The organism is Halospina sp. K52047b, assembly GCF_008709855.1.
Taxonomy (GTDB): Bacteria; Pseudomonadota; Gammaproteobacteria; order Pseudomonadales; family Oleiphilaceae; genus Halospina; species Halospina utahensis_B.
Genome location: NZ_VYJH01000003.1, coordinates 337,675 through 433,376 on the forward strand (window position 1 = coordinate 337,675; position 95,702 = coordinate 433,376).

The 95,702-nt window shown below is 62.3% G+C and carries 87 protein-coding genes, 2 tRNA genes, 2 other RNA genes and 1 pseudogene (1 of these 92 running past the window's edge); 56 read left to right on the forward strand and 36 right to left on the reverse strand.

What is annotated here, in order from left to right; all coding sequences use genetic code 11:
* The 3 genes from F3089_RS06205 to nosR all read right to left on the reverse strand — a co-directional run.
* Nucleotides 1-328: the 5' end (the start) of a nitrous oxide reductase family maturation protein NosD gene (locus tag F3089_RS06205; protein WP_225741693.1), read on the reverse strand. 962 nt of this gene lie to the left of the window's left edge; 328 of the gene's 1,290 nt are visible here — the first part of the coding sequence; it begins with the start codon at nt 326-328; the stop codon falls past the left edge of the window.
* Between the two features lie 62 nt (nt 329-390).
* A complete protein-coding gene (nosZ, locus tag F3089_RS06210; RefSeq protein WP_151439947.1) occupies nt 391-2,304 on the reverse strand; it encodes a TAT-dependent nitrous-oxide reductase in 1,914 nt (637 codons plus the stop codon).
* Nucleotides 2,305-2,341: 37 nt separating this feature from the next.
* On the reverse strand, nt 2,342-4,492 hold the full coding sequence (gene nosR / locus F3089_RS06215; RefSeq protein ID WP_225741694.1) for a transcriptional regulator NosR: 2,151 nt from the start codon (nt 4,490-4,492) through the stop codon (nt 2,342-2,344).
* A gap of 151 nt (nt 4,493-4,643) precedes the next feature.
* On the opposite strand from nosR, the gene F3089_RS06220 reads away from it, so the two are divergent.
* Nucleotides 4,644-4,979 (forward strand): hypothetical protein, encoded by a 336-nt coding sequence (locus F3089_RS06220; protein ID WP_151439948.1) that lies wholly within the window; start codon nt 4,644-4,646, stop codon nt 4,977-4,979.
* Here F3089_RS06220 and F3089_RS06225 read toward each other — a convergent pair.
* Both F3089_RS06225 and F3089_RS06230 read right to left on the reverse strand, forming a co-directional pair.
* Entirely contained in the window at nt 4,976-5,671 is a 696-nt protein-coding gene (locus tag F3089_RS06225; RefSeq protein ID WP_151439949.1) for an alpha/beta hydrolase, read from the reverse strand. The genes F3089_RS06220 and F3089_RS06225 overlap by 4 nt on opposite strands.
* A 124-nt stretch (nt 5,672-5,795) precedes the next feature.
* A complete protein-coding gene (locus F3089_RS06230; RefSeq protein WP_151439950.1) occupies nt 5,796-7,769 on the reverse strand; it encodes a TonB-dependent copper receptor in 1,974 nt (657 codons plus the stop codon).
* Nucleotides 7,770-7,998: 229 nt separating this feature from the next.
* Here F3089_RS06230 and F3089_RS06235 point away from each other — a divergent pair, with 229 nt between their 5' ends.
* The 5 genes from F3089_RS06235 (at nt 7,999) to F3089_RS15835 (ending at nt 12,065) form a co-directional block, all read left to right on the forward strand.
* Nucleotides 7,999-8,679 (forward strand): sulfite exporter TauE/SafE family protein, encoded by a 681-nt coding sequence (locus tag F3089_RS06235; RefSeq protein ID WP_151439951.1) that lies wholly within the window; start codon nt 7,999-8,001, stop codon nt 8,677-8,679.
* Nucleotides 8,680-8,733: 54 nt separating this feature from the next.
* Nucleotides 8,734-9,708, forward strand: a complete 975-nt coding sequence (locus F3089_RS06240; protein ID WP_151439952.1) for a sigma-54 interaction domain-containing protein — start codon at nt 8,734-8,736, stop codon at nt 9,706-9,708.
* Nucleotides 9,709-9,794: 86 nt separating this feature from the next.
* Nucleotides 9,795-10,121: a c-type cytochrome gene (locus tag F3089_RS06245; RefSeq protein WP_151439953.1), complete on the forward strand. Its 327-nt coding sequence runs from the start codon at nt 9,795-9,797 to the stop codon at nt 10,119-10,121.
* A gap of 82 nt (nt 10,122-10,203) precedes the next feature.
* On the forward strand, nt 10,204-11,721 hold the full coding sequence (ilvA, locus tag F3089_RS06250; RefSeq protein ID WP_151439954.1) for a threonine ammonia-lyase, biosynthetic: 1,518 nt from the start codon (nt 10,204-10,206) through the stop codon (nt 11,719-11,721).
* Nucleotides 11,722-11,894: 173 nt separating this feature from the next.
* Complete coding sequence (locus F3089_RS15835) at nt 11,895-12,065, forward strand: hypothetical protein (RefSeq protein ID WP_192497284.1); 171 nt, start codon at nt 11,895-11,897, stop codon at nt 12,063-12,065.
* Nucleotide 12,066: 1 nt separating this feature from the next.
* Here F3089_RS15835 and F3089_RS06255 read toward each other — a convergent pair whose 3' ends face one another.
* From F3089_RS06255 to F3089_RS06270, 4 genes are all read right to left on the reverse strand, one after another.
* Complete coding sequence (locus F3089_RS06255; RefSeq protein WP_151439955.1) at nt 12,067-12,678, reverse strand: 5-formyltetrahydrofolate cyclo-ligase; 612 nt, start codon at nt 12,676-12,678, stop codon at nt 12,067-12,069.
* Nucleotides 12,679-12,703: 25 nt separating this feature from the next.
* Nucleotides 12,704-12,891: non-coding RNA, 6S RNA (gene ssrS / locus F3089_RS06260), on the reverse strand.
* A gap of 54 nt (nt 12,892-12,945) precedes the next feature.
* Complete coding sequence (locus F3089_RS06265) at nt 12,946-13,260, reverse strand: cell division protein ZapA (protein WP_095615715.1); 315 nt, start codon at nt 13,258-13,260, stop codon at nt 12,946-12,948.
* The gene (locus F3089_RS06270; protein WP_077529508.1) at nt 13,260-13,466 is read right to left on the reverse strand and encodes a TIGR02449 family protein; all 207 of its coding nucleotides are present in this window, start codon (nt 13,464-13,466) and stop codon (nt 13,260-13,262) included. Before F3089_RS06270 ends, F3089_RS06265 begins: the two co-directional genes overlap by 1 nt.
* A 147-nt stretch (nt 13,467-13,613) precedes the next feature.
* Here F3089_RS06270 and F3089_RS06275 point away from each other — a divergent pair, with 147 nt between their 5' ends.
* From F3089_RS06275 to F3089_RS06290, 4 genes are read left to right on the forward strand one after another with little or no spacing between them, the layout of a single operon-like run.
* Entirely contained in the window at nt 13,614-14,228 is a 615-nt protein-coding gene (locus F3089_RS06275) for a UPF0149 family protein (protein WP_151439956.1), read from the forward strand.
* A gap of 12 nt (nt 14,229-14,240) precedes the next feature.
* Nucleotides 14,241-15,584: a Xaa-Pro aminopeptidase gene (gene pepP, locus F3089_RS06280; RefSeq protein ID WP_151439957.1), complete on the forward strand. Its 1,344-nt coding sequence runs from the start codon at nt 14,241-14,243 to the stop codon at nt 15,582-15,584.
* Nucleotides 15,577-16,830, forward strand: a complete 1,254-nt coding sequence (gene ubiH / locus F3089_RS06285) for a 2-octaprenyl-6-methoxyphenyl hydroxylase (protein WP_151439958.1) — start codon at nt 15,577-15,579, stop codon at nt 16,828-16,830. The genes pepP and ubiH overlap by 8 nt, the downstream gene beginning before the upstream one ends.
* Nucleotides 16,823-18,100, forward strand: coding sequence for an FAD-dependent monooxygenase (locus F3089_RS06290; protein ID WP_151439959.1), 1,278 nt, complete (start codon nt 16,823-16,825; stop codon nt 18,098-18,100). The genes ubiH and F3089_RS06290 overlap by 8 nt, the downstream gene beginning before the upstream one ends.
* Here F3089_RS06290 and F3089_RS06295 read toward each other — a convergent pair whose 3' ends face one another.
* The 11 genes from F3089_RS06295 to ubiE all read right to left on the reverse strand — a co-directional run bounded on the left by F3089_RS06295 (nt 18,101) and on the right by ubiE (nt 27,706).
* Nucleotides 18,101-19,912, reverse strand: a complete 1,812-nt coding sequence (locus F3089_RS06295) for a chloride channel protein (protein WP_151439960.1) — start codon at nt 19,910-19,912, stop codon at nt 18,101-18,103.
* A 23-nt stretch (nt 19,913-19,935) separates the two neighbouring features.
* Complete coding sequence (locus F3089_RS06300) at nt 19,936-21,741, reverse strand: chloride channel protein (RefSeq protein ID WP_202405678.1); 1,806 nt, start codon at nt 21,739-21,741, stop codon at nt 19,936-19,938.
* A gap of 87 nt (nt 21,742-21,828) precedes the next feature.
* On the reverse strand, nt 21,829-22,551 hold the full coding sequence (locus F3089_RS06305; RefSeq protein ID WP_151439962.1) for a 16S rRNA (uracil(1498)-N(3))-methyltransferase: 723 nt from the start codon (nt 22,549-22,551) through the stop codon (nt 21,829-21,831).
* A complete protein-coding gene (gene tatC / locus F3089_RS06310; protein WP_151439963.1) occupies nt 22,548-23,312 on the reverse strand; it encodes a twin-arginine translocase subunit TatC in 765 nt (254 codons plus the stop codon). The genes F3089_RS06305 and tatC overlap by 4 nt, the downstream gene beginning before the upstream one ends.
* Nucleotides 23,309-23,665 (reverse strand): Sec-independent protein translocase protein TatB, encoded by a 357-nt coding sequence (gene tatB / locus F3089_RS06315; protein ID WP_151439964.1) that lies wholly within the window; start codon nt 23,663-23,665, stop codon nt 23,309-23,311. The genes tatC and tatB overlap by 4 nt, the downstream gene beginning before the upstream one ends.
* 10 nt (nt 23,666-23,675) lie before the next feature.
* The gene (gene tatA, locus F3089_RS06320; RefSeq protein WP_151439965.1) at nt 23,676-23,936 is read right to left on the reverse strand and encodes a Sec-independent protein translocase subunit TatA; all 261 of its coding nucleotides are present in this window, start codon (nt 23,934-23,936) and stop codon (nt 23,676-23,678) included.
* Between the two features lie 16 nt (nt 23,937-23,952).
* A complete protein-coding gene (locus F3089_RS06325; RefSeq protein WP_151439966.1) occupies nt 23,953-24,291 on the reverse strand; it encodes a phosphoribosyl-ATP diphosphatase in 339 nt (112 codons plus the stop codon).
* Nucleotides 24,291-24,701, reverse strand: a complete 411-nt coding sequence (hisI, locus tag F3089_RS06330) for a phosphoribosyl-AMP cyclohydrolase (RefSeq protein ID WP_151439967.1) — start codon at nt 24,699-24,701, stop codon at nt 24,291-24,293. The genes F3089_RS06325 and hisI overlap by 1 nt, the downstream gene beginning before the upstream one ends.
* A 1-nt stretch (nt 24,702) precedes the next feature.
* Nucleotides 24,703-26,337 carry a ubiquinone biosynthesis regulatory protein kinase UbiB gene (ubiB, locus tag F3089_RS06335; RefSeq protein ID WP_151439968.1) on the reverse strand — a complete coding sequence of 545 codons (1,635 nt, stop codon included), beginning with the start codon at nt 26,335-26,337 and terminating at the stop codon, nt 24,703-24,705.
* A complete protein-coding gene (locus F3089_RS06340; RefSeq protein WP_151439969.1) occupies nt 26,334-26,957 on the reverse strand; it encodes a ubiquinone biosynthesis accessory factor UbiJ in 624 nt (207 codons plus the stop codon). The genes ubiB and F3089_RS06340 overlap by 4 nt, the downstream gene beginning before the upstream one ends.
* On the reverse strand, nt 26,957-27,706 hold the full coding sequence (gene ubiE / locus F3089_RS06345; protein ID WP_151439970.1) for a bifunctional demethylmenaquinone methyltransferase/2-methoxy-6-polyprenyl-1,4-benzoquinol methylase UbiE: 750 nt from the start codon (nt 27,704-27,706) through the stop codon (nt 26,957-26,959). Before ubiE ends, F3089_RS06340 begins: the two co-directional genes overlap by 1 nt.
* Nucleotides 27,707-27,848: 142 nt before the next feature.
* On the opposite strand from ubiE, the gene F3089_RS06350 reads away from it, so the two are divergent.
* The gene (locus F3089_RS06350; protein ID WP_160899068.1) at nt 27,849-28,133 is read left to right on the forward strand and encodes a polyhydroxyalkanoic acid system family protein; all 285 of its coding nucleotides are present in this window, start codon (nt 27,849-27,851) and stop codon (nt 28,131-28,133) included.
* A gap of 16 nt (nt 28,134-28,149) precedes the next feature.
* Here F3089_RS06350 and F3089_RS06355 read toward each other — a convergent pair whose 3' ends face one another.
* Both F3089_RS06355 and F3089_RS06360 read right to left on the reverse strand, forming a co-directional pair.
* Nucleotides 28,150-28,896: a DUF8198 family protein gene (locus F3089_RS06355; protein ID WP_151439972.1), complete on the reverse strand. Its 747-nt coding sequence runs from the start codon at nt 28,894-28,896 to the stop codon at nt 28,150-28,152.
* 62 nt (nt 28,897-28,958) lie between these two features.
* On the reverse strand, nt 28,959-29,876 hold the full coding sequence (locus F3089_RS06360; protein WP_151439973.1) for an alpha/beta hydrolase: 918 nt from the start codon (nt 29,874-29,876) through the stop codon (nt 28,959-28,961).
* 259 nt (nt 29,877-30,135) lie between these two features.
* Here F3089_RS06360 and F3089_RS06365 point away from each other — a divergent pair, with 259 nt between their 5' ends.
* Together F3089_RS06365 and F3089_RS06370 are read left to right on the forward strand one after the other, a co-directional pair.
* Nucleotides 30,136-31,521, forward strand: coding sequence for a class II fumarate hydratase (locus F3089_RS06365; protein ID WP_151439974.1), 1,386 nt, complete (start codon nt 30,136-30,138; stop codon nt 31,519-31,521).
* Between the two features lie 27 nt (nt 31,522-31,548).
* Nucleotides 31,549-32,028: a CDP-archaeol synthase gene (locus F3089_RS06370; RefSeq protein WP_151439975.1), complete on the forward strand. Its 480-nt coding sequence runs from the start codon at nt 31,549-31,551 to the stop codon at nt 32,026-32,028.
* Here the strand turns inward: F3089_RS06370 and F3089_RS06375 are convergent.
* The gene (locus F3089_RS06375) at nt 32,022-33,014 is read right to left on the reverse strand and encodes a metallophosphoesterase (protein ID WP_151439976.1); all 993 of its coding nucleotides are present in this window, start codon (nt 33,012-33,014) and stop codon (nt 32,022-32,024) included. The genes F3089_RS06370 and F3089_RS06375 overlap by 7 nt on opposite strands.
* Nucleotides 33,015-33,155: 141 nt before the next feature.
* Between F3089_RS06375 and F3089_RS06380 the strand changes: the two genes are divergently transcribed.
* Nucleotides 33,156-33,569 carry a DUF4124 domain-containing protein gene (locus F3089_RS06380; protein WP_151439977.1) on the forward strand — a complete coding sequence of 138 codons (414 nt, stop codon included), beginning with the start codon at nt 33,156-33,158 and terminating at the stop codon, nt 33,567-33,569.
* Between the two features lie 47 nt (nt 33,570-33,616).
* On the opposite strand, the gene F3089_RS06385 is transcribed toward F3089_RS06380, so the two are convergent.
* Nucleotides 33,617-34,534, reverse strand: coding sequence for a homocysteine S-methyltransferase family protein (locus tag F3089_RS06385; protein WP_151439978.1), 918 nt, complete (start codon nt 34,532-34,534; stop codon nt 33,617-33,619).
* Nucleotides 34,535-34,636: 102 nt separating this feature from the next.
* Between F3089_RS06385 and F3089_RS06390 the strand changes: the two genes are divergently transcribed.
* A complete protein-coding gene (locus tag F3089_RS06390; RefSeq protein WP_151439979.1) occupies nt 34,637-35,341 on the forward strand; it encodes an HAD-IA family hydrolase in 705 nt (234 codons plus the stop codon).
* Nucleotides 35,342-35,458: 117 nt separating this feature from the next.
* Here F3089_RS06390 and ssrA read toward each other — a convergent pair.
* The 3 genes and pseudogenes from ssrA to smpB all read right to left on the reverse strand — a co-directional run bounded on the left by ssrA (nt 35,459) and on the right by smpB (nt 37,826).
* Nucleotides 35,459-35,821, reverse strand: a transfer-messenger RNA (tmRNA) gene (ssrA, locus tag F3089_RS06395).
* Between the two features lie 117 nt (nt 35,822-35,938).
* A pseudogene (locus F3089_RS06400) lies at nt 35,939-37,258 on the reverse strand (wax ester/triacylglycerol synthase family O-acyltransferase); the annotation flags it as partial.
* Between the two features lie 85 nt (nt 37,259-37,343).
* Nucleotides 37,344-37,826: an SsrA-binding protein SmpB gene (smpB, locus tag F3089_RS06405; protein ID WP_151439980.1), complete on the reverse strand. Its 483-nt coding sequence runs from the start codon at nt 37,824-37,826 to the stop codon at nt 37,344-37,346.
* Nucleotides 37,827-37,977: 151 nt separating this feature from the next.
* Here smpB and F3089_RS06410 point away from each other — a divergent pair, with 151 nt between their 5' ends.
* The 3 genes from F3089_RS06410 to F3089_RS06420 are packed head-to-tail and all read left to right on the forward strand — an operon-like array spanning nt 37,978 to nt 40,150.
* The gene (locus tag F3089_RS06410; protein ID WP_151439981.1) at nt 37,978-39,429 is read left to right on the forward strand and encodes a sodium-dependent transporter; all 1,452 of its coding nucleotides are present in this window, start codon (nt 37,978-37,980) and stop codon (nt 39,427-39,429) included.
* Nucleotides 39,426-39,872, forward strand: a complete 447-nt coding sequence (locus F3089_RS06415) for a type II toxin-antitoxin system RatA family toxin (RefSeq protein WP_151439982.1) — start codon at nt 39,426-39,428, stop codon at nt 39,870-39,872. The genes F3089_RS06410 and F3089_RS06415 overlap by 4 nt, the downstream gene beginning before the upstream one ends.
* Entirely contained in the window at nt 39,869-40,150 is a 282-nt protein-coding gene (locus F3089_RS06420; RefSeq protein WP_151439983.1) for an RnfH family protein, read from the forward strand. Before F3089_RS06415 ends, F3089_RS06420 begins: the two co-directional genes overlap by 4 nt.
* Before the next feature lie 8 nt (nt 40,151-40,158).
* On the opposite strand, the gene F3089_RS06425 is transcribed toward F3089_RS06420, so the two are convergent.
* On the reverse strand, nt 40,159-40,503 hold the full coding sequence (locus F3089_RS06425; RefSeq protein ID WP_151439984.1) for an outer membrane protein assembly factor BamE: 345 nt from the start codon (nt 40,501-40,503) through the stop codon (nt 40,159-40,161).
* Between the two features lie 110 nt (nt 40,504-40,613).
* On the opposite strand from F3089_RS06425, the gene fur reads away from it, so the two are divergent.
* Complete coding sequence (gene fur / locus F3089_RS06430; protein WP_077529464.1) at nt 40,614-41,039, forward strand: ferric iron uptake transcriptional regulator; 426 nt, start codon at nt 40,614-40,616, stop codon at nt 41,037-41,039.
* A gap of 80 nt (nt 41,040-41,119) precedes the next feature.
* Here fur and recN read toward each other — a convergent pair whose 3' ends face one another.
* Nucleotides 41,120-42,802 (reverse strand): DNA repair protein RecN, encoded by a 1,683-nt coding sequence (gene recN / locus F3089_RS06435; protein ID WP_151439985.1) that lies wholly within the window; start codon nt 42,800-42,802, stop codon nt 41,120-41,122.
* Nucleotides 42,803-43,001: 199 nt separating this feature from the next.
* Between recN and grpE the strand changes: the two genes are divergently transcribed.
* The 7 genes from grpE to greA all read left to right on the forward strand — a co-directional run bounded on the left by grpE (nt 43,002) and on the right by greA (nt 52,856).
* Nucleotides 43,002-43,625, forward strand: a complete 624-nt coding sequence (gene grpE, locus F3089_RS06440) for a nucleotide exchange factor GrpE (RefSeq protein ID WP_151439986.1) — start codon at nt 43,002-43,004, stop codon at nt 43,623-43,625.
* 86 nt (nt 43,626-43,711) lie between these two features.
* The gene (dnaK, locus tag F3089_RS06445; RefSeq protein ID WP_151439987.1) at nt 43,712-45,634 is read left to right on the forward strand and encodes a molecular chaperone DnaK; all 1,923 of its coding nucleotides are present in this window, start codon (nt 43,712-43,714) and stop codon (nt 45,632-45,634) included.
* Nucleotides 45,635-45,734: 100 nt separating this feature from the next.
* Nucleotides 45,735-46,865: a molecular chaperone DnaJ gene (gene dnaJ / locus F3089_RS06450; protein WP_151439988.1), complete on the forward strand. Its 1,131-nt coding sequence runs from the start codon at nt 45,735-45,737 to the stop codon at nt 46,863-46,865.
* A gap of 36 nt (nt 46,866-46,901) precedes the next feature.
* Entirely contained in the window at nt 46,902-47,705 is an 804-nt protein-coding gene (dapB, locus tag F3089_RS06455; protein WP_151439989.1) for a 4-hydroxy-tetrahydrodipicolinate reductase, read from the forward strand.
* A gap of 259 nt (nt 47,706-47,964) precedes the next feature.
* On the forward strand, nt 47,965-49,110 hold the full coding sequence (carA, locus tag F3089_RS06460) for a glutamine-hydrolyzing carbamoyl-phosphate synthase small subunit (protein ID WP_151439990.1): 1,146 nt from the start codon (nt 47,965-47,967) through the stop codon (nt 49,108-49,110).
* 48 nt (nt 49,111-49,158) lie between these two features.
* A complete protein-coding gene (gene carB / locus F3089_RS06465; RefSeq protein WP_151439991.1) occupies nt 49,159-52,374 on the forward strand; it encodes a carbamoyl-phosphate synthase large subunit in 3,216 nt (1,071 codons plus the stop codon).
* Nucleotides 52,374-52,856 (forward strand): transcription elongation factor GreA, encoded by a 483-nt coding sequence (gene greA / locus F3089_RS06470; RefSeq protein WP_151439992.1) that lies wholly within the window; start codon nt 52,374-52,376, stop codon nt 52,854-52,856. Before carB ends, greA begins: the two co-directional genes overlap by 1 nt.
* Here greA and yhbY read toward each other — a convergent pair.
* Nucleotides 52,853-53,158 carry a ribosome assembly RNA-binding protein YhbY gene (gene yhbY, locus F3089_RS06475; protein WP_151439993.1) on the reverse strand — a complete coding sequence of 102 codons (306 nt, stop codon included), beginning with the start codon at nt 53,156-53,158 and terminating at the stop codon, nt 52,853-52,855. The two genes, greA and yhbY, sit on opposite strands and share 4 nt — an antisense overlap.
* 84 nt (nt 53,159-53,242) lie before the next feature.
* Here yhbY and rlmE point away from each other — a divergent pair, with 84 nt between their 5' ends.
* The 14 genes from rlmE (at nt 53,243) to pnp (ending at nt 68,422) form a co-directional block, all read left to right on the forward strand.
* Nucleotides 53,243-53,866, forward strand: coding sequence for a 23S rRNA (uridine(2552)-2'-O)-methyltransferase RlmE (rlmE, locus tag F3089_RS06480; RefSeq protein ID WP_151439994.1), 624 nt, complete (start codon nt 53,243-53,245; stop codon nt 53,864-53,866).
* Between the two features lie 118 nt (nt 53,867-53,984).
* Nucleotides 53,985-55,916, forward strand: coding sequence for an ATP-dependent zinc metalloprotease FtsH (gene ftsH, locus F3089_RS06485; RefSeq protein WP_151439995.1), 1,932 nt, complete (start codon nt 53,985-53,987; stop codon nt 55,914-55,916).
* Nucleotides 55,917-55,987: 71 nt separating this feature from the next.
* Nucleotides 55,988-56,818: a dihydropteroate synthase gene (gene folP / locus F3089_RS06490; RefSeq protein ID WP_151439996.1), complete on the forward strand. Its 831-nt coding sequence runs from the start codon at nt 55,988-55,990 to the stop codon at nt 56,816-56,818.
* Nucleotides 56,819-56,839: 21 nt separating this feature from the next.
* The gene (gene glmM, locus F3089_RS06495) at nt 56,840-58,183 is read left to right on the forward strand and encodes a phosphoglucosamine mutase (RefSeq protein ID WP_151439997.1); all 1,344 of its coding nucleotides are present in this window, start codon (nt 56,840-56,842) and stop codon (nt 58,181-58,183) included.
* A gap of 63 nt (nt 58,184-58,246) precedes the next feature.
* Nucleotides 58,247-59,005: a triose-phosphate isomerase gene (gene tpiA / locus F3089_RS06500; protein ID WP_151439998.1), complete on the forward strand. Its 759-nt coding sequence runs from the start codon at nt 58,247-58,249 to the stop codon at nt 59,003-59,005.
* Between the two features lie 11 nt (nt 59,006-59,016).
* Entirely contained in the window at nt 59,017-59,451 is a 435-nt protein-coding gene (secG, locus tag F3089_RS06505) for a preprotein translocase subunit SecG (protein WP_151439999.1), read from the forward strand.
* A 61-nt stretch (nt 59,452-59,512) separates the two neighbouring features.
* Nucleotides 59,513-59,597 (forward strand) — tRNA-Leu (locus tag F3089_RS06510).
* 349 nt (nt 59,598-59,946) lie between these two features.
* Nucleotides 59,947-60,405: a ribosome maturation factor RimP gene (gene rimP, locus F3089_RS06515; RefSeq protein ID WP_151440000.1), complete on the forward strand. Its 459-nt coding sequence runs from the start codon at nt 59,947-59,949 to the stop codon at nt 60,403-60,405.
* A 39-nt stretch (nt 60,406-60,444) separates the two neighbouring features.
* A complete protein-coding gene (nusA, locus tag F3089_RS06520; RefSeq protein WP_151440001.1) occupies nt 60,445-61,941 on the forward strand; it encodes a transcription termination factor NusA in 1,497 nt (498 codons plus the stop codon).
* 19 nt (nt 61,942-61,960) lie between these two features.
* Entirely contained in the window at nt 61,961-64,534 is a 2,574-nt protein-coding gene (gene infB, locus F3089_RS06525) for a translation initiation factor IF-2 (protein WP_151440002.1), read from the forward strand.
* Between the two features lie 12 nt (nt 64,535-64,546).
* A complete protein-coding gene (gene rbfA, locus F3089_RS06530; protein ID WP_151440003.1) occupies nt 64,547-64,963 on the forward strand; it encodes a 30S ribosome-binding factor RbfA in 417 nt (138 codons plus the stop codon).
* Nucleotides 64,960-65,877: a tRNA pseudouridine(55) synthase TruB gene (gene truB, locus F3089_RS06535; RefSeq protein WP_151440004.1), complete on the forward strand. Its 918-nt coding sequence runs from the start codon at nt 64,960-64,962 to the stop codon at nt 65,875-65,877. The genes rbfA and truB overlap by 4 nt, the downstream gene beginning before the upstream one ends.
* A gap of 73 nt (nt 65,878-65,950) precedes the next feature.
* Nucleotides 65,951-66,220 carry a 30S ribosomal protein S15 gene (rpsO, locus tag F3089_RS06540; protein ID WP_151440005.1) on the forward strand — a complete coding sequence of 90 codons (270 nt, stop codon included), beginning with the start codon at nt 65,951-65,953 and terminating at the stop codon, nt 66,218-66,220.
* A gap of 78 nt (nt 66,221-66,298) precedes the next feature.
* Nucleotides 66,299-68,422, forward strand: a complete 2,124-nt coding sequence (gene pnp, locus F3089_RS06545) for a polyribonucleotide nucleotidyltransferase (RefSeq protein WP_151440006.1) — start codon at nt 66,299-66,301, stop codon at nt 68,420-68,422.
* Between the two features lie 319 nt (nt 68,423-68,741).
* Here pnp and lon read toward each other — a convergent pair whose 3' ends face one another.
* A complete protein-coding gene (gene lon, locus F3089_RS06550; RefSeq protein ID WP_151440007.1) occupies nt 68,742-71,189 on the reverse strand; it encodes an endopeptidase La in 2,448 nt (815 codons plus the stop codon).
* Nucleotides 71,190-71,339: 150 nt separating this feature from the next.
* Between lon and F3089_RS06555 the strand changes: the two genes are divergently transcribed.
* The 4 genes from F3089_RS06555 to F3089_RS06570 all read left to right on the forward strand — a co-directional run bounded on the left by F3089_RS06555 (nt 71,340) and on the right by F3089_RS06570 (nt 75,569).
* On the forward strand, nt 71,340-72,203 hold the full coding sequence (locus tag F3089_RS06555; RefSeq protein WP_151440008.1) for a thioredoxin family protein: 864 nt from the start codon (nt 71,340-71,342) through the stop codon (nt 72,201-72,203).
* Between the two features lie 184 nt (nt 72,204-72,387).
* Entirely contained in the window at nt 72,388-72,867 is a 480-nt protein-coding gene (locus tag F3089_RS06560) for a DUF3015 domain-containing protein (protein ID WP_151440009.1), read from the forward strand.
* A gap of 66 nt (nt 72,868-72,933) precedes the next feature.
* Nucleotides 72,934-74,760: an Lnb N-terminal periplasmic domain-containing protein gene (locus tag F3089_RS06565; RefSeq protein WP_151440010.1), complete on the forward strand. Its 1,827-nt coding sequence runs from the start codon at nt 72,934-72,936 to the stop codon at nt 74,758-74,760.
* Complete coding sequence (locus F3089_RS06570; RefSeq protein ID WP_151440011.1) at nt 74,739-75,569, forward strand: alpha/beta hydrolase; 831 nt, start codon at nt 74,739-74,741, stop codon at nt 75,567-75,569. Before F3089_RS06565 ends, F3089_RS06570 begins: the two co-directional genes overlap by 22 nt.
* Here F3089_RS06570 and F3089_RS06575 read toward each other — a convergent pair.
* A complete protein-coding gene (locus F3089_RS06575) occupies nt 75,566-75,895 on the reverse strand; it encodes a hypothetical protein (protein ID WP_151440012.1) in 330 nt (109 codons plus the stop codon). The genes F3089_RS06570 and F3089_RS06575 overlap by 4 nt on opposite strands.
* Nucleotides 75,896-75,958: 63 nt before the next feature.
* Here F3089_RS06575 and F3089_RS06580 point away from each other — a divergent pair, with 63 nt between their 5' ends.
* Together F3089_RS06580 and F3089_RS06585 are read left to right on the forward strand one after the other, a co-directional pair.
* Nucleotides 75,959-76,483, forward strand: a complete 525-nt coding sequence (locus F3089_RS06580) for a GNAT family N-acetyltransferase (protein WP_151440013.1) — start codon at nt 75,959-75,961, stop codon at nt 76,481-76,483.
* Nucleotides 76,483-76,986: a hypothetical protein gene (locus tag F3089_RS06585; RefSeq protein WP_151440014.1), complete on the forward strand. Its 504-nt coding sequence runs from the start codon at nt 76,483-76,485 to the stop codon at nt 76,984-76,986. The genes F3089_RS06580 and F3089_RS06585 overlap by 1 nt, the downstream gene beginning before the upstream one ends.
* 16 nt (nt 76,987-77,002) lie before the next feature.
* Here F3089_RS06585 and F3089_RS06590 read toward each other — a convergent pair whose 3' ends face one another.
* Nucleotides 77,003-77,578 (reverse strand): hypothetical protein, encoded by a 576-nt coding sequence (locus tag F3089_RS06590; protein WP_151440015.1) that lies wholly within the window; start codon nt 77,576-77,578, stop codon nt 77,003-77,005.
* A 194-nt stretch (nt 77,579-77,772) separates the two neighbouring features.
* On the opposite strand from F3089_RS06590, the gene aceE reads away from it, so the two are divergent.
* Complete coding sequence (gene aceE / locus F3089_RS06595; RefSeq protein WP_151440016.1) at nt 77,773-80,439, forward strand: pyruvate dehydrogenase (acetyl-transferring), homodimeric type; 2,667 nt, start codon at nt 77,773-77,775, stop codon at nt 80,437-80,439.
* Nucleotides 80,440-80,466: 27 nt separating this feature from the next.
* Nucleotides 80,467-82,167 carry a dihydrolipoyllysine-residue acetyltransferase gene (gene aceF / locus F3089_RS06600; protein WP_151440017.1) on the forward strand — a complete coding sequence of 567 codons (1,701 nt, stop codon included), beginning with the start codon at nt 80,467-80,469 and terminating at the stop codon, nt 82,165-82,167.
* Nucleotides 82,168-82,213: 46 nt separating this feature from the next.
* Here aceF and F3089_RS06605 read toward each other — a convergent pair whose 3' ends face one another.
* Nucleotides 82,214-83,560 carry a Na+/H+ antiporter family protein gene (locus F3089_RS06605; RefSeq protein ID WP_151440018.1) on the reverse strand — a complete coding sequence of 449 codons (1,347 nt, stop codon included), beginning with the start codon at nt 83,558-83,560 and terminating at the stop codon, nt 82,214-82,216.
* A gap of 229 nt (nt 83,561-83,789) precedes the next feature.
* Here F3089_RS06605 and pyk point away from each other — a divergent pair, with 229 nt between their 5' ends.
* The 3 genes from pyk to cysI all read left to right on the forward strand — a co-directional run bounded on the left by pyk (nt 83,790) and on the right by cysI (nt 88,944).
* Nucleotides 83,790-85,238 carry a pyruvate kinase gene (pyk, locus tag F3089_RS06610; RefSeq protein WP_151440019.1) on the forward strand — a complete coding sequence of 483 codons (1,449 nt, stop codon included), beginning with the start codon at nt 83,790-83,792 and terminating at the stop codon, nt 85,236-85,238.
* 203 nt (nt 85,239-85,441) lie between these two features.
* The gene (locus tag F3089_RS06615) at nt 85,442-87,241 is read left to right on the forward strand and encodes an assimilatory sulfite reductase (NADPH) flavoprotein subunit (protein ID WP_151440020.1); all 1,800 of its coding nucleotides are present in this window, start codon (nt 85,442-85,444) and stop codon (nt 87,239-87,241) included.
* Nucleotides 87,241-88,944 carry an assimilatory sulfite reductase (NADPH) hemoprotein subunit gene (gene cysI / locus F3089_RS06620; RefSeq protein ID WP_151440021.1) on the forward strand — a complete coding sequence of 568 codons (1,704 nt, stop codon included), beginning with the start codon at nt 87,241-87,243 and terminating at the stop codon, nt 88,942-88,944. The genes F3089_RS06615 and cysI overlap by 1 nt, the downstream gene beginning before the upstream one ends.
* Nucleotides 88,945-89,079: 135 nt before the next feature.
* Here cysI and F3089_RS06625 read toward each other — a convergent pair whose 3' ends face one another.
* A complete protein-coding gene (locus F3089_RS06625; RefSeq protein ID WP_151440022.1) occupies nt 89,080-89,739 on the reverse strand; it encodes a peroxiredoxin in 660 nt (219 codons plus the stop codon).
* Between the two features lie 202 nt (nt 89,740-89,941).
* Here F3089_RS06625 and F3089_RS06630 point away from each other — a divergent pair, with 202 nt between their 5' ends.
* Together F3089_RS06630 and F3089_RS06635 are read left to right on the forward strand one after the other, a co-directional pair.
* Nucleotides 89,942-91,372, forward strand: a complete 1,431-nt coding sequence (locus F3089_RS06630) for an exonuclease domain-containing protein (protein WP_151440023.1) — start codon at nt 89,942-89,944, stop codon at nt 91,370-91,372.
* A gap of 184 nt (nt 91,373-91,556) precedes the next feature.
* Complete coding sequence (locus F3089_RS06635; RefSeq protein WP_151440024.1) at nt 91,557-92,765, forward strand: acetylornithine/succinyldiaminopimelate transaminase; 1,209 nt, start codon at nt 91,557-91,559, stop codon at nt 92,763-92,765.
* Here the strand turns inward: F3089_RS06635 and trhO are convergent.
* Entirely contained in the window at nt 92,758-93,738 is a 981-nt protein-coding gene (gene trhO, locus F3089_RS06640; protein WP_151440025.1) for an oxygen-dependent tRNA uridine(34) hydroxylase TrhO, read from the reverse strand. The two genes, F3089_RS06635 and trhO, sit on opposite strands and share 8 nt — an antisense overlap.
* Nucleotides 93,739-93,877: 139 nt before the next feature.
* Here trhO and lpxL point away from each other — a divergent pair, with 139 nt between their 5' ends.
* From lpxL to F3089_RS06655, 3 genes are all read left to right on the forward strand, one after another.
* The gene (gene lpxL, locus F3089_RS06645) at nt 93,878-94,849 is read left to right on the forward strand and encodes an LpxL/LpxP family Kdo(2)-lipid IV(A) lauroyl/palmitoleoyl acyltransferase (RefSeq protein ID WP_192497285.1); all 972 of its coding nucleotides are present in this window, start codon (nt 93,878-93,880) and stop codon (nt 94,847-94,849) included.
* Nucleotides 94,850-94,886: 37 nt separating this feature from the next.
* On the forward strand, nt 94,887-95,159 hold the full coding sequence (locus F3089_RS06650; protein ID WP_151440027.1) for an oxidative damage protection protein: 273 nt from the start codon (nt 94,887-94,889) through the stop codon (nt 95,157-95,159).
* Between the two features lie 64 nt (nt 95,160-95,223).
* A tRNA-Phe gene (locus F3089_RS06655) sits at nt 95,224-95,299 on the forward strand.
* Nucleotides 95,300-95,702 lie beyond the last annotated feature (403 nt).

Sequence of the window (95,702 nt, forward strand, 5' to 3'; positions counted from 1 at the left end):
CCACGAAGATTGCGGAGTCATGGTCTGTCAGGTTGTCACCGCTGTTGCGCAGGAGAAGGCCCTCCACGAGGACTTCCGGCGCTGCGATGGTCAGGATGGTATCTTCGCCGCCACCATCGATGATGGTGCCGGGGCTCCCCTGAAGCGTCAGGGAAGTATCAATTCGGTAGTGGCCGGTGAACAGGCCGGGTTCAAGTTCCAGTGTGTCGCCGCTGTCGGCGCTTTCGAGTGCCTGTGTCAGATTTCCTGGCTGGATGCCGGCCATTGCCCAGGCGGGAAAGAGGATCGCGCCCAGTAACAGGCCGAGAAACCGTTGTCTTCGGCTCAAGGTAATCACCGTTGGTGGAAAGCGGACCGGGCACGGGGTGCCCGGTCCTGGTGCTGTGCGGATCAGGAATCCGCGGGTTCGACCATCATGCGGCCTGACATTTCCATGTGCAGGGCGTGGCAGAACCAGTTGCAGTAGTACCAGTGCACGCCCGGCGAACCAGCCGTGAACGTCACGGATGACGTCTGCTGGGGGCTGACTTCCATACTGACACCATGGCCGATGACACAGAAGCCGTGACTGACGTCTTCAACCGTGTCCTGGTTGGTTACAACGACAGTGACCTCGTCACCGGACTTCACGCTGAACTCGGTGAGGCCGAATCTCGGCGCCACTGATGTCATGTAGACCCGAACCTTGTTGCCATCGCGGATGACCTTATTGTCGGTCTCCAGATTGATGCCGTCTTCCTCAGCCATTTTCACGGTTTCGGCGAAGAAGGGGTCGTCGCGCTTCCAGATCTTTGTGGTATTGATCATGTCGCGCGAGACGATAACGGTGTCGTGAGGTTCCGCGAAGGTGGGCGTGTCGTGGACCAGCTTCATCTCCTCGCCGGAAATATCGATCATCTGGTCGTTTTCCGGGTGCAGCGGGCCCACCGGAAGGAAGCGGTCCTTCGAGAACTTGTTCAGCGAGAACAGCCACTTGCCATCCGCATCCTTGGATTCCGCCAGGGTCGCGTGGTTGTGGCCCGGCTGGTAGTGCACATCCAGCTTCTGGATGATGTAGTTCACATCCTCGCCGTTGTAGTTGCGGACCGCCTTCTCCATATCCCACTTCACAATCTGGCTGTCGATGAACAGCGTGGTGTAGGCATTGCCGCGCCCGTCGTAAGTGGTATGCAGAGGCCCCAGACCCAGCTCGGGTTCAGCGGCGATGACATCGCGCTCGTTCTCAAGGTTGCCCGCGAACAGGTCATCCAGCTTCGCGATCTCGACCATGCTCACCGTGGGTGAAAGCTTGCCGGCGCAGATGAAGTACTTGCCGTCGGTCGAGGTATTACAGCCGTGGGGGTTCTTCGGGATCGGGACGTAGCGGGTGACATCAGAGCCTTTCCGGCCGTCGATGACAGGCACCTCGGAGTCGCCAATGGTGGTGTAGTCACCGTTCTTGACGGCCTGCTCGATGCGCTCGATGTTGAAAACCACCACCCAGTCGCGCTCGCTCTTCATGGTTCCGGAAAGCGTGGTCGCTTTTTCCGAGTTGTAGCAGGTCGCGGCTGCATACTTGCCGGTGTAGTCGGCATCCATGTTGTCGAGGTTGCCGTCGACCATGACCTGCCAGGCCACCTCCATCGACTCCCCGTCCACGGCCGTCCAGAGCGTCCAGTATTTGTCCGGGCTGTCCATATCCCGCCCATCATTGGGCTGTGGGATGGGGAATTCGCCGTTGGCGAACACATAGCCGGTCTTGGGCGCCTTCTGGAGCCGCAGACCGTGGACGGCCTGGATGTTGGGAATGGTCACCATGGCATCCGGCTTGAAGATGTCCAGCCGGACACGGGCGACCCGCGAGTTGGCCTTGTCGTTGATGTAGAGGTAGCGACCGTCGTGACTGCCGTCGGTGTAGCTGAGGTGCGGGTGGTGGGCATCGCCATTGGTGAACCTGTGGGTGTCCCCCATGATCCGCTTGGATTCGTTGGTCATCCCCCAGCCCGTGGCACTGCAGTGGTTGAAAATCGGGATGCGCATGATCTCGCGCATGGAGGGGACCCCGAAGACCCGGACTTCCCCGGAATGGCCGCCACTCCAGAAGCCGTAGTAGTCATCCAGTTGCCCGAGTGGCACATGGGTGCTCTGGTTCCCTTCGGCGGCCCTGGCTTCCCCGGAACCACCCATCATCAGGGCTGTTCCGGTTCCCCCGGTGACGCCCAGTGCGCCGACCGTGGCCGTGGCACCCAGAAACGAGCGTCTCCCGGGGTTCGCGACCTCTTCGTGCTGGTTGTTGTCGTTATGTTCGTTCTCGCGCCTAGTCATGACGTCGTCTCCCTTGCCTCTCTCGTTTTGGGGATACCTAGCTGCTTACTTCCACAGCGGGTATTTTTCTCGGGTTGTTTTTGCTGTCGTCTGCATCCGTGCGGGCCATCTTCTCGCGCTTCTTGCGCTTCTGGATCATGGGGGGGCACTTCTGGTCGTTCCAGTAGGTGACCTGGCAGTCCAGGCAGTAATGGCATTCGTTGGGATTGATCCGGCCATCCGGGTGGATGGCGCCGATCTCGCATTCGTTGGCGCAGATCTGGCAGGGGGATCCGCACTCCTTGTGCCGCTTGAGCCAGTCAAAGAGCCGGATGCGGGCCGGAATGGCGAGGCCGGCGCCCAGTGGGCAGACATAGCGGCAGTAGAACTTGTGGTTGAAGATGCCGATCACCAGCAACAGGGCGGCGTAGAGCACATAGCCCCACTCGCGCTGCCAGTGCAGGGTAACGGCGGTCTTGAAAGGCTCCACCTCTGAGTACTGTTCGGCGGCGCCGAGTGACTGCAGGGAAATACCGAACAGCACCAGAAGGATCAGGTACTTCAGGGCCCAGAGCCGCTCATGGACGGCGAACGGGACGTCGAACTGCGGTACCTTCAGCTTGCGTGCGGCCAGGTTGATGAGCTCCTGCATGGCGCCGAAGGGGCAGAGCCAGCCACAGAACACGCCCCGGCCCCAGAACAGCAGCGTGGCGGCCACGAAGCTCCACATGATGAACATCATCGGGTCCATCAGGAAGGTGGTCCAGCTGAAGTCCGTGAACACGGCGTTGGTGAAGGTGAAGATGTTCACCACCGAGAGCTGGGCGAGGGCGTACCAGCCAATGAACACCACGGTGTAGATCAGGAAGCCGATGCGCAGCGGGTGCAGCAGCCGTGGGCGCTTGGCGAGCCAGTCCTGGAACAGCAGGATGAACACCAGTACCCCCAGGCCTGCCCCTAGAACCGCGATCTGTACCTTGCGGTCCTGCCAGACGGAGACCCAGAGCGGCTGGTCGCTTTCCTCGCTGAGCGCCCTCCGGTCGGGGATGTTGAACCATGCTTCCACCGGTTTGTAGTCAAGCGTGAAGTTGACGAAGGTGGAGTCCAGAGCACCGTACTGGCGCCGGACCCGGAGCTGAAGCTCCCAGGGTGCCGCCGGATCGAAGCGGTTCTGCTGGCGGACAATGAAGATGTCCTTTTCGGAGATGCTTGGCATGTCGTCCAGGACGAAATCCGGTGCCCGCACCAGGTCGCTGTCGCGGAACTGGATGGAGCTGTCCCGCTGGTTGATCTGGATGCGGTCGAAAATACCGCCACGGACAAAGCCGGTGCCCTTGAATGAATAGCGGCCATCGGCCATGAGCATGATGGCGTGTTCACCCTCGTCCAGGCGCTCCATGAGCTGCTGGTAGTGCTCCTGGCCCAACAGGTTGCGACCCGTGGTGGGTGTGTTCAGGTAGCTCGCATAGAGGTTGATGAAGGTCTCGTCGCGGGCGCCGTCCGGGGCCGTGTTCACATCTTCCGCTTCAGTGCCCTCGAAGGCGTCATCCACTTCACCACGGGTGAGGTGGAGCCTGCTGATGGCTCCCTGTTCACGCAGCTCTTCCCAGCCGGCCTCTTCGTACATGTCCGGCTTGACCGTCGCCGGCTCCCGCAGATCCACGGCGTCCTCATCAACCAGCCCGTGAGTGACCGCGGCCTTTCGTGCCGCACGCATGATGGTATCGCCCATGACCACCACGGTGACGGTGGCACCGGATACCGCATCCACGTAATCGTAGCCCTCGCGCCTGCTGGAGGAGAGGCCGACACGCATGCGGTCATGGATGGATTTGCCGATGTACTGGTTGATGAACTGGTCCATCTTTTTTTCCGGGATCCCTGTCAGGACGATGGGCTCGCTATGCTCGAGCAGTTCAGCGCCCACAACCTCGCCATCGCTGTTGAGCCCGATGCGCATGTTGACCGGTTTGCCGGAGTAGGCAGGGATGGGGGCGTAATTGACCGTCTCAAAAACAAGACCGGCAAGCTCGCCCTCGCGGTAGACGCCCATGGCGGGCTGTTCTCCCGGCATGGCTTCGATGCGCTCGGCATCCGGGAAGTAGGTTCTGGCTGTTTCCGAGTCTGTTTCAGCTATGGCCTGAACGGACGGAAAGGCGGCCATGGCAAGCAGTATCAGGAGAGACCGAAAAAGGCGCCAGAACATCATGGGGCACAGGCTCCGGGAGCTGTCGTATGATCGTGGGCCTACAGTGACATCGAACAGCTGCGGGCTCATTGATATACGCCAAGAATTGATTCCTTTTGTGTGAACTAATATAGCTGAGCAGAGTCAGCTGACAAATTACGGAGTGAGTGCGATGAGTAGCGAATCAGGTGTGGCGCAGGTTCTTGACCAGCCCGGGATCGTTGGGGCGAGAAAGCTGGTTTCTGAATACAGCTTCCGGCTTGAGGGCATCCTGACCACGATCCGGGTCTGGCTCTATGAAGGGGTAAATGGGGATTGGGTGGAGGCGGACCAGAACTATTATCTGCAGGCGCCGGGTATGCAGGAACCGGCAGTTCCGGAAGCTGCCCGTTATGACAGCGCCGAGGAGGCGCTGCGTGATATCACCGCCTGCTTCCTGGAGGGCTACAATCAGGCCATCGAAGCCGGCCATGAGCCGGACAGTGATTGGTTGATGCCGGGCTATTAGTCGTTCTGCCCCGGGGTCACGCCCTGGGCTTCCAGGCGTGCCCGGAGCCACTGGTCGATGATGCTGATGGTTTCCATGCTGATCTCGTGGTCCAGGGGCAGGGTATGCCATTCCACGGGCAGGCCCAGGGCCAGCAGCCGATCGCGGTTGGCCTCGGCTTCCTCCACCGGGATCATCCCGTCATGCGTGCCGTGGATTATCAGGATGGGCGTGGCTGTATTGGCGGGGTGGATCCGTTCGCTCAGGTCTTCGGGGTGGAGCAGCTCGCCTGAAAGCATGATGATCCCGGCCAACTCGTGGGGATACTGGAGCCCGGTGTACAGGGCCAGTGCGCCGCCCTGGGAAAAACCCCCAATGACGGTTTTCCGGGAGGGCATGTGGTCCTCCCTCTCGGCCTCGAGGAGGCTGCTCAGTTGAGCGTGGCTTTCCGAGAGGCTTTCCGCGTCGGGTTCCTGGGAGTCCGCGGCCGCCATGTCGTACCAGGCCCGGCCCATGCGGTCGCCGAGCGCCGCCAGGCGACGCACGGGCGCGTTCGGGGCCAGATAGCGCAGCCCCAGTTCACGGGAGTCGCTCAGATTCTTGAAGAGGGGCGTCAGGTCCTCGGAGCTGGTGCCCTGCCCATGGAGCCACAGGGTGGTCGCCTGGACATGCCGCCGGGTATGGATTTCGAGCGTTTCGTCGGATCCCTGCATCAATGCTTCCCCGTGAACTGTGCGTGCGCACAGAGATTACCTGCGTCAGGAATGAATGTTAAGGGCAGGGGATGGAAAAAGCCGGCCCGGAGGCCGGCAACTCCCGAGAGAGGCACGGGAAAAGTCAGAATTCGGTCGTGAGGTTCGCCCAGAGGATACGCCCGGGTTCATTGATGGGTTCGCTGCTGGCGCCCAGATCCGCAGATCCTTCCTGGATGTGCTCTGCGTAGCGACGGTCAAAAACATTATCGATGCCCGCGCTCAGGCGGGTGCGCTCAAACAGCTGAATGCCGCCGTGTACGGAGAGGGTGGCGAAGCCTGGGGTTTCCCGGGTGTCCAGGCTGTAGATCGTGCCACTGCCCTCGTCCACGCGATCCTGGCGGGCGACACCACGCCACTGTATACCAGCGGAGTAGCCGGCATGGGCGTAGTCCAGGCCCAGGGTTCCCTCAAGCGGAGGCGTCTGTGCCAGTGGCTCGTTGTCAGTGTCATTGGTGCTGCGTGTCCAGGCCAGGCTGGAATTCAGGCTGAGCGCAGGGGTCAGTGTGATGGTGACGTCCGCCTCTAGGCCACGGGTGACAGCATCCACGTTGCGTGCACTGTCACCCTGGTCGGTGATCAGGATGTAGTCATCGTACCAGCCGTGGAAGAGGGCGACCGTACCCTGGACCCGCCGATGGTCAATGGTGACCCCGGCATCCACCTGGGTCAGTGCCTCATTGCCAATGCCGAAATCCCTTTCCCGTTCCCAGAAATCCGGGGCGCGCTCCGAACGGCCCAAGCCGGCATAGAGGTTGAGGGGCAGGTCCTCAAGCGCCACTTCGTAGCGGCCGAAACCACTCCACTGGGTGCGGTGGTCAGCTTCACCCTGATCCGCGTTGCCGAAACCGGCGGCTAATGCTTCGGCTTCGTGGTAGTCGCCGCGCAGGCCCAGGGTGATCCATGAGGTTTCGCTGATGGCTTGCTCCATGTCCGCGAAAAGGCCGAAATCAGCGAATTCGGCGGTGTCCGGTGTTGGTGCGTTACGAAAGCGCGCCCCTGCCAGCGGGCTTCCCATCGTCATGAGGGGTCCGCTGTCGGCGTGCTCATTGGTGGCGAAGTCCATTCCGGCATGGAGATCCATCCCGGCGAACAGTGCCATGTCCGCCGCAAGGCGTCCGCCCAGGGTAGTACGCTCCACAATGCGGGTCATGGCCATGTTGCCCGGGTCCCTGAGCCGGAAGTTGTCCATGACATGATGGACGTTGTTGTAGTAGGCAGTGGCTTCCACACGCGTCAGCCAGGGGGTCAGGTTCCTGCGGGAGCCTGAAAGACGGTAACCGGTCCGGTCAAAGTCGGTGCCATCCATGCTCCGGTCATCGTAGGCGGCTTCGGCGTTGCTGCGGTCGTAGCTGAACTCGACCTCTGTATCACTGCCCGGGGTCCAGCCGGCGATGGCGCTGGTGCTCCAGCGTTCGTGCTGGGAGTGGACGGTTTCGCCGCCACCGTCTTCATAGTCATCCTGCGAGGAGAGGGTGCCGATGAAGCGGGCGTAGCCGTTGGCATCGCCGGTGGTGATGTCCGTGGCCATATCATTGCGGGCATGGCTGCCTGCGGTGAAGCTTGCAAAGCCGCGGGTGGCCGCACGGGAGAAATCCGGGGTATCCCGCTCAAACCGCACGCTGCCTGCGGTGGCGGGGCCGTAGCGGACACTCTGGGGGCCTTTGGTGATCTCGATCCGGTCATAGGACTGGGGGAAGATGTAGGCGGTTGGCGGATCCATGCGGCTGGGGCAGCCTCCGGGGATGGCGCCGCCGCTGGCGGAGATGTTGAGCCTGGAGCCGCCAAGGCCTCGCAGAACCGGTTCGCCGCTGGTGCCGCCCTTGCGGCTGACATTGAACCCGGTCACCGATTCCAGGTAGGCGCCACCATCCTGCGCCGGCAGTGAGGCATGGGGTTTGCGGGGGTCGGAGGTCACCTCGTAGGGGGTGTCCATGGAAGACGTGGTAATGACCAGGGGCTCGAGGGCCATGGTCTGGGCCAGTGCCGGGGTGCTCCCAGCCAGCATGGTGGCGGCCAGAATGGGTGTGGTGCGCCGCCGGAGGGGCTTGTGTATCATCCGTTACTCCCTGAGGGTCAGTGGATCTTGTGGGTGGGGTTGCAGGATGTGGGCCAGCTTTGTGGCTGGCGGTGATAGCCTGTGGCCCGCGCCATGACGGGTTTTCAGGGAGCCAGGTGGAAAACCGGCGCAGCGCAGCGGCGGGTGCTGTGTGAAATCACCCGGTCATTGTGCGATTTGGCACATCTGTTGATATTCCTTAAGTCCACGAGCGCGGGAGCTGTGTAGGATGTGGTGGACAGATTGGCTGACAGCCTTCCTTCTTGGGGTGGTCAGCAGTACGCACTGTATCGGTATGTGCGGCGGCATCGTGGGCGCGCTGACCTACAGTCTGGCGCCCGGTATCCGGGCCAGGCGCTGGCTGTTTGTGGTTTTCAGCCTGCACTACCACTTGGGCCGGATCAGCAGCTACATGCTGGCCGGCGCCCTGGTGGCGGGGGGTGCCGGGGTGCTCCAGGGTGTGGCCGGCGGAGGTAGCGCTCTGGTCATGCGCACTGTTGGGGCGGTATTTCTGGTCGCCCTGGGGCTCCACATTGGCGGCTGGTTTTCCCGGTTTGCATGGATCGAGTCAATGGGGCGCCCGCTGTGGCGCTGGCTGGAGCCTCTGGGGCGCAGGTTACTGCCGGTGCGTTCGCTGCCTCAGGCGTTTGGCTTCGGGCTGGTCTGGGGCTGGCTGCCCTGTGGTCTGGTCTACTCGGCGCTGGTCTACAGCCTGAGCACCGGTTCCGCCTGGCAGGGCGCTGGGGTCATGCTTTTCTTCGGCCTGGGGACCGTGCCGACATTGTTGCTGGTGGGTATCATGGCCGATCGGATGCGGCGTGTTATGGCCAGTCCGCTGTTCCGTCAGGTGGCGGGCGCTGTGATCATTGCGCTGGCTTTGGTGCCGCTTGCTCTGGCGCCAGGGCAGTAATCGCAGCAGGCACGGGAGAGTAGATTTGAATGGGTGTAGACAGGAGCAGTGAGCATGTTCAGCAGTGATGCCTTTAAACTGCTCGGTGGTGACTCGCCGGCTCTGCAGGCCGTGTTGCGCTCGGCGGCGCTGGTTGCGGCCACGGATGCAACGGCGCTGGTGACCGGCGAGAGTGGCACCGGCAAGGAGCTGCTTGCACGGGGTATACACGAGGCGAGCAGGCGCCACACAGGGCCCTGGGTGCCGGTGAACTGTGCCGCGTTGCCATCAGAGCTGGTAGAGGCGGAGCTGTTCGGTTACTGGAAGGGAGCTTTCACCGGTGCGGACCGGAATGCACCGGGATTTGTCCATCAGGCTCAGAACGGCACCCTGTTTCTGGATGAGATAGCCGAGCTTACTCTCGCAGGGCAGGCCAAGCTTCTGCGTTTTCTGGAGGAGGGCGAATGCCAGCGCCTTGGCTCTGGCAGAGCTGAGACCCTCGATGTACGGGTTGTTGCGGCGACGCATCAGGACCTTTCCGCCCTGGTGGCGCAGGGACGGTTCCGCTCGGATCTGTTCTATCGGCTCAATGTGATTCCGCTGACACTGCCTCCTCTCAGAGAGCGCGATGGGGACATCGGGTTGCTGCTTGACCGTTTTCGGGGGGAGCTTGCACAGACGCATGGGGTCGATGCACCGGCCTTTGCGCAGAGTGCGCGTACACGACTCACCCGGTACGCCTGGCCAGGCAATGTGCGTGAGCTGAGGAACCTGGTTGAACGCTGCGTGGTTCTGATGCCAGGGCGTACGCTTGAATCCCGCGACCTTCCCGTTGAATGGTTTGCTGACAGCTGCGTGCCGGAGCCGCACCTGGGCGTGTATCTGCCGCCTGAGGGCGTTAGACTTGAGGATGTGGAGGCGGATCTTATCCGGCAGGCGCTCAGCCGTTCCGGCGGAAACCGGACCAGGGCCGCGGCGCTGGTCGGCGTAACCCGTGACACATTACTGTATCGGCTTAGAAAGCATGGTCTGATCCCCGGCTCTGATTGAGTAGGGTCAATGTGTTTGCCGAGTACGCCGTGTAAGGTGTAAAACGATGACAGCTGTTTTTGCACGATGACAATGAAGGAGTTCCCATGAAGACAATCATCAAACCGATCGCGTTCCTCGGCGCTGTTCTCGCCATGGGCGCGGCCAGTACCGGCGTGGCCCAGGAGCGTTCCGGCGAACAGATCTACAACAACTATTGCAGCACCTGCCATATGATCGGTGCGGCGGGCGCGCCCAAGCTGGACGCCGCCGACGAATGGCAGAGCCGTGTTGATGCCCGTGGCCGGGAAGGTCTCTATGAGAATTCCATCAACGGTTTCAAGGGTATGCCGCCCAAGGGGACCTGCGGTGACTGCTCCGAGGCCGAGATGAAGGTCGCGGTTGACTATATGCTCGACGAAGCCCTCAAATGAGGGCATTGCGGGTATCACGCGTGGACGTGGTGCCCGTATCCTTCTTACACTGTGAGGCTGTCTGACGAGAGAGAGCCTCACAATGCCCGACCGTTATATCCGCCAGATCCTGGACGCGCGCGTCTACGACGTTGCGATCGAATCGCCCGTAACCCATGCGCGCAACCTGACCCGCCGCTTTGGCAACAATATCTTCTTCAAGCGGGAGGATCTGCAGCCGGTCTTCTCCTTCAAGCTGCGTGGCGCCTACAACAAGATCAGCCAGCTCTCGGATGCCCAGAAGGCATGCGGTGTGATCGCTGCTTCCGCGGGCAACCATGCTCAGGGTGTGGCGCTGGCGGCCACCCAGCTGGGTATCCATGCAACCATCGTCATGCCGCGGACCACGCCGGAGATCAAGGTGAACTCCGTGCGCAATCATGGCGCTGAAGTGGTGCTGATCGGCGACGCCTTCGATGAGGCCGCTGCCTACGCCCAGGAACAGATCGAGAAGCATGGTTATACCTACATTCACCCCTATGACGACCCGGCTACCATCGCCGGCCAGGGCACGGTGGCCATGGAGCTGCTCTGGCAGTTCACCAAGCCGATCCACGCGGTCTTCATTCCGGTCGGTGGCGGGGGGCTGATCGCTGGCATGGCAGCCTACATCAAGTACCTGCGCCCGGAGACACGGGTGATCGGAGTGGAGCCCGAGGATTCCGCCTGCCTTTCCGAGGCCCTGAAGGCGGGTCGGCGCGTGACGCTGCCCCAGGTCGGGATCTTTGCCGATGGTGTGGCGGTGAAACAGATCGGCCGCCACACCTGGGATGTGTGCAAGGATCACGTGGACGAGGTGGTTACTGTCACGACCGACGAAATCTGTGCCGCGATCAAGGACGTGTTTGAGGACACCCGCTCCATACAGGAGCCGGCAGGGGCGCTCTCGGTGGCGGGACTCAAGAAATACGTCCAGCGCCAGGGGCTGGAGGATGAGAACCTGATCGGTGTTCTCAGTGGCGCCAATATGAACTTTGACCGGCTGCGCTATGTTTCGGAGCGTACTGAGGTGGGCGAGCAGCGGGAGGCCATCCTGGCGGTGACCATTCCGGAGGAGCCGGGCAGCTTCAGCAGGTTTATACAGGCCCTGCGCAAGCGCAATATCACCGAGTTCAACTACCGCTACTCCTCGGCGGACGAAGCCCATATCTTCGTGGGGGTACAGATCCAGTCGGGCGGTCTGGGTCGCAACGAGGTGGTGACCGAGCTCGGGGATCTGGGCTATCCGGTGCTGGACCTGACGGACAACGACCTGGCGAAGCAGCACATCCGGCACATGGTCGGCGGGCACGCGCCCTCGGTCACCAATGAAAAAGTCTTCCAGTTCACTTTCCCCGAGCGTCCGGGGGCACTGATCACCTTCCTGATGTCACTGGGCAGCCGCTGGAACATCTCGATGTTCCATTACCGCAATCACGGGGCCGCCTACAGCCGGATCCTGATGGGGGCGCAGGTTGAGGATGAGGAACTGGGTGACTTCCGGGCCATGCTGGATGAAATCGGGTTTGAATATGAGGAGATCGGCGATGATCCAGCCTATCGTCTGTTTCTCGGGCAGTAGATTGCACAATCTTACAAAGTCATAATAATGTGGAAACCTTTATGAATTGTAAAAAAGGGTTTTACTGCTAGACTCTGTGCCACTGTCCGAAGAAACAGGCCTAGATTCCTGTTTCGCGGGTATTGTTGATAATCCAATAAGAAAAAAGAACAGCTGGCAGGAGACAACCGACGATGAACCGCCGACCCGACGTTATCCGCGTTCTGGTAGTGGTGTTTGCTACTGGGCTCTTGGTCAGTGGCCTGACCTCGCTCGCCGTATCCGATGAACCCAGACTGACCTCCGGCGCCATCCAGGAGGCAACGCTGACCGATCAGGGTTCCACAGGGCGCGCCATCAACTGAGTTAAGCGCCCCGGTCGCCCACCGGGTAGTATCCCTGATCCGTCACAATGGCATCCATGGGGATATCCCAGCTGGCGGTCGGCATTGCATCGACCCGCTGGCCCTCGTGAGCCAGCCCGACCAGCTTCGGCCTGTGGCGGTTGGGCTGTCTCAGGAACGCAAAGGTCCGGTCATAGAAGCCGCCTCCCATCCCCAGCCTGTCCCCTTGCGCCGTAAAACCCACCAGTGGCATCAGAACCACATCCAGTGCCCATGCCGGTCTGGACGCAGCCCGGCTCAGACTGGGCTCGGGTATGCCAAAGCGATTGCGGCGCATGGGGGTATTACGGTCCAGGCGCAGGAACCAGAGGCGGTTGCCCAATATCGGGTGGAGCACCGGCAGGTAGCAGTGTTTGTTCATGCGTTCCACCGCTGTCTGCAGTGGGCGCGGGTCAATCTCGCCGTCACTGGGCCAGTAAAGGGCAATGCTGCGGGCATCCCGGAGTTCACGGCTGGCCAGCAGGTTGCGGCAGAGTCTGCGCGATGCGCGCTTCTGCTGCTGCGGGCTAAGCGCACGCCGTCGTGCGCGCAGTTCCCTGCGGAGCTGTTTTCGGGTTGCTTGATGGCGCGTCATGACATTCTTGGCAAGGCAGGTAATGAAACCCTCCGGGCTGCCGGACCGGATCGTGCCCTTGAACCCAGTAGTTCAAGGCGGGAGCCCCTTGATAGTGAATCAGGCTTTCCTCTGCGGTGGAGGACTTGCTCACATCACCAGGGAGCGGCTCCCTTTGGTCGTGCGCATCGGCTCGAGGACAACATCCAGTGAAGTCGTACAGCCCAGAGAGTTCGTGTGATTATAGGCTGACAGGCGGGGGGGAATGCAATGGCATTGTGCCGGTATTCAGGCGCCGGTGTCCGCCTGGGGCTGCTCCAGTGCCTCGCGCACCCGTTCGTCGAGTTCACGCAGTGTGCGCTCGGCGGATTCGGGCATGCTGCCACTGTTCTGCAGCAGTTCGTGGGTGATGTTGAGTGCGGCCATGACCGCGATCCGCTCGGTGCCGAAGACACGGCCACTGGCGCGGATCTCGCGCATCTTCTCATCCAGGTAGCGGGCGGAGCGTTCCAGCTCGCCACGGGCATCGCCGGGGCTGGCAACAAGGTATTCCTTGTCGAGGATGTTGACCGCGACTGTTTCCTTATCCGTGTGTTCCGCCATCAGTGATGCTCCAGTGAGCGCAGCCGTGAGATCATCGCCTCGATCCGGTGGCGTGCCATGTCATTCTTCTGCATGAGCTGGACGCGTTCCTGCTGCCAGTCCTCCTGGGCCTGGCGCAGCCGCGCGTTTTCGGCTTCCAGCTGGCGATTGCGCTCGATCAGCCGCTCGATGCGGGCGGCCAGTGCCTCGAGTTCCGCTTGGTCCATGGTACGCCTCTCCGGGGAATCGCCTCTGGAAAATCACTATAGTGGGCTCCCCGGGAGCGGTCAATTTGCGGTACGACAGGCAGCCGGGAAATGCTAGTGTAGGGCCCTGCAGACACCGAACCGGGAACCAGGAGCATCAGGCCCCCTATGAGCGGGATTGACGAGAACGATACACAGCGACTCCAGCAGATTGTCTACGATTTTGACCTGTGGTCCGACCTCCACGGACGCCATGGCGCCATCAATCATCCCAGTGAACTGCACGGCCTGCTGGCCGGTGAGCTGGCTGCCGGTGAGCGCCTTTCCAGCGAGCGCTGGGAGAACCTGGTGCTGGAGCATCTGGGATGCGACCGGCTGAAGGAAGAGGAGGAGGATGAGCAGGTATCCCCGCGCGCCCTCCTGCACGCGTTCTACGCGGCGACCCTGGCTTCCCTGCAGTCCGAGGACATGGACTTCCGGTTGCTGCTGCCGCCTGAGCAGGCCCCGCGCAATCAGCGTCTGGAGGCGCTTTCCAACTGGGTCCGGGGGTTCCTCGAAGGCATGGCCCGGGCTGCTGGCGACGGGCTCAGCCGGGCGCCGGACGATATCCGTGAGCTGATCCGGGATTTCGTGGCCATCAGCCAGGTGGAAAACGAAGCGGACGACTCGGAAGAAGACGGTGACCGCGACATTGAGGAGGTCTCCGAGTACATCCGGGTGGGTGTTCTCAATGTCTTCGCCGAGTTCAACCATCCCCAGCCGGACCAACAGACACTGCACTGACCGGGAGTGCCAATGACCGCCGCAAGCAAGCAGACCCAGACCGCAATTGACCGTGACGAGCATGCCAGCCGCCGGCGCCGCCTGATGGAGCAGATGGCGCCGGAAAGTATCGCCATTGTCTCCGCGGCCCCGGAACGGACCCGCAGCCGGGATACCGAATACCCCTATCGTCAGGACAGCGACTTCCTCTACCTCACCGGCTTCCAGGAACCGCACGCGGTGCTGGTGCTGGTTCCCGGCCGGGAACACGGTGAGACGGTCCTGTTCTGCCGGGAGCGCGACCCCGACCGGGAGCTCTGGGATGGATTCATGGTGGGTCCGGATGGCGCGGTGGCTGATTATGGCGTGGATGACGCCTTTCCCGTCAGCGACATCGACGACATCCTGCCGGGGCTGATCGAGGGGCGCTCACGGGTCTATTACTCCATCGGCCGGGATTCGGCCTTTGACAGCCGGGTCATGGAATGGGTCAACAGCATCCGTGCGCGGGTACGCAGCGGGGCCAAGCCACCGGGTGAGTTCGTGGCCCTGGAGCACACCCTGCACGACATGCGCCTCTATAAGAGTGCGGCGGAACTTCGGGTCATGGAGCAGGCCGGGCGGATCAGCGCCGATGCGCACTGCCAGGCCATGCGCCGCGCCCGTCCTGGACTGCGCGAATACCAGCTGGAGGCGGAGCTGCTCTACCGCTTCCTGGATCAGGGTGCCAGTGCGCCCGCCTATCCGACCATTGTCGCGAGCGGCTCCCATGGCTGCGTTCTCCACTATACCGAGAACCAGGGCATGCTGGCGGACGGCGATCTGGTGCTGATCGACGCCGGCTGCGAGTACAACGGCTACGCCGCGGACATCACCCGTACCTTCCCGGCCAATGGTCGTTTCACGGCGGAGCAGAAAGCGGTTTACGAGATCGTGCTGGCGGCGCAGAAGGCGGCGATTGAGAAGGTTACGCCCGAGAATCACTGGAACCAGCCCCATGAGGCAGCTGTCGAGGTCCTGAGCCAGGGGCTTCTGGATCTGGGCATACTCACCGGCAGTCTTGAGGAGGTTGTGGAGCAGGGCCATTACCGCGACTTCTTCATGCACCGGACCGGTCACTGGTTGGGTATGGATGTGCACGACGTTGGGGATTACCGCATTGGTGGCGCCTGGCGGGTGCTGGAGCCGGGAATGGTGATGACGATTGAGCCCGGGCTTTACATCCCGCCGGGTAAGACGGGCGTGGAGGCGCGCTGGCAGGGCATTGCCGTGCGCATCGAGGACGACGTGGTCGTAACCCGCTCCGGTTACCGCAATCTGACACCGGATGTGCCCAAGGAGATAGCGGACATTGAGGCGCTGATGGCCGATGAGTGATCCGGGTTCCTCTATTCGCCACTGTGATGTGCTCATTGTTGGCGGCGGCATGGCGGGTGCCTCCCTGGCGCTTGGCCTGGCCCGGCAGGCGCCGTCGCTGGACGTTGCCGTGGTGGAATCCTCGCCGCTGGATCCATCAGTGGACCCGCAGACGCAGTTCCAGCCCAGCTATGATGCCCGCGCCACGGCGCTGGCCTACGGCTCCCGTCTGATCTACGAGGATCTCGGTGTCTGGCCCGAGCTTGCCCGCGCCGCCACGCCTATTGAGCACATCCATGTCTCCAGTCGGGGACGCCCCGGAACCACCCGCATGCATGCGTCGGAGCACGGCACGGAGGCGCTGGGGTATGTGGTGGATAACGCCTGGCTGGGTCTCAATCTGGTCTCTGCCCTTCAGGAAACCGCCACCCACTGGATCTGCCCGGCGCGGGTGGTCACGGCGGAGACCGGCAGTGAGGGTGCGCAGGTTCTGGTGGAACAGAACGGTGAGCAGCTGTGGTGGCAGACGCGTCTCCTGGTGGTGGCTGATGGGGGCCGCTCCGGCCTGCGCGAACAGCTGGGGTTCAGTGCCCGCCGGCAGGACTATGGCCAGCACGCCCTGGTCGCCACCGTCACCATGGGTGAGCCGCACCGGAACCAGGCCTATGAGCGCTTTGCCGACGGCGCAGCCGTGGCGTTGCTGCCCCACAGGGGCAGCCATGACTACGCGCTGGTCTGGACCATGGACAGTACCGAGATTGAGCGCCGCATGGCCCTGGGCACCGATGCCTTCCTGGCAGAGCTCCAGCAGCGTTTCGGCTGGCGGCAGGGCCGGTTTGAGCACGTGGGGCAGCGCCACAGTTACCCGCTGGCGCTGGAGCAGGTCGCCAGCCCGGTACGCCCCGGGGTGGTACTGGTGGGCAATGCGGCCCATTCCCTGCATCCGGTGGCTGGACAGGGTTTCAACCTGGCCCTGCGCGGGCTGATGCGGCTCAGCAGCCGCCTCGCTGGGGCTGCCGATGAACCGGCCTCCCTGGGCCAGCCGGAAACGCTGGCCTCCTATGTAGCGACCCATCAGCAGGATGTGGACGCCATTGTCGGTTTCTCCGACAGCCTGGTGCGGGTGTTCTCGGAAAAGGGCGGTTTCCCCGGCCGGCTCCGGGACCTGGGGCTGGCGGCTCTGGACGCAGCGCCTGGTCCGCGGCACTGGCTGGCGCAGCGCAACATGGGACTGAACACAAAACGGAGCTCCCTCGGCCATGACTGATACCCCGCTTACGGAACGCACCACCGTTGCCATTGTGGGTGGCGGCCTTGTTGGCGGCGCACTGGCGCTGCTGCTGGCCCGCCAGGGGCTGGAGGTCACCGTAGTGGAGCCCCAGTCCCGGGAGACCCAGCTGCATGAGCTGGAGCCGGCTACCACTGTCCACGGGTTCGAGCCAAGGGTCAGTGCCCTGACCGAGGGCACGCGGCAGCTGCTCGAGGACCTTGGTATCTGGTCGGAGATTGAAGCCCGGCGCTGTTGCCCGTATCGCGAAATGCGTGTCTGGGATGCAGAGGGTACCGGCAGCATCCACTTCGACGCTGCTGAACTCCAGCTTTCCCGGCTGGGGAGCATTGTGGAGAACCGGGTCGTGCTGGGCGCGCTGGCCCGGGCCATGGTGGCGGAACCCAACCTGACCTGGCTGGACGGGGAATACGTCCGTCACTGGCGCCCGACAGGCGCGGGCTCGGCGGTGATGCTCAGCGATGGCCGCTGGCTCGAGGCGCGGCTGGTGGTCGGTGCGGATGGTGCCAATTCCCGCATACGCCATTGGGCCGGTCTGGCTACCCGCGAGTGGGATTACGACCAGCAGGCGATCGTGTGTACCGCGCGTACGGAATACGGCCACCAGCGCACCGCCTGGCAGCGGTTCATGACCACTGGCCCGGTGGCCTACCTGCCTCTGGCCAACGAGGAGAGCAGTGACCGGTTCGTTTCCATCGTCTGGTCCCAGGATGTGGGAGAATCGGCGCGGTTGATGAACCTGGACGAAGGCGCCTTCGCCGGTGAGCTGGGCGCGGCACTGGAGTGGACCCTCGGGGCGGTGGAGGCGGTGTCCACACGCCATGCCCTGCCGTTGCGCCAGCGTCATGCCCGGGAGTACACGCGTCCGGGGGTGGTTCTGGTCGGGGATGCCGCACACACCATCCATCCGCTGGCTGGGCAGGGAGTCAACCTCGGATTTGCGGACGCGGCTGTCCTGGCGGATGAGATCCGGCTGGCCATGGAGCGTGGTCTGGAGCCTTCGCACTCCAGCGCCCTGCAGCGTTACCAGCGCCGGCGCAAGGTGGAGAATCTGTCGCTCATGGCTGCCATGGAGGGCTTCAAGCAGCTCTTCGCCCGGGATGAGCTGCCCCTGCGCTGGCTGCGAAACACTGGCATGCGCTGGCTGGACGGCCAGACCGGCATCAAGAACCGGATTGCGGCCGAGGCCATGGGCAGCCGTCATCCACTGCCGCGGTTCTCGCCGCCCCTGCCGGCTGAAGCGGAGTGATCAGGGGGTGGTGCTGAAGCTCCGGAACTGCTCCATCACACTGTCCGCCAGGTGATCCTTGTCGAGTACACCCACCACTTCCTCGGCCAGGCCGGTTTCCGCCGCGCCGGCGTAGACCAGTGCATAGTCCACTCCCTGCTGGGTCAGCTGCTGCACCACCTGGCTGAGCAGATCCCTGGCCCCCACCTGAACGAACCGCCGGTGGCCCAGCCTCGCCAGCGGCCAGTCTTCATGGTGTTCATGTTCGGCTGCGAGCAGGCCTTCAAATGAGAGAATTCCGCTGACCTCATCATACTCGTCGGTCAGCAACAGGTACTGGACTTCGGCCTCACGCCCCAGAAGTTCGAAGGCATTGCTGACGGTGGTGGCCTCGGGAAGAGTGGCAATCCCCTCTTCGGTGAACTCCTCCGCGCGACGCATGAGGAAAAGGTTGCGGTGGCGTTCACTTGAAAAATGTTTGCCGCGGCGTGTCAGCTTGATGCTGTAGATCGTTTCATCAATCAGCGCACGGCGGATGCCGATCGCGACGGCAACAGCAATGATGAGCGGGATGATGATCGTGTAGGCGCGTGTCATCTCGAACACCATCACAATGGCTGTCAGTGCCGCCCCCGTAACACCACCGACAACACTGGCCATGCCAACCACGGCATAGTTCATGGGATTGATGTTCGCGGTTGGCCAGATCAGGGAGAGCGCGATGCCAAACGCAGCCCCCAGTGTCGCACCCAGGAAAAGTGCTGGTGAAAAGATACCCCCGGATGATCCCGAGCCCAGGCTGAGGGTCGTCGCCAGCAGTTTGGCCCCGAACAGCAGCACAAGCAGCTGAAACGCCAGCAGGTTCCCGTGGAGTATTTCGCTGATGGTGGCGTAATTGGCACCGGCGATATGGTAATGGCCATAGGTGTACTGGAAGCCGAAAAGCATGAGGCCGACAAAAAGCATGCCAGTGGCGTGTCGAAGGTACTGGTTGCTGGTCAATCGTTCAAAGGTGACTTCCGTGAACGACAGGAGGCGAATGAAGAGCCAGGCCGTAACACCACAGACGACACCCAGGACGCTCATGGCAGCAATGTTGTAGAAGTCCAGGGCGCCAGCGCTGACGGCCTCTGGTGCGGGGATCACGAACGCCGGTGTCATCCCCAGTGTGGTGCGCCCGATGTAGCTGGCGGTGGCGGTCGACAGCACCACGGGCATGAAGGTCCGGACGCTGAGCTCGGGCAGCATCAGCTCAACCGCGAACATGACACCGCCCAGTGGCGTATTGAAGGTGGCCGCAATCCCCCCTCCCGCGCCGGCAGCAATCAGGGTGATGCGTTGCCAGGTGCTGAGATGGACCAGGCGGGCAATGCTTGAGGCGAGTGACGCCCCGATCTGGATAATGGGCCCTTCCTTGCCCACTGACGCACCGCTTCCGATGGACAATGCGGAGGCCAGCGACTTGGCGGCGGCAACAACAGGGCGGATCAGCCCCTCCCGGAAGTAAACCGCATCAATGACTTCGGGAACGCCGCTGCCACGCGCTTCGGGTGCGAACGTACGGGTCAGCCAGACCACGCCCAGGCCGCCAATCACGGGAACCAGGATTACAAAAGGGCCCCAGATGCTGGGTTCCAGAAGGCTCTCCCCACCCAGAGTCAGGCTCAGGCGCCCATAGAAGAACAGATTGTGGAAAAAGCTGATGAGGTAATAGAAGAGAACCGCGCCGAGGCCCGTGACAATGCCCACGATAACGGCGATCAGGGAAAAAACGAGCGCGGGTGCCTCGCGCTCGTCATTCGGTTCCCGGTTCAGAGGCGTATCAGTACTCATGGGCAGGTCGTGACCCCTGGATGTTAATGCATGAGGTAGGCGTCTTCCTTGGACGCCAGGGAGATCTCGCGCGGGGTAATAACGCCCAGGACATCCGTGGCCCGTTGACTGTTTTCATCATGCATGACGAGAACCACCTCGCAGTTGCTGGCATGCATGGAGCGCATCAGCTTTGACCAGCTGGTTTCGGACGTGACCCTGAGGAAGTTGCGATCAATGGTCCAGTCAGTGTTTTCCGGAGCGCTCAGAAGATGCAGGTTCTCATGGACCACACCATCAATGGTGTCGTCATCCACCGCTATGGCGTAACGGGGGGCCCTTTCCGGGGTGTGGGTCGCCTCCCACTGTCTCAGAAGCTGGACATCAATCAGGTCGAATTCGGTATTCATCAGTGTCCCCGCGCTGTGGAGATGGGACGTTGCCGCCTGAAGGCCGTGGGGAACACTGTAGCCCCGCCGTACCAGCTTGAGGGTATAGATGCTCTCCTCAGTGATCGCCGACCGAACCGCGTAGGCAAAAGACACCGTTGCGATAATCGGCAGCATGGCGGCGTAGTCACCGGTCAGCTCGAAGACCATGATGACGGCGGTCAGCACCGCACCGGTGGTTCCCGCGATCATGCCGCCCATGCCCGCAATCGCGAGTACCACTGGATCGACGCCGCTGGCCGGAAAGACCATCAGGACCAGGTTGCCAAACAGGGCTCCGAAGATGGCGCCGAGAAACAGCGAAGGAGCAAAAACGCCGCCGGAGGCGCCGGAGCCCAGCGTCAGCGCTGTTGCCAGCCATTTACCCAGGAAAAGCAGGGCCAGGAACAGTGGATCGGAGAGGATACTGCGCAGAACATCCAGAATAGTGGGGTAGCCAACCCCCCCAATGTGGTATTGGCCGGTATAGACGATGAATCCGTACAGCATGACGCCGACGACAGCCATCCCACTGACATGGCGCACATAGGAGTTGGTGAAGCGGCGTTCGAACCAGTCCTCGAACGAATAGATGGAGCGGATGAAACCGGATGAAATGACGCCGATCAGCGCCCCCAGCGGAATACAGGCCAACAGTGAGTAGAAGCCCACCAGATGGTTCTCAAAGACCACCAGCTCGGGGACATCGAACGAGGGGTGGAGGCCGCTGTAGAAACGCCCGATATAGGTCGCCGTTACCGTGGCAATTGCCACCACGGTGACTGTGCGGGCACTGATCGAGACCAGCATCAGCTCCATGGCAAAGGCGAGCCCGCCAATCGGGGCATTGAAGGTTGCGGCCACCGCGGCTGCGGCACCTGCGCCCACGAGCACCACCCTCTGGCGTGCCGGCATGGTGATGAGCTGTCCCAGACTGGAACCGAAGGCTGAGCCGATCTGGACAATAGGGCCTTCACGCCCGACAGACCCGCCACTGCCAATGGAAACTGCGGAAGTCAGCGCCTTGGCGATCACCACGGAGGGCCGGATCCGGCCCTGGCTGAAGTAGATGGCGTTCATCACTTCCGGGACCCCGTGGCCGCGGGTTTCCGGAGCAAACCGTTCGGTTATCCAGTTAACGATGATGGCACCGACAACAGGCACCAGGATGACCCCTGCACCCCAGACGCTCGGGGCGATATGGATATCCGGCTGGAAGGCCAGACTCAGCTCGCCATAGAAAAAGAGGTTGCGGAAGAAACCAATGATGGCTTTGAAGGCAATCGCACTGAAACCACCAAAGATACCCACCCCCACTGCCAGGATCAGCATGATGCTGGCGTTGAGAGGCTGGTTCGGGCTTGCTCCCTCGACCGGAGCTGTGGCTGACCCTTCAGTCTGGTTGTTGGTGGTTTGGCTCATAGAGACCATGCGGAGGTAAAGCGATCACTATTCTTATACAAAGCGTGAAGCCGCTGCAAGGAATCCTGCTTTTCTGTTCTGAGCAGCTTACCCATTGGGGATATCGAATAAACGCCCGAGAGCTGCAGGAACAAAGGTTTCCGTGCGCAGTATCCGTGGTCCCAGATGCACCGGTTCAAAACCCTGATCGCGGATCAGTTCCACTTCATAGGGAATGAAGCCGCCCTCCGGGCCGATGCAAAGGCTTACAGGTTCGTCCAGGCCCTGCGGGCAGGCACCGGCGCTGCCGGGATGGGCGATCAGACGGCGGCTCCCGGTTGTGATGGCAGCGAGCTCATCTTCTACAAAGGGCTTGAAGCGGTTGCGCTGCAGGATTGTCGGCCACCCGGTATCCCGCCCCTGTTCCAGCCCCAGGGTGATCTGTTCAGCAAGGGATTCCGGTTGCAGCCAGGGGGTCTGCCAGTAGCTTTTCTCCACCCGGTAGCTGTTGACCAGCACGAGGTGCTTGACGCCCATGGAAACGACGGACTGGATGATCCGGCGCAGCATCTTGGGGCGTGGCAGCGCGAGGACCAGGGTCAGTGGCAGGGGCGCAGGTGGCGCCTCATCCAGTTCTATGGCCAGCGTGGCCTCGTGCGCATCCAGGTGTTCGATCCGCCCCGTCCCCATGGTGCTGTCACGCAGTCCCACTCTCAGTGAGTCGCCCGTATTGGCCCCATGTATTTGATGGAGGTGCTGCAGCTGGCGACCGGTCACACGGGCCCGCTCCGGCGTCACCAACTGTTCCGGGTGAAGCAGGAGCAGGTTCATGCCGCGTCCGCATCATCCGGTGGGCGGCGGCGCTCGACCATGCGACCGAAGATGAGTCCGATCTCGAACAGCAGCCACATGGGTCCGGCCAGAAGCGTCTGGGAGATCATGTCCGGTGGCGTCATCAGCATACCCACCACAAAGCAGCCCACCACCACGTAGGGGCGCTTCTCGCGCAGGGACTGGGTATCCGTGGCACCACTGAGAATCATCAGCATGATGGCGATCGGGATCTCGAAGGCGATGCCGAAGGCGAACAGCAGCTTGAGCACAAAGCTCAGGTAGCTGCTCATGTCCGTCATGACCGTAACCTCAGCCGGCCCCACGGAGGTGAAGAAAGCGAATACCAGTGGAAAGACCACGTAGTACGCGAACACTGCCCCCAGGTAGAACAGCAGGATGGAGGAGGCCAGCAGCGGAAAGGCGATGCGTTTTTCGTGGCGGTACAGCCCCGGGGCCATGAAGCGCCAGATCTGATAGAGCACCACCGGCATGGCCAGGAAGGTGCCCAGCACCAGGGTCAGTTTCAGGGGCGCGAAGAAGGGGGCTGCCACGTCTGTGGCGATCATGCTGCTGCCCTCGGGCAGATAGGCCCGAAGTGGGCCGGAGAGCCAGGCATAGAGCTGGTTGGCGAAGGGGTAGAGCGCCAGGAAGATCACCAGGATGGCGAGAATGGCCTTAAGCAGCCGGTTGCGCAGCTCCACCAGGTGGGCCACCAGCGGCATGGTGTTCTCGTCGAGGGAGTCGTCCTGCTGGCTCATGAGGGGTTCCGGGGGCCTCCCTGGTGGTCCTTGTCGGTGCCGTCACTGCTGTTGCTGCTGCGGGAGTCGGATTTCAGGTAGTCCTCATCCAGCTTCGCCTCGTCCAGAGCTTCACGCATGTTCTTCTGGATGTCCTCGTAGCCGATGTCACTCTTCTCCCGGCGCAGCTGTTCCCGGATCTCCTCGGCCTTGACCTGGCGGTCGAGTTCCTCGGAGAACTGGCGGGTCATGCGGCGGGCCTTGCCGATCCAGTGCCCGGCCGTGCGTGCCGCTGTGGGCAGCCGTTCCGGCCCCAGTACCAGGAGGGCAATGACGCCGCAGAGGAAGAGCTCCAGGAACCCGAGATCAAACATTCAGGGCGCCTCAGGAATGCTCGTGATCGCGGCGCTTCTCCGCTTCGGGCGTCTCCTCGCTGTTCTTCTGCTCCAGAGTGCGACCGCCCGGGGTGTCGTCCTCCTGCTCCTCATCCTTTGACTTCTCGCTGTCGCCATCGTTCATGGCCTGCTTGAAGTTGCGGATGGCGCTGCCGACGTCGCCGCCCATGTTGCGCAGTTTCTTGGTCCCGAACACCAGAATGACGATGCCGAAGACGATCAGAAGCTGCCAGATACTGATTCCACCCATGTTGAATTCCTCCCGTTCAGGATTCCGGCGTGCGCCGGGCTTTTTCTTCAAGGCCGGAGAGGCCGAAACGCCGTGCCAGTTCATTGAGCACTGCGTCCGGGCCTTCGCCCCGGTTGGAGAGCATGACCAGACTGTGGAACCACAGATCCGCCGTTTCGGCGATCAACTCCCGGTTGTCTCCGGAGTGTTCCGCGTCCTTGGCCGCGATCAGGGTTTCCGTGCATTCCTCCCCGACCTTCTCAAGAATCTTGTTGAGCCCCTTGTGATGGAGCTTCGCAACGTAGGAGTCGTCCGGGTCCGCATTCCGGCGCCGTTCTTCCAGTACCTCGGCCAGTTGGCTCAGTACCGTGTCCATCAGCTCTGCTCCGCTCCGTAAATGGCTTCAGGGTCCTTAAGGACCGCTCCGGATTCCTGCCAGGCACCGTTCTCCAGTCGGCGGTAGAAGCAGTGTCGCCGCCCGGTGTGGCAGGCAATGCCGCCGATCTGTTCCACCCGCAGCAGGATGACATCCGCATCACAGTCCAGCCGCATCTCGTGGACCTTCTGCACATGGCCGGAACTTTCGCCCTTGTGCCAGAGCCGGTCCCGTGACCGGGAATAATAGACGGCTTCGCCGGTTTCCGCTGTCTTTTCCAGCGCTTCGGCGTTCATCCAGGCCATCATCAGCACGTCGCCGCTGGCGGTATCCTGGGCGATGGCGGGAACGAGGCCGTCTTCGTTGAAGGCTACCTCGCCGATCCATCCGGGCTGGGAGTCTGCTGTCATCTCAGTGTCCACTGCTGTTACTGCCATACCAGAATAACACGCCGCCGGTGCCCAGCAGAATCCAGCTGGCGGCCGGCAGGTTCTTCAGCCATTCCTGGAGGCCGGGTTCCGCCACTGCCAGTGCCCCCATTGCACAGGCGGCCGCCCCGAGCAGGGGCCAGAGGCGGAAGCGGTGTGTATCGGCGGGCGCCGGCTGCGGCTGCACGGGCGGTGGGTCGCCGGCGAGGCGCTCCAGCGCGTCGTGGAACAGCTGGGGCATTTCCGGCGCCTGTTCCGCCCAGTCCGGCAGGTGTTCGCGCAGTGAGCGCATCACACCGGGCGGGCCCATCTGCTGCTGCATCCAGTTCTCCAGGAAGGGTTGGGCGGTGGCCCAGAGGTCCAGGTCCGGGTAGAGCTGGCGGCCCAGACCTTCCACGTTGAGCAGGGTTTTCTGCAACAGGACCAGCTGGGGCTGGACCTCCATGTGAAAGCGGCGGGCCACCTCGAAAAGGCGCAACAGGAAGTGGCCGAAGGAAATGTCGCGCAGCGGTCTGGCGAAAATGGGTTCGCAGACGGTGCGGATGGCGGCCTCGAATTCATCCACGCGGGTGTCGGCGGGGATCCAGCCGGACTGGATATGGAGCGCCGCGACCTGGTGGTAGTCCCGCCGGAAGAAGGCGAGCAGATTGCGCGCCAGGTAGCTCTTGTCCGAGGGCCCGAGGGTACCGACAATGCCGAAATCCAGCGCGATGTACTGGGGGTCCGCCGGGTTGGAGGCATCCACGAAGATGTTGCCGGGGTGCATGTCGGCGTGGAAGAAACTGTCCCGGAAAACCTGGGTGAAGAAGATCTCCACGCCCTTCTCCGCCAGCACCTTCATGTCCACGCCGGCGGCGTGGAGAGCCGCCGTGTCGCCGATGGGGATGCCGCTGACCCGCTCCATGGTGACCACCCGGCGCCCGGTGTGGGACCAGTAGACCTCGGGCACGTAGATCAGCGGCGAGTCCGGGAAGTTGCGCCGCAGCTGGCTGGCGTTGGCCGCCTCGCGCTGCATATCCAGTTCGTCGAAGATGGTCTTCTCATAGTCCGTCACGACCTCCACCGGGCGCAGGCGCGGCCCTTCCGCCCAGAAGCGCTGCAGCAGCCGCGCCATCAGGTGGAGCAGGCGGATGTCCTGGCGGATGACCCGCTCGATGCCGGGGCGGATGACCTTGACCACCACGGGGGTGCCGTCCAGCAGCTTCGCCCCATGCACCTGCGCCACGGAGGCCGAGGCCAGCGGATCCTGTTCGAATTCGCTGAAGCAGTCGGCGATGTCCGCTCCCAGTTCCGCTTCCACAATAGCGCGGGCGTCATCGCTGTCGAAGGGAGCGACCCGGTCCTGGAGGTGGGCCAGTGATTCGGCCATATCCTCGGGCAGCAGGTCGCGCCTTGTGGAGAGGATCTGGCCGAACTTGATGAACACCGGGCCCAGGTCCTCCATGGCCTGGCGCAGGCGTTCGCCGCGATTGGCTTCCGGCTGCGGGAAGAGACGCCAGGGGGCGATGGCCAGCAGGAAGCGGATGCCTGCCGGCAGGGTCAGGAGGCGCAGGAAGGTGTCGAGCCGGTAGCGGCTGAAAACCCACAGGATCCGGAGCAGGCGGCCGAGGTTGATCAATGGTCCTCCCCGGGCGCCAGGTTGTTGAGGCGGTTTTCAAGCGCCTTCACGCGGGATTCCAGCGCATCGATGTCACTGAATCGGGCCTCGGCCTCGTGGCGACCGGGCACCAGGCCGGATTCCTCGTGCAGGTAATCCTCAATGTTCGCGTGTACCGAGGCGCGCGCCTGCTGGCTCCAGCGCAGGGCATCCCGCAGACGCCGGGCGATGACGTGAGCGGGCACATCCCCGAGGGTACGGGCCAGGAAAGCCTCCCAGTCCGGCGCCAGCGCATGCAGTCGGTGTGCGAGGTGGCGGACGCGCTCACTGTCTCCTTCGACCGTGATCAGGCCCTGGTCCAGGCCGCTGGTGTCGCCGCCGGCCAGTGCCAGAAGCGCCAGTGGCGTGGCGGTGATGTGCGTGTCCGTTCCCGGGCCGGACGGGCCCTGTTTCAGGGCAAGGCGGTCGCCCGAACGCGCCAGTGTCAGGGTGGCCCCGAAGGGCCCCAGTGTGATCGCCACCGGCGCAGCCAGCTCTTCAAGCAGGATGTCCCTGGCCGCCGGGTCCGCTTCGAGAGCACGGTTCAGGGCGGAGGCGGCCATGGTGGTGGCCTGGTCGAGCAGTGTGCCGCCCAGTCCCATCAGGGCTTGATCCCCGCATGCAGCGCCACGATGCCGCCGGTCATGTTGTGGTACTTGCACCGCACCAGCCCGGCGTCTTCCATCATGCCCTTGAGGGTTTCCTGGTCCGGGTGCATGCGGATGGATTCGGCGAGATACTGGTAACTCTCGCTGTCACCAGCCACCAGCCGGCCCATCAGAGGCAGGGCGGTGAAGGAATAGGTGTCGTAGGCCTTGTTGAGCAGCGGATTGACCGGCTTGGAGAACTCCAGGATCAGCAGCTTGCCGCCGGGTTTGAGGACGCGGGTCATCTCGCGCAGCGCCAGGTTCTGGTCGGTGACGTTACGCAGGCCGAAGGCAATGGAGACGGCATTGAAGTAATTGTCCGGAAAGGGCAGGCACTCGGCGTTGGCCTGCACGTAGTCCACGCGCCCGGCGTAGCCGCGGTCGATCAGGCGATCCCGGCCCACCTCCAGCATTTCCTGGTTGATATCGGCCAGCACAACTTCGCCTTCGGTGCCCACACGGTCCGCGAACTGCATGGTCAGATCGCCCGTGCCGCCAGCGATGTCCAGGATCCGGTGGCCGGGGCGCACACTGCTCAGCTCGATGGTGAAGCGCTTCCACAGCCGGTGGATGCCCATGGACATCAGGTCGTTCATCAGGTCATACCGGCTGGCAACCGAGGAGAAAACCTGGCCGACGTGCTTCGCTTTTTCCTGCTTCGGCACCTCGCGGTAACCGAAATGGGTGGTGTCCTGATCCGCCATGGGGACCTCCGCTAATGCTTTGGCGTATTCTAACCCCGGAGTGCCCGCTTGTCTGCGCCGGGTGAGCTCCACTCGCCTCATGGGTCGTAGTTGCGTAAAATTGCGCGCAACGCCCGTAATCATTGTTCGCCGAGGAGTCCCGATGTCCCGTATCCAGATCCACCGCGCGCACGCCATGGACCATGAACACGCGCTGCGGGTGGCCGATGAGCTGGCCCGGGAGATGACGGCGCATTACGACTTCGAATGGCACTGGGACGGCGAGCGCCTGAAGCTGCGCCGGACCGGCCTCAAGGGGGAAGTGGCGGTCAACCCGCAGGACATCGGTGTGGACCTGGAGCTGGGCATGATGCTGCGGCCCTTCAAGGGGCGGATCGAGCAGGAGGTGGTGCGCCAGCTTGAGGCTATCCTCAAACGCCACAGCTGATCGCCGGGCGCGAGCGTCACTCGCGGGGGAGCGGCTCCCCTGCCAGTACCTTTTCCATGATGCGGGTTTCGCGTTGGCGGATGGTTTCCAGCAGTTCCGACACGCCGCCCATGGCGCGGAATGCGTGGACGCCTTCTGTAATGAAGCGATAGAGCTCGCCCAGACCGGCCATGCGCGCGGGCTGATGCATCATCTTCAGCCCCATGCGCAGGGAGCGGTGATTCACGTAGCGCTCCAGATCCCGCCCCACGGCATCCACCAGTTCGATCTGTCGCCGCCGGTCCGTCACCTGCCCGCAGGCCCGGTAGGCTTCGGCATAGGTGGTGTCGGACATGCCCTCGATACCATTGGCATCCAGCGCCCGCTCCCGGGTTAGCCACTCGGCCATGGCCAGGTCCAGGCGCTGGCTGATCAGGTTGAGCTCCACCAGTTGTGACAGGGTGAAGAGCGCACTGTCGGGGCTCAGGCGGATCAGGTAGGGGAAGATGCGGTCAAAGTCGTCATCGCGGCGGCTGAAATCCTGGGGCGCGTAGAGGTCCTCCAGCAGGAAATCCAGGGCTTCGCGGTAACGCGGGGATTCGTAAAGGTCCCGGTGCGTCTCGCGCAGACGCGCCGCCTGCCAGCGGCCCAGCGCCTCAATGGCCGGTTCCAGTGGATGCCCAACCCGTTCCTGCCGGAAGTCGTGGTAGCTGAGCATCAGCTCCTGGAGCCGGCGCGCGTTAGGGGTCCGTGTCTGGGTCTGGGTCAGCTTGTACCGGTACACACCCGTCCTCCGTTCATGCGGACGGGCATTCTAGTGGGGGCGGGAATGTCCGACAATGGCGCTCAGGCCACCCTGGGGATGTCATCCATGGAAGGCACCCACCTTTCACTGTCCAGTGTGATGAAGTGACTGGTGCCCCGGGTCTCCACAATCCGCACCGAGGTTGACGAATGACGGGCGGCATTCATCATCGCCTCACGGTCCAGGATGCGGTCGGTTTCCGGGACCAGGATGGTGCCCTGACGGATGTTGGCAAGGATGCTGGTGTCCCACTGCTCCATCCAGGCCATGATGTTCTCGATATTGCGCACGATGGTCAGATGGTCCTGGGTGGCCGAGAACATCCGGTTGAGCAGCGTCTTCTTGCGCGGGTTCATGCGCCCGAAGAAAGTCTGGGCATAGGCGGACGAGGGCGTGCTGTTGATGGCGCGCACGATCCAGGGCCACATGCCGTGGCTGACCGGCTCCAGAATGGCCCGGACCAGAGCGTGGAGTTCGCCCTGGGGCAGCACCGGTGCCTCGAGGACCACGTCGATGTCCTCAAACAGTTCCGGGCGCTGGCGGGCGGCTTCCAGAATCACACCGCCGCCACGGGAATGGCCGTGTACCCGGATCTGGTTCGAGGAGGGCAGGTTCTCGAGGGTCTGGATGAGGATGCGGGCATCGTACTCAATGGTGGCCTCGGTGTGCGGGTTGCGCAGCACCCAGTTCGGCCGCTCCAGGTTCGGGCCACTCACCGGAATGTGATAGTTGGAGCAGGTCAGCAGGATCAGCTCGGTGGTGGGCTCCTGATAGAGCTGGGTGAAATAGCACTGGTTCTCGAGAAAACCATGCACCCCGATCACGGTATGGTGGGCCTCGCCGCTGTGATTGCGCACGGCCACAGCGCCGGAGCCGACTTCATAGACCCGCCCGGAGAACATCTCGCTGTATGCGGGTTCGATGCGTTTCTTCAGCTTGCGGATGTCACTGGCTTTCATGACGCTGATCTCCTGAGCGCGGCCGCATACACCTTTTCGATGACCGGCTTATGACGGAATCTTTACCTTACAGTATAGAAATGAATTTGGGCTGGGGAGTGGAATTTTGTAAACAGTCCGCCGGTTGAGACAACAGTCACGCTGGGGCTGATCCGTCTCTTCGACCAATGCATAAGGGCCAATGACTGGAAAACCGGGCCATCGGAAGGCACTATAGCCGCTGTTCCGAACAGCCTGGTCAAACCTGAGGGAGGTCCGCATGAGTGACAAGCGCATAGAGAAAGACAGCCTCGGCGAGGTGGAAGTCCCGGCCAACGCCCTCTGGGCGGCCCAGACCCAGCGCGCCATCGATAACTTCCCGGTGAGCGGCCGGCCCATGCCCGGCGCCTTCATCCACGCCGTGGTACGGATCAAGCGCAGCGCCGCGCGCGCCAATGCCGTGCTGGGGCTGCTGGATGCGGATCGGGCCCAGGCCATCGAAACGGCCTGTGATGAGGTGCTGGGCGGCGCCCATGCCGACCAGTTCCCGGTGGACGTATTCCAGACCGGGTCCGGTACCAGCACCAACATGAACGTGAACGAGGTGATCGCACACCTGGCCTCCAACCACAGCAGTGAGCCGGTCAATCCGAACGATCATGTGAACATGAGCCAGAGCAGCAACGACGTGATCCCGACCGCGATCCATCTGAGCGCGGTGACCGAGGTGCATGAGTCGCTGCTGCCGGCGCTGGATCACCTGATGCAGACCATCGCGGGCCGTGAGAAAGAGACCGAGTCCGTGGTCAAGACCGGCCGCACCCACCTGATGGATGCCATGCCCGTGACCGTCGCCCAGGAACTGCGCACGTGGCGGGACCAGATCAGTAACGCCCGCGACCGCCTGGAGCAGGCAGCCAAGGACCTGCTGCGCATTCCCCAGGGGGGTACCGCCGTGGGTACGGGCGTGAACGCCCATGCTGATTTCGCGCGCCTGTTTGCTGAAGAGCTCAGTGCGCTGACCGATCATCACTTCACCGCGATGGAGCATCCGTTCGTCGGCCAGAGCGCCATTGATGCGCCGGTGGCCCTGTCCTCCGCCTACCGTGGGCTGGGCACGGTGGTCATGAAGATCGCCAATGACCTGCGCTGGATGAACAGCGGCCCCATTCATGGCCTGGGCGAGATCACACTGCCGGCGCTGCAGCCGGGCTCCAGCATCATGCCCGGCAAAGTGAACCCGGTGATTCCGGAATCCGCCGCCATGGTGGCCGCCCAGGTGACCGGCCTGGACGCCACCGTGAACACCGCCGGCCAGTCCGGCAACTTCCAGCTCAACGTCATGCTGCCGCTGGTGGGCTGGAACCTGCTGGAAATGAACGGCCTGCTTTCGAACACGGCACGGGTGATGGCGGACAAGGCCATTGCCGGCTTTACTGTAAACAGTGACGTGATGGCCGAAGCAGTCGGTAAGAACCCGGTGCTGGTGACAACCCTCAACCCTGTCATCGGTTACGCCAAGGCGGCCGAGGTTGCCAAGAAGGCGTATGCGACCGGCCGCTCCATACTGGACGTGGCGAAGGAAGAGACGGATGTGCCGGAAGACGAGCTGCGCGACCTGCTCGACCCGATCAAGCAGACCAAGGGCGGCCTTCCGGACGCCTGACCGGCGTCCGCTGCGGGGCAGCGTGTCATGCTGCTGATCCCGGAGCTGGTGGCGCTGCTGATCGTGGCCAACGGGGCGCCCCTGGTTCTGAGCCGGATCCTGGGGACCCGTGGCTACCCGGTAGACTGCCGGTTGCAGTTGCCGGATGGCCGCCGGCTCTTCGGGGCCAGCAAGACCTGGCGTGGCCTGGCGGTGGCGATCGTTGCCGCTGCCGTCGTCGCCTGGCTGTTCCGGCTCGGCTTCATCTTCGGGGCGGTGTTCGGCGCGGTGGCGATGCTCGGGGATCTGCTTTCAAGCTTCGTTAAGCGCCGTTTCGGTCTTGGCGCCGGTGATCGGGCCCGTGGTCTGGATCAATTGCCGGAAGGGCTGCTGCCCAATTTCGTCGCCTGGTGGTGGCTGGGTGTTTCGGGCTGGGTGGCGCTGCTGGCGGCCCTGATCTTCTGCGTGCTCAATATCTGGGGCTCGCCCCTCCTTTACCGCCTCGGCATTCGCCGGCGGCCTCACTGACCCACGGAATCCGGGCCGGCACTCAGCCGGTGCAGGGTCACTTCCGGCGGGCAGTTCAGCCTGACGTTGAGAATGGATGTGCCAGCGCCCGTGGTGGTGTAGCCCTGCATGGCATCCTCCATCCAGTTGCCGCGCCCGAGCCGGCGTGGAATCCGTGCATCCAGCGTGAGCGGAATCCCGCCTGGCAGGCACAGCTGGCCGCCATGGGTATGGCCACAGAGGTAGAGATCGAATCCCGCGCGGGCCGCTTCCGTGTGTATCTCCGGTGTATGGCTGAGAAGCAGTGACAGGGCGCCTGGAGGAATATCCCGTGTGGCGGCGGCAAGGTCATGGGTCTGGTAGAGGTGCGGGTCATCCACCCCGGCGATCCAGAGCGCGGCGTCCTCCCGTTCCAGGCACAGGCTTTCGTTCATCAGCATGCGGTAGCCCATGCTCTCCATCTCCGGAACCATCAGCACGCTGTCATGGTTCCCCAGAATCGCAAGGGGCGTTCCCTTAAGGTGGGTTCTGAGCCGCCGCATGCCTTCCATGGCCGGCGCGATGTCGCCCCAGGTGTCGCGCCGGTAGTCGCCGGTGATCACGCAGAGGTCATAGTCCAGATCCCGGACCGTCTCGATCACCGCGTGCAGGTTGGCCTCATCCATGTCCACATGCAGGTCGCTGAGCTGCAGCAGGGTGTAGCCCTCGAGAGCCGGCGGAAGCCCAGGTACCACAAACCGGTTTCGGGTCACCCTGAGAGCACGGCTGTTACTGACGGCGCGTTGATAGAGGCCGCCGAGGCTGAGGGCAAGCCGCACCAGGCCGGGCATGGAATAGAGGTTCTCGGGGTGCACGTGCTTACCGGTGCGGCTGAGGAACAGCGCTTCGCGTTCATGCTCGGTGGCCAGCCGCCGACGCGCATGGTCCGCCCCGAGCCGCAGCTCCAGCTGGTAGGTGCGCTCAGTGTCGCTGTGGTCCCCGATCAGGGGGCTGGTAAATCCATCCATGAGACGACCGCTCCGGAAGCCCGCGATTTGCCTTCATCATAGCAGGGAATGGACTCTGCGGGCCCGCCTTGACAGTTGCTGCGCCTGCGTGGATTCTCTGCCATTCCTGAAGGAAATCCAGTTGATTCAAGGAGGAACACCATGCCTGCCAGCGTATTACGCATTCCTGTAGCGCCCCTTCTGGCCATGTTCATGGTGGCCACCGTGCATGCCGAAATCTTTACCTGGACCGATGAGGAGGGTGTCACCCACTACACAGACCAGCCGGGGAAAGAGGGCGCTGAAGAAGCGACGTCGCCTGAACTCGCGAATTCCCCCATGGAGCTGCCGGAGCCCGGGACCTGGAAGCCGGAGAGGGAAAATCGGGAAGACGATGACAATGACCATAAAACGGCCAGGGAGACAGTATCGGCCCGGGAGCGCCGCTGCCAGCGGTACGAGGAACGACTGAGCCGGGTTAACGAAGAGCTTGGGCGTGGCTACCGGGAACCACGGGGCAACCGGCTTAGAGCGGAGCGGCGGGAGCTCCGCTCTAAGATCTTCAGTGAGTGCTGAGGTTGCGCAAGGCGCTGGCCGCGCTTGCGCTCTCCCACGCCTGGTGGTTACCCATTGGAGGCCAGAGGGTAGCCCTCCCCGGTGAGGCGTTCCGCCAGTGCCTTGATGTGGGCTGGGCCCACCTCACAGCAGCCACCAACGATGGTCGCGCCTTTTTCAACCCAGTTCAGGACCTGTTCCGCGTAGGCATCGGGGCCAAGGTCCTTGCGGGCCTCCAGAACGTCCACGGTTCCACCGGGTTCCAGTGCCGCTACCGAGGTGAAGGCATTGGCGTAGCCGCCAAAAGGCACGCCCAGCTCCCTGAGCACGTCCATGGCCGTAGTCAGCGCCTCGGGTACGGCGCAGTTGACGAGTACCGCACTGGCACCGGCATCCACGACGGCCCTGGCCGACTCGGCGAGAGGTTCGCCGGAGCGCAGTTTCGTGCCGTCGGCATCGTCCACCGTGAACGCCGTCCAGACCGGAAGGCCACTTTCCACTGCTGCAACGGTCGCTGCATGCGCCTCATGGGCAATGGACATGGTTTCGCAGAGGAAAAGATCCACTCCGCCCGCTTTCTGTGCCTCCACCATCTGCCGGTACTCTTTCAGGCAGGTCGCTTCGTCGTGGGCAACCTCGGGGCGATAGCTCGCCACCAGGGGCGGCAGGCAGCCCGCGACCCGCACATCCTGACCACTCTCGCTGCAGGCTTTGCGCGCGGCGTCCAGCGCTGCTTTGTGCAGCGGTTCGAACCAATCGGGTTGGCCGTCGCGAGCCAGGCGTGTTGGTGTGGCGCTGTAGGTGTTGAGCGTGATGACGCGGGCACCGGCATCAATAAAGTCACGGTGGGCGTCGACCACCAGGTTTGGCTCATCGAGCATGACTTGGGCGGACCACAGCGGCGATGCGGGCTGCTCGCTGCGTTTCTGGAGTTCCTGGCCCATGCCGCCATCCAGCATGGTGATCGGGGCTTTGTTGGTGGTCATGATGCGGTATCCTTATTATTGGTGCGCAGGCGTCAGCGCTGCTGACGAATCTTCTGGACCCTAGCCGTTTCTGCGGTCTGGCTCAAGATATAAGGCGGGCTCATGACAGCACTCACCCTGGATCTGGACGAGACCCTGTGGCAACTGGATGGCGTGATTGAGCGGGCCGAGCGGGCGACGCACGAGTTCCTTCTGGCCGAACATCCAGCCCTCGCCAGCGCCTATCCCCCGGAGCGCATGCGCGCTCTGCGTATAGAAGTCGCTGAAGCCGACCCGAGCCTGCAACACGACGTCACCGCATTGCGTCTTCGCACCCTGGAGCGGGCCGCGCGCCACGTGGAGGCACCGTTGCGCATCGCGGAGGCCGCCTTCGAGGTCTTCATGGAGGCGCGACACCGGGTCACCCTCTATCCCGATGCCCTGCCGATGCTTGACCGGCTTCTCGGGCGGCTGCCCCTGGTCGCCCTGACCAATGGCAACGCCGATGTGCACCGGATCGGGATGGGGCATTACTTCGTGGCGGCGCACTCGGCCGTGGAAGTGGGGGCCGCGAAACCGGAGCGCCCGATGTTCGAAGCGGCTGCTTCCAGCACGGGCGTGCCGCTGGAGACCCTGATCCATGTCGGTGACGACCCGGTGACCGATGTCGCCGGCGCCGCCCGGCATGGCCTGCGTCCTGTCTGGCTCAATCGCTCCGGCTTGCCCTGGCCAGAGGATGTGCCCCGGGTGGCTTATGATGAGATCCGGGGCCTGGATGAACTGCCGGGCCTGCTCAGGCGGCTGAGGCCGGATCTGCAGTTATCATGACCGACCTAAGCGATTCCGCCGGTGTTCAGAGTTGACACTCGGTGGACACACACGGGAAATCAGTGAGAAAGGCAATAAAAAAAGCCCTGACGAATCAGGGCTTTGGGTTTTGCTGTTTGGTGGAGACGGCGGGAGTTGAACCCGCGTCCGCCGGTACTCCGCCCTTGGCTCTACATGCTTAGGTTCCTTCTATTCTTTTAACCCCAAGCGACCCGAAGGTCAGGGTGCAAGGGGCGAGCTTACCAGAGTTTAACCGTTACGCTGCAAGCGTCACGCAACGGCGATCCTATCTGATATGACTGCCTGTGATACGCGGGGGACAGGCACCCCGGTCAGGCAGGCACTAGCGGTTTTTACGCCGCGAGTGCGTAGTTGTCGTCGTTTGCGACTATTTTAAAGCAGCTTTGATTTTTCGAGACTCGCTGCCGTCTCGGCATGCACCTCGGGTTTTGTCACCGGCGTCGAATCCGGATCGTCCCCGTACCTTTCAGTATAGGGGCGGCCCAGTGTGGACTCAAGGGGAATCCTGTTTTCCAGCGCCAGATCGCGGAGCTGGTGGAAGGAATCCGCGAAGGCCGTAGCCAGGCGTTCCGGCGAGTCCATCAGCTGGCGATCGCTGATCACGCCAAACTGCACCTGCCCGGCGTAGCTGAAGATGCTCAGGCCGATGCCCACATCGCCGGTCTGGGGAACCCAGAACATGGGGGTACGCAGGCGGCAGCCGCACAGGTGCAGTGGCTGGTCCGGGCCGGGCACGTTGGTCAGCACGGCGGAGGCGCGGCGGCTGAGAAGCTCCAGGGCCCGGCGCTCCATCAGGTCCGGGCCACGCCCGAGTATGTCCAGAAGCCCGTAGGAGACCTGGGCCTGGTAGGAGCGTTTGATGTCATCCATGTGGCGCTGGACCGTCTCGAAGCGTTCCCTGGGGCAAAGGGTCTGTACCGGCAACGGCACAAGCACCAGACCGAACTGGTTGCCAAGGCGGGTAATGGGCTGGTCCAGTGGTCGCAGGTTGAAGGGCACAGCCACGTGGATGCCGGCCTCGGGCAGAGGTGTGGCGCTCTGCTGGATGTGCGCCTGGACCGCGCCGGTGGCGGCGGCAAGCAGCACATCGTTGACCGTGCCGTTAAGGGCCCTGGCGGTGGCCTTCACCTCTCCCAGATCCAGCGGCTCGGACCAGGCGACCTGCTTGCGTCCGCACTGGGGGCCCTTGAGTCCTGTGGGAGGGTCCGGTGGGCTGAAGGCCACCTTGAACAGGTCCCGCCCCACGAACAGGCATTCCCGCCCCAGGCGCACTAGGTAGGCGGGGTCCTCGCGCATGGTGCGCCAGGTCTGTCGGGCCTGCCAGCGGGCAAGGCGCAGATTGCGGCGTGCCCGGAACAGTGTCTGGCGCCATTCCGGTGAATCGTTCCGTGCCCCTTTGCGGTGCTTGGCGCTCTTCCGGCTGCTGCCGGTATCGTCCTGCTCATCGGTCAGCGAGAGCAGGACCCGCACCAGCGAAATGCCGTCCGCGATGCAGTGGTGGATGCGTACGATCAGCGCGCAGCCCCCCTGGTAGTTATCGACGTAATGGATCTGCCAGAGCGGGTGGTTGAAGTCCAGTGGCGTGCTGTTGAGGTCGCTGGCCAGCTGCTGCAGCGCAGCCTGGTCAGCGTTGCCGGGAAGGGCGGTGATGTGGAAGTGGTTGTCGAGATCGAACCACGGATCCTCTTCCCAGTAACAGCGGTCATTCTGGCAGACCACCCGCTGGCGGAAGCGCTCAAAGCGCAGGAATCGTTCTTCAAGCAGGTTGCGGAACGCCCTGATATCGATGGGCTCGTCGAATACGAGCACGGCACCGATCATCATCGGACTTTCAGGCGACTCCATCCGCAACCAGGCGGTATCGACCGAGGACATGGCTGTGCGTTGGGCAGACATGATCCCTCCCTGGTTGCAGTCATGTTGGGGTGATGGTCGGCCAGTATACTGCGGTGCGGAAGCAGTTCAAATGATCATTTACTGATCAGCGCAGCGTATCCCGGAGAATGCGCTGTTTCTGGCGGTTCCAGTCACGCTCCTTCTCGGTGTGGCGCTTATCATACTGTCTCTTGCCCTTGACCAGTGCGATCTCGCACTTGACCAGGTTCTTCTTCCAGTACAGTGCCAGTGGCACGCAGGTGTGGCCCGTCTGCTGGGTTTTGCCGAGCAGTGTGGCCAGCTCGCGCCGGTGGAGAAGCAGTTTGCGCGTGCGCGTCGGATCCGGGTTGATGTGGGTGGATACAGACGGCAGAGGCGGAAAGTGAGCGCCCAGCAGCCATGCCTCCTCGTCCTTGAGCAGGACATAGGCATCGGTGATCTGGGCCTTGCCCGCACGTAGGGCCTTGACCTCCCAGCCGTGGAGCTGGAGGCCCGCCTCGAACTTCTGTTCGATGTGGAATTCGTGCCGCGCCTTCTTGTTGAGCGCGATGGTGCTGCCGCCCTTGGCGGGCTTTTTTTTCTGAGCCATGGGAATCATCCGGCCTGGCGGAGTGGGTGTTTCTGCAAACGGCGTATTGTAGCCCATAGGGCCTGCCTCTGGGCAAAGTCTGCGGAGTCGCGGCTGAATAAGGCGGCTACACTGGGCTATAATCCGCCTTCATCCGATCGGGAGCCTGTTCATGCATTCCAACCCGGGAGCGCCGGTCACTGCCTGGGGCAGCCGCTGGACCTTCGCGCTGGCGCTGGCCGCGGTCGTGCTCGGTGCCGGCAATCTCTGGCTGGTGCCGCCGGCTGTGGTGGCGCACGGCGGCGGCGCCTTCCTGCTGGTCTACGGTCTGGCGCTGATGTTTGCCGGGGTCCCCGTGGTGATGACAGAGCTGGCAATGGCTCGGCGTTACCGGCAGGGTCCGGATCACTCCCTGCAGGCGGCAGCCGAAGGGGCCGGGCTGCACTCGCGGAGTCTGCCATGGGCCGGTCGCGGTATGCTGTTGGCCGCGCTACTGCTATTTGGTCTCTACTCGGTGCTTGGGGGTGTGTCCCTGGCCTGGCTTTTCCGGGCTGCGCTGGGGGAGCTGAGGGGCGCCAGTGAGGCCTCCGCCACAGCCCTGTTCACGGGTTTTGCCGGCGATATGCAGCAGGTTGCTCTGTGGCAGGTGGTTTTTGTCGGGCTGGTACTGGCGGTGGCCCTGCGTAATCTGGGCCGGGGGGTTCAGCGCTCGCTGCGCACGGTCATTCCGTTGCTGGGTGTGTTGCTTGTGATCATGATGGTGGTGGCCCTGTCCTCGGGCAAGGGCCAGGAGGCGGCCTGGTCCCTGTTCTGGCCTCGCTGGGAGGATCTCGGGTGGTATGGCGCGGCGCTTGCCATCCAGCTCGCAGTCTATTCGCTGGCCGTCGGGGTCGGTGTGCTCATGACCCTGGGCAGCTACATGCCGGGGAATGCCTCCATGCCGCTCTCTGCGCTCGGGGTGGCGGTGGTGGACCTGGTGGTGACTCTGGTGCTTGGGCTGGCGGTTACGGCTCTGGTGCTGGCGGAGCAGGTGCCGCTGACATCTGGTTTTGAGCTGGTGTTCGTGTCGCTGCCGCAGGTGTTTGAGGCCATGGCCGGGGGGCAGCTTGCAGGCAGTCTGTTCTATCTGGTCATGGTGCTGCTGGTCTGGACCTCGGCTCTGTTCACGCTGGAGGTGGTGGTGGCCCGTGTCACGGAAACCCTGGGTGGTAACCGGGTGGTGGCCGGAATCATCGCCATGCTGCCGGCGGGTGCCGCGGCGGCCCTGGCTCTGTTCGGGTTCACCTGGGCAGGGGGGGTGGATGTCTGGGCGTTGATGGAGCTTGTCGTCATACTTGTGCTGGTACCCGTGTCGGTGCTGGCATTGGTCAGGCTCGCAGGCTGGCAGTTGCCGCCGCGCCAGCTTCTGGCCTTTCTGGGCGTAAGGGGCCGGGGATACCGACTGTGGCGCTGGCTGATGGCATGGCTGGTGCCGCTGGCCGTGGTGGTCGCTGTGGTTGTTACGGTGGTTGAGTACAGAGCGGGTTTCTGCAGGCTGGCCGGCACTGCCGTGTGTGGCGGTGGTGGTCTGGAGCGGCCGGTGATGCCCATAGAAGAGGAACCTCACGGGGTAAACATTCAATGACCCGACAGATCGAGCGCAGTGCACTGGTGCATCATTCCGCGGAAGAGATGTTCCACCTGGTCAGTGACGTGGAGCGTTACCCGGAGTTTCTTCCATGGTGTGGCGGCGCGGTACTGCATGAACAGGGTGGGGATCAGCTGGTGGCATCGCTGGATGTGGAGCGTGGCGGCCTGAAACAGCGCTTCACCACACGCAATCACCTGATGCCTGCGGAATCGATCCGTATGGAGCTGGTGGATGGCCCCTTCGAACATCTGCAGGGGCTCTGGCAGTTCCGTGCGCTGCGGGCGGATGCCTGCAGGGTAACGCTCAGCCTGGAGTTTGCGGTTCAGAATGGGTTGGCACAGATGGCTTTCAGCGGCGTGTTTGCCCAGGCTGCCAATACCATGGTCGATGCGTTCTGCAGAAGAGCGCGGGCACTCCATGAGGTCGAGGGGCAATGATCCGTGTGGAAGTGGCCTATGCGCGCCCGGACATCCAGCGTCTGATTGCGCTCAGCCTTCCTGAGGGGAGTACGGCGCTTGATGCCATTCGTGAGTCCGGAATCGAGGGTCTTTTCCCCGGGATCGATCTGGAGCACCAGAGCGTGGGCGTGTTCAGCCAGGTGATTGCGGAGCCCGGGCTGTATCGTCTGCGTGAGGGGGACCGGGTGGAGATCTACCGCCCCCTTGAGATTGATCCCAAGGAGGCACGGGCAAAGAGGGCCGGTACGCGGCGCTGACCGTCGGCTCAGTTGGCCGGGGTCTCCTCCAGTAGTTTCGCTTCATGCCGGAGGTACTGGCCTTCCTCGTAGATGATGGTGACACGCTGCTTGCGGATGTCTCCACCGTCCTCTTGGAAGGTGTACAGGTAGTGTTCGCGGTCCGGGTTGAAGCTGCTCACGGTTATGGGGGTGCCCAAAAGCTCGTGCACATCGGCCCGTGTCATGGTCGGATTGAGCTCGCCGAGATCTTCCTGATCGATAATGTTACCCTGTTGAACGTCGATCCGGTAAACACCCGGAAAACTGCATGCCGCAAGGCTGAGCGTCAGGGTGACCGCAGCCAGGCAGGCGGGAATGGAAGCCTTTTGCATCGTGGAAGGAAATCCTCTATCTTGAGTGCCGCTCCGAGGCGCGCTGCCCGCCTGAAGATGAGCGCACATGGTAACGAAAGCCCACTCCATCACCAACGGTTAGGTTCAGCATGGCACCAGAAAACGTCGAGCTGCGCAAGGCAGGCCTCAAGGTTACGCTGCCGCGTGTGAAGATTCTCAGCATCCTGGAAAGCGCGGAAGCCGCGGAGGATGCGGAAGGCGATCACCACCTCAGTGCCGAGGATGTGTACAAGAAACTCCTGGAATCGGGTGATGACGTGGGGCTGGCCACTGTTTACCGGGTGCTGACCCAGTTCGAAGCGGCGGGCCTGGTGCTTCGCCACAATTTCGAAGGCGGTCATGCGGTATTCGAGCTGGCCGGGGAAGAGCATCATGACCACATGGTGTGCACCCAGACGGGGCGGGTGATCGAGTTCTATGACGAGGTTATCGAGGACCGTCAGCGCCGCATCGCCGAGGAGCATGGCTTCGATCTGGTGGATCACAGCATGATCCTTTACGTGAAGCCGAAATAATCATCACGCGGCTGCCGTAGGAGCGAGCCTTGCTCGCGATGAACTGGATCGCCTGCAAGGCAGGCTCCTACAGTCGTCATTCAGTGATGGGTCGCCTGCCCCTTCTGGACCATCTCGCTGGCGTGGGCCATGGTCTGCTCCGTGAGATCCACGCCACCGAGCATCCTGGCCACCTCCCGGATCCGTTCCTCGGAATCCAGGTTTTCCACTGTTGAATAGGTCTGTTCGTCCTCGGTGAATTTGCTCACGGTCATGTGCTGGTGAGCCTGGCTGGCAACCTGGGGCAGGTGGGTCACGCACAGGATCTGGCCGCTTTCACCAAGCTGGCGCAGCAGCCGCCCGACCACTTCCGCGACGCCACCGCCAATGCCCACGTCCACTTCGTCGAAGACAAGCGTTGGGATCGTTGAGGTCTGGGCCACGACCACCTGGATGGCGAGGCTGATGCGGGAGAGTTCGCCGCCGGATGCTACTTTCCCGAGCGGGCGGGCACTCTGGCCCGCATTGGTGCTGACCAGGAACTCCATTTCCTCGTGCCCGGAGGCAGCGGGCTGGCCGTCTCCGGATGGGGCAGAGAAATGGGTCTGGAACTGGATGTCCGGCATGCTCAGCCGGCGCAGTTCCTCGCCGACGCCCGCGTCGAGGCGTTCGGCGGCCTGCCTTCGGGCACTGCTGAGTTCGTCCGCAAGCCGGTTCCATTCCGTGCGGGCCGCTTCCATCCGTTCCTGCAGCTGCTCCAGGCTTTCGGAGCCATTCTCGAGCTCATCCAGCTCGGCGCGCAGTGAGGCCTGGTGTTCGCGGATTTCCTGGGGTTGGATCTGGTGCTTGCGCGCGATCTGGTAGATCCAGCTCAGGCGTTCTTCCACCTCCTTCAGGCGCTGAGGGTCGCAGTCATAGTCGTCGATGAAGCGCCGCAGGTTGTCCCCGGCCTCCTCGGCCTGGATGCGGGCCTCTTCGAGCATCTGGCAGGTTTCCGCGAGCTGGGGGACCTCGATCGGCAGCCGCTCCAGTCTCTGGCGTGCGTGCTCCAGCATGCTGACCGCCGCCGGTTCACCCTCACTGCAGCACTGGGCAGCCTCGTGGCACTGCTCAAGAATGCTTTCACCATTGGCCAGCTGCTTCTGTTCCGCCTCGAGCTGTTCCAGCTCCTCCGCGCCCAGGGCCAGCCGGTCGAGTTCCTCCACCTGGTAGCGCAGCAGTTCCGTGCGGGCGTTGCGCTCATCCCGCTGGTTGCTGGCCTGCTCCAGCTTGCGGTTGAGTTCGCGCCATTCCCGGAATGCAGCGCGTACCTGTTCGGCAAGTTCGCCGTTGCCACCGAATTCGTCCACCAGCCGATGATGCGTCTCGCGCTTGAGCAGGGATTGATGCTGGTGCTGGCTGTGGATGTCCATGAGCATGCTGCCCAGGGTCTTCAGGTCCGTGAGTGTGCAGGGCTGGCCGTTGATGTAGCCGCGGGAGCGCCCATCACGCCGGATCACGCGCCTGAGCACACAGTCATTCTCCTGGTCCAGCTCCCGTTCCTCCAGCCACTGCTGGGCCTCCGGGGTGCGGGAGAGGTCGAACACCGCGCTCAGGTCGGCCCGGTCCGCGCCCTCACGCACGGCGCCCGCATCCGCCCGGGCCCCGGTGACCAGGCTCAGGGCATCCATGACGATGGACTTGCCGGCACCGGTCTCGCCGGTGAGCGTGGTCATCCCTTCCCGGATGGTCAGTTCCACTTTCTCCGCAACGGCGTAGTTGGCAACGGTCAGGTGCGTGAGCATGAGCGACTCCTGATGTGTATCCATATACAGTATGTGGATATTTGTACAGTGAGTTGGTCAGGGTTTCAAGGGGCTGGGAGGGCGCATGGGTGGAATAAAATGCGCGGGGGTGGTTGAAACCCGCTGCAGCAGCCCCATATCGCCCGGCAGACGTCCCCAAGCGGGCCAGAGAATTCGATACCGAGCAATGAGGTCGATCATGAGTGATGACGAAACCCGTAAGGATGAATCCGTGAACGAGGCCGAGCAGGGCGCCGGCGCGGAAGAAGCGGAGCCGGCAACCGGAGCGGGCGAAGACGCTGCGTCCGCCGGCAGCGGGGATGGCGAGGTGGCTCAGCTGCGTGAACAGCTCGAGGAGCAGAAGGAAGAAGTGCTGCGCGCGAAGGCGGAGATGCAGAACATCCGCCGGCGTGCCGAGATTGATGTGGAAAAGGCGCACAAGTTCGGCACCGAGAAGTTTGTGAAGGAGCTTCTGCCGGTGGTCGACAGCCTGGAGAAGGCGGTCGAGAGCGCCCAGAACCAGGAGGTTCAGAACGAGGAGGTCGTCAGCCGCATCAAGGAAGGCGTGGACATGACGCTCGATATGTTCATCGGTGCGCTGTCCAAGTTCAACGTCGAGCAGATCAACCCGGTGGGTGAGCCCTTCGACCCGCAGAAGCACGAAGCCATGTCCATGGTCCCGAGCAATGAGGCGGAGCCGAACACCGTGATCGCGGTGATGCAGAAGGGGTACCTCCTGCACGAGCGTGTTGTGCGCCCGGCAATGGTCATGGTGGCCAAGGCTGACGATTCCGGAGGTGGAAACGTCGACGAGCAGGCTTGAAATTGAGCCGTTAAGCCCAATAAAGGCAGTAACGGCAACCGGATACCGGATTTGAATTCAACGATCAGAAAACTGGAGTGATATCCATGGGTAAGATTATCGGCATTGACCTGGGCACCACGAACTCCTGCGTGGCCATCCCGGATGGTGACGGGGTCAAGGTGATTGAAAACGCAGAGGGTGATCGCACTACGCCCTCCATCGTGGCTTACACCGACGAAGGTGAAACCCTTGTAGGTGCTGCAGCCAAGCGCCAGGCGGTGACCAATCCGAAAAACACGCTGTATGCCATCAAGCGTCTCATCGGCCGTGCCTATGACGACGATGTCGTTCAGAAGGACATCAAGATGGTGCCCTACGACATCGTCAAGAACGACAACGGCGATGCCTGGGTGGAAGTGAACGGCGAGAAGATGGCGCCCCCGCAGGTGTCCGCCGAGGTGCTCAAGAAGATGAAGCGCACCGCTGAGGACTATCTCGGTGAAACGGTCACTGAAGCGGTGGTTACCGTTCCGGCCTACTTCAATGACAACCAGCGTCAGGCTACCAAGGACGCAGGTCGTATCGCCGGGCTGGACGTGAAGCGGATCATCAACGAGCCGACCGCGGCCGCTCTGGCCTATGGCCTGGACAAGAAGGGCAAGGACCGCACCGTGGCGGTGTATGACCTGGGCGGCGGTACCTTCGACATTTCCATCATCGAGATTGCGGATGTCGACGGCGAGAAGCAGTTCGAAGTGCTGGCCACCAGCGGTGACACCTTCCTGGGTGGTGAAGACTTCGACCTGGCGCTCATCGAATACCTGGCTGACCAGTTCAAGAAAGAGCAGGGCATTGACCTGCGCGGTGATTCCCTGGCCATGCAGCGCCTGAAGGAAGCTGCCGAGAAGGCCAAGGTCGAGCTCTCCAGCGCGCAGCAGACTGACGTGAACCTGCCGTACATTACGGCGGACCAGAACGGGCCCAAGCACCTGAACGTGAAGGTGACCCGTGCCAAGCTGGAGTCGCTGGTCGAGGATCTGGTCAAGCGCAGCATCGATCCGTGCAAGACCTGCATCAACGATGCCGGCGTCAAGGTTGGCGACATCGACGAGGTCATTCTGGTCGGCGGTCAGACACGGATGCCCAAGGTGCAGGAAGCGGTCAAAGAGTTCTTTGGCGCCGATCCACGCAAGGACGTCAACCCGGACGAAGCTGTCGCCATGGGTGCGGCCCTGCAGGGCTCTGTGCTCTCCGGCGATGTGAAGGATGTGCTGCTGCTGGACGTGACACCGCTGACCCTGGGTATCGAGACCATGGGCGGCGTTGCCACACCGGTGATCGAGAAGAACACCACGATCCCGACCAAGAAGTCGCAGACCTTCTCGACCGCCGAGGACAACCAGACCGCGGTAACCATTCACGTGGTCCAGGGCGAGCGCAAGCAGGCGGCCCAGAACAAGTCCCTCGGTCGCTTCGACCTGGCAGACATCCCGCCGGCACCGCGCGGTACACCGCAGATCGAAGTAACGTTCGACATCGATGCCAACGGTATCCTGAACGTCTCTGCGAAGGACAAGGCGACCGGCAAGGAGCAGTCCATTGAGATCAAGGCGTCTTCCGGCCTGACCGAAGATGAAGTCGATCAGATGGTCAAGGATGCTGAGCAGAACGCTCAGGAAGACGAGAAGTTCGAGGAGCTGGTCCAGGCACGCAACCAGGGCGACAGCATGATCCATGCGGTTCGCAAGAGCCTGGAGGAAGCCGGCGATCAGGCGACCGAGGAGGAGAAGACCGCCATCGAGAACGCCATCTCCGAACTGGAAGAGGCGATGAAGGGCGACGACAAGGAGCAGATCGAGGCCAAGACCCAGGCCCTGACCGAAGCCTCCTCCAGCCTGGCGCAGAAGATGTACTCCCAGCAGGGTGAAGAAGGCGGTGCCGAGGCTGAAGGCAGCCAGGACCAGGGCGGTGGTGATGATGCAGTTGACGCCGAGTTCGAGGAAGTCGACGACAATGACAAGCGGTAAAACCGCTGGCATCATCCACACCCTTTGATCGGCGAACGCGGGAGCTTTCTCCCGCGTTCGTCGTTGTTGTGAACATTCGAATTACGGTTGACAGACTGTCATGGCCAAACGCGACTATTACGAGATCCTTGGCGTCTCCCAGGGCGCTGATGACAAGGAGATCAAGAAGGCATACCGGAAGCTGGCAATGAAGTATCATCCGGACCGCAATCCGGATGACGAAGACGCCGAAGCGCGCTTCAAAGAGGCCAGCGAGGCCTATGAAGTCCTGAGTGACCCCGAGAAGAAGGCCGCCTATGACCAGTTCGGTCATGCCGGCGTTGATGGCTCCGCCGGTGGCGGCGGTGGCTTCGGCGGTGGTGGCGCCAGCTTCTCCGACATCTTCGGGGATGTCTTTGGTGACATCTTCGGCGGCGGCCGGGGCCGCAGTGGCCGGGGTGCCGACCTGCGTTACACGCTGGAGCTGGACCTCGAGGACGCCGTGCGCGGCAAGAACGTCAAGATCGAGATCCCCAGTGCCACCGAATGCAGCAGCTGTAACGGCAGCGGCGCCGAGCCGGGCACGCGGCCGGAGACCTGCGGGACCTGTCGCGGTATGGGGCAGGTGCGCATGCAGCAGGGCTTCTTCTCGGTGCAGCAGACGTGCCCCAACTGTCGGGGCGCCGGCCAGATCGTGAAGAACCCCTGCAAGGCCTGCCGTGGCGAAGGGTTCGTCGAGGAAGAGAAGACCCTTTCGGTCAAGGTGCCGCCGGGCGTGGACACCGGTGATCGGATTCGCCTTTCCGGCGAAGGCGAGCCGGGCATGCACGGCGCCGCGCCGGGGGACCTCTATGTGCAGATCGCGGTCAAGGAGCATCCCATCTTTGACCGGGACGGTCGTAACCTGCACTGCGACGTGCCCATCAGCATCACGGATGCGGCGCTCGGGGGCGAGCTCGAGGTGCCGACGCTGGATGGGCGGGTCAAGCTCAAGATCCCGGCGGAGACCCAGAGCGGCAAGCTCTTCCGTCTTCGCGGCAAGGGTGTGACGCCCGTGCGTGGCGGATCGCCGGGTGACCTGCTGTGCCGGGTAATGGTGGAAACACCGGTCAATCTCACCAAGAAGCAGAAAGAGCTGTTGCGTGAGTTCGATCAGACCCTCCAGGAGGACAGCGACGGCAGGCAGCATGGCCCACGCAAGAGCTCCTGGTTTGAGGGCGTGAAGAATTTCTTTGAGGATATGAAGTTCTAGCTGACCGGGTACAGTGGATATGGATGGGGACACAGTATGACGCGTATTGCGGTGGCCGGCGCTGCCGGCCGTATGGGCAAAACGCTGGTTGAGGCGGTGACGCTGACCGACGGGGTTTCCCTGGGGGCGGCAACCGTTCATCCGGAGAGTTCGCTGATCGGTTCGGATGCCGGCGAAGTGGCCGGCGTTGGCCGCAATGGTGTGATGCTGGCCGGCAGCCTCTCGGAGGTGACGGACGATTTCGATCTGGTGATCGATTTCACTTTCCCGGATCTGACCCTGCAGCATCTGGATATTTGCCGTGCGACCGGAAAAGCGGCCGTGATCGGGACCACGGGGTTGAGCGAAGCCGAGAAGCAACAGCTTGAGGCGAAAAGCGAAGGCCTGAATGTGGTGTTCGCTCCCAACATGAGTGTGGGCGTGAATCTGCTGCTCCAGATCCTGCAGACGGCGGCCCGGGTGATGGGTGATGATGCCGATGTGGAGATCATTGAAGCCCACCACCGCCACAAGAAGGACGCCCCTTCGGGGACCGCATTGCGGCTGGGTGAGGTGGTTGCCGACACGCTTGGCCGTGACCTCCAGCAGTGCGCTGTCTATGGCCGGGAGGGGTTCACCGGGGAGCGCCCGCGTGAGGCCATCGGTTTTGAAACCATCCGTGCCGGAGATATCGTCGGTGAGCATACCGTCATGTTTGCCGGCCTTGGGGAGCGCATCGAGATCAGCCACAAAGCCAGCAGCCGCATGACCTTCGCCCAGGGCGCTGTCAGGGCTGCCCAGTGGCTGATGCAGCAGCCCGCGGGGCTGTATGACATGCAGGATGTGCTCGGGCTGAAGTGATCCGTGTCCCCGGGACTCCCGTCCGCCCCATAAGGGCTGTTCCGGATGACAGTGCAGTGGGTTTCTCTATATAATACGCCGGATTTGTTAAGCGCTTACTCCACCGGCTGTTGAGGAATCTCTGTGAGTCCGGAAGAGGTTCCCAGAATCCCTGCAAAAAGCGGGACGGCGTCCAAGACACCGTCCCGCTTTTTGCAAATGGGCGCCGGGGTTTCGTGACGCGCGTCCTACCCGCCAGAGACGCTAGAGGGGCATGGCTTTGACGAAACCAGCGATCCTTGCACTTGAGGACGGCAGCATCTTCAGAGGGGAATCCATCGGTGCCGACGGCGCCACCAGCGGTGAGGTCGTCTTCAATACGGCCATGACCGGCTACCAGGAGATTCTCACTGACCCGTCCTATACCCGCCAGATGGTCACACTGACCTATCCGCACATTGGAAATACCGGCACCAACCCGGAGGACGTGGAGTCCGACCGGATCTGTGCTGCCGGACTGATCATCCGCGACCTGCCGCTGCTGGCCAGCAACTGGCGCCGGACCGACTCCCTTTCGGATTATCTGCAGAGGGAGAACGTGGTGGCCATTGCCGGCGTGGATACCCGCCGCCTGACGCGTCTGCTGCGCAACAAGGGGGCCCAGGGAGGCGCCATTGTCGCCGGTGACAACGCCAGCGAGGAAGAGGCCCTGCGCCTGGCCCGGGACTTCCCTGGGATCAAGGGCATGGACCTGGCTTCCGAGGCCGGCTGCAAGGAGCCGCGTACCTGGACCCAGTCCGTCTGGACCCTGGATGAGGGCTACGGCGAGGCGCCGGAGAAGCGCTACCGCGTGGTCGCCTACGATTACGGCATCAAGTACAACATCCTGCGCCTGCTGGTCTCGCGCGGCTGCGAGGTAACACTGGTGCCGGCGCGTACGCCGCTGGACGAGGTGATGGCGTACAACCCGGACGGCGTCTTTTTCTCCAATGGCCCCGGGGATCCAGAGCCCTGCGATTACGCTGTAGAGGCCCTGAAGGGTTGTATTGAGCGCCACATCCCGACCTTTGGCATCTGCCTCGGGCATCAGCTTCTGGGGCTGGCCGTGGGCGGGCGCAGCGAGAAGATGAAGTTCGGGCACCATGGCGCTAACCATCCGGTGGAGCGGGTCGCCGACGGTACCGTGGTCATTACCAGCCAGAACCATGGCTTTGCAGTGGATGAGAAGTCACTGCCGGACAACGTTGAGGTCACGTACCGCTCGCTGTTTGATGGCACCCTGCAGGGGATGCGCCTGAAGGACGCGCCAGTGTTCAGCTTTCAGGGGCACCCGGAAGCCAGCCCCGGGCCGCGGGACGTGATCCCGCTGTTCGATGAGTTCACCCGCCTGATGGATGAACATCAGGCCACGCAGGCCGCACAGTGAGGCCAACGGCTTCGAATCACGGCTCGAGACGAACAGGATAAGGGTTCAATGCCGAAAAGAGACGACATCCAAAGCATTCTGATTCTTGGCGCCGGCCCCATCGTGATTGGCCAGGCGTGTGAGTTCGACTATTCCGGGGCCCAGGCCTGCAAGGCTCTGCACGAGGAAGGCTTCCGTGTCATTCTGGTCAACTCCAACCCGGCGACCATCATGACCGATCCGGTGATGGCCGATGCCACCTACATTGAGCCCATCACCTGGCGCACCGTCGAGAAGATCATCGAGCAGGAGCAGCCGGACGCGGTGCTGCCCACCATGGGTGGCCAGACCGCGCTCAACTGCGCCCTGGACCTGGAGCGCCATGGCATTCTCCAGAAACACGGCGTGGAGATGATCGGCGCCAACGCGGACACCATCGACAAGGCCGAGGACCGCGACCGCTTCGACAAGGCGGTTCACAACATTGGTCTTGAGACACCACGTGCGTCCATGGCGCACAGCATGGAAGAGGCCTACCAGGTGCTGGACCACATCGGTCTGCCCTGCATCATCCGGCCGTCCTTCACCATGGGTGGTTCCGGTGGCGGCATCGCCTACAACCGGGAGGAATTCCACGAGATCTGTGAGCGCGGGCTGGCGCTGTCGCCGACCAATGAGCTTCTGATCGACGAGTCCCTCATCGGTTGGAAGGAATACGAGACCGAGGTTGTCCGGGACAAGAACGACAACTGCATCATCGTGTGCGGCATCGAGAACATGGATCCGATGGGCGTTCACACCGGCGATTCCATTACCGTGGCGCCGTCCCAGACGCTCACGGACAAGGAATGGCAGATCATGCGTGACGCATCGCTGGCGGTGCTGCGCGAGGTGGGTGTCGAGACCGGCGGCTCCAACGTCCAGTTCGGCATCAACCCGGCCAACGGGCGCATGGTGGTGATCGAGATGAACCCGCGCGTGTCGCGTTCCTCGGCCCTGGCGTCCAAGGCCACCGGCTTCCCGATCGCCAAGGTGGCCGCCAAGCTGGCCGTCGGGTTCACTCTGGATGAGCTGAGTAACGACATCACCGGCGGTGTAACGCCGGCCTCCTTTGAGCCGTCCATTGACTACGTGGTCACCAAGATCCCGCGGTTCACTTTCGAGAAGTTCCCGCAGGCGGATCCACGCCTGACGACCCAGATGAAGTCCGTAGGCGAGGTCATGGCCATCGGGCGCACCTTCCAGGAGTCCTATCAGAAGGCCCTGCGCGGCCTTGAGACCGGTGCCTCCGGCCTGGACCCGATCCTGGAGGACCGGGAAGACGCCCGGGATACCCTGATCCACGAGCTGAAAGTGCCCGGCGCCAGCCGCAGCTGGTACCTGGGTGAGGCTTTCCGCTGGGGGATGAGTGTGGATGAGGTGTTCGAATACACCTTCATCGACCGCTGGTACCTGATCCAGATCCAGGACCTGATCGAGGAGGAGAAGCAGCTCCAGTCCACCGGCATGGCGGACCTGGACTACGACACTGTCTTCCGGCTCAAGCGCAAGGGCTTCTCCGATACGCGCCTGGCCAATCTGCTGGGGGTTTCGGAGCAGAGCTTCCGCAAGCTGCGGCATGATCTGGGAGTTCGCCCGGTCTATAAGCGCGTGGATACGTGCGCCGCTGAATTCGAGTCCTCCACCGCCTACATGTACTCCAGCTACGAGGAGGAGTGTGAGGCGAATGTGAGTGACCGTAAGAAGATTGTCGTGATCGGCGGCGGTCCCAACCGCATCGGGCAGGGCATCGAGTTCGACTACTGCTGCGTGCACGCGGTGCTGGCCATGCGTGATGACGGCTACGAGACGGTCATGATCAACTGTAACCCGGAGACCGTCTCCACGGACTACGACACCTCGGACCGTCTGTACTTTGAGCCGATCACCCTTGAGGATGTGCTTGAGATCGTCCAGTCGGAGAATCCGGACGGTGTCATCATCCAGTTCGGTGGCCAGACGCCGCTCAAGCTGGCGCGCGGCCTGGAAGCGGCGGGTGTGCCCATCATTGGTACCAGCCCGGATGCCATCGACCGGGCCGAGGACCGCGAGCGCTTCCAGCAGATGATCAACCGCCTGGGGCTCAAGCAGCCGGCCAACGCCACGGTGCGCAGCCTCGAGGAAGGCATCCTGGTGGCCCGGGATATCGGCTACCCGCTGGTGGTCCGCCCCTCCTACGTGCTGGGCGGCCGGGCCATGGAGATCGTCTACACCGAGGAGGAGCTCAAGGAGTACATGCGCAGCGCCGTGCTGGTCTCCAATGACAGCCCGGTCCTGCTGGATCACTTCCTGAACTCCGCCATCGAGATCGACATCGACGCCGTGTGTGACGGCAAGACCGCCGTGATCGGCGGTATCATGCAACACATCGAGCAGGCCGGCGTGCATTCCGGTGATTCAGCCTGCTCACTGCCGCCCTATACGCTGCCCGTGGATGTCCAGGACCAGATGCGCGACATGGTCAAGCGCATGGCGCTGGAGCTGAACGTGGTCGGTCTGATGAACGTGCAGCTGGCCTGGCAGGACGGCGAGATCTACGTCATCGAGGTGAACCCAAGGGCGTCGCGGACGGTGCCCTTCGTGTCCAAGGCCGTGGGCCGTTCGCTGGCGCGCATCGCCGCGCGCTGCATGGTCGGTATCAGCCTCGAGGAACAGGGGATCACCACCGAATCCGTGCCCCAGTACTACTCGGTGAAGGAATCGGTCTTTCCGTTCCCGAAGTTCCCCTCCGTGGATCCGATCCTGGGGCCGGAAATGAAGTCCACCGGCGAGGTCATGGGCATCGGTGACAGCTTCGACGAAGCCTTTGCCAAGGCCGCTCTGGGTGCGGGCGAGACGCTGCCCACCTCGGGCACCGCCTTCATCAGTGTGCGTGATGCCGACAAGCCGGACGTCGTGCGCCTGGCCCGGGATCTGGCCGATGTGGGCTTCCGCTTGATCGCCACCGGCGGCACCGCCAAGGTGCTCTCTGAAGCGGGGCTTGAGGTCGAGAAAGTGAACAAAGTACGCGAGGGCCGCCCGCACATTGTGGACGCCATCAAGAACGGCCAGGTTGATCTGATCGTGAACACCACCGAAGGGCGCAAGGCGATTGCGGATTCCGCCCAGATCCGCCAGTCCGCCCTTCAGCGCAAGGTCACCTACGCCACCACACTGACTGGCGGCGAGGCATTCTGCCGCGCCATCCGATTCGGCTCTGAGCGCCAGGTGCGTCGCCTCCAGGATCTGCACGCGGGGTATCAGTAATGAGCAACAACCGTGTTCCCATGACAAAACAGGGCGAGCAGGCCCTGCGTGACGAACTTTACCGGCTCAAATCCGAGGACCGGCCCAAGGTCATCCAGGCGATCTCGGAGGCGCGCGAACATGGCGATCTGAAAGAGAACGCTGAATACCATGCGGCGCGGGAGCAGCAGAGCTTCGTTGAAGGCCGGATCCAGGAGCTCGAGGGCAAACTGGGTGCGGCCCAGGTGATCGATGTCACCACCATCGAGAAAACGGGCAAGGTGATATTCGGTACCACGGTGCGCCTGATCAACATGGATACCGAGGAAGAAGTGACCTACCAGATCGTGGGTGACGACGAGGCGGACATCAAGGAAGGCCGGATCTCGATCTCCTCTCCGATCGCAAGAGCGCTGATCGGCAAGGAGGAAGGCGAAGAGGTCTCGGTCCAGGTGCCGTCCGGCACCGTGGAATACGAGATTGACGAGGTGATGCACATCTAGTGCTGGCGCAGGTTGGAGAGCTTCGGATTGGGTTCGGCCGCGCGGCGCAGCAGCACGGCCACCTTGCCGATCACCTGCACCAGTTCCGCGCCTGTGCTTTCGCAGGCCTCGTCGATCAGTTCACGCCGTTCCTCGCGGTCCGTGGAGGCGATCTTCACCTTGATCAGTTCGTGGTCGTCCAGGGCCCGCTCCAGTTCCTGCTGCAGCCCTTCGGAAATGCCGTTGTCGCCGACCTGTACGACCGGTTTTAGGTCATGGGCAAGAGCCCGGTACTGGCGGCGTTGTGCGGCGGATAGTGGCATGATGGCGTCTCTGTGATCGTATGGAATTAAGTGGAGACATGATACCAGCCGGCAGAGGCCGGTTGAATCGGTTCGGAGGCAGGATTGGGACGTTCCAAGAGCAGTGACCGCTGGCTGCGCGAGCACCACCAGGATCCCTACGTGAATCGGTCACGGGAGGAGGGGTATCGTTCGCGCGCCAGTTACAAGCTGATCGAGATCGACCGGAAGGACGGATTGTTCCGGCGCGGGCAGACCGTGGTTGATCTGGGTGCTGCCCCAGGAGGCTGGTCCCAGGTGGCTGCTGAGCGGGTCGGGGAGAGTGGTACCGTGCTTGCCAGCGACATCCTGGCGATGGATCCGATTCCGGAAGTCACCTTTGTTCAGGGCGATTTCACCGAGCAGGCGGTTCTGGAGGAGCTGTTGGCGACGCTCGATGGTCGTCCGGTGGACCTTGTCATTTCCGATATGGCGCCCAATATGAGTGGTGTGGCAGCCATTGATATCCCCAGTGCCATGCACCTGGTGGAGCTGGGGCTGGAGATGGCGCATGAGGTTCTGCGTCCTGGTGGTGCCTTTGTGACCAAGGTGTTCCAGGGGGAGGGATTTGATGACCTGCTTCGTACCATGAAAAGGGACTTCCAGCGGGTGGCCAGCCGCAAGCCGGATGCCTCCAGGGGCCGGTCGCGTGAGCAGTATCAGGTGTGTACGGGGTTCCGGGGACGTTAAGGGCTGTAGGCGGTAAGGGCCGGCTATGGCCGCTGACGGGCGCATTGGTGTAAAGTTCGAAACAGGACCGTTCGAGTTCAGAACGGGCAGACAGTATGGGTGAGTGATCTTGAACGACATGGCGAAAAATCTGGTTCTGTGGCTGGTTATTGCAGCCGTCCTGCTGATGGTATTCCAGAACTTCAGCCCGGAACCACAGCAGCAACAGCTCAACTATTCCCAGTTCATCGAGATGGTGCGCAGTGGCCAGGTCGAGGAAGTGACCATTGAAGGCCAGACCATTACGGGCGCACGGCAGAACGGGGAGAACTTCACTACCATCCGGCCGGCTGTTGAAGATCCGAACCTGATGGATGATCTCTACAATAACAATGTGGAGGTCACCGGCAAGGAGTCCTCGGGGCAGAGCATCTGGACCCAGTTGCTGGTTGCGTCCTTCCCGATCCTGATCATCATTGCGATCTTCATCTTTTTCATGCGCCAGATGCAGGGTGGTGCCGGTGGCAGCAAGGGCCCCATGTCCTTCGGCAAGAGCAAGGCCCGGCTGATGAGTGAGGAGCAGATCAAGACCACCTTCGATGACGTTGCTGGCGTTGATGAGGCCAAGGAGGACGTGAAGGAGCTGGTGGACTTCCTCAAGGATCCCAGCAAGTTCCAGCGTCTCGGCGGCCATATTCCCAAGGGCGTGCTCATGGTTGGCCCACCCGGTACCGGTAAGACCCTGCTGGCCAAGGCCATAGCAGGCGAGGCCAAAGTACCGTTCTTTACCATCTCGGGGTCAGATTTCGTTGAGATGTTCGTGGGCGTGGGCGCCTCGCGTGTTCGCGACATGTTCGAGCAGGCGAAGAAGCAGAGCCCCTGCATTATCTTCATCGATGAGCTCGATGCCGTCGGCCGCCATCGTGGTGCCGGTATGGGCGGCGGCCACGATGAGCGCGAGCAGACGCTCAACCAGATGCTGGTCGAAATGGACGGCTTCGAGGGCAACGAGGGCGTGATTGTGATCGCCGCCACCAACCGCCCGGACGTGCTGGACCCGGCGCTGCTGCGCCCGGGGCGTTTTGACCGCCAGGTGGTGGTTCCGCTGCCGGATATCCGGGGTCGGGAACACGTGCTCAAGGTCCATCTGTCCAAGGTGCCGCTGGCGGATGGTGTCCAGCCCAGGGACATCGCGCGCGGTACGCCCGGGTTCTCCGGTGCCGATCTGGAGAACCTGGTCAATGAGGCGGCCCTGTTCGCCGCGCGCCGCAATAAGCGCTTGGTTTCCATGGACGAACTGGAGCTTGCCAAGGACAAGATCATGATGGGCTCAGAGCGCAAGTCCATGGTCATGTCCGAGAAGGAAAAGCTCAACACCGCGAACCACGAGTCCGGCCACGCGATCGTTGGCCGCCTGATGCCCGAGCACGACCCGGTCTACAAGGTCAGTATCATTCCGCGTGGTCGCGCACTGGGCGTGACCATGTTCCTGCCGGAAGAGGACAAGTACAGTCACAGCCGGCGTTACATCATCAGCCAGATCTGCAGTCTCTTCGGTGGCCGTATTGCTGAGGAACTGACACTGGGCAAGGATGGCGTAACCACCGGGGCCCAGAACGACATCAAGCGTGCCACGGAGCTTTCCCGGAACATGGTCACCAAGTGGGGGCTGTCCGATAAGCTCGGTCCGCTGATGTACGACGAAGACCGTGATGAGCCCTTTGCAGGGTACGATTCCGGCTCCGGCGGCAAGGGTGTTTCCGGGCCCACGGCCCAGGCCATTGATGAAGAGGTGCGCCGGATCATCGATGAGTGCTATGAAACCGCCAAGCGGATCCTTGTGGACAACATGGAGAAGCTGCATCTGATGGCGGATGCGCTGATGAAGTATGAAACCATCGATGCCGGTCAGATTGATGACATCATGGCGGGCAAGGTGCCGCGGCCGCCGAGCAGTTGGGATGATGATGACGATCACGGCGGTGACACCGTTGTGGCGGATATCAATTCCGACTCCGGCTCCAGGGCGTCGGACGGTGAGGGGGCCGGTCATCCGGCTGGTGAACACTGAACGCCCGACCCTCCGTGGTCTGAGCGCTCCCGGGTCAGTCCCGGGAGCGTTTTTCGTTGTGGGGAGTATTCATGACCATACTGTCTGAGAAGACACCGTCACCTGCCGTCATGGGGGTAATCAACGCCACTCCGGATTCGTTCTCGGATGGCGGCCGTTTCATCGATCCAGGCAATGCGCTATCCCAGGCACGGGCCATGGTTGAGGCAGGTGTGGACTGGGTGGACATTGGCGGCGAGTCCACTCGCCCCGGAGCAACACCGGTTCCCCTTCAGGAGGAGCTGGATCGCGTCTGCCCGGTCATCGAGGCGATCCATCGTGAGCTGGATGTCCCCATCTCCCTGGATACCAGCGCTCCCGAAGTGATGCGTGAAGGGGCGCGCCTGGGTATCAGCATGATCAACGATGTACGTTCTCTGGAGCGGGAAGGCGCTGTGGCGGCGGCGCGTGACACCGGCCTGGCCGTCTGCATCATGCATCGCCAGGGGGAGCCTGAGACCATGCAGGATCGGCCCGAGTACAGTAATGTTCTGGAGGAAGTCCTGGGGTATCTGGACCGCCGTGCCGCCCAGCTCCAGGATGCGGGCATTCCCGGTGACCGGCTGCTCTACGATCCGGGCTTTGGCTTTGGTAAGACCCTGGAGCACAACCTGGTTCTGCTGGAGAACCTGGAGGCCATTGTCGCCCGTGGTTGGCCGGTGCTGGTGGGGATGTCACGCAAGAGCATGATCGGTGGCGTTACCGGCCGTCCCGTTGAGGAGCGCATGCCGGGCAGCGTCGCGGCCGCGGCCATGGCGATGATGAAAGGTGCCGCGATCGTGCGTGTGCACGATGTGAAAGAAACGGTGGATGCCGCGCGCATGGTGCGTGCTGCGCGCGAACAGGGCAGCCTCCGGGCATAGAGCGGGAAAGGGATAATGACAATGGGCGAGCGCAGGTATTTCGGAACGGACGGTATTCGCGGGGAAGTGGGAACTCACCCAATTTCCCCGGACTTTATCCTCAAACTGGGCTGGGCGGCTGGTCGCGCCTTTCGCAGGGAGGGGCAGGCCAACACGATGTTGATCGGCAAGGATACCCGCCTGTCCGGCTATATGTTCGAATCAGCGCTGGAAGCGGGCCTTTCCGCCGCCGGTATGGACGTACGTCTGCTGGGTCCGATGCCTACCCCCGCCATTGCCTATCTGACGCGCACCTTCCGGGCAGCGGCGGGTATCGTCATCAGCGCGTCCCATAACCCCCACCACGATAATGGCATCAAGTTCTTCTCGGCGGACGGCACCAAGCTCGATGACGCGCTTGAAACGCGTATTGAGCAGTGGATTGACTCGGAGCTGGCAGTGGTTCCCGCTGGGGACCTGGGCAAGGCGGCCCGCATCGATGACGCGCCCGGCCGCTATATCGAGTTCTGCAAGAGCACCGTCCCGGGGCAGTTCAGCCTTGAAGGGCTGCATCTGGTGGTCGACTGCGCCCATGGCGCCACCTATCACGTGGCACCGGCGGTGTTCCGGGAGCTGGGTGCCCGGGTGACCGCCATGGGAGCGGAGCCGGATGGTCTCAACATCAATGACGGCTGCGGTTCCACGGCGCCGGAAGCCATGCGTCAGCGCGTGCTGGAGACTGGTGCGGATCTCGGTATCGCCTTCGATGGTGATGGTGACCGGGTGATCATGGTCGACCAAACCGGCCGTGAGGTGGACGGTGACGAACTGCTCTACATCATTGCCCGTGAACGCCATGATGCCGGCGGTCTTGATGGTGGTGTCGTGGGAACCCTGATGACCAACCTGGGCGTTGAGCTGGCTCTGGGTCGGCGTGGTATCCCGTTCGCACGGGCGAAGGTTGGTGACCGCTATGTGATGGAAGAGCTGGTGAACCGCCGGTGGCAGATCGGTGGTGAGGGGTCCGGGCACATCGTCTGTCGCGACCGCACCACTACCGGCGACGGCATTGTGTCAGCCCTTCAGGTGCTGGTTGCCATGCATCAGCGCGAATGCGGGCTGGCGGAGCTGCTGTCCGATGTCACCCGCCTGCCCCAGGAGACGGTCAATGTGCGGGTTGGTCAGCGCTTCAACCCTGACAACTATGAGGGCATCCAGTCGGCGGTGCGCGCCGCCGAGTCCGAGCTGGGCGAACGCGGCCGGATCCTGCTGCGGGCCTCAGGCACGGAGCCAGTGATAAGGGTCATGGCCGAAGGTGAGGATGCGGATCATATCGGACGTGTGGCCCGCGAGCTGGCGGATGTCGTGCAGCGGGAGGCGCCCTGAGCTGCCTTGCGCCGTGGTGGCATCTTGGGTATAGTGCCGCGTCCCTGAAAAACGGCTTCTTGTATGCGACGTCGGCTGATAGCAGCAAACTGGAAACTCAACGGGACGGGCGCTTTTGCGGCGGAATACGCGGCAGAGCTGGTGCCTGCCCTGGAAGGATTGGATCCGGCCGTTGAAGTGGCGGTGATGCCCCCGGCTATCCTGCTCCCGGCGTTGCGTGAGTCGTTGAATGACAACAGCGGTCGCAGGGTCATGGTGGGCGTCCAGGATGTTTCCGCCTGGGAAGCCGGTGCCTACACGGGTGAAATTGCTGCTTCGATGGCAGCGGACCAACATGGCAGCTTTGCCATCATAGGGCACTCGGAGCGCCGCCAGTACTGGTCTGAGTCCGACAGTCGCATCAATGCCAAGGTGCTTCAGGCGCTGAGCGCGGGTCTCGATCCCATTCTCTGTGTGGGCGAGACGGAAGCCGAGCGTGAAGCCGGAGACACCGAGGCCGTGGTGTCCCGCCAGGTTCGTGAGGCGCTGGCGGACGTTCCGGAAGCGGACTGGCGCCATGTCTGTGTCGCCTATGAGCCGGTCTGGGCCATCGGGACCGGGAAAAGCGCGACCGCGGAGCAGGCGCAGGCGGTACACGCGCATATCCGCGGGGTGCTGGGAGAACTGGACCCTGCGGCCACCGAAGCGCCGGTCATCTATGGTGGCAGCGTCAAGCCTGAGACGGCTGGCGAACTGTTTGCACAGCCCGACATTGATGGCGGTCTTATCGGAGGCGCATCCCTGAATGCGACCGATTTTGCCGCCATCTGTCGGGCCGGTTGAGAGACGGAATTATGGATTGGGTTGAAACAGGCATTCTGCTGGTGCATGTGGCCGTTGCCGTGGCCCTGGTAGTGCTGGTTCTGGTGCAGCAGGGCAAGGGTGCTGACGCCGGTGCGGCTTTCGGGGGTGGATCCTCCCAGACGGTGTTTGGCAGCTCCGGGGGCGTGGGTTTCATGGTCAAGCTCACGGCGGTGCTGGCGGCGCTGTTCTTCGTGACCAGCTTCGCGCTGGCGATGTACGCGAAGCAGCGGGCCGAGGTTGGCGTCCAGGAAGGCGTTCCGACGGTCGAAGAGTCCTCTTCAGCCTCCGGGCAGCAGGGCAGCCAGGAAGGCGGCAGTCAGGCTCCGGATATTGCCTCTGACAGCGGTGCCAGCGGCACTGGGTCAGGAAGCGGGGGCTCGGAAAGTGGTGAGAGTGAGGACGAAGGGGTCCCCTCCATCGAATAAACCCCTTGTGGGTATTGGAAATGCCGGGGCTGTCCGTTAGTATACGCTCCGGAAATGACATGCCGAAGTGGTGGAAATGGTAGACACGCTAGCTTGAGGGGTTAGTGGCGCAAGCCGTGCCGGTTCAAGTCCGGCCTTCGGCACCATACAGGGAACGGCTTGGAAGGGGTGGCACTGCTTTCCTCAACCAAGCCGTTTTTTTGGTCAGTCCTTGACCAGTCAGGGGGTGGTGCTTATACTCCAGCCCCTGTGCAGCGTGCGTTTTGCGCTGGTAAGGCATTGTTTCGGCAGGCGTCGAAGCAGTGCGCGGGGTGGCATCACCAGCCCGCGGCATCCTTCAGGGATGCCAGGCCGCCGCAGAGGCGGCTGGCTTTTCGTTCGGTGGCTCCGCAGACCGGAGGCCACGTTTTGAAAAGGGGCTGGTTAGAGCCCTTTTTTTGTTTCTGGACTCCGCCAAACGGGCGGGCCAGTTGGTTGCATGACAGCGGAGGCGCATTGTCCGCGAAGGTTCGCAAGCTTGAGGAAATGCTGGCCCCGGTGGTCGAGGGGCTGGGCTTCGTGTTCTGGGGCATTGAATACCTGGCCCAGGGCAAGCACAGCACGGTAAGGGTCTACATCGATCATTCCGATGGGGTCACCGTGGATGACTGCGAGCAGGTCAGTCGCCAGGTCAGCGGCGTTCTGGATGTCGAGGATCCGATCGGAACCCACTATACCCTCGAGGTTTCCTCTCCGGGCATGGACCGGCCGCTGTTCCGGCTGGACCAGTACCATGACTTCATTGGTTCCAGATTGAGCGTGCGTCTGAGCGCGCCCTTTGAAGGGCGGCGCAAGTACGAAGGCATCCTGCGCGCGGTCGAGGGCGAGGATATCTGTCTGGTGGTGGGTGAGTACGAGCTCCAGCTCCCGTTCGAGTCCATCGAGAGCGCGCGCATCGTTCCGGTATTCGAGTGATTTGCAGTATCAGGCTTACAGGAAAGGCAGGGCTGTTTAATGAATAAAGAAATCCTGATGGTGGTCGAAGCCGTCTCGAACGAGAAGGACGTCGACAAGGACGTGATCTTCGAAGCGATCGAGATGGCGCTGGCAACAGCGGCCAAGAAGCGGTATGAGGACGAGGAAGCGGATCTGCGCGTCAGTGTTGACCGCAAGACCGGTGAGTATGAGACCTACCGCCGCTGGACCATCGTGGACAACGACGCGGTTCCGGCCCTGGGCACGGAACTGACGCTCCAGGAAGCGAACGAAATCGATACGGCCCTGCAGCCCGGCGATGTCTACGAGGAGCAGGTGGAGTCGGTCTCCTTCGGGCGCATCGGAGCCCAGGCCGCTAAGCAGATCATCTTCCAGAAGGTGCGTGAGGCGGAGCGGGCACGGGTCGTCGACAGCTACCGTGATCGGGTGGGCGAGCTGATTTCCGGCTCGGTCAAGAAGGTGACGCGGGACAATGTCATTGTGGACCTGGGCAGCAACGCTGAAGCCCTGCTGCCGCGTGACCAGCTGATTCCGCGCGAGACCTTCCGCATGGGCGACCGGGTGCGCGCGCTGCTCAAGGAGATCCGTACTGATCATCGCGGCCCTCAGCTGATCCTGAGCCGGACAAGCCCGCAGATGCTCATTGAGCTGTTCCGCATCGAGGTGCCCGAGATCGCCGAGGAGCTGATCAACATCAAGGGCGCGGCACGTGATCCGGGCTCCCGCGCCAAGATCGCCGTCAAGACGAACGATGGGCGGATCGATCCGGTTGGCGCCTGTGTTGGCATGCGTGGCGCCCGCGTCCAGGCGGTCTCCAATGAGCTTGGCGGTGAACGCGTGGATATCGTCACCTTTGATGACAACCCCGCCCAGCTGGTCATCAATGCCATGGCGCCCGCCGAGGTGGTCTCGATCGTGATCGATGAGGACACCCACTCCATGGAAGTGGCGGTCGCCGAGGATAATCTGGCCCAGGCTATCGGGCGTGGCGGCCAGAACGTACGTCTCGCGAGTGAGCTCACCGGCTGGGAGCTCAATGTCATGACCGAGAGCGAGGCCGAAGAGAAACAGGAACAGGAAGCGCAGAAGCTGGTTGAACACTTTCAGCGCTTCCTGGATGCGGACGAGGAACTCGCTCAGGTGCTGGTGGAGGAAGGCTTCACCACGCTTGAAGAGATTGCCTATGTACCGCGTGACGAGATGCTGGCCATTGAGGGCTTTGATGAGGATCTGGTCGAGCAGCTGCGTGAACGTGCCCGTGACGGCATGCTGAACGAGGCGCTCGCATCGGGAACCGAGAGCCAGGAAGGCGGCGAACCCCAGGAGGACCTGATCGGGATGGATGGTATGGATCCCGAACTGGCCCGGACGCTCGCCGGCAAGGGCATCTGCAGTATGGAGGACCTGGCGGAGCAGTCCGTGGATGAGCTACTCGACATCGAGGGTATGGATGAAGATCGCGCGGGTCAGCTCATCATGACCGCGCGCGCACCCTGGTTCGAGGGCCAGGAATAATCGGGAGAGGAGGACCAGTATGGCCGAAGTAACAGTCAAGCAATTGGCCGAAGACGTAGGCGCTCCCGTTGATCGCTTGCTCCGTCAGTTCGAGGAAGCCGGCCTGAGCAAGCGGGCGGAAGACGATGTGGTTACGGACGAGGAAAAGCAGACCCTGCTTGCCTATCTGCGCCAGGGGACTGGCGGAGACAGCGGGCCGAGCAAGGTGACGCTCAAGCGCCGGACCACGACCCAGCTCCGGACCGGCGGCGGCAGCCGCGGCGGTAGCGGCAAAACCGTGAACGTGGAAGTGCGCAAGAAACGCACCTACGTGAAGCGCTCGGAAGCCCAGGGGCAGCCAGAGATCGAGGCGGAACAGCAGGCGGAAGAAGCGGCGGCTGAAGCGCAGGCCCAGGAGGCCCCGAAGGCTGAGGAAGCGCCTGCCGAGCAGGCCGCCGCCGAAGCGGCTGAAGCCACACAGCCTGCCGAGCCCGAAGCGGAGACTTCCGAAGCCGCCGAGAGCGAACCGGCGGCGGAAGAGCCTGCTGCCGAGGAAGCGGCGCCCGCTCCTGAGCCGGTGAAAGAGGATACGCGTAAGCACGCCAGGAAGAAGAAAGGCAAGCCGGAACGCGAAGACGACGAAGACAAGCACAAGAACAAGGGCGGTAAGGCGGCTCAGAAAGGGCCCAAGAAACCGCGTGTTGAGGAAGAACTGGCTGAGCTGGACGCACCGGAGGCTGAAGCGGAGCCCGAAGAGGCCACTGCTGCCGCGGAAGAGCCGCGTAAGCCGCTGCGCTCCTCCCGCCGCAAGAAACAGCAGCGTGAAAAGCGCCATGTTTTTGAAAAGCCGACCAAGCCCAAGGTGCATGAAGTGGAAATTCCGGAAACCATCACGGTCGCTGAGCTCGCCCAGCGCATGGCCGTCAAGGCAGGCGAGGTCATCAAGACCCTGATGGGCATGGGCGTCATGGCCACCATCAACCAGGCCCTGGATCAGGAAACAGCGATTCTTGTGGTCGAAGAGATGGGTCACAAGGCCAAGTCGGTTCGCGAAGACGAGATCGAAGAGGAAGTCCTGAGCGATATCGAATACGAGGGTGAAGCCGAGGCGCGTGCGCCGGTCATCAGTGTCATGGGGCACGTTGACCACGGCAAGACCTCACTGCTCGACTACATCCGCAAGACCAAGGTGGCCAGTGGCGAGTCCGGGGGTATCACACAGCACATCGGCGCCTACCACGTGGAAACCGGTCACGGCATGATCACTTTCCTGGATACGCCCGGCCACGCCGCGTTCTCGGAAATGCGTGCCCGCGGTGCCCAGTCCACGGACATCGTCATCCTGGTGGTGGCGGCTGACGACGGCGTCATGCCGCAGACCAAGGAAGCGGTCCAGCACGCCCGCGCTGCCGGTGTGCCCCTGGTGATTGCCGTGAATAAGATGGACAAGCCCCAGGCTGATCCGGACCGCGTCAAGAACGAACTGGTCGGTATGGAAGTCGTCCCCGAGGAATGGGGCGGCGAGACCCAGTTCGTGCACGTCTCCGCCGAGACCGGTGACGGTATCGACAACCTGCTGGAAGCGATCCTGCTGCAGGCTGAACTGCAGGAGCTCACGGCCGTTCCCAATGGGCCGGCCAAGGGCACGGTGGTTGAGTCCAGCATGGAGAAAGGTCGCGGTTCCGTGGCAACCCTGCTGGTCCAGAACGGAACCATGCACAAGGGCGATGTCATTGTTGCCGGCATGTACTATGGCCGCATCCGCGCCATGGTTGATGAGACCGGCAAGCAGGTCGAAACGGCTGGCCCCTCGATCCCGGTTGAGGTGCTGGGGCTCAACGGTACGCCCAACGCCGGTGACGAATTCGTGCGCGTGGCGGACGAGAAGAAGGCCAAGGAACTGGCCGAGTTCCGGCAGGAGAAGGAGCGCGAGCAGCGCCTCCACCGCCAGCAGGCCGCCAAGCTCGAGAACCTGTTCGAGAATATGGGCAAGGAAGAGGTCAAGACCCTCAATGTCATCGTCAAGGCCGACGTTCAGGGCTCCCTGGAAGCCCTCACCGGTGCCCTGCAGGATCTGGGCAACGAGGAGGTGGAAGTCCAGGTGGTCTCCAGCGGCGTTGGCGGTATCACCGAGTCCGACATCAACCTGGCCATCACCAGCAGCTCTGTGGTCTTCGGCTTCAACGTCCGTGCCACTCCGGCCGCCAAGAAGCAGGCGGAGCAGGAAGACGTGGACATGCGCTACTACAGCGTCATCTACAACCTGATTGATGACGTCAAGGCAGCGCTGACGGGCATGCTCAAGCCCGAGTTCCGCGAGGAGATCCTGGGTATCGCGGAAGTGCGCGACACCTTCCGGTCCCCGCGCTTCGGCCAGGTGGCCGGCTGCATGGTCACCGAGGGCCACGTCTACCGGAACAAGCCCATCCGTGTGCTGCGTGACAACGTGGTGATCTTCGAGGGTGAGCTCCAGTCCCTGCGCCGCTTCAAGGACGACGTCAACGAAGTGCGCAATGGCATGGAGTGTGGTATCGGCGTGAAGGGCTACGACGTGAAGGTCGGTGACCAGATCGAGGTCTTCGAACGGATCCAGGTTGAGCGCAAGCTCAACTGATCGGGAGTACTCATGCCGCGTGAATTCAGTCGTGCCGATCGGGTTGCCGACCAGATCCAGCGGGAGCTGGCGCAGCTGATCCAGCGGGAGGTCAAGGACCCCCGCCTGGGGATGATCAACATCAGTGAAGTGCGGGTGACCCGGGACTTCGGTTACGCGGACATCTACATCACGCTGCTGAGCACCGAGGAACTGGACGAGAACAGCGAAGAGGTCCAGACCAGCCTGGAGGTGCTTCAGCGGGCCTCCGGCTTCCTGCGTGGGCATCTGGGTAAATCCATGCGTCTGCGTGTGGTGCCCCAGCTGCGTTTCCGGTTTGACCGGTTGGCCGGCCAGAGCCGCCATATGGAATCATTGATCCGCAAGGCGGTGGCCAGTGACGAGCGCCGGAGCGACGGGGATGACCCGGAGGACGGAGGCGAGGCTTGAGCCGCAGGCGCCGCGGGGACGACATCAACGGCGTACTGGTGCTCGACAAGCCCGCGGGGATGACTTCCAATGCCGCGCTCCAGCAGGTCCGCCGTCTTCTCAATGCCGCCCGGGCCGGGCACACCGGTGCCCTGGACCCGCTTGCAACGGGCGTTCTGCCGCTCTGCTTCGGGGAGGCGACCAAGTTCGCCCAGCGCCTGCTGGAAGCGGACAAGACCTATCGTACCGTGGCCCGACTCGGCCAGCGCACAAATACCTGTGATGCGGATGGCGAGACCGTCCAGGAGAGGGCGCTGCCGGCAGCCCTGGATACAGACGCCGTGGAGTCCGTTCTGGCGCCTTTCCGGGGGGTGATCGAGCAGGTGCCCTCCATGTACTCCGCCCTCAAGTACCAGGGCAGGCCACTCTACGAGTACGCGCGGGAGGGGCGGACCGTGCCACGCGAGGCACGTCCCATCCGTATTGATGAGCTGACGGTGCTGCGGCTTGAAGGTGATGAACTGGAGCTGCGCGTGCGTTGCAGCAAAGGAACCTACATCCGGACCCTGGTGGATGATATCGGCGAGGCGCTGGGCTGTGGCGCCCATGTGGCCGAGCTGCGCCGGGAGCAGGCCGGGCCCTTTGAGCTGGCACAGGCCCTGACGCTGGATGACCTGGAGAACATGGGGCGCGCTGCGGCCCGTGAGTGGCTTCAGCCATCGGATGTGCTGCTTTCGGACCTGCCGGCGACGGTACTGGATGGGCCCCGGGCCATATCGATTTCCAATGGTCAGGCTGTTACCATATCGCCCTCTGAATCGGCGGTTGATGGCCTCTGTCGACTGTACGATCAGGATGGACGCTTCCTCGGCCTTGCAGAAGGGGCAGGGGAGGCCATAAGGCCCCGGAGGCTGATGCGTACCGGGGCGTCGTAAGCATACGGTCGGGCTGTAGATATGCGCGGTCCGCTCCGTTCCCATTCAAAGCATATTCAGGAGAAATCAGAGCATGGCACTGACCAACGAAGAAAAGCAGAAGATCGTCAACGATTACCAGCGCGCCGAGGGAGACACCGGTTCTCCCGAAGTCCAGATCGCGCTTCTGACGCACAACATCGTGAAGCTGCAGGATCACTTCAAGGACAACAAGCAGGATCACCACTCGCGCCGCGGGCTGATCCGGATGGTCAACCAGCGCCGCAAGCTGCTGGACTACCTCAAGCGCAAGAATGCGGATCGCTACGTTGAGATAATCCGCAGCCTTGAGCTCAGGCGCTAACGGTCAAAACATCCTCGGCCAGACCTTCGGGTCTGGCCGTTTTGGTTCTGAACAACGCACGTCTGGAAAGGAGCAACTGTGAATCCAGTCAAGAAAACCTTCGAATTCGCAGGGTCTACCGTTACCCTCGAGACCGGCCGTATCGCACGGCAGGCCACCAGCGCCGTCCTGGTCACCATGGACGACACCTCCGTTCTGGTTACCGTCATGGCGGACAAGGAACCGAGCCCGATGCCGTTCTTCCCGCTGGCGGTCCACTACGTGGAAAAGACCTACGCCGTGGGCAAGATTCCCGGGGGCTTCCTCAAGCGGGAAGGGCCTCTCTCGGAAAAGGAAACCCTGACCTCGCGCCTGATCGACCGGCCCATCCGGCCGCTGTTCAAGGATGGCTTCAAGCACGAGACCCAGGTCATCTGCACCGTCATGTCCTCGAACAAGAACGTGGACCCGGACATTCCGGCCATGATCGGGGCGTCGGCGGCGCTGTCCATTTCCGGGCTGCCCTTTGAGGGGCCGATCGGGGGCGCGCGCGTTGGCTTCACGGATGAGGATGGCTACTTCCTGAATCCGACCTATGAGAAGCTGGAGGAAAGCCGGCTCAACATGGTCGTGGCCGGCACCAAGGACGCCGTGCTGATGGTCGAATCCGAAGCGGATCGCCTGACCGAGGACCAGATGCTGGGCGCGGTGCTCTTCGCCCACAACGAGATGCAGACTGCGATCCAGGGCATCAATGAGTTCGTTGAGGAGGTGAAGCCGACTTCCTGGAACTGGGAAGCCGAGCCCGAGAAGACCGAGCTGAAGAACCGCATCAAGGAGCAGTTCGGCAGCGAGATTGAGGCCGCCTACCAGGTCAAGGACAAGCTTGAGCGCCAGGAGACACTGGGCGAGCTGAAAAACCGTGTGCTCGAAGCACTGGCGTCTGACGAAGAAGGTGGCGAACCCACCGAGAATGACGTGAAGGAATACTTTGGCAAGGTCGAGAAGGAAATCGTGCGTGGGCGCATCCTGCGTAACGAGCCGCGTATCGACGGACGTGACAACAACACGGTGCGTCCCATCGATGTGGAGGTCGGGCTGCTGCCCAATGCCCACGGTTCGGCGTTGTTCACCCGTGGCGAAACCCAGGCGATCGTGACTACGACTCTGGGCACCGCCCGGGATGCCAAGATTGTGGATTCCCTCAAGGGCGAGAGCCGCGATCCCTTCCTGTTCCATTACAACTTCCCGTCCTACTCCGTGGGCGAGACCGGTCGCATGGGTCCCCCGGGGCGCCGCGAGATCGGCCATGGCCGGCTGGCGCGTCGTGGTGTTCAGGCGATCATGCCCAAGCATGATGATTTCCCCTACACCATCCGCTGTGTCTCCGAGATCACCGAGTCCAATGGCTCCAGCTCCATGGCCTCCGTCTGCGGCAGCAGTCTGGCGCTGATGGATGCCGGCGTGCCGGTTAAATCGCCGGTGGGCGGTATTGCCATGGGTCTGGTGAAAGAGGGTGAGGATTTCGCCGTCCTGACCGACATTCTGGGCGACGAGGACCATCTCGGCGACATGGACTTCAAGGTGGCGGGTACACCGGAAGCGGTTACCGCCCTGCAGATGGACATCAAGATCGCCGGGATCACCGAGGAGATCATGGAGATCGCCCTGCAGCGTGCCTATGAGGCCCGTCAGCATATCCTTGGCGAGATGGCCAAGGTCATTTCCGAGTCGCGGTCGGACGTTGCCCAGAACGCGCCCAAGATGCACACCATGCACATCGACTCCGAGAAGATCCGCGATGTGATCGGCAAGGGTGGCGCCACCATTCGCTCGCTGTGCGAGGAAACCGGTGCCTCCATCGATATCGAGGACGATGGCACGGTCAAGATCTACGCGGAGAACTCCGAGCAGGTTGAGAAAGCCACGTTCCGTATCATGGAGCTTACCGCCGACGTTGAGGTGGATCGAGTCTACCGTGGTCGGGTGGAGCGCATCGTGGACTTCGGAGCCTTCGTCAATCTGCTGCCCGGTAAGGATGGCCTGGTGCACATAAGCCAGATCGCCGACCGGCGCATTGAGAGTGTCCGCGAGGAGCTCACCGAGGGCCAGGAAGTGCTGGTCAAGGTGCTGGACGTGGACCAGCGTGGCCGCGTCAAGCTGAGCATGAAGGAGGTCACGGGCGATGAAGAGCCGGTGGACTTCCGTCTGCCCGGCGAGTAGTCATCAGCGACCAGGGCGCCTTCGGGCGCCGGCTCTGATATCCGAAAAAAGGGTGGCTCCGGCCACCCTTTTTTCTGTGTGCGTATCAGTCGCGCATAAAAAAGGCCACCGCGTGGGTGGCCAATGGGCTCTACTCAGATGACAGGAATTCTGAGGATCGGATGCGCCGCAACCGATAATTCATAGTTTAGTTCCCACAGCTCAGTGCGCTATAGCGGTTTGTCCTTACTCGCGGGGAGGATATCGCGAGCGGGGCTCGCTCCTACGCCAGAGACGCCCCCTCTGTAGGAGCGAGCCCTGCTCGCGATCCGGTTTGATATCAGTGCGCCCTCCTGCGTGGCGAATCCTCAAAGCACACCCGGTAAACATCGGTGTACTCCTTGGCGAAATGCACCTCCATGCCTTCCTTCAGATAATCCGGAAGCTCCTCGTAATCGCCCCGGTTGGCTTCCGGCAGGATCAGGGTGTTGATCTTCTGGCGCCGGGCGGCGATCACTTTCTCGCGGATGCCACCCACGGCCAGCACCTGGCCGGTCAGTGTCAGCTCCCCCGTCATCGCCAGTGTCCTGTGGGGCGCCTCGTTGCGTGCCAGCGACAGGAGTGCTGTGGCCATGGTCACGCCGGCGCTGGGCCCGTCCTTGGGTGTGGCCCCTTCCGGTACGTGCAGGTGTATGTAGGAGCGATCAAAGAACTCCGGATCGCCCTTGTACTGTTTCAGGTGGGAAGAGACGAAACTGTGGGCGATGGAGGCGGACTCCTTCATCACATCCCCAAGCTGCCCCGTGAGCGTGAAACCGCGATCCTGGCTGTGAATGCGTGAGGCCTCAACGCCCATGGTGGCACCGCCCATGGCGGTCCAGGCCAGGCCGGTCACCACACCGACGCCGCGCAGTGCCTTCTCCTTGCGGAACCAGGGTTGGCCCAGGTAATCGGGCAGGTCCTTCACACCCACCCGGATCGGGCTCCGCTCCGCTTCTTCGGACTCAACCATGCGGACAATGCCCTTGCGCACGATCTTGTGCAGCTGCTTCTCCAGGTTCCGCACGCCGGCCTCGCGCGCATAGCCCTCGACCACCTGGCGTATGGCACCGTCGGTGATGTCCAGCTGCTTCTTTTTCAGGCCGGCCCGCTTGAGCAGCTTGGGCAGCAGGTGGTGCTTGGCGATGTCCACCTTCTCATCGGTGATGTAGCCGGAGAGCCGGATGGTGTCCATGCGGTCCAGCAACGCCTGGGGAATGGTGTCCAGCTGGTTGGCGGTACAGATGAACAATACCTTGGAGAGATCAATCCTCAGGTCGAGGTAATGGTCCAGGAATTCGCCGTTCTGTTCCGGGTCCAGGCTTTCCAGCAGCGCGGAGGCCGGGTCGCCCATGAAGGAGTTGCCGATCTTGTCGATCTCGTCAAGCATGATCACGGGGTTGTTGGTGCCCACTTCCTTGAGCGCCTGGACGAACTTGCCGGGCATCGCCCCGATGTAGGTGCGCCGGTGGCCCTTGATCTCGGCCTCGTCGCGCATGCCCCCCAGCGAAAAACGGTAGAACTCGCGGCCCAGGGCGCTGGCCACGGACTTGCCGATGGACGTTTTGCCAACCCCCGGGGGACCCACCAGCAGCAGGATGGAGCCGGAGATCTCGCCCTTGAAGGTGCCCTCGGCCAGGAACTCCAGGATGCGGTCCTTGATGTCGTCCAGCCCGTCGTGGTCGCGGTTGAGGACCCGTCGCGCCTCCTTCAGGTCCAGCTTGTCCTGGGAATGCTGGCCCCAGGGCATCTGGCTCAGCCAGTCCAGGTAGTTGCGGGTGGTACCGTATTCCGGGGACCCCTGCTCCAGCACCTGGAACTTTTCGATCTCGTCCTCGAAGCGTTCCTGTACGTTTTCCGGAAGCGACTTCTCCGCCATGCGCTCGCGGAACATGTCCACGTCGGCGGTCTTGTCGTCCTTGGCAATGCCGAGTTCGCGCTGGATGATCTTGAGCTGCTCGCGCAGAAAGAACTCGCGCTGGTGTTTCTGCACGCGTTCGTTCACCTCCTCGGTGATCTCCGCCTGCATCTGGGCCACTTCGTGTTCCTTGCGCAGCAGAAGGAGCACCTTTTCCAGGCGGTTGAGCAGCGGCACGGTATTCAGTATGTCCTGCAACTCCGAGCCCCGGGCGCTGGTGATGGCAGCGCCGAAGTCCGCAAGCGGGGAGCTGTCGTCAGGTCCGAAGCGGGACAGGTAGTGCTTCACCTCCTCGCCGTAGAGGGGGTTGGTGCGAAGCAGTTCCTTGATGGAGCTGATGATGGCCAGGGTATAGGCCTTGACCTGCTCGTGGTCCTCGGCCGGCTCCTCGGGGTAGCTGACTTCGGCCAGGTACGGGGGCTCCCGGCGCAGCCAGTGGTCAATGCGGAAGCGGCGGATGCCCTGGGCGATGAACTGGATCTTGCCGTCCTCGCGGTGGACGTGATGAACGCGCACCGCGCAGCCCATGGTGGCCAGCTGCTCCGGTGCGGGCAGGTCTTCATCACTCCCGCTCTCGTCGGCTTCGTTCTCGACAAAGCACAGCCCCACCGTCATGTGGCTGGTGTTGTCCAGCCTCTGAAGGGTTTCGTCCCAGGGGTCCTGGTTCAGCACCACGGGCTGCACCTGGGCCGGCAGAAACGGGCGCCCGGAGAGTGGCATGATGTAGAGCCGCTTCGGGAGCACCTGATAGGGCAGGGCAAGGCCGCTGCCACTGCCACCCTGGCCGTTGTCATCCCTGCCGATGTATTCGATTGCGTCGCTGTCCGTCATGGTCCCCCTTCCAGTCACCAAACACCATTGTTCCCGCAGACATGATGTCTGAATTCCGCAAATCAAGGGGCGGGATCGGGTTGAACATCCCGCTGCGGATCCCCATCTAGGGCGACAGTACGGACCACCGCCAATACAGGATCCACCATTATGAGTAATTCCGAGTTCATTTTTGATGCCACACTCGAGAACTTCCAGCAGAAGGTGCTGGAAGCGTCCATGAACACGACGGTGGTGATTGATGTCTGGGCCGAGTGGTGCCAGCCCTGCAAACAGCTCACACCCATCCTGGAAAAACTGGCCGAGGAGTACCGGGGTGCCTTTGTCCTGGCGAAAGTCAATGCTGAGGAGCAGCAGGAGCTGGCGGGGCATCTGGGGGTACAGAGCCTTCCCAACGTCAAGATCGTGAAACAGGGTCAGTTGCTGGATGAATTCAATGGGGCGCTGCCGGAAGGCGAGATCCGCGAGAAGCTGGATCAGCATGTGGATGCGCCGCCGGAAAGCGACCAGGAAAAGGTAAAGCGCCTCTGGTCCGAGGGGCAGCTTGAGGAAGCGGAAGCCGTGCTGATCCGGATGAATCAGCAGAACCCCGAGGATTATGACGTGCTGATCGATCTGGCTCGCTTGAGGCTGGAGCAGGAGCAGGTGGAAGAGGCGCGTGCCATCTATGAAAGCCTGCCCGGGGAAGAGCGCCTCAAGCCTGGCGCCAAGCAGCTGGAAGCCCGGTTTGAGTTTGAGGAGCAGGCGCGGGATATTCCACCCGTGGCGGAGCTCCAGGCCCGCCTGAAAGAGGACCCGTCAGACGTGGCCGCGATGAATCAGCTGGCCACCCACGGCATCATGGCCGGTGACCACGAAGCCGCCATGGAGCTTCTGCTGAAATCGGTCCAGACCGAGAAGGATTTCGAGGACGGTGCGGCCAAGAACACCCTCATCAAACTTTTTGATCTGCTGGGCAATGAGAATCAGCTGGTGCGGCAGTATCGGCGGCGCCTGTTTGCGATGATGTACTGACTGGCGAGGCAGAGTCGCGTCTGCGGATTAACAGAAGGATTCGCGCACGGTTACTTGGTTGTCATGGCTCCGGATAGGGCTTATCTTTCCTGAAGCCCCAGATGACCAAATTGGGGCAAGAGGATCGGACCACGCCGTGGTCGGTCTGCTATCAAGGAAGTGAACAACCAAGTGGAGATTCAAAATGAGGAAAACACTGTTAGCAGCAGCGCTCGTTGCAACTTCTTTCGGTGCCCAGGCAAGTGCACCTGGCGGTTCCGGCTGTGGCTGGGGCAACATGCTGTTTGAAGGCAGCAACGGCATGCCCATGCATCTTCTCGCAACCCTGGTGAATGGGACCTCCGGCAACCGCACCTTCGGCATTACCTCCGGCACTAACGGCTGTGACACCAGTGGTGCACTGTCCTACAACGGCGAAAACATGCTGGCCCAGGCTGGGGTCATGGAAGAAGTGGCTCAGGATATGGCAATGGGCGATGGCGAAGCACTGACAGCGCTTTCCGTCTCCATGGGTATCCCGGCTGAAGAGCGCGCCCACTTCAAGAAGACCATGCACGAAAACTTCAACACCATCTTCCCGAGCGAAGACGTGACCGCTGAAGAAGTCATGGGCAACATCCAAACCGTCATGAACAAGGACAAGCAGCTGGCAAGCCTCAGCTGATTGCCACGCCATACCGCCGCCCGGCCCTGTGCCGGGCGGTTGTTCCTTCCCCCGGGCAAACCACCGATGAAATCAATAAACCTGGCACTGATACTGGTGCTGGCCAGTGCGCCGTTGTGGGCGCGGGCCACAAATGAGGAACTGGCGGAGCACCCCCGCTGGAAGGCGCTGCTCCACATCAATGAGGGGACCACCTGGCGGTACCAGGGGCGCAGCTACATCGACGATCCGGAGTTCTTCCTGCATGAATCCGGCGCCACCGATGCGCACGCCGAGCTGGACGCGAGTATTGAACAGCTCCGTCCGGCGGAAAGCGAGGCGCGCTGTGACTTTCCGGCCCGCTACCGTTTCCTGAGCCAACAGCTGGATTGGCCCGATGACGGGGCCCTGAGCCACTGCAGTGATTACCAGGAGTGGCGCGAGGCCATGCCCGAGGAGCGGGTCGCCCTGATTTTCCCCGCGTCCTACCTGAACAGCCCGTCCTCCATGTTCGGCCATACGCTGCTGCGCATTGACCGTGGCAACGATGAGGACGGGGTCTGGCTTTCCCGTGCCATCAACTTCGGCGCCACGGTGCAGGGGCAGGAGAACTCCATTCTCTACATCTACCGGGGGCTGTTCGGCGGTTATCCCGGCTACTTCAGCAATGTCCCCTACATGAACAAGATCCGGGATTACGCCCATCTTGAGAACCGGGATATGTGGGAGTACCAGCTCAACCTCACGCAGGGCGAGCGGGAGTGGCTGCTCGCCCATCTCTGGGAGCTGGAGGATATTGAGTTTGATTACCTGTTTCTGGACGAGAACTGCTCCTTCCGTTTGCTGGAACTGATCCATCTGGCGCGGCCTGACAGTACCCTGATGGATGACTTCCGTTTTGCGGAGGTACCGGCCAATACCGTGCGCTCACTGGACCGTGCCGGCTTCATTGAGTCGGTGGACTACCGGCCGTCCAAGGCCAATGAGCTGGATGCACTGGTTGATCGCCTGAGTGCCAGCGAACAGGATCTGGCACTGGCGCTTGCGCGGGACGCCTCCGTGGCCGAAGAAGAAGCTTTCCAGGCACTGGCGCCCAGGAGCCGCAACCTGGTTGCCCGAGCGGCCTATGCCCATCTTCGGCTGCAGAACCGTGAGGGCGAGCGCAGCCAGGAGGTAGCCCAGCGTGGCCTTGCCCTGCTGCGGGTGGTGAATCGCACGCCTACCGTTCCCGATATCGACCCGCAGCGTCCCGTGTCGCCGGAGAAAGGCCATGGCACCAAGATGCTGGCCGCCGGTGGCGGCATGCTGGGTGATCGTGGGTTCGGGGAGCTCCAGGCGCGCTTCAGTTATCACGACTGGCTGGACAACCCGGAGGGCTATCTCAACGGGGCGGCGATTGAAGCCTTCAACGCCCGCATCCGCCGGACTGAGGGCGATGACCTGACCCTGGAGCAGCTGGATGTGGTCAATATCAAGTCCCTTGCGCCGCGCAACCGGTTCCGCAAACCGGTCTCCTGGTTCGTGAACGGTGGGCTGGATCGCCGCTTCATCGGCAGCAAGCGGCATCTGACCCGCCATGTCCAGGGCGGCCCTGGTCTGGCATGGGAGATGGGGCCCGTCATCCCCTACGCCTATGCCATGGCGAGGGCCGAGAACAACAGCGCGCATGATGTGCTGGTCTCCACGGCCGCCGGCGCCCGGGCCGGGGTACTCTGGTACGCTGAAAGCTTCCAGCTGGGGCTGGAGGCGGAAGGTCTGTACTATCACAACGACGATCGCCGCTATCGGCCTTCGGCCACGCTCAACGTGCCCGTGGGCCGCAACCATGCCCTGCGTGCCCGTATTGAGCGGGACGGCGGACCGGACCGGGCTGAAACGGAGTTCCATCTCTCATGGCGCTATTACTTCGACTGATCCTGCTGCTGACGCTGCTCGGGCTGGGGGGTTGCAGCGGCCTCTTCTTCTATCCCATGAACGACTGGGTGCAGAACCCGGCGCGCCAGGGGCTGGACTATGAGGACATCGTGCTCATCCACCCGGATGGTCAGCGCATCCACGGCTGGTGGCTGCCCTCGGCCACGGATGAGGTGCGCGGTACGGTGTACCACCTGCACGGCAATGCCCAGAACATCAGCACGCACCTGATGAATGTGGCCTGGCTGCCAGAGAAGGGTTACCAGGTACTGTTGATTGACTATCGTGGCTACGGCCTTTCCGAGGGGGAGCCGGATCTGGCCGGTGCCCGGAAGGATATCCAGCTGGGGCTGGACTGGCTGTACGCAGCGGATCGCGTGGATCCTCCACTGGTGGTGTTCGGGCAGAGTCTGGGCGCTTCGCTGGCCACCGGCGTGCTGGGCCGCAAGGAGAACGCTGGCAAGGGTGACTGCGTAATACTGGAGGCCGCGTTCACCAGCTACCAGAGCATTACCCGGGATGTGATGCACAAAAGCTGGGTGCTTTGGCCATTCAGTTTTGTGGTGGCGCCGCTGATGCCGGATGAGGCCAACCCCATTGACCGGGTTGCCGGTATTGCACCGAGGCCCCTGCTGATCATGCACAGCATCGACGATGGCATCATTCCGTTCGAACACGGCCGCGCCCTTTATGAGGCTGCTGCCGAACCCAAGACCTTCCAGCGCCTGAAGGGCGGGCATATCCAGAGTACCCGGGCGGAGGACGTGCGCCAGCGCCTGCTGGACTTCATGGATGAGGACTGCCCCTAGCGGCGCCGGTGGCGTTTCTTCGGAACGAACCCTGGCGGCTTGCTGCTGAGCCAGCGCGTGAACTCCGCCAGCTCGGGGATGGCCAGCAGCGTTTCAAGTGTGTTGTGGTGCAGGCCCAGCTGCTGCTCGCTGCGTACGTGGTGGATCATGTTGTGGCAGGGCCGACAGACCCAGCAGATGCGCTCCTCCAGTTCCTCCCGCGAGAAGCCTTTACGGAAGCGCTTCCTGCGGTGCAGCCGCCGCGGGATCAGGTGATGCTGGGTCAGGTCCGCGACGGCGCGCCCGCAGAGTTCACACTGAGACGGCCTGGGTGGTTTGCCATTCATAGCACGTGCAGACCCCGTGCGGTTTGGTTATTATCAGCGCTCATTCTATCGAGGTAGTTGTTCATGTCCGAGATCCGTCCTGCGACGGGCCAGGATGTGCCCGCCATCCACAGTCTTGCGGAGCAATGGGTTCTCCAGGGGCTGAGCAGCGCGGAGGCGCGTGACTATGGGTTTCTGGTCTCCAATTTTACCCCCGCGGAGTATCGCCGGTTCACGCAGGTCGCCAACGCTTTCTATGTGCTGGAACATGAGGGGCAGGTGGAGGCGTTCATACTGGCGCTCACCGATGATCGCATCAGCCCGGATGATCCCGTGAGCCTGTCGATCCATGACTACGATCCGGGCCCTTTCCTGCTGGTCAAGCAGATCTGCAGCCGGCGTGGCAGCAGCGTCCGGGGTGCCGCCACCGCACTCTACCGTTTTGTGAGCGAAGAATTCAGTGGTCTGCCGCAGTATGCGGCTATTGTGCTTGAGCCTGAAAACACCCGTTCCATCGGGTTCCACGAAAAGAGTGGTTTTACCCGCTGCTGCGAGCGGGATGCTCCTGATGGTCGCCGGCGTGGCATCTGGCGCAGGAGCGCCTCCTGATGGATGTGACACCGCCGGTGCAGCGCCGGAATGTGGAAGACAACCGGGTCGACATACTGATCCACGAATTCTATGTCGCCTCGGGCCTCTACCTCCATGAGGACCAGCTCAACTGGCAGAAGCTGCACCACCTCCTCTACGTCAACGTGGGCCTGGGAGCGGTGGCCGGGTTTGCGCTGGAAAATGGGGCCGGGCCCGTGACCGCACTTGGTTCGGAAACAATCTTTGTGCTGCTGGGTGTGATCGGCATCCTGGTGGCGCTTGCCTTCGGCACAGCGCTGTGGTTCGGCACGCTCTATCTCCAGAACCGCAAGGCGGCGCTTGCTGCGCTGGAGGCCCATCTCGCGGAGTACGGGGGCGAAGCAGTGGTCAACCTGCCCGCGCACCTGCAGATGATTTCCAGCCGTTTTGCGCGGGTCTCGCCGACCGTCTGGGTGCTGCGCCTGTTCCCGGTCATGCTGGCCCTGGTCTGGGCAGGGCTTGTGGGCACGGTGCTGCTGTGATGCCGGCGGCCCCTGCTCAGTCGGTGCTGCGCATCATGCGCCCCGAGCCAGTGAACTCCAACCCGTACAGGGTCTGATTGAACCCATCCCGGGAAATGGCCTGCTTCGGGAACCGGACCCCCTGCCACTGGATCTCCTGAACCCGCACATCAAAGTCTGTATTGACCACGGGCCGCCCCTGAACGGTCTCGATGAAACTCTGGACCCGGTATTCCGGCGGGTTGATCACGATCAGGGTTTGGCCGTCGCTGGCCGGGCTCGGGATTGACCGCCGGCGTGGGATTGAGAACTCCGGTTCCGGGAATACCAGCGACAGAATGTTCCGCTCATCCTCCACCCGGCGGGAGGGGCGATTGGATTCAGTGGTCATCAGCCCCAGCGCCATGCTGACGCTGGCCTGTTCCCCTGCGGTCTGCTGGATGGGGGGCATCTCGCCACCGGCAGCCGTTGGCCCGACAACGTTGAGGACATTACCGGCGTTGATATGGACGCCACCCAGTGCTGACTCATCCATCAGTTCCACCGCCTGGATGGAGCTGGCCATGAAGGTGCTGAGCAGGGCGGCCGCGAGGGTTTGGGGTCCCGTTTTCATGGCGGAGCTCCGGATCCGTGGAAGAAGGTGTCTATACAAAGTGTAATGTTTCGTTAAGAAAGGTCAAATTTTGTTCGCCGTCGTGAGGGATATCCGTTACTGAGCTGTGACCAATTACGCGCAATCCCTTTTTCATGAACTATGTTAGTGTCATGTGAAGCACGTCACGATAGACACGATGCAGGAGGGCCCTGATGCGCGAAGACGAGGATCCGGTCGAAACCCGGGAATGGCTGGAGGCACTGGAATCGGTTATCGAGTACGAGGGGGTTGAGAGGGCGGAGTACCTGCTTTCGAAACTCTCGGACAGGGCGACCCGCGCGGGCACGCCCATGCCCTACGCCATCACCACGCCCTTCCGCAACAGCATCCAGCCCACGGATGAGGCCCGCATGCCGGGTGATATGTTCATGGAGCGCCGCATCCGCTCGCTGATCCGCTGGAACGCGCTGGTCATGGTGATGCGCGCCAACCTGAAGCCCGGTGATCTGGGCGGCCACATTTCCACCTTTTCCTCGGCCGCGACCCTCTACGACGTGGGCTTCAACTATTTCTTCCACGGTGGCGATGACAAGCGCGAACCGGACCTGATCTATTTCCAGGGCCACGCCGCCCCGGGCATCTACGCCCGCTCCTTTCTGGAAGGGCGGCTCAGCCAGGAGCAGCTCGACCACTATCGTCAGGACACCCTCGAGAACGGCATCTCCTCCTATCCTCACCCCTGGCTGATGCCGGACTACTGGCAGTTCCCGACCGTTTCCATGGGGCTGGGCCCGATCCAGGCCATCTACCAGGCCCACATCATGAAGTACCTCCACAACCGGGAGCTGGTGGAAAGTGGCGACCGCAAGGTCTGGTGCTTCGTGGGCGACGGCGAATGCGACGAGCCTGAGACCCTGGGCGCCATCGGCCTGGCCGGGCGCGAGAACCTGGACAACCTCATCTTCGTGGTCAACTGCAACCTGCAGCGCCTCGACGGCCCCGTGCGCGGCAACGGCAAGATCATCCAGGAGCTGGAGGGCATCTTCCGCGGTGCCGGCTGGAACGTGCTCAAGGTGGTCTGGGGCCGCCACTGGGACACCCTGTTCGAGAAGGACACCGAGGGGGTGCTGCAGGAGGCGCTGGACCGCACCTGCGACGGCGAACTCCAGAACTACCTGAGCCAGGGCCCGGCCTACACCCGCAAGCACTTCTTCGGGCAGAGCCCGGAGCTGGCCGAGTTCGCCAGGGAGCTGACCGACGACGACATCCTGGCGCTCAACCGCGGCGGCCACGACCCCTACAAGGTCTACGCCGCCTACAACGAGGCGGTGACCAACAAGGGCCAGCCCACGGTCATCCTGGCCCACACCATCAAGGGCTATGGCTTCGGCAAGGGCGCGGAGGCGCAGAACATCGCCCACCAGGTGAAGAAACTGGATAAGGAGGGGCTCAAGGCGTTCCGGGATCGCTTCGGCGTGCCGGTGAACGACGACGAGCTCGACAATCTCCCGTACTACCGCCCGGCGGCGGACAGCCCCGAGATGCAGTACATGCAGAAACGCCGGCGCGATCTCGGCGGCCATCTGCCACGCCGGCGCCGTGATGCCCGTCCGCTCAAGATCCCGGAGCTCAAGACCTTCGACAAGCTGCTCGAAGGCACCGGTGAAAAAGAGATGTCCACGACCATGGCGTTCGTGCGCATGCTCACCATCCTGCTCAAGGACAAGCAGGTCGGCCAGCGCGTGGTGCCCATCGTGCCGGACGAGGCCCGGACCTTTGGGATTGAGGGGCTGTTCCGCCAGACCGGGATCTACACCTCCGAGGGCCAGAAGTACACGCCCGAGGACCGGGACCAGATCATGTACTACCGGGAGGACAAGAAAGGCCAGATCCTGCAGGAAGGCATCAACGAGGCGGGTGCGATGTCCGCCTGGATCGCCGCGGCGAGCGCCTACAGCAACCACGACTACCCGCTGCTGCCGTTCTACATTTTCTACTCCATGTTCGGCTACCAGCGGGTGGGCGATCTGTGCTGGGCCGCCGGCGACATGCGTGCCCGCGGCTTCCTGCTGGGCGGCACCTCCGGGCGGACCACCCTCAACGGCGAGGGCCTCCAGCACCAGGACGGCCACGGGCTGGTCCTGCACAACGTGGTCCCCAACTGCCTGACCTACGATCCGGCGTTCGCCTATGAGGTGGCCGTGATCATTCAGGAAGGCATGCGGCGGATGTACCAGGAAAACGAAAGCATCTACTACTACATCACGCTGCTCAACGAGAACTACCAGCACCCGCCCATGCCAAAGGGCGCGGAAGAAGGCATCATCCGGGGGCTGTACCAGCTGGAAGCCGTGAATGTCGCGGGCAAGGCGAAGGACAAGGCGCTCCGGGTCCAGCTGCTGGGCAGCGGCGCCATCCTCAACGAGGTGAGGGCGGCCGCGCAGATGCTGAAGGAGGAGTTCAAGGTGGGCTCGGACGTGTGGAGCGTGACCAGCTTCGGCGAGCTGGCCCGTGACGGCCAGCACGTAGCGCGCTGGAACCGCCTCCACCCGGACAAGAAAAACCGCACCTCCTGGGTGCATGACCAGCTCAAGGATCAGAAGGGGCCGGTGATTGCCTCCACGGACTATATCCGGCTGCAGTCCGAGCAGATCCGTGCCTTTGTGCCGGCCTCCTACCATGTGCTTGGCACCGATGGCTTCGGACGCTCCGATACCCGCTGGAACCTGCGATCCTTCTTCGAGGTGGACCGCTACCACGTGGTTACGGCCGCGCTGAACGCGCTGGCTGAGGAAGGCACCGTGGAGCAGGCCACTGTTATCGAGGCCATGAACCAGTACGGCATCGATGGCGACAAACCCAATCCAGCGTCCACCTGATCCGGCGGCAGAAGGAGGCACGGCACTATGAGTGAACAGGAAATCCGGGTTCCCGAGCTGGGCGGTGCGGAATCGGTTGAGATTGTAGGGGTTCTGGTCAGTGTGGGCGATTCGGTGAACACCGAGGATCCACTGCTGGAGCTGGAATCCGACAAGGCCACTGTTGAGCTGCCGGCACCCGCGGCCGGAAAGATCACCCGCCTGGATGTGAAGGAAGGCGATTCCCTCAAGGAAGGGGATCTCGTAGGCATGATGGATACCGCCGAGGGCGGCGACTCAGGCGACAGCGAGCAGGCCGGCGGTGACGCGGAATCGGCAGGAGACGATGACGCATCTGTAGGAGCGAGCTCCGCTCGCGATGGCGATGAGCCCCAGAACGCAGATGCTGGAGCTTCCGGCGGCGAGCAGACCATCCGGGTCCCAGAACTCGGCGGTGCGGACTCGGTGGAGATCGTCAGCGTGCTCGTCAGCGTGGGTGATTCGGTGAATGCCGAGGATCCCCTGCTGGAGCTGGAATCCGACAAGGCCACCGTCGAAATGCCGTCTCCCGCCACCGGAAAGATCACCCGCCTCGACGTGAAAGAAGGCGACTCCCTGAAGGAAGGCGATGTCGTCGGGACGATGGAGGTGGCGGGCTCCGGGGACGAAGGAGCGAGAAGCGGGGAACAAGGCACAGGCAGCAAGGCGCAAGGCGCAGTAGAGAGCGCGGCGCAGGAAGACACTGTAGGAGCGAGCTCCGCTCGCGATAACGCTGGCAGCCAGCAAGCAGCCTCCAGTCCGGCCCCGAGCCCCGAACCACCCTCTACCGCTGAGCCCTCCGGCAAACGCGTCCACGCCGGTCCCGCCGTACGCCGCATCGCACGCGAGTTCGGGGCGGACCTGCAACAGATCAAGGGCAGCGGACCCAAGGGGCGCATTCTCAAGGAAGACGTCCAGTCCTGGGTGCGCAACCAGCTTCAGTCCGGTGGCAGCAAGCCTGCCGGTGGTGGTGCCGGTATTCCAGAGGTGCCACTGCCCGACTTCAGCCAGTTCGGCGAGGTCGAGCGCCAGTCCATGACCAAGATCCAGCGGCTGACCGCACAGGGCATGCATCGCAGCTGGCTCAACGTGCCGCACGTCACCCAGTTCGAGAAGGCCGATATCACCGATCTGGAAGCCTTCCGCAAGGATCACAAGACCGAGGGCGAAAAGCGGGGCGTGAAAATGACGCTGCTGCCTTTCCTGATGAAGGCCTGTGCCCATGCGCTCACCACCTATCCGCAGTTCAACGTGTCACTGGATATGGCGAACGAGCAGATCATCCAGAAGCACTACTGCCACATCGGCATCGCAGTGGATACACCCAATGGGCTGGTGGTGCCGGTGATCCGGGATGTGGATCGCAAAAGTATCTGGCAGCTCGCGGAAGAAGCCCAGGAGCTGGCCGGCAAGGCTCGGGACAAGAAGCTCACCAACAACGACATGAGCGGTGCCTGCTTCACCATCACCAGCCTGGGGGGAATAGGGGGTACCGCTTTCACGCCGATCGTGAACTCGCCCGAAGTGGCGATTCTTGGCGCCTCAAAAGCCTCTATGGAGCCGGTCTGGGATGGCACCCAGTTCCAGCCACGGTTGATGCTGCCGCTGTCGCTGTCCTACGACCACCGGGCCATCAACGGGGCGGATGCAGCCCGCTTCAGTGCTTTGTTGTCGAGCGTTCTGGGCGATCTGCGTGAGTTGATTATGTAGGTGGATTAGCCTGGCCCGCATTGCAGGCCAGGCGCTTCATTGAGCGCTAGAGCGTCATGGCTGCAATCCAGCCGAAGACAATCAGCGGGATATTGTAGTGAATAAAGGTTGGGACCACGCTGTCCCAGATGTGGTCGTGTTGGCCGTCGGCGTTCAGGCCCGCCGTTGGGCCCAGGGTGGAATCGGATGCCGGTGAGCCTGCGTCCCCCAACGCGGCTGCCGTTCCAACCAGTGCCACAGTGGCCATGGGGGAGAAACCGAAGTTCAGTGCCAGCGGCACATAGAGCGATGAAATGATCGGGATCGTTGAGAAAGATGAGCCGATCCCCATGGTAATAAACAGACCCACTGCCAGCATGACCAGGGCGGCCAGTCCGGGGTTGTTACCTATGATATCCGTGGAGCTGGTCACCAGTGATTGAATGGCGCCACTGGCCTCCATGACACTGGCGAAGCCGGAAGCGGAAATCATGATGAACCCCACCAGTGCCATCATCCGCATTCCTTCGGTAAAGACCGTATCCTGCTCGCGCCAGTGGAAAACACCACTCACCGACAGGATCGCAAAGCCGAAGATACCGCCAACAACCATGGAACCACTGAGCAGCTGAACGGTGACTGTGCCGATGAGTGATAGCGCCAATACCCCCTTCTGCCAAAGCTTCAGGTGGCTGGCCGCTTCCTCTGGCGTCTCATCCCCGTGGGCAAGGTCGCGGTCTTCATAGGTGCGTTGGCTGCGATAACTGAATAACACCGCCACGACTAGACCGATGGCCATGCCGCTGATGGGGATGCCCATGGCCAGCGGTACCATATCCTCGGTCACCGCCAGTCCCATGTCCGCGCCGCTCTCGTTGATGTTTGCGAGCAGCAGGTCGTGAAGGAAGATGGAGCCAAAGCCCACTGGTAACAGCATATAGGGAGCGGTGATACCGAAGGTAATGACACAGGCCGCCGCACGGCGGTCGAGCTGCAGGTGATTCATGAATTTCAGCAGCGGGGGAACCAGAACCGGAATGAAGGCGATATGCACGGGGATCAGGTTCTGTGAGCTTACAGCTGCGGCGAGCAGGACTCCCAGCACCATCAGGATGATGCGCTGGCGGTGTGGAATTCCTCCATCAAGATGCAGCCTCTCAATCGCCTTGCGCGACAGCAGCTGGGTGATCCCGGAACGGGAAAGAGCCACGGCAAAGGCCCCAAGAACGGCGTAGGAAAGGGCCACCTTGGCGCCCCCACCCAGTCCGTCATTGAATGCGCTCAGGATCTCGTTAATAGGCATGCCTGCCCAAAGACCGCCCACCAGGGTGGCCACGATGAGGGCGAAGACAACGGAAACACGGGCAAGACTCAGGGAAACCATCACAAGGATGGCCAGGACAACGGCGTTCATTAAACAGGCTCCTGGGGGTACGTACTTGCAGTCCACACTGTGGGGACGCAAAAGCGCCATATTTTCGCTTGCCAGACCCGCCGCCGTCACCTGGGTGATCATCAATCCAGCCTTTATGCCGCGATTGGGCGCCCGCGATACCCATGCCAGTGGCAGGCACGTTACAGTAAGGGCCAAGTACGACACTGAATGGGGCACGTGATCCCCGGGTAATCATAGGACCAACTCAATGCTCAGGCGAACCAAAATAGTTTCAACGCTCGGCCCGTCCACGGACTCGGCCGAATCGATTGCCGCGATTATACGGGCGGGGGTTGATGCGACGCGGCTCAACTTCTCCCATGGCAGTGCTCAGGAACATATCAATCGGGCCAAGCGGGTCAGGGAAGCCGCTTCTGCCCAGCAGCGTTTTGTCGCGCTGCTGGCGGATCTCCAGGGCCCGAAGCTGCGGATTTCGGGGTTCAGGGAGAACAAGGTAACCCTGAAAGCCGGCCAGTCGTTCGTGCTGGACGCCACCCTGGCGAAGGATGCCGGCACCAACGAGCAGGTGGGCATCGATTATGAACAGTTGGTTGATGACGTGACGCCGGGGGACGTTCTGGTCCTGGATGATGGCGCCATCGAAATGGAGGTGGTGTCGGTGGGCGATAACAGCATCACTTCCCGGGTTCTGGTTGGCGGTGTTCTTTCCGACAACAAGGGACTGAACAAGCGTGGCGGTGGGTTGTCCGCTAATGCGCTTACGGCTAAAGACAGAGAGGATATTGTGACGGCCGCCCGATTGGGGGCCGACTACGTGGCGGTGTCCTTCGTGCGCAGTGGCGAGGACTTGCATACGGCGCGCCGGCTTTTGAAAGAGGCCGGCTCTGATGCGGGGGTGGTTGCTAAAATTGAGCGTGCCGAACTGGCCCATGATGAGGCCGCCCTGGATGCGGTCATTGAGGCATCCGACGTGGTCATGGTGGCGAGGGGCGATCTTGCGGTGGAGATCGGTGATGCTGAGTTGGTCGGTGTTCAGAAGCACATCATCCATCGCGCCCGGGTGCTGAACCGCGGTGTCATCACCGCCACCCAGATGATGGAGTCCATGATTACCAGTCCCATGCCGACCCGTGCGGAGGTTTCCGACGTGGCCAACGCGGTGATGGACTACACCGATGCCGTCATGCTTTCTGCTGAGACAGCGGTGGGCGACTATCCTGTGGAGGCAGTGAAATCGATGGTGCGGATCTGCCTGGGCGCTGAAAAGCATCCCACCATGGGTCAGTCCCAGCACCGTATCCATGAAGCCATGGCGCATGTGGACGAGGCGGTGGCATTATCCGCCATGTATGCGGCCAATCATCTAGAAGGCGTTACAGCCATTATCTGTATGACGGAGTCGGGGGCAACACCCAGGTTGATGTCCCGGATCAAGTCCAGCCTGCCCATCTTCGCCTTTTCGCGACACCATGCCACACAGCATCGCGTGGCCCTGTTGCGCGGGGTTCAGACGGTTCCCTTTGATGCCTTCGAGATTCCCAATGAGAAGACGAACGCTTTGGCGGTTCAACAATTGGTGCGCTGGGGCGTGGTGGCAGAGGGGGATCGTGTGGTGATCACCAAGGGCGACTACGTGAATGCCCAGGGGGGCACGAACACGATGAAAATTGTCCGGGTCGGGGCGGACATCCAGTAAGCGTGGTTACCGCCCCGTCTCGGGGCAACCGTTACTGTGGCTGTGCCAGTGTGGCGCAGGCCGGCTTTTTGCGTTCACCTAGTAAGCCATTATCTGATATCGGCAAAACCCATAAGCAAAGAGTGATAAATGGGTTAAAGCGATAACCTCTGCCTGTTATCCTTTAGGCCATCGTGCTATTGGAAAACAGGTGCTTATTCCTGATGACTCTATCATCAAGCAACTCACCCCTGACCGACGAGCAGGCCCGACAGCTCAATGACGTGCTGGGTAACCTCGAAGGTCACCAGATTGACTGGCTCTCCGGGTATCTGGCCGGCTGGCGTGCCGCCCAGACCGGCCAGCCCTCCGCCGGTGGGGCCGCTGCGGTGGCCAGCGTGGAAGCGCCCTCACTGACCGTGCTCTACGGCTCCCAGACCGGCAATGCCGAGGGTGTGGCCGAGATGCTCGGCGAGCAGGCCAGTGCCCGGGGCATCAAGGCCTCGGTCGTGGATATGGCGGATTACAAACCCCGCCAGCTCAAGAGCGAGAGCTTCGTGGCCGTGTTGGCGTCGACTCATGGCGAAGGCGACCCGCCGGACGGCGCCCTGGACTTCCACGAGTTCATACACAGCCGCAAGGCCCCCGGGCTCAAGGGCGTCCATTACGGCGTGCTGGCGCTGGGCGACACCAGCTACGAGCATTTCTGCCAGACCGGCAAGGACTTTGATGCGCGCTTTGCGGAGCTGGGTGCCAGCCAGCTGGTTGAACGGGTGGATTGCGACGTCGACTACGATGACCCGGCAGAGACCTGGGTGACGGCCATGCTGGATGCCATCGAGGCGAAGGCGGGTGCGGCAGTCTCCGCTGGCAGTGGGCAGAGTGCGGGCGGAGCGCCCGGCAAGTCCCAGTACGACCGCAAGAATCCCTTCCCGGCGCCGGTGCTTGAGAACCTGGTGCTCAACGGCCGTGGCTCCAACAAGGAGACGCGCCACATTGAGCTCTCCCTGGAGGATTCCGGGTTGACCTACAGGCCCGGCGACGCCGTGGGCATCTACCCCCAGAACAACCCCAACCTGGTGGCAGCCATCATTGAAAAACTGGGGCTGGACCCGGAAGAGACCGTCTCACTGGGCGAGACCCAGACCACTCTGTCCAAGGCCCTGATGCATTACCGTGAGATCACCGTGCTCACGAAGCCGCTGATGGAACAGTGGGCGGCTTACTGCGGGGATGCGGAACTGCAGAAGCTGGTGGGCGACCAGGCGGGACTGACGGACTGGATGCGTGGCCGTGATCTGCTGGATCTGATTGAAACCTGGCCGGCGGAAGGGCTTGGGGCGGACACTCTTACAGGCATGCTGCGCAAGCTGCCACCCCGTCTCTATTCCATCGCCTCCAGTCAGGCGGCGGTGGATGAAGAGGTCCACATGACCGTGGCGGCGGTGCGTTACGAATCCCATAACCGGGAACGGGAGGGCGTTGCCTCCACCTGGCTGTCGGACCGGCTTGAGGACGACGCCACGGTTCCGGTGTATATTGATCCGAACAAGAACTTCAAGCTGCCGGAAGATGATGATGCGCCTGTCATCATGATCGGGCCGGGAACCGGCGTGGCGCCCTTCCGGGCGTTCATGCAGGAGCGCGAGGAACGTGGCGCCCGGGGGCGGAACTGGCTGTTCTTCGGTGAGCAGCACTTCCACATGGATTTCCTCTATCAGAGCGAGTGGCTGACATGGCGCCGACAGGGGCTGCTGGATCACCTCACCGTGGCCTTTTCCCGGGACCAGGAGGAGAAGGTGTATGTCCAGAACCGGATCCGGGACTACGCCACGGAGCTCTGGAGCTGGCTGCAGGACGGCGCCTACCTCTACGTCTGTGGCGATGCGGATGCCATGGCACCGGACGTGAACGAGGCCCTGATCGACGTGATTGCCCATGAAGGCAACAAGAGCCGTGATGAGGCCACCGAATACCTGCGGGATCTTGCCCGCGAGAAACGTTACCAACGGGATGTGTACTGATGGCCGATAAACTCCCAGAAGCCGAGATCATCAAGCGCGAGAGTCGCTACCTGCGTGGCACCATTGCGGAGAGCCTGGCGGATGAGGCCACGGGTGCCATCGCGGAAGCGGACACCAAGCTGACCAAGTTCCACGGCAGTTACCAGCAGGACGACCGCGACGTGCGCGACGAGCGCCGCAAACAGAAGCTGGAACCGCTGTACATGCACATGGTGCGTCTGCGTCTGCCGGGCGGGGTGCTCACACCAACCCAGTGGCTGGGCCTGGATGAGGTGGCCGATGAGTGCGCCAACCATACACTGCGGCTGACCACGCGCCAGACGTTCCAGTTCCATGGCGTGTTCAAGAACAAGATGCGCACCCTGATGCAGCGGGTGAACGCCCTGGGGATTGATTCCAAGGGTGCCTGCGGTGATGTGAACCGCAACGTGGTTTCCAACGTGAACCCGCACGAGTCGCAGCTCCATGCGGAGATTCACCGGCTCTCCGATGAAATCAGTGAGCGCCTGATGTGGCGCTCCAGTGCCTACGCCGAGATCTGGCTGGGCGAGGAGTGCGTGCACCGTGTGGGCGAAGAGGAAGAGCCCTTCTACAGCTACTACTACCTGCCGCGTAAGTTCAAGATTGCGCTGGCGGTTCCGCCGGAGAACGACGCGGACGTCTTCGCCAACGACATTGGCCTGATCGCCATTGTTGAAGGCGGCGAGCTGCGTGGCTTCAACATCGCTGTGGGCGGCGGCATGGGCACCACTTACGGCGAGCCCGAGACCTATCCGCGCCTGGGCACAGTCGCCGGTTTTGTGCCGGCGGACCAGGCGGCGGATGCCTGCGTGGCGATCACCGCCATCCAGCGCGACCATGGCATGCGCACCAACCGTTCCCACGCGCGCTTCAAGTACACCATTGATGACCATGGCCTGGACTGGCTCCGTGAGAAGTTCACCGAGTACCACGGTCAGCCGATGGAAGAGGCGCGGCCCTATGAGTTCGATCACAACGGTGACCGCTTTGGCTGGGTCGAAGGTGAGAACGGCAACAGCCACCTGACACTGCACATCGACAGTGGCCGGATCGCAGACTGGGATGGTTACCCGCTGCGTACTGGCCTGCGTGAAATCGCCAAAGTGCATACGGGTGAGTTCCGTATTACCTGTAACCAGAACCTGGTGCTGGCTAACGTTACCCCGGAGCAGAAGGACACCATCCAGCGCCTGGTGGATCAGTACGGTCTGCGTGATGGCACTAAAGCCACGCCGCTGGCCCGCAATGCGATGTCCTGCGTGGCCTTCCCGACCTGTGCCCTGGCCATGGCGGAGTCCGAGCGCTACCTGCCGACGCTGGTGGAAAAGCTGGATGAGCTTATGGCCAAGCACGGACTGTCGGATCAGGCGCTCAACGTACGGGTGACCGGTTGCCCGAACGGCTGCGCGCGGCCCTACCTGGGTGAGATCGGCCTGACCGGCAAGGCGCTGGGCAAGTACAACCTGTACCTGGGGGCGGACCATAAGGGTGAGCGCATGAATCGGCTCTACCGTGAAAACATCGATGAGGCGACCATTCTGGGGATCCTCGATCCGATGCTGGAGCGGTATGCGGCTGAGCGGGAGGCCGGGGAGTACTTTGGGGATTTCCTGGTGCGTGCCGGGATCGTCGAGGCGGAGCGGACGCCGGCGATGTTCCATGAAGCGTTGGCTACGGAGTAAACCTTAGACCGGGGCGGAGAGTGCGGCAGGGCTGGACGGGAAGCCCTGCCGTACTCTCCTTGCTAGCTTGATGCTTGTATTCAATAAAAAACCCGGCTCGTAAGCCGGGTTTTTTGTGTCGTGCCGCCGGACTGGTTACTTCGGCTGCTTGACCGTCCGCAGGTAAGGCTTGTGCGTGACGTAGCCTTCCGGGTACTTCTTCTGCGCTTCCTCGTCGCTGACGCTCGGCGGGATGATCACGTCTTCGCCGTGCTTCCAGTTAACCGGCGTGGCAACGGTTTCCTTGGCGGTCAGCTGGCAGGAGTCCAGCAGGCGCAGGACTTCGTCAAAGTTCCGGCCGGAGGTCATCGGGTAGGTGAGCATGGCCTTGATCTTCTTGTCCGGCCCGATGATGAACACGGAGCGCACGGTGGCGTTGTCCGCCGGTGTGCGGCCTTCGGCTTCGCCTTCCTCGTCCGCCGGCAGCATGTCGTACTTCTGGGCAACGTTCAGGTCGGTGTCACCGATCATGGGGTAGTTCGGTGCACAACCCTGGGTTTCCTCGATGTCCTTTGCCCAGCTGGCGTGATTGTCGACCGGGTCAACGGAAAGGCCGATGATCTTGGTGTTGCGCTTGTCGAACTCGGGCTTCAGCTTGGCCATGTAGCCCAGCTCGGTGGTGCAGACCGGTGTGAAGTCCTTCGGGTGAGAGAAGATGATGGCCCAGCTGTCGCCGATCCACTCGTGAAAGTTGATCTGGCCTTCGGTGGTCTGGGCGGTGAAGTCCGGTGCTGTCTGTCCGATTCTGAGGGTCATGGAATGTCCTCCTGCGGGTTGGGTGGATGACCATTAGGATATATAAACAGTGATTTTTATCAAAATGGGTTTTATGGATAACGTTATGCGGTTCTCTTCATGGTTTCGACAACCTGTGAGGTTGGTGTTGCAGCGTGAAGCCGGAAGATCCTGCGCAGGGACTATCACGTAGGTCGGGGCATATGAATCAGGATGTCGGCTTATGAAGCTTGCCTTTATCGATCTTGAGACCACGGGAGGAAGTGCCTCGGGTGACCGCGTCACCGAGATTGGCCTGCGTCTCTGGGAAGACGGCGAGGTCATAGAGGAATGGCAGACGCTGGTGAATCCGGAGCAGACCATTCCGCACTACATCGAGTCCCTGACCGGCATCACCAATGCCATGGTGGTGGATGCGCCGCGTTTTGACGAGGTGGCGGAGATCTTCCGTGAGAAGGTGGGTGATGCGGTCTTCGTGGCGCATAACGCGCGCTTTGATTACGGCTTCATCAAGGCGGAGTTCCGGCGGCTGGGGAAGGCCTTTGCGGCGCCGGTGCTGTGCACGGTGAAACTCTCCCGCCGGCTGTACCCGGAATACCGGCGCCACAACATGGATGCCCTGATCGAACGCCACGGGCTGGATCCGGGGCCGCGGCACCGGGCCATGGGCGATGTGGCGTCCATGTTCCAGTTCTTTGAGCGGATCCGGTCTGAGCAGGGCGTGGAGCCTGTGGCGGAGACGATCCAGGCTTTGCTGAAGCGCCCGAGTATCCCCTCCCATATCTCGCCGGACATCCTGGACGAGCTGCCGGATACGCCCGGAGTCTACCGTTTCTATGGTGAGAATGACGTACTTCTGTACGTGGGCAAGAGCACCAATATTCGCCAGCGGGTGGCGTCCCATTTCTCCGGGGATCACAACAGCAGCCGGGGCGTTCAGCTTTCCCAGAGCATGCGGCGGGTAGACTGGACGGAGACGGCCGGGGAGCTTGGCGCGCTGTTGCTGGAACTGCACCAGATCAAGACGCTCAAGCCGCTGTACAACCGGCGCTCGAGGGCGGCCAAGCGGCTGGTGAGCATTGCGCTTTCAGAGACAGAGGCCGGTTATCTGGGGGCGGAGCTGAGCTGGCGGATCGACCCCTCGAATCTGGATCAGTACCACGGGCTGTTCCGCTCCAAGAAGGATGCGCAGAAGGCGCTCCAGGGCATTGCCCAGAAGAATGAGCTGTGCAACCGGCTGCTGGGGCTTGAGAGCGGGCCGGGGCCGTGCTTCCAGCGGCGGTTGGGGCGGTGTCGGGGCGCCTGTGAGGGTGAAGAGGATGTGACCCGGTACAATCTGCGCACGAAGATCGCCTTCCACAGCATGCAGTTGACGACCTGGCCCTGGGAGGGGGCGATCGGGGTAGTGGAGGCGAATGAGGCCATGGGTAGAATGGATATCCATGTGCTTTATAATTGGGCGCATCTTGCGACGGTTCACAGTGAGGCGGAGCTGCGGGATCTGGAGCCGGGGCGTGAGCCGCTGGCGTTTGATCTGGATTCGTACAAGCTGCTGGTTAAGTATGTGATGGCGCCTTCGCATCGGTTGCGGGTTATTGAGTGCCCTTGGGTGCCGCGGCCGGAGGTTGTTTGGCCCTCTGATTATCAGGACTGAAGTGTGGTTGCCGGGGAGTGGTGTTGGGACTGCTTCCCGGGAAACGCCACGAGTACATCCCTGTAGGCTGCTCTTCCGCCATCCCTGGCTCCAGAGCTTCCCGGGAAGCAGTCCCAACACCACTCCGTCCAAGTGTTCTGCAATTCGCTGTGAGTGGACATTTTCCGAACTAAGAGCTGACTGAATGAGTAATTCCTCCGTAAATCGAGCCACCTTCGATGAAGTCATGGTCCCCACCTACGCCCCCGGTGATGTGATTCCGGTGAGCGGTGAGGGGGCCCGTGTCTGGGATCAGGAAGGGAATGAGTACATTGATCTGGCCGGAGGGATTGCGGTGACGGCTCTGGGGCATTCGCATCCAGGTGTGATGGCGGCGCTGCAGGAGCAGGCGGCGAAGATCTGGCATGTGAGCAATGTCATGACCAATGAGCCGGCGCTGCAGCTTGGGCAGTATCTGTGCGAGAACACCTTTGCGGAGAAGGCGTTTTTTGCGAACTCCGGGGCGGAGGCGAATGAGGCGGCGTTCAAGCTGGCTCGCCGTTACAGCTGGGATCATCATGGGGACGGCCGGCACGAGATCATTGCCTTTGATGGCAGTTTCCATGGGCGGACGCTGTTCACCGTGGCTGTCGGCGGGCAGCCGAAGTATCTGGATGGGTTCCGTCCGGGGCCGGAAGGGGTCCGGCATGCGACGTTCAATGATGCGGCGTCGGTAAAGGAGCAGATCTCGGATAGGACCTGCGCCATTGTGGTGGAGCCTGTTCAGGGGGAGGGCGGTGTGCGCCCGGCGGATTACGGGTTCCTGCGCGAGCTTCGCCGGATCTGTGATGACAACGGGCTGCTGCTGATCTTTGATGAGGTCCAGTGTGGCGTGGGCCGCACCGGGCGTCTCTATGCCTACCAGGATTACCATGTGGAGCCGGACATCCTGACCACGGCCAAGGCGCTGGGGAACGGCTTTCCGATATCCGCGATGCTGACGCGGGCAGACATCGCGGCCAGTTTCACGGTCGGTACTCATGGCACCACCTACGGAGGGAATCCGCTGGCCTGCGCTGTGGCCCGCCGTGTACTGGAGTTGGTGAACACCAAAGAGGTGCTGGACGGTGTGCCTAAACGCCAGCAGCGGCTGTCTGACTGGCTCGAGGCCATGGCTGAGGAGACGGGATTATTCCGTGATGTACGAGGCAGGGGGCTGCTGATGGGAGCGGAACTGGCCGCCCCCTACGATGAGAATACCAAGGCCTTTGTTTCGGCAGCGCTGGAAGCCGGTGTGCTGGTTCTGGTGGCCGGCGGCACGGTGCTGCGCTTCGCGCCGCCGCTCAACATTCCCATGCCGGACCTGAACGAGGCGCTGGACCGGCTCGAAGCCGCATGGAAGGCTCTCAGCTAGAGCCTTCCCCGGCCTCATCCCTGGCGCGCTTGGCCTGGCGGCGTTGCTCGATGACCTCCGCCGCCTCGGCGCCCACGTGGGCCTCGCCGCGTTCCTTTGCCAGTCGGATCTGGCGTTCACGCTCCGCGAAGCGCGCCATCTGTTCCTCGGTCAGCGAATCGTAGCACTTGGGGCAGCTGATGCCCTGCTGGTATTTCGGTGACTGTTTGTCGTCCTCGGTGATCGGGCGCCGGCAGGCGTGGCACTGGTCGTACTGGCCGCGCTCCAGGTTCTGGTTCACCGCCACACGCTCGTCGAAGACAAAACACTCGCCGTTCCACAGTGACTGCTCTTCCGGCATCTCCTCGAAGTAGCGCAGGATGCCCCCTTCAAGGTGATAGACCTCCTCGAAGCCCTGTTCCTTCAGATAGGCGGTGGACTTCTCGCAGCGAATGCCACCGGTGCAGAACATTGCGATCTTGCGGTGCTTCTGCGGGTCCAGGTTCTTTTCCGCGTACTCCGGGAATTGGCGGAAGGCCTCGGTGCCGGGGTTGATGGCGTTCTGGAAGGTGCCGACCTCCACCTCGTACTCATTACGGGTGTCGATCACCGTGACTTCCGGGTCCTGAAGCAGCTGGTTCCATTCATGGGGCTTCACGTAGGTGCCGGCGGACTGCTTCGGGTCGATACCGTCCATGCCCATGGTGACGATCTCGCGCTTGAGCTTCACCTTGGTGCGGTTGAATGGCTGGATGTCCGTCTCGGAATCCTTGTAGTCGATTCCGTCGAAGCGCGGGTCCTCGGCCAGGCGTGCCTTGAGAGCGGCGATTGCATCGTGGGAGCCGGCCACGGTGCCGTTGATGCCCTCGCGGGCCAGCAGCAGGGTGCCGCGGATGCCCTGTTCCAGCAGGAACTGGCGCAGCGGCTCACGCAGCTGTTCGTAGTCGTCCAGGCGCACGAACCGATAGAGTGCGCAGACGGCGTAGGTCGTCATCGGATTGTCCTCCGTTGCGGGCTGGAACGTAAAACCAGAGCAATGGTGAAGTGCGGATTGTACCCAATGTGCTTCACCGTTTGCCATCGAATCGGTATTCTGGCCAATCACTGTTAGTTGGCGGTATAAGAGCAGACTCGTGCGTCCTATTGATCCCAAGTACTATTACCGGCGTTTCCTCCATCCACGCTACTGGCCAACCTGGATCCTGATCGGGGTTCTGCGCATGCTCGCCTATTTGCCACTTCCGGTACTGCAGGCGATCGGACGGGGCCTGGGCTGGCTGAGTTACCTGATCGGCGCGGAGCGGCGCACGATTGCCCGCACGAACATCTCACTGTGCTTCCCGGAAATGTCCGCGAAAGAGCGGGAGAAACTGGTCCGTGAAAGCATCATCGCCACCACCAAGGGCTACGTTGAGAGCCCCAAGGCCTGGTGGGGGAACATGAAACCCCACATTGAGCGGCTTGAGGTGCACGGCAAGGAGCACCTCGAGGAAGCCCGCGGTCGTGGCAAGGGCATCCTCATGCTGGGTGGCCATTTCAGCATTCTGGATTTTGCTGGGCCCTTCGCGGATGCCGTGTTCGACTTCAACCACATGTACCGGCCCAACAATAACCCCCTGTTTGATGCGGTCATCGAGCGCAACCGGCGCAAGTTCAGCGGGGCGGCGTTCAACAAGCGCCAGCTGAGGCAGATGATCAACTTCATCAAGGAAGGCAATATCGTCTGGTACGGCTGCGACCAGGATTTCGGCCCCCGTTACAGCGTCTTCGCTCCCTTCTTCGGGGTCCAGGCCGCCACGCTCACCACGCCCGCCTGGATCGCCCGGGAGACCGGCGCCACGGTGCTGTTCCTGAGCCAGTTCCGGGACGGTAATGGCGTTTACAGCGTGCATTTCTCGCCGGTCTTTGAGGACTACCCCACCGACGATGAGGTGGAGAACGCGACCCGTCTCAACCAGGAGATTGAGAAGATGGTCCGGCGTTATCCTGAGCAGTACCTCTGGGTACACCGCCGCTTCAAGACACGGCCGAAAGGCGAGCCCAGTGTCTATCCGCCGAAAAAGAAGACATTCATGAAGAAGCTGCGCAAGATGATGCGGGGCTGAACCCCGCGCATCCGCAAAGCAACCAGGAGCCGCGCAAATGGCACGAACCGTTTTCTGCCGCAAGTACCAGCAAGACATGGAAGGCTTGGACTTCGCGCCGCTGCCGGGCGCCAAGGGCCAGGAGATCTACGAGAACGTCTCCAAGCAGGCCTGGGAGGAATGGCAGGCGCGCCAGACCCGCCTGATCAACGAGAAGCACCTGAACATGCTGGACCCGAAGGCCCGGGAGTACCTGCAGGAGCAGATGGAGGCGTTCTTCAACAATGAGGAGTCCGACGAGGCTGACGGCTTCGTACCTCCGGAAGAATAAGGCTAGTTCGGGCCCCGGCTCTTGACGTGGGGGCTCCGAACCGGTTTAATAACGCCCCGTTGTCGCCCGGATAGCTCAGTCGGTAGAGCAGTGGATTGAAAATCCTCGTGTCGGTGGTTCGATTCCGCCTCCGGGCACCACTAATATCAAACACTTAGCCCGCCTTGTGCGGGCTTTGTTGTTTCTGGGTGTCTACATTTCGTCTACGGCGCTAATCCTTTCCAATTTAATGGGATGATGCTTCCCATGGATATCCTTACCCCAAGGGATCTGATCATAATTGTTTCTGGTCTTTGTAAGCACCGAATACCATTTACGGGGATTGTGGTGTTAGACCCAGGTGATTAACTCCCTCGGAAAACGGAGAGATATCTATGCCGAAGCTTGAACCTCAACTCTTGTTGCCACGTTGCCCTCATTGTGCGATCGCTACACCTAATCTATCGCATAGGGATTTTTTTGAGACAAAAGACCACAACCAGAGAAATGCGCGGGTATGGGCAATCTACGTCTGCGGTCGTTGCGGTGGTGTAGTTACAGCGT

What these genes read in the sequence shown, in the direction of transcription:
- F3089_RS06240 (WP_151439952.1), top strand. Translation starts at nt 8,734, where the DNA reads ATGTTCAGCAGTGATGCCTTTAAACTGCTCGGTGGTGACTCGCCGGCT.
- F3089_RS06325 (WP_151439966.1), bottom strand. Translation starts at nt 24,291, where the DNA reads ATGGACACGGTACTGAGCCAACTGGCCGAGGTACTGGAAGAACGGCGC.
- F3089_RS15835 (WP_192497284.1), top strand. Translation starts at nt 11,895, where the DNA reads ATGAACCGCCGACCCGACGTTATCCGCGTTCTGGTAGTGGTGTTTGCT.
- F3089_RS06590 (WP_151440015.1), bottom strand. Translation starts at nt 77,578, where the DNA reads ATGAAAACGGGACCCCAAACCCTCGCGGCCGCCCTGCTCAGCACCTTC.
- ilvA (WP_151439954.1), top strand. Translation starts at nt 10,204, where the DNA reads ATGCCCGACCGTTATATCCGCCAGATCCTGGACGCGCGCGTCTACGAC.
- F3089_RS06565 (WP_151440010.1), top strand. Translation starts at nt 72,934, where the DNA reads ATGAAATCAATAAACCTGGCACTGATACTGGTGCTGGCCAGTGCGCCG.
- F3089_RS06580 (WP_151440013.1), top strand. Translation starts at nt 75,959, where the DNA reads ATGTCCGAGATCCGTCCTGCGACGGGCCAGGATGTGCCCGCCATCCAC.
- aceF (WP_151440017.1), top strand. Translation starts at nt 80,467, where the DNA reads ATGAGTGAACAGGAAATCCGGGTTCCCGAGCTGGGCGGTGCGGAATCG.
- pyk (WP_151440019.1), top strand. Translation starts at nt 83,790, where the DNA reads ATGCTCAGGCGAACCAAAATAGTTTCAACGCTCGGCCCGTCCACGGAC.
- F3089_RS06560 (WP_151440009.1), top strand. Translation starts at nt 72,388, where the DNA reads ATGAGGAAAACACTGTTAGCAGCAGCGCTCGTTGCAACTTCTTTCGGT.
- F3089_RS06605 (WP_151440018.1), bottom strand. Translation starts at nt 83,560, where the DNA reads ATGAACGCCGTTGTCCTGGCCATCCTTGTGATGGTTTCCCTGAGTCTT.
- trhO (WP_151440025.1), bottom strand. Translation starts at nt 93,738, where the DNA reads ATGACGACCTACGCCGTCTGCGCACTCTATCGGTTCGTGCGCCTGGAC.
- F3089_RS06380 (WP_151439977.1), top strand. Translation starts at nt 33,156, where the DNA reads ATGCCTGCCAGCGTATTACGCATTCCTGTAGCGCCCCTTCTGGCCATG.
- F3089_RS06575 (WP_151440012.1), bottom strand. Translation starts at nt 75,895, where the DNA reads ATGAATGGCAAACCACCCAGGCCGTCTCAGTGTGAACTCTGCGGGCGC.
- nosR (WP_225741694.1), bottom strand. Translation starts at nt 4,492, where the DNA reads ATGATGTTCTGGCGCCTTTTTCGGTCTCTCCTGATACTGCTTGCCATG.
- greA (WP_151439992.1), top strand. Translation starts at nt 52,374, where the DNA reads ATGAGCAACAACCGTGTTCCCATGACAAAACAGGGCGAGCAGGCCCTG.
- grpE (WP_151439986.1), top strand. Translation starts at nt 43,002, where the DNA reads ATGAGTGATGACGAAACCCGTAAGGATGAATCCGTGAACGAGGCCGAG.
- F3089_RS06370 (WP_151439975.1), top strand. Translation starts at nt 31,549, where the DNA reads ATGCTGCTGATCCCGGAGCTGGTGGCGCTGCTGATCGTGGCCAACGGG.
- F3089_RS06255 (WP_151439955.1), bottom strand. Translation starts at nt 12,678, where the DNA reads ATGACGCGCCATCAAGCAACCCGAAAACAGCTCCGCAGGGAACTGCGC.
- F3089_RS06615 (WP_151440020.1), top strand. Translation starts at nt 85,442, where the DNA reads ATGACTCTATCATCAAGCAACTCACCCCTGACCGACGAGCAGGCCCGA.
- F3089_RS06420 (WP_151439983.1), top strand. Translation starts at nt 39,869, where the DNA reads ATGATCCGTGTGGAAGTGGCCTATGCGCGCCCGGACATCCAGCGTCTG.
- dapB (WP_151439989.1), top strand. Translation starts at nt 46,902, where the DNA reads ATGACGCGTATTGCGGTGGCCGGCGCTGCCGGCCGTATGGGCAAAACG.
- F3089_RS06350 (WP_160899068.1), top strand. Translation starts at nt 27,849, where the DNA reads ATGTCCCGTATCCAGATCCACCGCGCGCACGCCATGGACCATGAACAC.
- nosZ (WP_151439947.1), bottom strand. Translation starts at nt 2,304, where the DNA reads ATGACTAGGCGCGAGAACGAACATAACGACAACAACCAGCACGAAGAG.
- tatB (WP_151439964.1), bottom strand. Translation starts at nt 23,665, where the DNA reads ATGTTTGATCTCGGGTTCCTGGAGCTCTTCCTCTGCGGCGTCATTGCC.
- F3089_RS06585 (WP_151440014.1), top strand. Translation starts at nt 76,483, where the DNA reads ATGGATGTGACACCGCCGGTGCAGCGCCGGAATGTGGAAGACAACCGG.
- F3089_RS06375 (WP_151439976.1), bottom strand. Translation starts at nt 33,014, where the DNA reads ATGGATGGATTTACCAGCCCCCTGATCGGGGACCACAGCGACACTGAG.
- ftsH (WP_151439995.1), top strand. Translation starts at nt 53,985, where the DNA reads ATGGCGAAAAATCTGGTTCTGTGGCTGGTTATTGCAGCCGTCCTGCTG.
- F3089_RS06230 (WP_151439950.1), bottom strand. Translation starts at nt 7,769, where the DNA reads ATGATACACAAGCCCCTCCGGCGGCGCACCACACCCATTCTGGCCGCC.
- F3089_RS06570 (WP_151440011.1), top strand. Translation starts at nt 74,739, where the DNA reads ATGGCGCTATTACTTCGACTGATCCTGCTGCTGACGCTGCTCGGGCTG.
- F3089_RS06425 (WP_151439984.1), bottom strand. Translation starts at nt 40,503, where the DNA reads ATGCAAAAGGCTTCCATTCCCGCCTGCCTGGCTGCGGTCACCCTGACG.
- F3089_RS06650 (WP_151440027.1), top strand. Translation starts at nt 94,887, where the DNA reads ATGGCACGAACCGTTTTCTGCCGCAAGTACCAGCAAGACATGGAAGGC.
- F3089_RS06410 (WP_151439981.1), top strand. Translation starts at nt 37,978, where the DNA reads ATGCATTCCAACCCGGGAGCGCCGGTCACTGCCTGGGGCAGCCGCTGG.
- ubiE (WP_151439970.1), bottom strand. Translation starts at nt 27,706, where the DNA reads ATGGCGGATCAGGACACCACCCATTTCGGTTACCGCGAGGTGCCGAAG.
- glmM (WP_151439997.1), top strand. Translation starts at nt 56,840, where the DNA reads ATGGGCGAGCGCAGGTATTTCGGAACGGACGGTATTCGCGGGGAAGTG.
- yhbY (WP_151439993.1), bottom strand. Translation starts at nt 53,158, where the DNA reads ATGCCACTATCCGCCGCACAACGCCGCCAGTACCGGGCTCTTGCCCAT.
- F3089_RS06415 (WP_151439982.1), top strand. Translation starts at nt 39,426, where the DNA reads ATGACCCGACAGATCGAGCGCAGTGCACTGGTGCATCATTCCGCGGAA.
- F3089_RS06295 (WP_151439960.1), bottom strand. Translation starts at nt 19,912, where the DNA reads ATGAGTACTGATACGCCTCTGAACCGGGAACCGAATGACGAGCGCGAG.
- pepP (WP_151439957.1), top strand. Translation starts at nt 14,241, where the DNA reads ATGACCGCCGCAAGCAAGCAGACCCAGACCGCAATTGACCGTGACGAG.
- smpB (WP_151439980.1), bottom strand. Translation starts at nt 37,826, where the DNA reads ATGGCTCAGAAAAAAAAGCCCGCCAAGGGCGGCAGCACCATCGCGCTC.
- F3089_RS06235 (WP_151439951.1), top strand. Translation starts at nt 7,999, where the DNA reads ATGTGGTGGACAGATTGGCTGACAGCCTTCCTTCTTGGGGTGGTCAGC.
- hisI (WP_151439967.1), bottom strand. Translation starts at nt 24,701, where the DNA reads ATGACAGCAGACTCCCAGCCCGGATGGATCGGCGAGGTAGCCTTCAAC.
- rpsO (WP_151440005.1), top strand. Translation starts at nt 65,951, where the DNA reads ATGGCACTGACCAACGAAGAAAAGCAGAAGATCGTCAACGATTACCAG.
- ubiH (WP_151439958.1), top strand. Translation starts at nt 15,577, where the DNA reads ATGAGTGATCCGGGTTCCTCTATTCGCCACTGTGATGTGCTCATTGTT.
- tatA (WP_151439965.1), bottom strand. Translation starts at nt 23,936, where the DNA reads ATGGGTGGAATCAGTATCTGGCAGCTTCTGATCGTCTTCGGCATCGTC.
- F3089_RS06270 (WP_077529508.1), bottom strand. Translation starts at nt 13,466, where the DNA reads ATGGACCAAGCGGAACTCGAGGCACTGGCCGCCCGCATCGAGCGGCTG.
- F3089_RS06625 (WP_151440022.1), bottom strand. Translation starts at nt 89,739, where the DNA reads ATGACCCTCAGAATCGGACAGACAGCACCGGACTTCACCGCCCAGACC.
- tpiA (WP_151439998.1), top strand. Translation starts at nt 58,247, where the DNA reads ATGCGACGTCGGCTGATAGCAGCAAACTGGAAACTCAACGGGACGGGC.
- F3089_RS06275 (WP_151439956.1), top strand. Translation starts at nt 13,614, where the DNA reads ATGAGCGGGATTGACGAGAACGATACACAGCGACTCCAGCAGATTGTC.
- F3089_RS06305 (WP_151439962.1), bottom strand. Translation starts at nt 22,551, where the DNA reads ATGAACCTGCTCCTGCTTCACCCGGAACAGTTGGTGACGCCGGAGCGG.
- lon (WP_151440007.1), bottom strand. Translation starts at nt 71,189, where the DNA reads ATGACGGACAGCGACGCAATCGAATACATCGGCAGGGATGACAACGGC.
- fur (WP_077529464.1), top strand. Translation starts at nt 40,614, where the DNA reads ATGGCACCAGAAAACGTCGAGCTGCGCAAGGCAGGCCTCAAGGTTACG.
- F3089_RS06340 (WP_151439969.1), bottom strand. Translation starts at nt 26,957, where the DNA reads ATGGGACTGGGCGGCACACTGCTCGACCAGGCCACCACCATGGCCGCC.
- F3089_RS06555 (WP_151440008.1), top strand. Translation starts at nt 71,340, where the DNA reads ATGAGTAATTCCGAGTTCATTTTTGATGCCACACTCGAGAACTTCCAG.
- F3089_RS06265 (WP_095615715.1), bottom strand. Translation starts at nt 13,260, where the DNA reads ATGGCGGAACACACGGATAAGGAAACAGTCGCGGTCAACATCCTCGAC.
- F3089_RS06245 (WP_151439953.1), top strand. Translation starts at nt 9,795, where the DNA reads ATGAAGACAATCATCAAACCGATCGCGTTCCTCGGCGCTGTTCTCGCC.
- F3089_RS06635 (WP_151440024.1), top strand. Translation starts at nt 91,557, where the DNA reads ATGAGTAATTCCTCCGTAAATCGAGCCACCTTCGATGAAGTCATGGTC.
- F3089_RS06365 (WP_151439974.1), top strand. Translation starts at nt 30,136, where the DNA reads ATGAGTGACAAGCGCATAGAGAAAGACAGCCTCGGCGAGGTGGAAGTC.
- dnaK (WP_151439987.1), top strand. Translation starts at nt 43,712, where the DNA reads ATGGGTAAGATTATCGGCATTGACCTGGGCACCACGAACTCCTGCGTG.
- F3089_RS06290 (WP_151439959.1), top strand. Translation starts at nt 16,823, where the DNA reads ATGACTGATACCCCGCTTACGGAACGCACCACCGTTGCCATTGTGGGT.
- carB (WP_151439991.1), top strand. Translation starts at nt 49,159, where the DNA reads ATGCCGAAAAGAGACGACATCCAAAGCATTCTGATTCTTGGCGCCGGC.
- F3089_RS06225 (WP_151439949.1), bottom strand. Translation starts at nt 5,671, where the DNA reads ATGCAGGGATCCGACGAAACGCTCGAAATCCATACCCGGCGGCATGTC.
- F3089_RS06220 (WP_151439948.1), top strand. Translation starts at nt 4,644, where the DNA reads ATGAGTAGCGAATCAGGTGTGGCGCAGGTTCTTGACCAGCCCGGGATC.
- dnaJ (WP_151439988.1), top strand. Translation starts at nt 45,735, where the DNA reads ATGGCCAAACGCGACTATTACGAGATCCTTGGCGTCTCCCAGGGCGCT.
- F3089_RS06300 (WP_202405678.1), bottom strand. Translation starts at nt 21,741, where the DNA reads ATGAGCCAAACCACCAACAACCAGACTGAAGGGTCAGCCACAGCTCCG.
- F3089_RS06360 (WP_151439973.1), bottom strand. Translation starts at nt 29,876, where the DNA reads ATGAAAGCCAGTGACATCCGCAAGCTGAAGAAACGCATCGAACCCGCA.
- cysI (WP_151440021.1), top strand. Translation starts at nt 87,241, where the DNA reads ATGGCCGATAAACTCCCAGAAGCCGAGATCATCAAGCGCGAGAGTCGC.
- folP (WP_151439996.1), top strand. Translation starts at nt 55,988, where the DNA reads ATGACCATACTGTCTGAGAAGACACCGTCACCTGCCGTCATGGGGGTA.
- F3089_RS06385 (WP_151439978.1), bottom strand. Translation starts at nt 34,534, where the DNA reads ATGACCACCAACAAAGCCCCGATCACCATGCTGGATGGCGGCATGGGC.
- recN (WP_151439985.1), bottom strand. Translation starts at nt 42,802, where the DNA reads ATGCTCACGCACCTGACCGTTGCCAACTACGCCGTTGCGGAGAAAGTG.
- F3089_RS06630 (WP_151440023.1), top strand. Translation starts at nt 89,942, where the DNA reads ATGAAGCTTGCCTTTATCGATCTTGAGACCACGGGAGGAAGTGCCTCG.
- aceE (WP_151440016.1), top strand. Translation starts at nt 77,773, where the DNA reads ATGCGCGAAGACGAGGATCCGGTCGAAACCCGGGAATGGCTGGAGGCA.
- F3089_RS06390 (WP_151439979.1), top strand. Translation starts at nt 34,637, where the DNA reads ATGACAGCACTCACCCTGGATCTGGACGAGACCCTGTGGCAACTGGAT.
- nusA (WP_151440001.1), top strand. Translation starts at nt 60,445, where the DNA reads ATGAATAAAGAAATCCTGATGGTGGTCGAAGCCGTCTCGAACGAGAAG.
- rbfA (WP_151440003.1), top strand. Translation starts at nt 64,547, where the DNA reads ATGCCGCGTGAATTCAGTCGTGCCGATCGGGTTGCCGACCAGATCCAG.
- secG (WP_151439999.1), top strand. Translation starts at nt 59,017, where the DNA reads ATGGATTGGGTTGAAACAGGCATTCTGCTGGTGCATGTGGCCGTTGCC.
- tatC (WP_151439963.1), bottom strand. Translation starts at nt 23,312, where the DNA reads ATGAGCCAGCAGGACGACTCCCTCGACGAGAACACCATGCCGCTGGTG.
- infB (WP_151440002.1), top strand. Translation starts at nt 61,961, where the DNA reads ATGGCCGAAGTAACAGTCAAGCAATTGGCCGAAGACGTAGGCGCTCCC.